86 protein-coding genes (2 of these 86 cut by a window edge) are annotated in these 115,343 nt (G+C 35.7%); 36 read left to right on the top strand and 50 right to left on the bottom strand.

Translation table 11 applies throughout. The annotated features are described in order from the left end of the window. A protein-coding gene (locus UH1x_RS06610; protein WP_482625857.1) for a sensor histidine kinase crosses the window boundary here: on the bottom strand, positions 1-848 show its 5' portion. It extends 499 nt beyond the left edge of the window; only the first 848 of its 1,347 coding nucleotides appear in the window; the start codon lies at positions 846-848; its stop codon lies beyond the left edge, outside the window. Next, a complete protein-coding gene (locus UH1x_RS06605) occupies positions 848-2,212 on the bottom strand; it encodes a sigma-54-dependent transcriptional regulator (RefSeq protein WP_482625856.1) in 1,365 nt (454 codons plus the stop codon). Before UH1x_RS06605 ends, UH1x_RS06610 begins: the two co-directional genes overlap by 1 nt. Positions 2,213-2,413: 201 nt before the next feature. Here UH1x_RS06605 and UH1x_RS06600 point away from each other — a divergent pair, with 201 nt between their 5' ends. The 10 genes from UH1x_RS06600 to UH1x_RS06555 all read left to right on the top strand — a co-directional run bounded on the left by UH1x_RS06600 (position 2,414) and on the right by UH1x_RS06555 (position 21,707). Continuing rightward, complete coding sequence (locus tag UH1x_RS06600) at positions 2,414-3,787, top strand: TolC family protein (RefSeq protein WP_482625855.1); 1,374 nt, start codon at positions 2,414-2,416, stop codon at positions 3,785-3,787. Between the two features lie 107 nt (positions 3,788-3,894). Next, positions 3,895-5,145 carry an efflux RND transporter periplasmic adaptor subunit gene (locus UH1x_RS06595; protein WP_482625854.1) on the top strand — a complete coding sequence of 417 codons (1,251 nt, stop codon included), beginning with the start codon at positions 3,895-3,897 and terminating at the stop codon, positions 5,143-5,145. A 149-nt stretch (positions 5,146-5,294) separates the two neighbouring features. Further along, positions 5,295-5,990 carry an ABC transporter ATP-binding protein gene (locus tag UH1x_RS06590; RefSeq protein ID WP_036157001.1) on the top strand — a complete coding sequence of 232 codons (696 nt, stop codon included), beginning with the start codon at positions 5,295-5,297 and terminating at the stop codon, positions 5,988-5,990. A gap of 146 nt (positions 5,991-6,136) precedes the next feature. Beyond that, on the top strand, positions 6,137-8,554 hold the full coding sequence (locus UH1x_RS06585; RefSeq protein WP_482625853.1) for an ABC transporter permease: 2,418 nt from the start codon (positions 6,137-6,139) through the stop codon (positions 8,552-8,554). A gap of 22 nt (positions 8,555-8,576) precedes the next feature. Continuing rightward, positions 8,577-10,925: an ABC transporter permease gene (locus UH1x_RS06580; protein ID WP_482625852.1), complete on the top strand. Its 2,349-nt coding sequence runs from the start codon at positions 8,577-8,579 to the stop codon at positions 10,923-10,925. Positions 10,926-11,077: 152 nt separating this feature from the next. Next, positions 11,078-13,510: an ABC transporter permease gene (locus UH1x_RS06575; RefSeq protein ID WP_482625851.1), complete on the top strand. Its 2,433-nt coding sequence runs from the start codon at positions 11,078-11,080 to the stop codon at positions 13,508-13,510. 221 nt (positions 13,511-13,731) lie between these two features. Beyond that, positions 13,732-16,131 (top strand): ABC transporter permease, encoded by a 2,400-nt coding sequence (locus UH1x_RS06570; RefSeq protein ID WP_482625850.1) that lies wholly within the window; start codon positions 13,732-13,734, stop codon positions 16,129-16,131. Positions 16,132-16,140: 9 nt separating this feature from the next. Continuing rightward, on the top strand, positions 16,141-18,525 hold the full coding sequence (locus UH1x_RS06565) for an ABC transporter permease (RefSeq protein ID WP_482625849.1): 2,385 nt from the start codon (positions 16,141-16,143) through the stop codon (positions 18,523-18,525). A gap of 38 nt (positions 18,526-18,563) precedes the next feature. After that, positions 18,564-20,981 (top strand): FtsX-like permease family protein, encoded by a 2,418-nt coding sequence (locus UH1x_RS06560; RefSeq protein WP_482625848.1) that lies wholly within the window; start codon positions 18,564-18,566, stop codon positions 20,979-20,981. A 60-nt stretch (positions 20,982-21,041) separates the two neighbouring features. Continuing rightward, on the top strand, positions 21,042-21,707 hold the full coding sequence (locus tag UH1x_RS06555; protein ID WP_482625847.1) for an ABC transporter ATP-binding protein: 666 nt from the start codon (positions 21,042-21,044) through the stop codon (positions 21,705-21,707). A gap of 244 nt (positions 21,708-21,951) precedes the next feature. On the opposite strand, the gene UH1x_RS06550 is transcribed toward UH1x_RS06555, so the two are convergent. After that, complete coding sequence (locus UH1x_RS06550; protein WP_482625846.1) at positions 21,952-23,628, bottom strand: amidase; 1,677 nt, start codon at positions 23,626-23,628, stop codon at positions 21,952-21,954. Between the two features lie 195 nt (positions 23,629-23,823). Here UH1x_RS06550 and UH1x_RS06545 point away from each other — a divergent pair, with 195 nt between their 5' ends. The 4 genes from UH1x_RS06545 (at position 23,824) to UH1x_RS06530 (ending at position 26,927) form a co-directional block, all read left to right on the top strand. Next, entirely contained in the window at positions 23,824-24,966 is a 1,143-nt protein-coding gene (locus UH1x_RS06545; protein ID WP_482625845.1) for an Mrp/NBP35 family ATP-binding protein, read from the top strand. Between the two features lie 2 nt (positions 24,967-24,968). Then, positions 24,969-25,211 carry a NifU family protein gene (locus tag UH1x_RS06540; RefSeq protein ID WP_133688296.1) on the top strand — a complete coding sequence of 81 codons (243 nt, stop codon included), beginning with the start codon at positions 24,969-24,971 and terminating at the stop codon, positions 25,209-25,211. 72 nt (positions 25,212-25,283) lie between these two features. Then, positions 25,284-26,342, top strand: a complete 1,059-nt coding sequence (locus UH1x_RS06535; protein ID WP_482625844.1) for an NAD(P)/FAD-dependent oxidoreductase — start codon at positions 25,284-25,286, stop codon at positions 26,340-26,342. Positions 26,343-26,594: 252 nt separating this feature from the next. Continuing rightward, entirely contained in the window at positions 26,595-26,927 is a 333-nt protein-coding gene (locus UH1x_RS06530) for a 2Fe-2S iron-sulfur cluster-binding family protein (protein ID WP_036156977.1), read from the top strand. 217 nt (positions 26,928-27,144) lie between these two features. Here UH1x_RS06530 and UH1x_RS06525 read toward each other — a convergent pair whose 3' ends face one another. Next, entirely contained in the window at positions 27,145-28,884 is a 1,740-nt protein-coding gene (locus UH1x_RS06525) for an ABC transporter ATP-binding protein (protein WP_482625843.1), read from the bottom strand. 185 nt (positions 28,885-29,069) lie between these two features. Here UH1x_RS06525 and UH1x_RS06520 point away from each other — a divergent pair, with 185 nt between their 5' ends. From UH1x_RS06520 to UH1x_RS06510, 3 genes are read left to right on the top strand one after another with little or no spacing between them, the layout of a single operon-like run. Next, positions 29,070-30,113, top strand: a complete 1,044-nt coding sequence (locus tag UH1x_RS06520) for a TPM domain-containing protein (RefSeq protein WP_482625842.1) — start codon at positions 29,070-29,072, stop codon at positions 30,111-30,113. A 47-nt stretch (positions 30,114-30,160) separates the two neighbouring features. Then, a complete protein-coding gene (locus UH1x_RS06515) occupies positions 30,161-32,338 on the top strand; it encodes an acylase (RefSeq protein ID WP_482625841.1) in 2,178 nt (725 codons plus the stop codon). A gap of 57 nt (positions 32,339-32,395) precedes the next feature. Beyond that, on the top strand, positions 32,396-33,046 hold the full coding sequence (locus UH1x_RS06510; protein WP_482625840.1) for a hypothetical protein: 651 nt from the start codon (positions 32,396-32,398) through the stop codon (positions 33,044-33,046). Between the two features lie 109 nt (positions 33,047-33,155). Here UH1x_RS06510 and UH1x_RS06505 read toward each other — a convergent pair whose 3' ends face one another. The 7 genes from UH1x_RS06505 to UH1x_RS06475 all read right to left on the bottom strand — a co-directional run bounded on the left by UH1x_RS06505 (position 33,156) and on the right by UH1x_RS06475 (position 39,780). Next, positions 33,156-33,809, bottom strand: coding sequence for a hypothetical protein (locus UH1x_RS06505; RefSeq protein WP_482625839.1), 654 nt, complete (start codon positions 33,807-33,809; stop codon positions 33,156-33,158). Between the two features lie 105 nt (positions 33,810-33,914). Continuing rightward, entirely contained in the window at positions 33,915-34,982 is a 1,068-nt protein-coding gene (locus UH1x_RS06500; protein WP_482625838.1) for a dipeptidase, read from the bottom strand. A 2-nt stretch (positions 34,983-34,984) separates the two neighbouring features. Then, positions 34,985-36,097, bottom strand: coding sequence for a D-TA family PLP-dependent enzyme (locus tag UH1x_RS06495; protein WP_482625837.1), 1,113 nt, complete (start codon positions 36,095-36,097; stop codon positions 34,985-34,987). A 5-nt stretch (positions 36,098-36,102) separates the two neighbouring features. After that, on the bottom strand, positions 36,103-36,564 hold the full coding sequence (locus UH1x_RS06490) for a RidA family protein (protein WP_482625836.1): 462 nt from the start codon (positions 36,562-36,564) through the stop codon (positions 36,103-36,105). Positions 36,565-36,574: 10 nt separating this feature from the next. Further along, complete coding sequence (locus tag UH1x_RS06485) at positions 36,575-37,891, bottom strand: gluconate:H+ symporter (RefSeq protein WP_482625835.1); 1,317 nt, start codon at positions 37,889-37,891, stop codon at positions 36,575-36,577. A 96-nt stretch (positions 37,892-37,987) separates the two neighbouring features. After that, positions 37,988-38,683, bottom strand: a complete 696-nt coding sequence (gene aqpZ / locus UH1x_RS06480; RefSeq protein ID WP_482625834.1) for an aquaporin Z — start codon at positions 38,681-38,683, stop codon at positions 37,988-37,990. Positions 38,684-38,886: 203 nt separating this feature from the next. Continuing rightward, the gene (locus tag UH1x_RS06475) at positions 38,887-39,780 is read right to left on the bottom strand and encodes a metallophosphoesterase (protein ID WP_036156955.1); all 894 of its coding nucleotides are present in this window, start codon (positions 39,778-39,780) and stop codon (positions 38,887-38,889) included. A gap of 111 nt (positions 39,781-39,891) precedes the next feature. Here UH1x_RS06475 and UH1x_RS06470 point away from each other — a divergent pair, with 111 nt between their 5' ends. Further along, entirely contained in the window at positions 39,892-42,264 is a 2,373-nt protein-coding gene (locus UH1x_RS06470) for a GAF domain-containing protein (protein WP_482625833.1), read from the top strand. Here UH1x_RS06470 and UH1x_RS06465 read toward each other — a convergent pair. After that, the gene (locus tag UH1x_RS06465) at positions 42,253-43,470 is read right to left on the bottom strand and encodes a Pycsar system effector family protein (protein ID WP_482625832.1); all 1,218 of its coding nucleotides are present in this window, start codon (positions 43,468-43,470) and stop codon (positions 42,253-42,255) included. The two genes, UH1x_RS06470 and UH1x_RS06465, sit on opposite strands and share 12 nt — an antisense overlap. A 57-nt stretch (positions 43,471-43,527) precedes the next feature. Here UH1x_RS06465 and UH1x_RS06460 point away from each other — a divergent pair, with 57 nt between their 5' ends. Further along, a complete protein-coding gene (locus tag UH1x_RS06460) occupies positions 43,528-47,250 on the top strand; it encodes a metallophosphoesterase (protein ID WP_482625831.1) in 3,723 nt (1,240 codons plus the stop codon). Positions 47,251-47,259: 9 nt separating this feature from the next. Here UH1x_RS06460 and UH1x_RS06455 read toward each other — a convergent pair whose 3' ends face one another. Genes UH1x_RS06455 through UH1x_RS06435 form a run of 5 tightly spaced genes read right to left on the bottom strand, consistent with a single transcriptional unit; the run spans position 47,260 to position 56,965 of the window. Continuing rightward, positions 47,260-48,117, bottom strand: a complete 858-nt coding sequence (locus tag UH1x_RS06455; protein WP_482625830.1) for a hypothetical protein — start codon at positions 48,115-48,117, stop codon at positions 47,260-47,262. Further along, the gene (locus tag UH1x_RS06450) at positions 48,110-49,009 is read right to left on the bottom strand and encodes a GyrI-like domain-containing protein (protein WP_482625829.1); all 900 of its coding nucleotides are present in this window, start codon (positions 49,007-49,009) and stop codon (positions 48,110-48,112) included. Before UH1x_RS06450 ends, UH1x_RS06455 begins: the two co-directional genes overlap by 8 nt. 22 nt (positions 49,010-49,031) lie before the next feature. Next, positions 49,032-50,363, bottom strand: coding sequence for a vanadium-dependent haloperoxidase (locus tag UH1x_RS06445; RefSeq protein ID WP_482625828.1), 1,332 nt, complete (start codon positions 50,361-50,363; stop codon positions 49,032-49,034). 4 nt (positions 50,364-50,367) lie between these two features. Further along, on the bottom strand, positions 50,368-53,619 hold the full coding sequence (locus UH1x_RS06440; protein WP_482625827.1) for a VCBS repeat-containing protein: 3,252 nt from the start codon (positions 53,617-53,619) through the stop codon (positions 50,368-50,370). Further along, positions 53,609-56,965, bottom strand: a complete 3,357-nt coding sequence (locus UH1x_RS06435; protein WP_482625826.1) for a VCBS repeat-containing protein — start codon at positions 56,963-56,965, stop codon at positions 53,609-53,611. Before UH1x_RS06435 ends, UH1x_RS06440 begins: the two co-directional genes overlap by 11 nt. 276 nt (positions 56,966-57,241) lie before the next feature. Here UH1x_RS06435 and UH1x_RS06430 point away from each other — a divergent pair, with 276 nt between their 5' ends. Continuing rightward, entirely contained in the window at positions 57,242-58,828 is a 1,587-nt protein-coding gene (locus UH1x_RS06430) for a solute:sodium symporter family transporter (RefSeq protein ID WP_482625825.1), read from the top strand. Between the two features lie 527 nt (positions 58,829-59,355). Here UH1x_RS06430 and UH1x_RS06425 read toward each other — a convergent pair. Together UH1x_RS06425 and UH1x_RS06420 are read right to left on the bottom strand one after the other, a co-directional pair. Next, complete coding sequence (locus UH1x_RS06425; protein ID WP_482625824.1) at positions 59,356-60,966, bottom strand: RagB/SusD family nutrient uptake outer membrane protein; 1,611 nt, start codon at positions 60,964-60,966, stop codon at positions 59,356-59,358. Between the two features lie 19 nt (positions 60,967-60,985). Continuing rightward, positions 60,986-64,108, bottom strand: a complete 3,123-nt coding sequence (locus tag UH1x_RS06420; protein ID WP_482625823.1) for a SusC/RagA family TonB-linked outer membrane protein — start codon at positions 64,106-64,108, stop codon at positions 60,986-60,988. Positions 64,109-64,429: 321 nt separating this feature from the next. On the opposite strand from UH1x_RS06420, the gene UH1x_RS06415 reads away from it, so the two are divergent. Genes UH1x_RS06415 through UH1x_RS06385 form a run of 7 tightly spaced genes read left to right on the top strand, consistent with a single transcriptional unit; the run spans position 64,430 to position 72,887 of the window. Beyond that, entirely contained in the window at positions 64,430-65,452 is a 1,023-nt protein-coding gene (locus tag UH1x_RS06415) for a LacI family DNA-binding transcriptional regulator (protein WP_482625822.1), read from the top strand. Between the two features lie 13 nt (positions 65,453-65,465). After that, complete coding sequence (gene pgmB, locus UH1x_RS06410; protein ID WP_036156932.1) at positions 65,466-66,134, top strand: beta-phosphoglucomutase; 669 nt, start codon at positions 65,466-65,468, stop codon at positions 66,132-66,134. Between the two features lie 55 nt (positions 66,135-66,189). Continuing rightward, positions 66,190-68,493, top strand: a complete 2,304-nt coding sequence (locus tag UH1x_RS06405; RefSeq protein ID WP_482625821.1) for a glycoside hydrolase family 65 protein — start codon at positions 66,190-66,192, stop codon at positions 68,491-68,493. A 46-nt stretch (positions 68,494-68,539) separates the two neighbouring features. After that, a complete protein-coding gene (locus tag UH1x_RS06400; RefSeq protein WP_482625820.1) occupies positions 68,540-70,315 on the top strand; it encodes an alpha-amylase family glycosyl hydrolase in 1,776 nt (591 codons plus the stop codon). A gap of 3 nt (positions 70,316-70,318) precedes the next feature. Beyond that, entirely contained in the window at positions 70,319-71,065 is a 747-nt protein-coding gene (locus UH1x_RS06395) for a glycerophosphodiester phosphodiesterase (protein ID WP_482625819.1), read from the top strand. After that, a complete protein-coding gene (locus UH1x_RS06390; RefSeq protein ID WP_482625818.1) occupies positions 71,065-72,348 on the top strand; it encodes a BaiN/RdsA family NAD(P)/FAD-dependent oxidoreductase in 1,284 nt (427 codons plus the stop codon). The genes UH1x_RS06395 and UH1x_RS06390 overlap by 1 nt, the downstream gene beginning before the upstream one ends. After that, the gene (locus UH1x_RS06385) at positions 72,348-72,887 is read left to right on the top strand and encodes a DUF1697 domain-containing protein (RefSeq protein WP_482625817.1); all 540 of its coding nucleotides are present in this window, start codon (positions 72,348-72,350) and stop codon (positions 72,885-72,887) included. The genes UH1x_RS06390 and UH1x_RS06385 overlap by 1 nt, the downstream gene beginning before the upstream one ends. On the opposite strand, the gene UH1x_RS06380 is transcribed toward UH1x_RS06385, so the two are convergent. After that, positions 72,884-73,357: a TspO/MBR family protein gene (locus UH1x_RS06380; protein WP_482625816.1), complete on the bottom strand. Its 474-nt coding sequence runs from the start codon at positions 73,355-73,357 to the stop codon at positions 72,884-72,886. The genes UH1x_RS06385 and UH1x_RS06380 overlap by 4 nt on opposite strands. Positions 73,358-73,438: 81 nt before the next feature. On the opposite strand from UH1x_RS06380, the gene UH1x_RS06375 reads away from it, so the two are divergent. From UH1x_RS06375 to UH1x_RS06355, 5 genes are all read left to right on the top strand, one after another. Then, positions 73,439-74,521, top strand: coding sequence for a diphosphomevalonate decarboxylase (locus UH1x_RS06375; protein ID WP_482625815.1), 1,083 nt, complete (start codon positions 73,439-73,441; stop codon positions 74,519-74,521). Positions 74,522-74,668: 147 nt separating this feature from the next. Continuing rightward, positions 74,669-75,607, top strand: coding sequence for a mevalonate kinase family protein (locus UH1x_RS06370; protein WP_036156915.1), 939 nt, complete (start codon positions 74,669-74,671; stop codon positions 75,605-75,607). 13 nt (positions 75,608-75,620) lie between these two features. After that, on the top strand, positions 75,621-76,526 hold the full coding sequence (locus UH1x_RS06365) for a geranylgeranylglycerol-phosphate geranylgeranyltransferase (RefSeq protein WP_036156913.1): 906 nt from the start codon (positions 75,621-75,623) through the stop codon (positions 76,524-76,526). Positions 76,527-76,601: 75 nt separating this feature from the next. Further along, on the top strand, positions 76,602-77,444 hold the full coding sequence (locus UH1x_RS06360) for a pseudouridine synthase (RefSeq protein ID WP_405412596.1): 843 nt from the start codon (positions 76,602-76,604) through the stop codon (positions 77,442-77,444). Positions 77,445-77,479: 35 nt separating this feature from the next. Beyond that, complete coding sequence (locus tag UH1x_RS06355) at positions 77,480-78,541, top strand: zinc-binding metallopeptidase family protein (protein ID WP_482625814.1); 1,062 nt, start codon at positions 77,480-77,482, stop codon at positions 78,539-78,541. Here the strand turns inward: UH1x_RS06355 and UH1x_RS06350 are convergent. Together UH1x_RS06350 and UH1x_RS06345 are read right to left on the bottom strand one after the other, a co-directional pair. After that, complete coding sequence (locus UH1x_RS06350; protein WP_482625813.1) at positions 78,538-79,464, bottom strand: PorP/SprF family type IX secretion system membrane protein; 927 nt, start codon at positions 79,462-79,464, stop codon at positions 78,538-78,540. The genes UH1x_RS06355 and UH1x_RS06350 overlap by 4 nt on opposite strands. Positions 79,465-79,468: 4 nt before the next feature. Next, positions 79,469-87,046: a BspA family leucine-rich repeat surface protein gene (locus UH1x_RS06345; RefSeq protein ID WP_482625812.1), complete on the bottom strand. Its 7,578-nt coding sequence runs from the start codon at positions 87,044-87,046 to the stop codon at positions 79,469-79,471. Between the two features lie 235 nt (positions 87,047-87,281). On the opposite strand from UH1x_RS06345, the gene UH1x_RS06340 reads away from it, so the two are divergent. Further along, complete coding sequence (locus tag UH1x_RS06340) at positions 87,282-88,163, top strand: YihY/virulence factor BrkB family protein (protein ID WP_482625811.1); 882 nt, start codon at positions 87,282-87,284, stop codon at positions 88,161-88,163. Here the strand turns inward: UH1x_RS06340 and argH are convergent. The 17 genes from argH to UH1x_RS06255 all read right to left on the bottom strand — a co-directional run bounded on the left by argH (position 88,160) and on the right by UH1x_RS06255 (position 103,955). Then, complete coding sequence (gene argH, locus UH1x_RS06335) at positions 88,160-89,437, bottom strand: argininosuccinate lyase (RefSeq protein ID WP_482625810.1); 1,278 nt, start codon at positions 89,435-89,437, stop codon at positions 88,160-88,162. The genes UH1x_RS06340 and argH overlap by 4 nt on opposite strands. A 62-nt stretch (positions 89,438-89,499) precedes the next feature. Continuing rightward, the gene (locus tag UH1x_RS06330) at positions 89,500-90,573 is read right to left on the bottom strand and encodes a M20 family metallo-hydrolase (RefSeq protein ID WP_482625809.1); all 1,074 of its coding nucleotides are present in this window, start codon (positions 90,571-90,573) and stop codon (positions 89,500-89,502) included. A 1-nt stretch (position 90,574) separates the two neighbouring features. Continuing rightward, entirely contained in the window at positions 90,575-91,354 is a 780-nt protein-coding gene (argB, locus tag UH1x_RS06325; RefSeq protein WP_482625808.1) for an acetylglutamate kinase, read from the bottom strand. Then, entirely contained in the window at positions 91,344-91,526 is a 183-nt protein-coding gene (locus UH1x_RS06320) for a hypothetical protein (protein WP_405412614.1), read from the bottom strand. Before UH1x_RS06320 ends, argB begins: the two co-directional genes overlap by 11 nt. After that, positions 91,516-92,457, bottom strand: a complete 942-nt coding sequence (locus UH1x_RS06315) for a Rossmann-fold NAD(P)-binding domain-containing protein (RefSeq protein WP_482625807.1) — start codon at positions 92,455-92,457, stop codon at positions 91,516-91,518. Before UH1x_RS06315 ends, UH1x_RS06320 begins: the two co-directional genes overlap by 11 nt. After that, the gene (proB, locus tag UH1x_RS06310; protein ID WP_482625806.1) at positions 92,454-93,221 is read right to left on the bottom strand and encodes a glutamate 5-kinase; all 768 of its coding nucleotides are present in this window, start codon (positions 93,219-93,221) and stop codon (positions 92,454-92,456) included. Before proB ends, UH1x_RS06315 begins: the two co-directional genes overlap by 4 nt. Before the next feature lie 131 nt (positions 93,222-93,352). Next, entirely contained in the window at positions 93,353-94,549 is a 1,197-nt protein-coding gene (locus UH1x_RS06305) for a glutamate-5-semialdehyde dehydrogenase (protein WP_482625805.1), read from the bottom strand. Further along, entirely contained in the window at positions 94,546-95,670 is a 1,125-nt protein-coding gene (locus UH1x_RS06300) for an aspartate aminotransferase family protein (RefSeq protein ID WP_482625804.1), read from the bottom strand. The genes UH1x_RS06305 and UH1x_RS06300 overlap by 4 nt, the downstream gene beginning before the upstream one ends. A 48-nt stretch (positions 95,671-95,718) precedes the next feature. After that, positions 95,719-96,513, bottom strand: coding sequence for a pyrroline-5-carboxylate reductase (gene proC / locus UH1x_RS06295; protein WP_482625803.1), 795 nt, complete (start codon positions 96,511-96,513; stop codon positions 95,719-95,721). Between the two features lie 48 nt (positions 96,514-96,561). Continuing rightward, the gene (gene argC, locus UH1x_RS06290; protein ID WP_482625802.1) at positions 96,562-97,536 is read right to left on the bottom strand and encodes an N-acetyl-gamma-glutamyl-phosphate reductase; all 975 of its coding nucleotides are present in this window, start codon (positions 97,534-97,536) and stop codon (positions 96,562-96,564) included. A gap of 96 nt (positions 97,537-97,632) precedes the next feature. Next, positions 97,633-98,820: an argininosuccinate synthase gene (gene argG / locus UH1x_RS06285; RefSeq protein WP_482625801.1), complete on the bottom strand. Its 1,188-nt coding sequence runs from the start codon at positions 98,818-98,820 to the stop codon at positions 97,633-97,635. A gap of 249 nt (positions 98,821-99,069) precedes the next feature. After that, positions 99,070-99,684, bottom strand: coding sequence for a GNAT family N-acetyltransferase (locus UH1x_RS06280; RefSeq protein ID WP_482625800.1), 615 nt, complete (start codon positions 99,682-99,684; stop codon positions 99,070-99,072). Positions 99,685-99,920: 236 nt separating this feature from the next. Next, complete coding sequence (locus UH1x_RS06275; protein ID WP_482625799.1) at positions 99,921-101,240, bottom strand: MptA/MptB family glycosyltransferase; 1,320 nt, start codon at positions 101,238-101,240, stop codon at positions 99,921-99,923. A 79-nt stretch (positions 101,241-101,319) separates the two neighbouring features. Further along, positions 101,320-102,102 carry an agmatinase gene (speB, locus tag UH1x_RS06270; RefSeq protein WP_482625798.1) on the bottom strand — a complete coding sequence of 261 codons (783 nt, stop codon included), beginning with the start codon at positions 102,100-102,102 and terminating at the stop codon, positions 101,320-101,322. A gap of 27 nt (positions 102,103-102,129) precedes the next feature. Further along, positions 102,130-102,507 carry a nuclear transport factor 2 family protein gene (locus UH1x_RS06265; protein WP_036156876.1) on the bottom strand — a complete coding sequence of 126 codons (378 nt, stop codon included), beginning with the start codon at positions 102,505-102,507 and terminating at the stop codon, positions 102,130-102,132. Positions 102,508-102,516: 9 nt separating this feature from the next. Then, positions 102,517-102,978: a hypothetical protein gene (locus UH1x_RS06260; RefSeq protein ID WP_482625797.1), complete on the bottom strand. Its 462-nt coding sequence runs from the start codon at positions 102,976-102,978 to the stop codon at positions 102,517-102,519. 101 nt (positions 102,979-103,079) lie between these two features. Next, positions 103,080-103,955: a helix-turn-helix domain-containing protein gene (locus UH1x_RS06255; RefSeq protein WP_482625796.1), complete on the bottom strand. Its 876-nt coding sequence runs from the start codon at positions 103,953-103,955 to the stop codon at positions 103,080-103,082. Between the two features lie 91 nt (positions 103,956-104,046). On the opposite strand from UH1x_RS06255, the gene UH1x_RS06250 reads away from it, so the two are divergent. The 3 genes from UH1x_RS06250 to UH1x_RS06240 all read left to right on the top strand — a co-directional run bounded on the left by UH1x_RS06250 (position 104,047) and on the right by UH1x_RS06240 (position 105,899). Then, the gene (locus tag UH1x_RS06250; protein WP_482625795.1) at positions 104,047-104,397 is read left to right on the top strand and encodes a DUF983 domain-containing protein; all 351 of its coding nucleotides are present in this window, start codon (positions 104,047-104,049) and stop codon (positions 104,395-104,397) included. A gap of 341 nt (positions 104,398-104,738) precedes the next feature. After that, positions 104,739-105,404, top strand: coding sequence for a class I SAM-dependent methyltransferase (locus UH1x_RS06245; RefSeq protein WP_482625794.1), 666 nt, complete (start codon positions 104,739-104,741; stop codon positions 105,402-105,404). A gap of 78 nt (positions 105,405-105,482) precedes the next feature. Then, positions 105,483-105,899, top strand: a complete 417-nt coding sequence (locus tag UH1x_RS06240) for a hypothetical protein (protein ID WP_482625793.1) — start codon at positions 105,483-105,485, stop codon at positions 105,897-105,899. Positions 105,900-105,991: 92 nt separating this feature from the next. Here the strand turns inward: UH1x_RS06240 and UH1x_RS06235 are convergent, their stop codons facing one another. The 11 genes from UH1x_RS06235 to UH1x_RS06185 form a co-directional block, all read right to left on the bottom strand. Beyond that, positions 105,992-106,207: a hypothetical protein gene (locus tag UH1x_RS06235; protein ID WP_482625792.1), complete on the bottom strand. Its 216-nt coding sequence runs from the start codon at positions 106,205-106,207 to the stop codon at positions 105,992-105,994. Positions 106,208-106,215: 8 nt separating this feature from the next. Further along, positions 106,216-106,830, bottom strand: a complete 615-nt coding sequence (locus UH1x_RS06230) for a hypothetical protein (protein WP_482625791.1) — start codon at positions 106,828-106,830, stop codon at positions 106,216-106,218. Further along, positions 106,820-107,875 (bottom strand): YHYH protein, encoded by a 1,056-nt coding sequence (locus tag UH1x_RS06225; RefSeq protein WP_482625790.1) that lies wholly within the window; start codon positions 107,873-107,875, stop codon positions 106,820-106,822. The genes UH1x_RS06230 and UH1x_RS06225 overlap by 11 nt, the downstream gene beginning before the upstream one ends. A 164-nt stretch (positions 107,876-108,039) precedes the next feature. Beyond that, on the bottom strand, positions 108,040-108,252 hold the full coding sequence (locus UH1x_RS06220; protein ID WP_482625789.1) for a hypothetical protein: 213 nt from the start codon (positions 108,250-108,252) through the stop codon (positions 108,040-108,042). Between the two features lie 45 nt (positions 108,253-108,297). Continuing rightward, on the bottom strand, positions 108,298-108,693 hold the full coding sequence (locus UH1x_RS06215) for an RDD family protein (protein ID WP_482625788.1): 396 nt from the start codon (positions 108,691-108,693) through the stop codon (positions 108,298-108,300). A gap of 840 nt (positions 108,694-109,533) precedes the next feature. Beyond that, positions 109,534-110,112, bottom strand: a complete 579-nt coding sequence (locus UH1x_RS06210; protein ID WP_482625787.1) for a hypothetical protein — start codon at positions 110,110-110,112, stop codon at positions 109,534-109,536. A gap of 30 nt (positions 110,113-110,142) precedes the next feature. Further along, the gene (locus tag UH1x_RS06205; RefSeq protein ID WP_482625786.1) at positions 110,143-111,165 is read right to left on the bottom strand and encodes a YHYH protein; all 1,023 of its coding nucleotides are present in this window, start codon (positions 111,163-111,165) and stop codon (positions 110,143-110,145) included. Between the two features lie 349 nt (positions 111,166-111,514). Continuing rightward, positions 111,515-111,991, bottom strand: a complete 477-nt coding sequence (locus tag UH1x_RS06200) for a cupin domain-containing protein (RefSeq protein WP_482625785.1) — start codon at positions 111,989-111,991, stop codon at positions 111,515-111,517. A gap of 553 nt (positions 111,992-112,544) precedes the next feature. Continuing rightward, positions 112,545-112,988, bottom strand: coding sequence for a DUF4262 domain-containing protein (locus UH1x_RS06195; protein ID WP_482625784.1), 444 nt, complete (start codon positions 112,986-112,988; stop codon positions 112,545-112,547). Between the two features lie 192 nt (positions 112,989-113,180). Further along, complete coding sequence (locus UH1x_RS06190; RefSeq protein ID WP_482625783.1) at positions 113,181-114,665, bottom strand: cellulose synthase family protein; 1,485 nt, start codon at positions 114,663-114,665, stop codon at positions 113,181-113,183. A 1-nt stretch (position 114,666) separates the two neighbouring features. Beyond that, on the bottom strand, positions 114,667-115,343 hold the 3' portion of the coding sequence (locus tag UH1x_RS06185) for a glycosyltransferase family 2 protein (RefSeq protein WP_482625782.1). Its footprint extends 13 nt past the window's final position; only the last 677 of its 690 coding nucleotides appear in the window; its start codon lies beyond the right edge, outside the window — the gene reads right to left on this strand; the stop codon is at positions 114,667-114,669.

Genomic DNA, 115,343 nt, shown 5'->3' with positions numbered 1-115,343 from the left:
CCTTGTTCTTTAATAACCTCTAAACCTTTTGCGGAATTTTTTATTTGAAGTTCGCCAAATTCTTCGGGTGTGGAAAGCACATTCCCTTTCTTAAAATATTTTAAGATAGATTCAGAAATAGAAGTAATCGGCGTAATGGTATTCATGATTTCATGGGTTAGAACGCGAATCAGTTTTACCCAAGAGTCGGTTTCTTTATCATCCAGTTCTTTTTGAATATCATGAACAATGACCAATAATAACTGCTTGCCTTCAATAGCAATTGGCGTACACTTTAAAGTCAATTCTTTTTTACCTCGTTCATTTCCTAAAGAATATAGCGTGCTTTCAAAAGGCTCTAAAGATTCAAATAGACTATAAAGATTAGGGTCTATTTGTTTTAATTGCTTAACATGATTTAAAGGCCTGTAATTTAATAAGTTTTGTACCGTAGGGTTGGCGTAAAGAATATGACCTTTATCGTTTACAGTGAATATCCCAATATCAGCTTGTCTCAGTATTTCTTGATAATACTGCTCTTGTGCCTGTTTTTTAAGATGAATATCTTGAATCATGTTATTCAGCATATTCAAGCTTTGGTTGAGTTCTTCAATAGATTTTACACTCAGTTTTTCAGGAAAACGTAAGGTGAAGTCCTCATTTTTTATAGCATCAAAAAAATAGGCTATTTTTCTGTTGGTTTGGTTTACGTAGTGTATGAGTCCGTATGTTTGTCCTATAAAAACCAATGCTAAAATTCCACCAAGAAGATAATGTTCTTTAGCGAATAAAAATGCGGTTAACAGTGCACAAACTGCAATTAAAATAATCCTGAAAACAAGTTGGTAGTATATACTTTTGCTAACCATTATTTGCCAGATTTTTTAAGTTTATTGTAAAGTGTTTGTCTAGAAATGCCTAATTGATCCGCGGCGGCACTATAATTACCTTCATGGTCATTCAGCGCTTTGTTGATCATTACCAACTCCATTTCTTCAAGGGTTTTTGGCCCACCTTCCATACTAACCGTTGTTTTAGTATCCAAAAGAAAATCAGTTGGTTTTAAAACATTTCCTTCCGATAAAATAACAGCACGCTCCATAGTATGTAATAGTTCTCTAACATTGCCTGGCCAGGGGTATGTCATTAATTTCTCTTGCGCTGTCTGGTTTATTTTTAAACTAGGTTTACCGTATTTGCTAGCAAATTTTTTCAAGAAGAAATCTGAAAGCACTAGTACATCGTTATCTCTATCTCGCAATGCTGGCACCTGTACTTGTATGGTGTTTATTCGGTATAAAAGATCTTCACGAAACAATCCGTCAGCAACCATTTGGTCTAGATTGCAATTGGTAGCGCAAACTAACCTAATATCTACTGGTACAGGTTTATTGGAGCCTACACGTACAACGACCCTATTTTGAATAACAGATAATAATTTTGCCTGCATTTGTAATGATAGGTTTCCTATTTCATCTAAGAAAAGTGTACCGCCATTGGCAGCCTCGAATTTACCGGCACGATCATCTTTAGCATCGGTAAAAGACCCTTTTACATGACCAAAAAGTTCACTTTCAAATAAATTCTCTGATATAGAACCCATATCTACCGAGATAAAAACCTCGTTATTTCTAGCGGACGATTTATGAAGCTCTCGGGCGATGAGTTCTTTACCCGTTCCATTTTCTCCGGTAACTAAAATATTGACATCTGTCTTGGCAACTTTCTGTACCAGGTTTAAAACACTATTTAATGCTTTAGAATTCCCGATAATGTAATTTGAATTCTGATTTATAACTTGCTTAAGATTACTTTCTTTCTGTTTTAAATGCTGTACCTCTTTTTGAGACTTTCTAAGCTCATAGGCAGATTTTACGGTAGTTAATAGTCGCTCATTGTTCCAAGGTTTCAATACAAAATCGGTTGCGCCTTCTTTTATGGCTTCAACCGCAAGTTCAACGGCACCATAAGCTGTCATCATAATGACCGATATATGTGAAGCTTTCTTTTTTATCTCTCGTAACCAGTATAATCCTTCGTTACCGGTGTTCACTCCTGCAGAAAAGTTCATATCCAATAAAATGATATCAATTTCCTTTAGGTTTGGGAAAGAGGTAAGCAGGTTGGGGTTAGATATTGTTTGAACACTTTTATATTCAAACTGTAATAATATCTCTAAAGCGCTCAATACACTTTTGGTGTCATCTACTACAAGTATTTTAGCATCTATCATGGCAACAATCTATTAACTCATTTAAATCTACACATAGCAATTTGTATTTTCATACCAGTGTAAAAATATTTGACATTATCTGTACAACATTTTTACACTGGTAAAATATGTATAATTTTTATTTACATGTAAATATTTGATAATCAATAATTTAAAATTATGGCACGCATATAGTATAGAGAATGGCATACCAATAAAGAAATGAATCAAAAATTTAAAATAACGACACTTTTACTGCTCTCTATTTGGAGTTCTATAATGGCTCAAGATAGTTGGACATTAGATGAATGTGTTGCCTATGCATTAGAGCATAATTTACAGTTGAACGACTTTAAATTTACCAACCAATCTAATAGAGAAACGTACAGACAATCCGTTCGTAATTTACTGCCATCTGTAAATGCATCTTCTAGTTACCTAATTAGTTATGGTAGAGCAGAGGATCCTAATACGGGTACATTTGTAAATCAAGATTTTTACTCGAACAACTATTCTTTAGAATCGTCTATAGATTTATTTCAGGGTTTCCAGAAAATCAATTCAATAAAAGCATCAAAATTACTGTTCAAGGCAACCGAAGAGGAAGTATTACAGCAAAAATATTTGTTGGCATTTAGAGTGATGCAAGCCTTTTATGATATTCAGTTTTTTGAAGGATTGGTAGTTATATCAAAGGAGCAATTAAACGTATCGCAATCTAATTACAACCTAGTAGAAAAGCAGGTAGAATTAGGGTTGAAAGCTGGAGCGGATTTATATGAGGCGGAATCTTTGTTATTGACCGATAAATTGAATGTTACGCAAAGCAACAATCAGTTGGCTACGGCAAAATTGACTTTGATTCAAGAAATGAATTTAGAGGATACGTCAGAAATAAACATTCAAAAAGATTTTGAAGACTTAACATTGGAATCTGATACCGATGAAATGAAATCTGATTCGGTTTATACCGAAGCACGTGGTTTTCTGCCGATGATAAAAGCACAGGAATTAAGAGCTAAAGCAGCCAAAAAACAAGTGGCGGTTTCAAGGGGAGCTTTATATCCTTCACTATCTTTCTTTGCGGGCATTGGCACCGGATATTTTGAAACCACAAGAGATACAATGGGCAATACGTTACCATTTAGACAACAGTTTAGAGATAATACATCGCAATATATTGGTGTAAATTTAAGCGTGCCAATTAGCAACGGCTGGTCTGCGAGATCAAGGGTGAAACAATCTAAAATAGAAAAGTTACGTGCAGAGAATAATTTAAAGACACAAGAACAAGAACTGTTTCAAGCAATTCAACTATTGGTGCAAGATTATAACTCTTTACTGGTAGAATTGGTACAGAGCAACCAAAAGGTAGAAGCGCAAAACCTGGCATTTACAATAGCTCAAAAGCGATATGAAAAAGGGCTCATAAATGCTTTGGAACTTTTTACCGCCAAGAATTTATTTGCCAGTGCACAGAATGAAAATTTACAAGTTAAACTCCGTTCAGAAATCAATAAAAGCACATTAGATTTTTACAGGGGATTACCGGTATTCAATATTACAGCCCCTAACCCTCAAAGGGGGAACCAATAAAGCAAACTGCCGAACATAGAATGAGCTTTTTTTTAAAAGAATTAAAGTTTAAATAACGAAGAACGAGCAACCAACAACGAACAACGAACAACGAACAAACGATTACGATGGATATAAAATTAGAAAAGAAAAAAGGATTAAAACCAAAACACTACGGCTACATTGCTCTAGGTGTATTACTGTTATTTGTTGGCTACCAACTGTTATTTGCCAATTCTGTATCAACCTTTAGAACAGAAAAAGATAAGCTTTCTATTGCTGAGGTTTCTGCCGGTAAATTTGACGACTACATTACTATTAACGGTAGTGTCGCGCCAATAGCTACCATTTATATGGATGCCTATGAAGGTGGTCGTGTAAGCGAGAAATTGATTGAAGAAGGTGCCATGGTAAAGAAAGGCGATATCATCTTGAAGTTGGAAAACATGAATTTGTACGAACAAATTTTAGCAAGTGAAAGTAACTTGGCTTTAAAGCAAAACGATTTACGTTCTACCAAATTAAATTTCGATTCTAGGCAAGTAGAAGGTAGAAGATCATTAGCTACCGTGAGTACAGATTTACAACGTTTAAAAAGAAATTACGAGCAGAACAAAGCCTTGTTCGATGATGAATTAATTTCTAGGGAAGCATTTCAATTATCTAAAGAGAACTATGAGTTGTCGCAAAAACAACATGAAATTGTAAAGCTACAGACCGAGCAAGATGATGAATTAAGAGAAACATCATTAAGAGGCTTGGATACAGATTTGGCACGTATGCAAAAGACATTGGGTATGGTGTACCAAAGGTTAGACCACTTAAATGTACGCGCTCCTGCGGATGGTCAATTAGGATTTTTAGACGCAGAAATTGGACAGAGCATTTCACAAGGGCAGCGAATAGGACAGATAAATGTTCTTACTGATTATAAGATCGAAGCGGAAATAGATGAGCACTATATTGATAGGGTTAAAAGGGATCTAGTTGCGGTTTTAGAGCGTAACGGTACCGAATTCCCATTGCGATTGCGAAAAGTATATCCAGAGGTAAGAAACGGTAGGTTTAAAGTAGATTTAGTGTTTACCGATAACAAACCAGAAACCATTCGTTCGGGACAGAGCTACAATATTAAATTACAATTAGGTGAATCTAACGATGCACTTTTATTACCAAAAGGAAGCTTCTTTCAAAGCACTGGCGGACAATGGATTTTTGTAGTGAATGCTGATGGTGGCGAAGCCATTAAAAGAAATATTAGAATAGGAAAGCAGAATTCTAGGTACTATGAAGTTTTGGAAGGCTTAGAGCCTGGAGAAAAAGTAATTACAAGTAACTACGATAATTTCGGAGAAGCCGAGAGAATAGTCTTAAAATAGCTTCGGCTTCGCTCAGCTACCTATAGAGTTCGAATTCGAACCCTGAGCGTAGCCGAAGGGTGAAAGGGCGAGAGAATAGTATTAAAATAAACAAAACTGTCACAATTGGGGAAACTCAGTGTCATTATAACAATCAAAATAGCAGGAATATGATAACTATTACCAACCTTAAAAAAAGTTTTAGAACAGAAGAAGTAGAAACTTTGGCATTGAACAGTGTCAACCTAAAAGTAGAAGATGGAGAATTTGTTGCCATTATGGGACCGTCTGGTTGTGGTAAGTCTACATTGTTGAATATCATTGGTATGTTAGACAACCCTACCGATGGCAGCTATAATTTTGCCGGGAATGAAGTAGGCGGACTAAAAGAAAGTGAACGTACCCAATTAAGAAAAGGTAATCTAGGCTTCGTATTCCAAAGCTTTAATTTGATAGATGAACTTACAGTTTTTGAAAATGTAGAGCTACCGCTGATTTACTTAAAAATGGGTAAAGCAGAGCGTAAAGAAAAAGTAATGAAGGTTTTGGAGCGAATGAAAATTGCACATAGAGAAAAGCATTTTCCACAGCAACTATCGGGTGGTCAACAGCAACGTGTAGCTATTTCAAGAGCGGTGGTAACCAATCCAAAATTAATACTGGCAGATGAGCCAACAGGTAATTTAGATTCTAAAAACGGAATCGAGGTAATGAACCTATTAACAGAATTAAACCAAGAGGGAACCACCATAGTTATGGTAACACACTCAGATAGAGATTCGCACTATGCGCATAGAGTGGTTAACCTATTCGATGGTCAAATAGTAACTGAAAGTCAGAACAGGGCAATCGGAGCCATGATGTAGCGGGGTTTATTCATCAATCAATTATTGGTTCGGTTCACTGAGCGGAACAGAAGCGAAGACAACTAATCAACCAAAAACCGAACCAACCAAGCTTATCTCTTAATCACGGATAATAGAAGTGTCATCAATCACATAAAACGAGAATCATGTTTAGAAACCATCTTAAAATTGCTTGGAGAAGTTTAAAGAAAGATAAACTCTTTGCCGCCATAAAAATTGGCGGCTTTGCTGTTGGTATAGCAGCCTGTCTTTTAATTGCATTATTCATTCGCAATGAGGTGGGTTATGATCAACACTACGCCAATAAGGATCAAATGTACCGTGTAGTGCTAGAAGGTATGTACAAAGGTGAAGTAATGAAAAGCACACACTTTCAGTTACCTTTTGCAGATGCCTTGCAAAGTGATTTTCCTGAAATTGTAAAAGCGGGAAAAGTAAATACCACAGGAATATTTGGAGCTGGTAAACGTGGAATTCGTTTAGCTGACGAGAGCCAAAATAACCTAGAAGACGGATTTTTACTTGCAGACCAAGAAGCATTTGAGATACTAGAGGTGAAGTTAGAGCAGGGCAATCCGAACACGGCATTGGCAAATCCGAAGAGTATAGTAATCTCAGAATCTAAAGCGGCAAAATATTTTAAGAATGAAACGATTATAGGAGAAACAATCATTTTAGATAATGACGCTAGTAAACCGTACACCGTAACAGGTGTTATGAAAGATGCGCCCAAGAATTTGCATTTAGAATACGATTTTTTAATTCCCATTGAAGACACCAATGCAAGTTGGACTAATCAGAACTACTTTACCTATGTATTAGTAGACCCCAATACAAATGTTCAACAATTAGAGAAAAAAATGGTTTCTATTGTTGAAGATTATATCATTCCTGCACAACGAGAAAGAGGGCGTGCGCCAGATTTTATTGATGTGCTAAGAACCATGGAGTATAAACTTCAGCCTATCACAGATATTCACTTGTATTCAGATATTAAAATGGCAGATGGTCTTAAGCATGGCGATATTAGATTCGTTTGGCTCTTTGCGGCTATTGCCGGTTTTGTACTACTGTTAGCAGTAATCAATTTTATTAATCTTTCTACAGCAAAATCAGCTAATAGAGCAAAAGAGGTAGGACTAAGAAAAACCATTGGTGCATATAAAAGTAATTTGGTGGTGCAATTCATGACCGAATCTATCTTGTTCAGTTTCGTATCATTTATACTTGGTGTTTTATTGGCTTGGGCATTATTGCCAGCTTTTAATACTATCGCATCAAAAACAATTGAAATGCCTTGGGCGATATGGTGGTTTATACCTGTTGTTTTGATTTTTGCTCTTTTGGTTGGAGCATTGGCAGGACTTTATCCCGCATTTTATTTATCAGCATTTAAACCCGTAAATGTTCTAAAAGGTAGTTTAAGTATAGGTAGTAAGAGTGGAAAATTAAGAAGCGGACTAGTTATTTTTCAATTTACTACATCGGTAATCTTGATTATAGCCACGTTGATTATTTATCAGCAAATGGACTTTATTCTTCAAAAAGAATTGGGATATGATAAAGAACAAGTGGTGATACTTGAGGGAACTGGAGTATTAGGGAATAGTGCAGAAAATTTTAAAGAGCAGTTACTACAACTACCACAGGTAAAGGCAGCAACTATATCCAACTATTTACCAGTAGATGGTGGTAGTAGAAATGGAAATACCTTTAGAAGAGAAGATGAAGGAAATGAAGGTAGAGGCATACCCGCTCAAATTTGGAGGGTAGATTATGATTATATTAAAACATTAGGTATTACTCTTAATGCCGGTAGGGATTTCTCTAAGCAGTTTGCATCAGATTCATTGAATTCCATCATTATAAATACCAATATGCAAAGAGAGTTAGGCTTAGAAAATGCAGTTGGCAAAGAGATTAATAATAATGGGCAGATGTTCAAAGTAATAGGTGTAGTAGATGATTTTCATTTTAAGTCCTTAAAAGAAGATATTTCTTCCTTGTCATTGGTAATTGGCAAAGATTTAGGATCTATATCACTGAAATTGGAGAAAGGTAATGTAAACCAGGCATTAGCATCCATACAAACTCTTTGGAATAAAAATGTTCCAAACCAATCTATAAATTATAGCTTCTTAGACCAAGAATTTAGCCGCATGCATGATGATGTAGAGCGCATGGGTAAGATATTCAACAGCTTTGCATTATTTGCCATATTAGTGGCGTGTTTAGGGTTATTTGCCCTATCTGCATTTATGGTAGAACAGCGTAAAAAAGAGATTAGTATACGCTTGGTATTAGGTGCGCCATTTAAGAGTATCTATAAGTTACTTACCCTAGATTTCATGAAACTTATTTTAGTATCTATCATGATAGCTGTGCCGATAGGGTGGTATATGATGACCCGATGGCTAGAAGACTTTGCTTACCATATTACCATTGGTTGGGGAATATTTCTAGTAGCAGGTTTAATTGCATTGACCATTGCAATACTGACCATAAGTTATCAATCTGTAGGTGCGGCATTGATACAACCATTAAAAAGTTTACGGAAAGAATAATTCATCATCAAAAACGAGAATCATGTTCAAAAATTATATAAAAATCGCTTGGAGAAACCTTTGGAAGAATAAAGGGTATAGCATGCTTAATATTTTTGGTTTGGCAATAGGTATTACCTGTGCGGCAATGATTCTACTTTGGGTAGAAGATGAGGTAGGTTATAATCAAAATTTTGACAAGCAAGATGTAGTGTATTATGTACCTACCAACCAACAATACGAAGGTGAATGGCGTACATTTTTTCAGGCTACTCCTGGTCCGTTAGCTGAAGTATTAAAGCAAGAAGTACCAGGAATAGTTGGTTCTGCAAGAACAAAAGGTGAAGATTTTTTATTTCAAGTAGGAGAAACTTCTATCAATAAATTTGGACGATATGCCGACCCAGATTTTTTAAGCATGTTCAGTCTCTCATTTGTAGAAGGTAATTTAGAAACCGCTTTTAATGAAGTAGATGCCATTGTCATCTCTCAAGAAACGGCTAGACAGTTATTTGGTGAGAATACTTCTGCAATTAATAAAGTAATTAAAATAAATAATGAAACAAGTTATACCGTTTCAGGAGTTTATGAAGATTTACCACACAATATCACATACAGTTTTGATTGGGTTGTTCCTTTTGAGCGCTTTGCAAAGGATAATGAATGGGTAAAAGAATATGGTGCTAATTTTTCAGACACTTTTGTGGAGCTTTCTCCAGAAGCAAATTTTAATGTTGTCAATAATAAAGTGAAAGCCATACTTCCTATGAAAACGGAAGATGACGAAACCATAGCCTTTTTATTTTCTATGAAAGATTGGCATTTAAGAAATGTTTTTGAAGGAGGTAAAAATATAGGAGGACAAATCACGTATGTGAGATTGTTTAGTCTTATTGCCATAATCATATTATTGATTGCCTGCATCAACTTTATGAATTTGGCTACCGCTAGAAGTGAAAAAAGAGCAAATGAAGTCGGAGTCCGAAAAGTATTGGGATCGGGTAGAAAAGGATTGATTTCTCAGTTTATGGCAGAGGCGATAATAACTGCCGCTTTATCTGCCGTATTGAGTATTCTGTTATTAAAATTACTGGTGCCACAATTTAATATGATGATAGATAAACAACTAGACTTTAGTTTGTTCAATACTACTCATATTTTAACCTTGGTCGGCATAACACTAGTTTGTGGTATTGTTGCAGGCTGGTATCCGGCATTCTACTTGTCTTCTTTTAAACCGGTAGATGTGTTGAAAGGAGCACGCAAAACAAAAGGGAGCGCAACATTTATTAGAAAAGGATTAGTAGCTACACAATTTGTAGTTTCCATCGTATTTATTATTTGTACCATTATCGTCTACCAACAAGTACAATATGTAAAAGGGCGCGATTTGGGTTACAATAAAGAGAACCTAGTGAAGATTCCCGTAACCGGAGATATTATTAAAAACTTCAAACCTATTGAAGAAAATATGAAGTCTTCTGGAATGATTGAAAGCATCGGACTCATTAATTCTGATATTTTATCAGGTGGAAATAATACATCAGGATTAAGTTGGCAAGGCGGTGTAGATACTGAAGATGTTTTGGTTTCTGTACGTGATATTACAGCAGATTTTTTCAACACTGCTGGATTGGAGATAATTGAAGGTAGGGGATTCAGTAATAATCCCGCTCAAGACAGTGTCAATATAATTGTAAGTGAATCGTTCGCAAAATTAATGGGTAGCGGTAGTCCTATAGGTAAAACCATAGAGGAGGATTATCCTGTTATTGGCGTAGTAAAAGATTATGTCTATGGCGATATGTATGGTTCTAGTGATCCGGTCATATTTTTTAATGACCCAAGCCAAGCTCGTTTTATGTATGTAAAGACGAAGTCTGGCGTAGCAACAACAGCAGCATTGGCAAGTATGGAAACGTCGTTGAAAAAGTTTAACCCTGCATTTCCTTTCGAGTATGAATTTGTAGATGACACTTATGATGCTAAGTTTAAAAGTGAAAAGCTGATAGGTAATCTTTCTCAGGTTTTCGCATTGCTTGCCATACTAATTTCTTGTTTAGGGTTGTTCGGCTTATCAGCCTTTACGGCAGACCAACGTAGAAAAGAAATTGGGGTACGTAAAGTTTTAGGTTCTAGTATTACGGGCATTGTAACTTTATTGTCCAAAGACTTTATGCAGTTGGTGTTTATGGCGATTGTTATAGCCACCCCAATAGCATGGTTATTAATGCAAAACTGGTTAGAAGGTTTTGCCTATCGTATTTCTATTAATGCTTGGGCGTTTGTCATAGCTGCAATAGTGGCCGTTTTTATAGCCTTATTGACCATTAGTTTTCAAGCGTTCAATGCAGCTAGGGTAAATCCTGTAAAGAGTTTACGAACAGAGTAATTTGAGTTGTAAATTAATTGGACATAAATTGTCTAAAAATTTGACACTTAATTATCGAAAATTTAATTAAGTAATTGAAAATCAATATTTTATATTATTGGCATGAAATTAGAATTTGATAAGTAGTAATCAAGCATCAAAAAACGAGAATCATGTTTAAAAACTATTTAAAAATCGCCTGGAGAAGCTTAAAAAAGCAAGCCTTTTTTACTTTTCTAAATACATTCGGACTAGCCATTGGTATGGCAGGAGCATTAATTATATCGCTGTACATCTACGACGAGCTTAGTTATGATAAAATGTTTGCCAATGCAGATAGAATTTATCGTATAGATGCAGATATAAAATTTGGAGGAGCGGAAATCAAGGCAGGGGAATCTGCCGCACCAATGGCGGAAACCTTAAAAAGGGACTATCCGCAGGTAGAAGCTTCAGTGCGTTTTAGAACCATAGGTAGTGCTTATGTAAAGAAAGTTGGGGGAAACAGAAGTGCCAAAGAAAACCACATCACCTATGCCGATTCCACCGTTTTTGAGTTCTTTGGGATTGACTTACTTGCAGGTGATGCCAAAACGGCATTAACGGGGACTAACTCATTAGTGCTTACTAAAACTGCGGCAGAAAAACATTTTGGTTCTACAGATGTTATAGGTCAAAATTTATTGTTGGATAATACCGATACATACACGGTAACCGGTGTCATTGAAGATATGCCCAAAAATTCCTATTTCAATGACTATAGTGTGTTTTTGGCAATGGCGGGCAATGTAGCATCTAGAGAAGACAATTGGGGCGGCAATAACTATTTTACATTTATAAAGCTAATACCGGGAGCCAAGGTTGAAGATTTTCAAGAGCCCTTGCAAGAGATGTTAGAAAGGTATATGTTACCATGGTCACAAAAGTATTTTCCGGGTATGACGGCAGAGTCGTTTGCGGCATCTGGTAATTACATTCGGTACCATACCATGCCTTTGACTGATATTCATTTACACTCAGATAAAAGCTCGGAAATGAGTGCAACGAGCAGTATTCAAAATATTTATATTCTTTCCTTCATTGCAATGTTCTTAATTATTTTGGCAAGCGTTAATTTTATGAACTTGTCTACTGCACATTCTTTAAAGAGAGCCAAAGAAGTTGGAGTTAGAAAGACTTTAGGGTCCAACAAAATGAATCTGGTTTTTCAGTTTTTAACAGAATCAGGTTTAATAGCATTTGTGTCTTTGTTAGCGGCACTAATCATTTCAATGATAGCATTGCCTTTTTTCAATAGTTTCACAGGCAAATCAATTGCTATTGTGTTTACTCAGCCCTTATTCTGGTTGGCGTTATTGGGGGCAACCTTTTTACTTGGATTATTCTCAGGCAGTTACCCTGCATTTTTCATGTCAAGATTTACTGCTGTTAAAAGTTTAAAAGGTAGTAGTGCAGAAAGTGTAGGAAATGGTAGGGTGCGTAATGCTTTGGTCATATTTCAATTTTCAATTTCGGTATTTCTGATTGTAAGCACTTTGGTAGTATTTCAACAATTAAATTATATACAGAACAAAGATTTGGGTTTTTCCAAAGATCGGGTGCTTTTAATTAACGAAATAGGGGCGCTAGGATCTAAGACTAAAGCTTTTAAAGAACAAATTGCTGCCATGGGTTTTGTGGAAAGCGCTACGTTGAGTGATTACTATCCTACGCCATCTTGGAGGTCAAATAGTTCGTTCTTTGAAGAAGGTGCAAGAAGTCAAGAATATGCCATTCAAATGCAAGAATGGAAAGTAGATTCAGATTACTTAAAAACGATGGAAATGGAAATAGTTGCTGGGCGAGATTTTAATCCCCAATATGCATCAGATTCTACGGCTATGATCATAAATGAAGCTACGTTGCCTATTATAAATGTCACCGCGGAAGAAGCTTTAGGTATGCGAATATCTGAAGAAATAGATCAAGAAAACCCTACCTACTATACTATAATCGGTGTGGTCAAAGACTTTCATTTTACATCTTTGCGTAATAATATTGATGCACTAGGAATACAACTTAATTCTAATGCCGAGAATATGGCGGTAAGAATGAGCGGTGGAAACTTTGTAGATAATATTTCAGCAATAGAAAATACATGGAACGCCATGGCACCCGGGCAACCTTTCGATTATCGTTTTATGGACGAAGCCTTTAATACCACCTATGAAGCGGAACAAAAACTGAGTCAGATATTTTTCATTTTTACTATGCTGTCCATTTTTATTGCTTGTTTGGGATTATTTGGATTAGCTGCCTTTAATGCCGAAAAACGAACAAAAGAAATCGGTGTTAGAAAAGTGTTGGGAGCTACTGTAAGTCAAATATCTTACCGGCTTACGGTAGACTTCTTAAAATTGGTGGGTGTAGCTATTCTCATTTCTTTGCCCCTAGGTTGGTTCGCCATGAACAAGTGGTTAGAAGATTTCTCATACCGTATAGAAATCGGTATCGGCATTTTTGCTTTGGCAGCAGTATTGGCAATTGTAGTTGCCATTGTAACGGTAAGTTACCAAAGTATAAAGGCGGCAATTGTAAACCCGGTAAAGAGTTTACGATCCGAGTAGTACATGATAATGGTGTAACATTCTCATTTTTAAGTGGTCTTTGTAAATATATTGTACATCTGTTGTCTAATTATTTTACACACTAATTAATGTGGTTTATTGTAACTATTTGATATATAGTAAATTAGTAGTGTGGCATGAATTTAGGTTCAAATTTATGGTCATCAATCAATCAATCAATGTTTAGCATCAACTAATCATCAATCAAAAAACGAACTATCATGTTTAAGAACTATTTAAAAGTTGCTTGGCGAAATCTACTCAAGAACAAGGGGTATACTGTTATAAATGTGGGTGGACTTGCCCTAGGTATGGCAGTAACTTTAATTATTGGGCTTTGGATCCAAGATGAGCTATCGTATAATAGCTACTTTAAGAACAAAGAGCGTATTGCCCAAGTTTTTCAATCACAAACCTTTAATGGCGAAACAGGAACCGGACCTGCCGTACCAAGACCTTTGGAGAAAGCCTTAAGAGATGGTTATGGTGATAATTTTAAGCATTTGGTCATGTGTTCTTGGACCAATGATCATTACTTAAAATATGGTGAAAAGAGTATATCTAGACCTGGTAATTACATGCAACAGAATGGACCTGAACTTTTTGATCTAGAAATTATTAAGGGAGAACAAGATGCGCTACGGGAGATCAACTCCATTATGTTATCGGCATCAACGGCAGAGGCATTGTTCGGTAATGAAGATCCCATAAATAAAACGGTCACCGTAAGTAACGAGCACAAGTTGAATGTAAGTGCAGTGTATAGTGATATACCTGTAAATAATTCATTCAACGATACCGATTATATCATTCCGTGGGAGAAGTATTTGGCTGTCAACGAATGGATTCGTAACGCAGAAGATCAATGGGGAAACAACTCCTTTCAAATGTTTGTGCAACTGTCGGATAATACAACCATTGAACAAGTAACGAAGATTATTGAAAACGTAAAGAAAGATTTGAACGAAGATACAGCTCAGTTTAATCCGCAGATCTTTTTGTTCCCAATGAAAGATTGGTATTTACGTAGCAGTTTTGAAAATGGCAAACAAGAAGGTGGGCGCATAAAGTACGTATGGTTATTTGGTATCATTGGAGCTTTTGTATTACTGTTGGCTTGTATCAATTTCATGAATTTGAGTACGGCTCGTTCAGAGAAAAGGGGCAAGGAAGTAGGAATACGTAAATCTATCGGTTCTCAAAGAGGGCAATTGATCTATCAATTTTTAAGCGAATCGTTTCTCGTTGTTCTGTTTGCATTTTTAGTAGCCATGGTATTGGTATTACTTTCTTTAAACGGATTTAATGAGCTATCTAGAAAAGAAATATCCTTTCCGTGGGATAATGGTATGTTTTGGTTAGTGTCATTGCTATTTATAGTGTTTACTTCCTTGTTGGCAGGTAGCTACCCGGCTCTATACCTATCATCTTTTAAACCGGTAGATGTGCTTAAGGGTACCTTCAAAACCGGAAAGTATGCAGGGTTGCCAAGAAAGATATTGGTTGTAATACAGTTTACGGTCTCGGTAGCTTTTATCATAGGAACGGTAATTGTAATGCAACAAATCAATTTTGCAAAAAATAGACCAGTTGGGTATGACAAGGAAGGATTGATACAAATACCGACTTTCAGTCAAGATTTTGTGGGCAAGTATGATTTAATGCGAGCTGAATTTATAGGATCGGGAGCGGTAGTGGAAATGTCGACTTCTAGTAGTCCCACTACTCAAATATGGTCTAATAGAGGTGGTTTTACATGGGAAGGCAAACCGGAAGGATTTCAAGAAGATTTAGCTTGGACAGAAGTATCACCAGAGTATGCTAAATCATTGAATCTTAAAATTTTAGAGGGGCGTGACTTTTCAAGGGATTTTGCCACCGATTCTTTAGGGGTGTTGATCAATGAAACGGCAAAGAAATATTTGGGTATGGAGAATCCTGTAGGGCAGTTGTTAAGAGATGATGATGAAGAAGATCCCAATCCGCCTTTGAAAATTTTAGGTGTTGTCCAAGATATGATTACCCAGTCTCCTTATGAACCGGTAAAGCAAGGAGTGTATGTGTATGATAGGCATGATAATGCCAGTTATTACAACATGCGATTAAATCCAAACCAAAGCGCAACTCAGAATATTACAACCATAGAAATTATATTCAAGGAACATTTTCCAGAAATACCATTTGAGTATGATTTTATAGATGGGGAATATGGGGAAAAATTTGCTTCTGAAGAACGTATTGGAACCCTTTCTGGTGTATTCACGGCACTGGCAATTCTAATTAGTTGTTTGGGATTATTTGGGTTAACCTCATTTGTTGCAGAGCAAAGAAAGAAAGAAATAGGAGTGCGCAAAGTGCTAGGGGCATCTATCTTCAATGTATGGAACATGCTTTCCAAAGACTTTTTAAAACTAGTGGTAATCTCTTGTTTTATTGCAGTGCCCATTGCCTACTTTATAATGAACGGGTGGTTACAGGAATATCCATATAGGGTAGTGCTTAAATGGTGGATTTTTGCCATTGCCATGCTTGGTGCTATGTTGGTGACTATTGCGACAGTTAGCTTTCAAGCTATTAAAGCTGCAAGGGCTAACCCCGTAAAGAGTTTAAGAACAGAATAATTTGAAAAAATGATAAGAAATCATCTAAAACTATCCTTTAGGAATCTATGGAAAAATAGAATGCTCTCCTCATTAAATCTATTGGGGTTAAGTATTGGTATTGGTGGTGTGCTAACGCTTATGTTTTCGGTATATGCTTATTATATAGCAGATGATATGATACCGGACCAAGACCAGATTTTTTATCTAAAGACACATTTGGCAGACGGTAATGATTACAATGAAGCGGTATATCCATTACTTGATAAGATAAAAAGCACTTCGCCAGAAGTAATTGCGGGTACACATTTACATGGTTGGGGTAATATTTGGTTAGAGGTAGGAGATAATGAATTTCAGAAAACAACTACATATGCCGATCCTGAATTTTTTGATGTTTTCGCACTGCCTTTAAAATATGGCAACCAAAGTACTGCGCTAAATGAAAAGTATTCAGTTGTTCTGACCGACAAGGTAAGTAAGCAGTTGTTTGGGGAAGAAAATCCCGTTGGGAAGAGTTTAATTGCGGCAGACACTTTGAACTTAACAATTACAGGGGTATTAGAACCAATAAGTCCTTACTCTTCTTTTCGGTTAGATGTTTTAATGCCCAACACGATCTTAAAGGATAATGTAGGTTTTAAAAATCAGGATAACTGGGATGACAGTTTTTCACCGGTATTTATGAAGCTACGTCCAGATGCTGATATTCCAGAATTTGAGAAGCGTGTAGGTCAACTGGTAAGAGAAAATTATGAAGACCCTTCAGTAATTTCACGAATGGAGGTAATACCACATGCTGAGGTCCGTATTGATTCTATACCCGTAGTAGAAATAATAATTGCAGGAAATATAGCTACATCATTTTTTGTACTCCTTCTGGTACTTGTAAACTTACTGAACTTGAATACCTCTACTATGTACCGTAGAACTAAGGATATTGCAGTACGTAAAATATTAGGTGGTAGTGGAAAAGGAGTGGTTACGCAGTTTTGTTTAGAAAACGGAATTTTGGTAATACTATCCATATTAATTTCTGGCGGATTGTTCTTTGGCTTCCTGCTACCCAAAATGAATGATATTTTTGGAGCAGATTTTGGGGAGATTAATTTCAGTTTGGCAAATGATTACCCTGTAATATTGGGTGCTATTTTATTAGGTGTTGTTGTAACGTTAATAGTTGGTATTTTACCAACGTTACGGTTTATTTCCTTGCCGGTTTCTCAAGGGGTAAAAGGAAAATTAGATAGTGCTAAGGGAAGTTTTATTCTACGAAATACATTTATCATTTTTCAGTTTGCCATAGCCATTCTATTTATTTGTGTTGCCGTTATTCTAAACAGTCAGATCAGTTTTATGAAAAAAGCTGATTTAGGTTTTGAAAGAGAACATGTAATAGTGGGTAATATTGACCTTGATTATAAAGATATAGATGCTGCTAAGTCTAGCTTTAAAGCGCTTTTAAATGACTTAGAGGCAAATCCGTATGTAACCAATGTAGCTACAAGTCACGCCATACCGTCAGATTACTACTTTAATTACACGCGATTTTATGATTCAAATACGGATACCGATGTGCGTCTTCGTCGTTCTTTTGCCGATGCGGGGTATTTAAGTACACTTAAGATTCCGCTAGTAACAGGTAGGGATTTTAACAGGGAAATGGATAATGGTGATGAAAGACCTGTAATCATAAATCGTAGTGCCATGAAAGCTTTTGGTTGGACGACTATAGAAGGGAAGCGTTTAAAATATAAAAATGACGATTTCATAGGCAATCCTGTGGTTGGTGTTATGGAGGACTTTCATTATCAAGACTTGCAAAAAGCTGTTGAACCCTTGGTGCATTATTATCGAAACGAGGACGAATTAGAGAAACATCGTTACCTGTCTGTTAGAGTAGTTGACGGTAAAGAAAAAGAGGTTAGGGATATGATTGCTTTAGCATTCTCTAAAATTGATTCTAGAAAAAATTATGTGCAAAGTAACCTTGGTGAAAAAGTAAGTGGACAATACCGTTTAATGGACGGTATGCTGAAAACCGTAAATGTGGTAGCGTTGCTTACCATATTTATTTCATGTCTAGGTATGTTCGGTCTAATCTCCTTTATGGCAAAAAGAAGAATAAAAGAGATAGGTATTCGTAAAGTTTTAGGGGCAAGTGTATTGAAAATTGTAGTGTTGCTTTCAAAGGATTATATGATTTTAGTAGGCATTGCAACCATTGTAGCGTTTCCCGTTGCGTGGTATATGATGAATGCTTGGTTGGGCGGTTTTGCATACAGTATATCAATTCAATGGTGGATGTTTGCCCTATCGGGCTGTATTGCATTATGCATAACCGCATTTACTTTAGGTATGCAAGCCATTAAAGCTGCAAGGGCAAACCCGGTAAAAAGTTTACGAACGGAGTAATATAAAAGTCATCAATCAATCAAAATAAAAATCAAATCATGTTTAAGAATTACATAAAAGTCGCTTGGCGAAACTTATTGAAAAATAAGGTGTTCACTGCAGCAAATATTGTGGGGTTGACCTTGGCATTTGCGGTTGCACTATTATTGACTATGACAGCCTTGTTCGAGTTGTCTTATGACCAATTTCATGAAAATAAAGAGTCGGTCTATCAAGTGTACTATACCAATCAGACTCCAAAAGGTTCTGATATTTCTACAGCTAATCCGGTGCCTTTTGCTCCTGCTTTAAAAGAAGAGGTGCCAGGTGTAAAACAAATATCAAGGGCATTGAGTGAAAATGCGCTTGTGTCGTATGGCGATAACGATTTTAATTTAGATGCAGAATTTGTAGATGCCGACTATTTTTCAATTTTTAGTTTCCCTACACTTTTGGGGGATACTAATAAACCAATGCCTGATCAAAACTCGGTGTCCCTTACAGAAAAAGCTTCTAAAAAGCTATTTGGCACTAGCGATGGTGTTGGAAAAACCGTAAGAATTCTAATAGGCAAGGAAGAAAAACCTTTTACGGTTTCCAGTATTTTAAAAAGCATACCAGATAACAGTAGTGTCAGTTTTGATATTGCAATACCATTTGAAAGCCATTGGGATTATAAAGAATATAGAGATGATTGGGATTCTCAAAATCACCCAGTATACCTTCAATTGGCTAAAGGGGTTTCTAAATCTCAGTTTGAAGAAAGTACGGTAGCGTTTACCCTTTTGCACAAAGAAGAGCAAATGAATAATATGAAGCGTGATGGGGCACAGCCAGATGTAAACGGTAATTACAGTCAACTTAATTTATTGCCCTATACAGACAAACGTTTCGCAAATTTTAATTCGGGCGTTTTGCAAATAAAAAGAACATTTCCTTATATGATATTAGGCATCGCCTTTTTGATCATTTTTATTGCCTGTGCCAATTTTGTGAACATGAATATTGCCTTGGGTGAAAAACGCCTTAAGGAAATAGGTATGAGAAAAACCCTTGGCGCTGTAAAAGGACAGCTTTTCGGTCAATTTTGGTTAGAGAGTTTAATGGTGTTCGCCATTGCAATAGTTTTGGCACTAATACTCTCTAATTTATCGATTGGTCCCTATAAAACACTCTTTAATACAGATGCTACTTTTCAGAATTTAATGACGCCTGTTATTTTGGGTAGCTTTTTATTGGGGATTCTAATAGTAACCTTATTTACAGGTGGTTACCCGGCATTACTTTTAAGTAAGCTAAACACACTAAAAGCCCTGAAAGGCAAATGGGAATTGGGAAAAAACGGAGTGCGCAATGCGTTGATAGTAGTACAGTTTGTAATTGCGATTATATTGATAACAGGAACCTTGGTTTTTCAAGGGCAATTGCAGTTTATGCGCAATAAAAATCTTGGATTTAATAAAGAACAAGTGGTTTCTATACCGTTAAATGGTAAGAAAGACAGTTACCGCGTAATAGAACTTATGAGAAATGAGCTTCGCGGAAATAACAATATTTTAAGCGTAACAGGGTCTGATAATAACTTGGGGAGAGGTAGAGATGGCAGCATGTCTATTAGTAAGTTTGGTTTTGAACATAAAGGCAGAATAGTAAATAGTAATGTGCTCAATGTAGATTACTATTATGCGAAGACATTGGATATTCAATTGTTAAAAGGGCGAATGTTCAGTAGAGAATACAGTGCAGATAGTTTAAGTATGGTAATCAATGAGGCTATGGTGAAAGAGCTGAATGAAGAAGATAATCCGCTTTCAACAAGAATATATTTCGATGAAGATTCCGTAGCTTATAATGTCATTGGTGTATTAAAAGATTATAATCATCAAGATATTAGTAAAAGCATAGAGCCGCTTACTTTTTTTCTGGACAAAAATTATGATTTGTATTATGCCTACATAAAAGTTGCACCTGCAGATATGGCAAGTTCTTTTGATGCCATTAAAAATGCCTGGCAGAAAGTAGAGCCGAATGCAGAATTTTTAGGTTCGTTTATAGATGAAAATATAGATAGAACCTTTAAAAAAGAGAAGTCTATGGCTACAATTATTACCGCTGGTTCTGTTTTGGGTATTGTATTGAGTTGTATCGGTTTGTTTGCCATGTCGTTGTTGGTTGTTGCACAACGAACAAAAGAAATTGGCGTACGTAAGGTAATTGGTGCAAGTACATCATCAATAACTATATTATTAACAAAGGATTTTTTAAAGTTGGTAGGCATAGCGTTCATTATAGGCGCGCCAATAGCTTGGTTCGCTTTAGATAAATGGTTGCAAGATTATGCATTTAGGGTACCGTTAAGTATCTGGTTTTTTGTAGGTGCAGGATTATTGGCTGCCTTAATTGCACTATTGACAGTAGGTGCCAGAACCATGAAGGCTGCAGCGGCAAATCCTGTAAAGAGTTTAAGAACCGAATAATTTCTAATATTGCTAACCGACAACCACTAATACACTAATCAATTAATTTACTATAAAGAAATGTTATTACAATTAAGAAATATTTTCAAATGGGTTCAGCAGGGCGGTCAACGTATTTTCTTGTTGAAAGATATTAATCTAGAAGTACAAGAAGGAGAATTCATATCTATTATGGGTCCATCAGGTTCTGGGAAATCTACATTGCTAAATGTTATTGGTATGCTAGATACGTTTGATGAAGGGGAGTATGATTTCTTGAACGAATCGGTTCATACTTTAAAAGAGAAGTATCGTTCTAATTTATATAAGGAGTATATCGGTTTCGTATTTCAATCATACCATTTATTAGATGACTTAACAGTAGAAGAAAATCTAGAAATGCCTCTATTATATAAGAAGGTGAAAGGTTCAGAACGTAAAGCATTGGTAGCCGATATGTTGGATAGATTCAATATTGTAGGTAAAAAAGATTTGTTTCCCACACAGTTGAGTGGAGGGCAGCAGCAATTGGTTGGTGTGGCGCGTGCACTCATTGCAAACCCAAAACTGATATTGGCAGATGAACCAACGGGGAATCTAAACTCGCAACAAAGCGAAGAGATTATGCAGCTTTTTAAGAAATTGAACGAAGAAGAAGGGGTGACCATCATACAAGTAACACACTCCGAGAAGAATGCAGCATACGGTTCAAGGATCATCAACCTTCTAGACGGAAGAAAGATTTAGTCTTGAAATATCTAAAATGTCACTTCGAGCGCAGTCGATAACTTATTTGTTAGAATATAATTTACGAATGTTAGTTCGAGTGCCTCTTATTCCATTTTTTCATTGAATAAGAGGTGTACATCGGCTGAGCTCAGTAGAACTATCGAGAACCTTTTGAAAACAAATAGTTTCCGTCTCAATTGAAACTGCTTTATTCCAACAACCAACAACCAACAACCAACAACCAACAACCAACAACCTGCCACTAATCCGTATACCCTTCAGGATGCATTTCGTCAAATTCGGTTTGGTCTTGAAAAGCTTTTGCTAATAAAAGAATACTTGCTTCATCATATAAATTAGAGACAAGTGTAATACTTGTTGGGTGTTTCTCTTCATCCAATCCAGTAGGGATTGAAATAGCTGGATGACCGGTTAGATTTGTTGTTATAGACAACCTATTCCCAGAACTTGGAGAAATAAGAACGTCATAATCTTTCATGATAGCCTGCATTTTTTCAATGAGCACTTGTCGTTGTCTGTTTGCTTGTATGTACTCAACTGCTGGTATAAAACGTGCTTGACGTAAAGAATTTGCTCTAGAACGTTGAGTTTGCTCTACCATCTTATCCACTTCTTCGGCACGAACCATATCGTCGAAAAATGCTCCCGCTTCTGCTCTTAATATTACGTCAAAACTGTTGTACGGCACGTCTTTAGGTAATTCCACTTCGTTAAGTGTAAGTCCCATTTCCTTAAAAGTTTCAATTGCCTTATCCAAATTCGCTTTGCTATCCGAAGAATCTTTTTCTATGTCTTTTTTTAAATATCCAATACGTAGGGTTTTGTAATCTTTAGTAGGGTCAAATCCGTCAGGGTAATCAGTGGTCATTCCGTCTTTAGGGTCTTTACCTGTAATAGCACTATATACAATAGCGCAATCTTCGGCGCTTCTTGCCATTGGTCCAACTTTGTCCATAGACCAGCTTAAGCTCATAACGCCATGTCTACTAACTCGACCATATGTTGGGCGTAAACCTGTAATTCCATTTCTTGTACTTGGTGATAAAATAGAGCCTAGTGTTTCGGTACCTAATGCATAAGGAACCAAACCTGCAGAAGTAGCAGATCCAGAACCTGCTGAAGATCCTGAAGCACCTTGCGTAGTATCCCACGGGTTTTTAGTTTTTCCATCAAACCAAACATCACCACGAGCAAGAGAACCTGATACCAATTTTGCTACTAGTACTCCGCCTGCATCTTGTAATTTTTGAACCACACTAGCGGTCATATCAATTTGTTGGTCACGGTAAGGTTCAGCACCCCATGTAGTTTTGTAGCCTTCAACTGCCATTAAGTCTTTTACGCCGTAAGGAATACCATGAAGAATTCCGCGGTAGTTTCCGGCAGCCAGTTCTGTATCCATTTTTTTAGCTTGCTCAATAGCCATTTCTTCTGTTATGGTAATGGTACATTCTAAAATAGGATTGTATTTCTTTAAACGACCAATAAAGAATTCTGTCAATTCTAGCGAGCTTATTTTTTTATTTTTGATGAGCGATGCCAGCTGAGGTATGGAATAAAAAGCAAGGTCTGCCTTTTTAGAAGGAAGCGCTACATTTTCTGGTATTTCCCATTCTGGGAATCCGTTTTGTGGTCTTGGTGTAAAGTTCATAGGTAGCGGGTCAAACCTAACCGCTGGTACCACATCGTAATCTAATGTATATTTTCTTAGAGAATCAAAACCTTTTTTATTCCGTTGTAAATAGGGGTATAATGTATCTATATATTGCTTGTCAAAATCTAGACCTATTAATTTCTGTGATCGTTTTACATCTTTTTTCGAGAATTCATTTTTAGAGCTTGAACAAGATGTAATGAACAATGAGGTAAGTAGACTAAAAAATAAAAATAGAGATATTCTTTTTGTAGGTTGGTACATGTACTTTGGTTTTTAAGAAGATTCTAAAGTACGTCTTTTTAGAAAGTTTATGATATTTGGTAAATCATAAAAAAATGTGAATTGAATTTCTGATAAAAAGAGGTTCTATTTATAATGGCATATTCATTTTCAATACGCTAGCTTCCTAATCTAACAACTAAGGATTATCTTTGTTGTTTAGAATGAATTTATATAATGAAGATAGATAAAAAGGACGTTTTGAAGGCATTGGAACATATTACTGTTCCTGGTGAAGGCCAAAACATGGTAGAAAGTGGTGCAGTTACCAATATTCAGATTTTCGGTGATGAGGTAGAGGTAGATATTACCATTGCAAATCCAAGCCTGCAAGCACGTAAAAAGACCGAGGTAGAGATTTTAAAAATCATACACAAAGAGGTTTACGAAAAAGCAAAGATTAAAATCAATGTGAAGGTCGATGCTCCTGCTGCAAAGCCGAAAGTAAATGAGATAAAAGGTAAAGCGATACCGGGTATTTCTAATATAATAGCGGTAGCTTCCGGTAAAGGTGGAGTAGGTAAATCTACCGTAACGGCTAACCTGGCAGTTACTTTGGCAAAAATGGGCTTTAAAGTAGGTTTGTTAGATGCGGATATTTACGGACCGTCAATGCCTATTATGTTCGATGTTGCCAATGATAAACCATTAGCTGTTAACGTAGAAGGTAAATCTAAAATGAAGCCGGTAGAGAGTTATGGTGTTAAGCTGTTATCAATTGGTTTTTTTACACAAAGAGATCAGGCGGTAATATGGAGAGGACCTATGGCTTCTAAAGCATTGAATCAAATGATTTTTGATGCACATTGGGGAGAATTAGATTTTATGTTGATCGATTTGCCACCAGGTACTGGAGATATTCATTTAAGTATAATGCAGTCCTTGCCAATAACAGGAGCAGTTGTTGTGAGTACACCCCAAGAGGTTGCACTTGCAGATGCAAGAAAAGGTGTGGCAATGTTTCAGCAAGATTCTATAAACGTACCAGTTTTGGGAATTGTAGAGAATATGGCATACTTTACACCTGCAGAGTTGCCGGACAATAAATATTATATTTTTGGTAAAGAAGGTGCTAAGCATCTTGCCGAAGATTTAGAGGTACCTTTCCTTGGTGAAATGCCTTTAGTGCAGAGCATTCGTGAAGCTGGTGATGCAGGTAGACCTGCAGCATTGCAAACAGCTACACCTGTAGAAAAAGCATTTGAAGAGTTGACTAAAAAGGTTGTGAGTGAGGTAGTCGCTAGAAATAAGACGATGCCACCTACAGAAGCAATTAAGATTACAACAATGGCGGGTTGTTCGCCTGTTAATAAAAAATAGATATGACATCAGCAGAACTAAAATTAAATGTTGAAAAAGCATTGGAAGAAATCAGACCTTTTTTACAAAGTGATGGTGGTGATATAACGTTAATTTCTATTGATGATGAATCTTCTGTTAAAGTAAGATTAGAAGGTGCTTGTGTTGGGTGTAGTGTCAATCAAATGACGCTGAAAAGTGGTGTTGAAATGACGATAAAAAAATATGCCCCACAGATACAGGAAGTTATCAATATAGCAGGTTAAATCCTGATAATTATCATAGCTTTTAGTAGTATAGATTGATAGTTTTGAAGGATTTTACAAAGAATTGAAGTAATGATTAAGACCGATATATTAATAATTGGAGCAGGACCTACAGGTCTTTTTGCTGTTTTTGAAGCCGGATTGTTAAAACTAAAATGCCACTTAATTGATGCCTTGCCACAAGCAGGTGGGCAGTGTTCAGAGATTTACCCTAAAAAGCCTATTTATGATATTCCTGGTTTTCCAGAGGTATTGGCGGGCGATTTGGTAGATAATCTCATGGAACAGATCAAATCTTTTCAGCCAGGTTTTACCTTGGGTGAACGTGCCGAGACTATTAAAAAATTAGATGATGGTTCTTTTGTTGTAACTACAAATAAGGGAACGGAACACCATGCGCCAGTTGTTGCCATAGCTGGCGGATTGGGAAGTTTTGAACCAAGAAAACCATTGTTGGATAATTTGACAAAATTTGAAGATAACGGTGTTGCTTACATGATCAAAGACCCAGAAGTATATCGCGATAAAAAAGTAGTCATAGCCGGTGGTGGAGATTCAGCGCTAGATTGGAGTATCTTCTTGGCAGGTGTAGCATCGCAAGTGACATTGGTACATAGGAGAAACGAATTTAGAGGTGCCTTGGATTCTGTTGAGAAAGTTCAGGAATTAAAAAATTCAGGAAAATTGAATTTGATTACTCCAGCAGAAATTATAGCTCTAAATGGTGAAGAGAAATTAGAATCTGTATTAATTAGAAAGATTTCTGATGCTAAGGAAGAGATTACTTTAGAGGTCGATAATTTTATTCCTTTATTCGGACTCTCTCCAAAATTAGGTCCCATTGGTGACTGGGGATTAGAGATAGAGAAAAATGCTATTAAAGTAGATACGTTCGATTATCAAACCAATATTCCAGGAATATATGCCATAGGAGATGTAAATACATACCCAGGCAAATTAAAACTAATTCTTTGTGGTTTCCATGAAGCAACGCTAATGTGTCAAAGTGCCTTTCAAAAAATTCATCCAGATAAAAAGTATGTCATGAAATACACTACCGTAGGTGGTGTAAGTGGTTTTGATGGAACTAAAAAGGAAGCGCCAAAAGCAGTAGTGAAAGCAATTGAATAAAGTAGTGAATTAGTTTGATAGTGAAATAGTAGAATGACCATACAGCGTTTTGAAGATTTGCAGGTGTGGTAAAAATCACAAGATTTAGCAGTTTTAATTACTAAAAAATCTTTAAACTTGAGGCATCAAATATTTATATGAAAAACGGTTTAGTTAATTTAAAAGTCATTTGAAATTTCCGGAAAACTTTACGTACTAATTCAATGTTCAAAATAAACTAGTTCACTATATCCTAACTACTAAATCCTATTAATGACCGATATCAAAATAAAAATAACCGACCGCGAAGGAGTGTTACACGAAATAGACGCCCCTACAGATATGAATATGAATCTAATGGAGGTTGTTCGTTCTTATGAACTTGCCCCAGAAGGTACAATTGGTATTTGTGGAGGTATGGCTATGTGTGCATCTTGTCAATGTTATGTATTATCAGATACGGAACTTCCAGAAATGGGAGATGATGAAGAAGCAATGCTGTCTGAAGCTTTCAATGTAAAAGATAATTCACGACTTGGCTGTCAATTACATATCACCGAAGACATGGACGGACTAGAAGTTGAGCTAGCCCCGGAAGAGCTTTAAAACATCATTGCGAGAAAACGAGATGCAATCGAGATTGACAAAACAATCTGTTTGATTGATTTCAAAAACTCGTAATAGACTTGTGTTGGAAAATAAATTTTTATTTTCCAACAGCCAACAGCCATCAGCCAACAGCCAACAGCCAACAGCCAACAGCCAACAGCCAACAGCCAACAGCCAACAGCCAATAGCCAACAGCCAACAGCCAACAACAAACTTATATCCTAGCCTGGTACGTAAATAAGTTGTGGTATCTACCTTCTTTTGCAATCAGTTCTTCGTGAGTACCTTGCTCGGCAATACGTCCGTTTTCAATAACTAAAATCTGATTCGCTTTTCTAATAGTACTTAGACGGTGAGCGATAACAAAAGTGGTTCTGCCTTTTGTTAGTTCAGCCAAACTCTTTTGAATCAAAGCTTCACTTTCGGTATCAAGATTAGAGGTAGCCTCATCTAAAATTAATATTTGTGGATTTGCCAAAACAGCTCTTGCTATGGCAATACGTTGTCGTTGACCTCCAGATAATTTTACGCCACGTTCCCCAATTACGGTAAGTAATCCATCTTCAAATCTATCCGTAAACTCATCAACATAAGCTGCTTTAATAGCGGCTTGTAATTCCTCTTCAGAAGCGTCTGGTCTAGGGAAAAGTATATTTTCTCTAATAGTGCCTTCAAAAAGAAAATCGTCTTGCAATACCACACCTAAGTATTGTCTAAAACTAGTAAGGTCAACTTTTGATAAATCTGTACCGTCTACAGTAATCTCTCCGGAATCAGGATTCAAGAAACTTGCTGCCAAACCTGCGATGGTAGATTTACCAGAACCAGAACTTCCAACTAAAGCAATTACATCACCAGATTTGGCTTCAAAACTGATGTTGTGAAGAACATCCTTATCTTCTTCATAGGCAAATGATACATCCTTGAAAACCATATCACCTTTAATATTGGATAATGTTATCGTTCTATCTTTTTCATCAGATTCAGAAACCTTGTTCATTAACTCTTCCGTACGGTCTAAACCCGCTAAAGCTTCAGTCAATTGGCTTCCTATATTACTCATTTGTACAATTGGTGCTACCATAAGAGCGAGAAGAAAAGTAAACTCAAAATACTCGCCGGTAGTCAGTTCTCCCTGCATCATTTTGTAACCTCCAAAGCCCATCATAATTCCGGTAGTTGCCAGTCCTAATAAGAAAGTAGAAGCGCTGGTCATAAATGCGGTAGCAGTCAAACTCTTTTTTACATTTTGGTATAATCGGTCTACACCTTCTTCAAAAACTTTACTTTCTTGACCTTCAGCGTTAAATCCTTTTATGACACGAATTCCGCCAAGCGTTTCTGTTAATCTGCCTTTAACTTCGGCATTAATCTTCCCACGTTCCCTAAAAACAGGTCTAATAATTTTAAATGCCTTTAGAGCGATGATTGCAAAAAGTATTAAGGGGACAAAGGTTAGTAGCGTCATAGTAGGGCTAATTCTTAGTAGCAGCACAAGAGACACTACAGCCGTAATGGTACCACCAACAAGTTGCACAAGTCCGGTACCAATTAAGTTTCTAACTCCTTCAACATCACTCATGATTCTGGAAACTAAAGAACCGGATTTTGTATTGTCAAAAAAGCGAATAGGTAGAGAAAGTACCTGTTTTTGTACCTGTGCTCGAAGTTCGGAAATCATGTATTGCGCCTGAATACTAAGAACTTTGGTTAGTAAAAATGACATTACCGCTTGTACCAAAAATGCAAAAATCACCACTGCAACCAATATTTTTAATAGGTCGTAATTCTTATTAGGTATGATGTCATCTAAGAAGTAACGTAAAGATATCGGCGCAACAAAACTTGCCGCTTTACTGATTACAATAAGCAATAAGCCCAGCAAAACTAATTTTCTACGAGGCCAAATGATAGTTTTGAATGCGGTTAGAATACTTACTTTTTTTTCTGCCATAGGGGTTTACTCTTACTAATTACTGTTTAAAATACTATTGTCCGGTTCAGCGCAGTCGAGACCGACCTGACAACGTTCTGCAAGTTACTTCAATTCTAAAGTTTTACCGAATCTAGAATCGGTTTTGATATTGGCTATGAGTATCGATAAAGGTTTTTATATTTGAGTATCCTGATTAACTGATAATGCTTAAAAAAATCATTTTTCTTTTTCTATTAGTTACGTTTTATGCTAATGCACAAGAGCAGTACTATGATTTGCGTGATTTTGTAACGGATAGTGCGGGTGTTTTTACTTCAAGTCAAGTTGTAGAATTAAATCAGCGGTTAGTGGGTTTTGAAAAAAGCACAACTAATCAATTGGTCATTGTTACTATAGAAGAATTAGGTTTTAATACGATTGAAACGTATGCAAATGGTCTGTTCAACCAAAATGGTATTGGTCAAAAAGGAAAAGATAATGGGTTGCTGATTTTATTTTCTAAAAATGATAGGGAAGTAAGAATTGAAGTAGGCTATGGCTTAGAACCCTATATTACAGACGCCGTTGCGTCAAGAATTATTAGAAATACGATGATTCCTAATTTTAAAGAAGAGGCGTATTTTACGGGTATTAATGAGGCTAGTAATCAACTCATAGAATTTCTTAATAATCCAGAAGCACTTGACGAGTTTAAACTAGAGATTGCAGATGAAGATTCTAAAGAGAAGTTATATATGAATATATTTCTTGGTATATTTTTCTCCATATTTGTAGGGGTTGGTAGCTTTTTCTTTCTTAAAAGCTATGTCAATGTTATTGAGGTTTTTAGAGGGGTGTTCATGGGTAAATTAGGGGTGTTGCCTGGGGTGTTTATGCTTTTGGCAGGATCCTTTTCAAGTGTTTTCGGTTTGGTGTTTGCAATTGTTCCTCTAATTATAGGCTACAGTATTTATATGTCCAATTCCCAGGCTGCAGCTTTTATTTTTGATGAACCCAGTCTTTTACTGTGGTTACTTCTTCCTTTTTTTGGTATTGCCGCAATAATAGCATTTATAAAACTTAAGATTTCTGGTAAAGAAGATTTGAGCATTTCTTGGATCAAAAATGATAAAACTTATTACAGAAAAACATTCTCGTCTTCTGGAACGCATTCTTTCAGTTCGGGCAGTAGTTCTTCAAGCGGTGGTAGCTCTTTTTCTGGTGGCGGAGGAAGTTCTGGCGGTGGTGGATCAAGCGGAAGTTGGTAAAATTCAAGTACTTTTATAATCCTCAAGAATTTATTAAATCATTGTTCATGAACAGAATTATTTATTTGCTAGTATTTGTATTGGTTTTATCGTGTAAGACAGATAAGCCAGAGAAGGGTGAAATAGAAAAGTGGGAAGCCCAAGCTGCGAATGTTGAAATCATACGAGACGATTTTGGAGTACCTCATATTTATGGAAAGACAGATGCCGATGCTGTATTTGGGTTGTTATACGCGCAGTGCGAAGATGATTTTAATCGCGTAGAGCAAAACTATATTTGGGCTACAGGTAGGTTGGCAGAAGTAGATGGCGAAGAGGCATTGTATAGCGATTTACGTGCAAAATTGTTCATGACAGAAGAAGAGGCTAAAGCAAATTATGAAAAGAGTCCCGCTTGGTTGAAAGAATTATGTAATGCCTTTGCTGACGGAATCAATTACTATTTATACACTCACCCTAAAGTAAAACCAAGATTATTGACTCATTTTGAACCATGGATGCCAATGTACTTTAGTGAAGGTTCAATTGGTGGAGATATTGAGCGTATTTCAACAAAAAAGATTGCTGCTTTTTATGAAAGTGATATGGAATTGCCGAAAATGGAGGCAATAAAGCTGAAAAAAGAAAAAGAAGTAGAAGAACCACAAGGGTCTAACGGTATAGCTATTTCGGGTAAATTAACCCAATCTGGTAATCCGTTGTTATTGATAAATCCTCATACCTCGTTTTACTTTAGGGGAGAGGTTCATGTAGTTTCTGAGGAAGGCTTAAATGCTTATGGAGCGGTAACGTGGGGGCAGTTTTTCGTATATCAAGGATTTAATGAGAAAACCGGATGGATGCATACATCAACATATACGGATGTTATGGATGAATTCAAGGAAACGATTATAAAGAACGATGATAATTTATTCTATCAATACGGAGAAGAATTACGACCAGTACAATCATCTGAGATAGTGTTGAAATATCTAGATGGTAAAAAGTTGAAAGAGAAAAAATACCCGACATATAGAACCCACCACGGACCAATAACACACGTTGCCGAAGGGCAATGGACGGCATCTGCCATGATGTGGGAACCGGTAAAAGCATTAGAGCAGTCATTCATCAGAACAAAGCAAAATGGTTATAAAGGTTTTAGGGAAATGATGGATATCCGTACCAATTCCAGCAACAATACGGTGTATGCAGATGCGGAAGGAAACATCGCTTATTTTCATGGTAATTACGTTCCAAAACGAGATGTTCAATTTGATTATACAGAACCGGTTGATGGTAGTAATCCTAAAACAGATTGGCAAGGTTTACATACAGTAGATGAAAATATCTTAGTTCTCAACCCAGAAAATGGATGGATACAAAACTGTAATTCTACACCCTATACATCAGCTTTAGAATTTAGCCCTAAAAAGGAAGACTACCCTAATTACATGTCTAAAGATCAAGAGAATTTTAGAGGGGTACATGCAATAGAATTATTAACGGATAGAAAAGGATATACTGTAGATAGCTTAATTCAATTAGCGCATGATCCCTATTTGCCGGCTTTCAAAGCGTTGATACCTGGTTTGGTGAAAACCTATTATACTAATGACGACCAAAATCCGAAGTTAAGAGAGCCAATTAAAATTCTAGAAGATTGGGATTATACCACTGGCGAAGATCAAGTAGCTATGACCTTGGCACATTTTTATGGTACTGCAATGGGTAAAAGAGTAAAACACCCAGAGAACATAAGTGATATGGAACGCATGACCTATTTCGGTACCCATACAGAAGAATCGTTGAAAGTTTTTGAAGAAGTAATAGATCAATTAACAGCCGATTTTGTTACTTGGAACATACCTTGGGGAGAGGTCAATAGATATCAAAGAATTACAGGAGATATCGTTCAACAATTTGATGATTCTAAGCCTAGCATTCCAATTGGTTTTGCTTCAGGGAGGTGGGGAGCCTTGGCTGCATATGGAGCACGTTATACAACAGAAGGTGCAAAAAAATTATATGGTACAAGAGGTAATAGTTTTGTGGCGGTGGTGGAATTTGGTGATACCGTAAAAGCTAAAAGTATGTTAGCTGGCGGGCAAAGTGGAGATCCATCTTCTCCACATTTTGATGATCAAATTATTAGATATAAAAATGTAGATTGGAAAGAAGTTCCTTATTATCGCGAAGATGTCTTGAAAAGAGCGGAGGAGACCTATGTTCCTGGGAAAAGATAGAATAAAGTTATACGCTAGTTACTTATCAATAACTTAAAACAGAATGAATAAATTTTTATGAAATACTTAGTTGCATTTTTACTAATTACAAACTTGACGTATAGTCAAGTTTGGTCTGAAACAAAGTTGAATGATTTTTCTTCAATTAAATTCCCAAATACACCTGAAAAATCTGTGCAAGATGCAGATATCTATTATACAACATCAGATGACTACGGAGTATACCTGGTCATGATTAGAAATTTTGGTAACCGAAAAATTTCTGAATCTGAATTTTCTCAACTCTATGGAGGTTTTATGAAAGGTGCAGTAGAATCTGTCAATGGAGAATTAATCAGACAAAATGAATTTACAACAAATGGAATTAAAGGGAGTGAAATAGTTTATTTAGCTAATTCAAATCCTCAATTACCAAATCTAAGACACAAACGAATTTTTATTGCAAATAATAACTTAATAAGTTGTGAATTTTGGACTAATGAAGATATTGAAGAGTTAGCTTTAAGTAACAAGGAAAAGTTTTTCAATTCAATTTCTGTGTCAAGCAAAAATAAAATTGAAACAGAAAAAAAGGAAATCGATTCAGCATACGAAAGTGGATTTGTTCTCGGAAAAATAATTTCTTATCTATTAGTTATTGTTTTAATATTCGGTGGAATTATATTAATCCGAAAACTAACGAGGAAAAAAGATAAAAATATTGGGTAGCAACATGTATAATCAGTTATTTACTTATGTAAATCATAACAGATTACCTGTTTATTTTTTCTAGGCTGCAAATTTATTATTGGCTACTCAATTGATGGGTAATTAAATACTACATTGATTCTTTCGTAACAATCAAGGTAGCCTTAGAACCAGCAGATAATAACCATTTATTTGAATATATCAATTCTCCTTTGTCGTTATAAACATCAACTTGTGCAGTATTGGGTGCTGAAGAACCATGGTTGAGTGCCTCGAAGTCTAAACGATTAAAACCGTCTTGTAAATCAACATGAATACCTTTAAAAGCACCTGTTAATAGTAGGTTCTGTTCAACCACCATATCGTTCATGTATATTTTTACACGATCGCCATCTACATATTCATGATCTCTACAAACAATACCTATGAATTTTCCGCTACTCTTTACATCACCTAAATATTGATCGGCAAAATACTGACCAGAACCACCTAATCGCTCACCTGGCCCAATACGTAGATCAATTTTCATGCCTGCCCCTGCTTGTACCAATTCTTCATCGCGTAGCATTTTTACAGGGTTAGGAGCGGTCATATCAACATTGGGCTGTTCTTTAATTAAATTAGGCATGTTAAGAACAGATCCTTTATTTGGAGTACCACTAGAATTAATAGGGTTTACCTTATCGATCTTTAGCGGTTTTGAAGTAGGCAAATCTGTTTGCGCAGAAACCTGTACCGCAGTAAAGCAGAAAAATATAATAAAAAGAAAAAAAAGGTTTCTCATCTAATCTTTGATATGATGAAATAAAGATAACAAATACCCTGCCATGGGTACTTAAGGCTTCGTTAAAAAAACTGCCGATGCCTTAATTATTCGATGAACGATGGTTTAAGATGGTAAATTTCGTCTTAAAAAGTTGATGAAATTCCCGTTCATAATTTTTTCGATATCCGATTGCGCATAACCTCGATTTTCTAACAGTCCGGTCAATTTTTGTAAATCTGCTATGGTATCAACATCTGCAGGGCCTTGTTCTGTTCCAAAGCCGCCATCAAGGTCAGAGCCTATACCCACATGATTCGCATTACCCGCTAATTGGCAAATATGATCTATATTATCTAGTATCTGCTGTAGACTTACGTTCGCAGATTGCGGAGTAGAAACACCTCTCTCCCAAGTTGGTGTCATCATCCAAGCATCAAGAACAACACCAATAACCCCTTTTCTACTTATGATTTCTTTCAACTGCTCATCGGTAAATTGTCTGTGGTGATCAACTAACGCCCTGCAATTATTATGGCTAGCCCAAAGTGGTCCGTCATAATTTACCATCGTTTCCCAAAAACTTAGGTCACATAAATGAGTAACATCAAGTATAATTCCTAGTCGTTCAATTTCTTTTAGAAGTGCTCTTCCTTTAGTTCCTATTCCGCCTACTGAATTTGTGCCGTGAGCATAAGTACCCGGACCATAATGTGCCGGACCAATAGCTCTTAAGCCTGAATCATACGCTTTTTGTAGGTATGAGATATCTACGATAGAATCTGCACCTTCAAGACTAAGTAAGTAGCCGATAGGCTTCTTTTCTTTGTCCGTTTGCCAAAGTGCTAAATGAGCATCAAGTTGGGTTTTATTGGTGATTTGAACCATTTCACCAGCATCTTCCATGCTTTTGTACCACGCTAATTGCCCTTGCGTGTGTGCCCATGCCTGTTGGGGCGATTTCCATCCTGGTAGGGTATTGTCTTTATGCACATAACGAGCAATTTGTGTCGCCATACAGAGTCCGACATTCCCTTTTCTCATCGCCTCTAAAGAAACGGTATTGTTGCCACGACCAGGTTTGTCGGTTAAACCTTGTTCACTTTTTCTAATTTCTTCAATAGACCAAGTTAGGTCGCGATTCCAGTCCATGGCATTCATAGAAAGGTCTAAATGGGCGTCGAATATAAACATGCTTAAATAGTAGATTTTTGAGTTCTGGCAGTTACGGGCCAGTAATCGATAACGGTATTTTCTTTTATAATCTTTAAGGTGTCGTATTTCGCCACAGTAGGGCAAATATGTCTAGGTATGGCGTAATGAGCATCACCAACCTCTGGTATGGTTAAATCATCATACTTTACCACCAAATGCTCTTCGGACTGGCTTATTTGTTTACTGTGATTTAAGTCTAAAAACTCAATTCTAGGAAAAGGCATTTCAGGGGCAACTGATTTATGACCCAAGTCAAAACATAAAATGCCAGTAGTTGGTTTGCTAATTATTCTTGTAAATAATACTGCAGCTGGCAAAAAGCCCATTTCCGGAAATTGGTTTCCGTAACCAGAATCCCAAAGGAGCGTAGTGCCGGGGCTGGCATCTACATCTTTTCGTTTACAGTGAAAAGGGAAAGTAGGAGAACCTCCAGCTACAATTTTTGGGCTAGGTATTTTTTTATTTTCAATATTTTTCTTCAAATCGATTACCGCTTCAAAAGCTGTATTGCATTCTAGTTCTCGTACAACGGGGTTCGAATTACGTAGATGACCGTCATAAACATGTAAACCCTCAGCAATTAAAAATTCATTTTCATGTAATTGAGTATACAATTGTAGAGCATCGTGGTCTGGTATGATTCCCGTTCTATTCATGCCATTATTGATATCTACCCAAAGCGGAATTTTAATGTTGTTGTATGCTGCCAGTTCACTAAGAATAGATAGCGTTTTAGAATTATCTATAAGGGTTGAGAACTTAGTATTCGGGTATTTTTTAATCAATTCAATAAAACGCTGTGCATTCGTACCGTCGGGTTGCATCGCTAGTAATACGTCAATAGGATTACAGTCGCCAAGTAGTTCAGCTTCAGCAATAGTAGCGCATTTAAATTTTTGTATTCCCTTTGCCATTTGCATGTTGATGATATTGGCATTTTTATAGGTTTTTACATGCGGACGTAGCCGATTTACATCACCAATCATAGTAATCATCAAGTCGATGTTATGCTGAATCCTATCTGGATATACCAATAAAGAGGGGGAAATAACTCCGTCTGTTTCGTCTATAGAATACCAATTTTTGTTTGCCATAATTGTTAATGATGTAGTTCAAAATGAGCTTCAATTTCAACAGGAATTCCGCCAGGTAAAATCATACCAACGGCACTACGAACACCAACACCATTATCAGGTCCAAAAATATCTGCCATGAGTTCACTAAAACCATTGATGACCAAAGGTTGTTGACCAAAATCAGGAGTGGAATTCACCATCCCTAAGGTTTTTACAATTCTTTTAATCTTATCAATATCGCCAAAATGAGTTTGTATTGTAGATAGCATAGTCAATGCAACTTGCCTTGCAGCAACTTTAGCCTCTTCCATAGTCATATCATAACCAGCTCTGCCGACAATCAATGAACCGTCATTTTGCATAGGACTCTGACCAGAAATATATAGAAAATGATCAACGACTAAAACAGGTTTGTATAAACCTGCAGGAGGTGGAGCAGGGGGTAAAATCAATCCCAGTTCCTTGATTCTTTCAGATGGCTTCATTTGTATTTGTTTATATAAAAGTATTGATTACAAGAACACCTATCAATCCCATAACGCCAACAGTTGTTTCCATGACGGTCCAACTTTTTAAAGTGTCTTTAACCGATAGATTAAAGTACTCTTTAAATAACCAGAATCCGCTATCGTTAACATGAGATAACATTAAACTACCTGATCCAATTGCCAACACCATCAATTCAGGACTAACACCCGTACCTTGAACAAGAGGCAGAACAATACCGGCAGCGGTTAAACCTGCGACTGTTGCCGAACCTACACAAACACGAATAATTGTAGCGATCAACCAAGCTAATATTAAAGGGGAAATAGAAGATTGTTCTAAAATACCGCCAATATATTCGCTTACACCACTATCTATTAATACCTGTTTTAATGCGCCAGAGCCAGCAATAATAAGAAGTACCATGGTTATACCTGTAATTGCACTACCAACAGAGTCCATGACCTCTTTCATACTTTTTCCTTGACCTAAACCTAAAGTGTAAATAGCAACTAAAACGGCAATAAGCATTGCAATAGCCGGGTTGCCCATAAAAACTAAAATCTTGGTAAGAAAGAAATCCGCAGGGAGTAAAAGTTGTGCCAATGCAGCAACTGCAATTAGAATAACAGGCAAAAGTGCACTTATAATGCTATTCGCCATACTTGGCATTTCATCTTCTTTTAAAACTACAGGGTTTAGAAATTCTTTAAGCGGTGTTGCGTTAATACCTTTTAAGGTTCTTGATAGTAATGGCCCGGCAACGATTATTGCGGGTATGGCAACGATGATTCCGTATAACAGTGTTTTCCCAATATCAGCGTTAAACATAGATGCAAGTGCTGTTGGTGCCGGGTGCGGAGGTAAATAACCATGTGTTACCGATAAAGAGGCTAGCATTGGTAAGCCTACATATAAAAGGGGTAGACCAGTTGCAGCGGCGATAGTGAAAACTAGTGGGACTAAAATTACAAAACCTACGGAGTAAAACATGGGTATACCCACAATAAAGCCTGTTAATACTACAGCCCATTGAATATTCTTTTTCCCGAATTTCTCGACTAATTTTGTGGTAATGCGTTGTGCTGCCCCACTATCTGCAACCAATTTGCCTAGCATAGCGCCAAGGCCTAAAATGATAACAAGAAATCCTAAAATATTACCGATGCCTTTCTGAATGGAGTCCACCACGCTAATGGGTTCCATACCTTCAGCAATACCAACGAATAAAGAAACGATGATAAAGGTGATAAAAGCATTGAGTTTAAATTTGGCGATGAGAATAAATAGGAGAAGAATTCCTAGAATAACAATGAATAAAGGCATATTTGAATCGAGTTAGTTTAGTTGATTCTCTAAATATACCATAAAAAAAAAGCTCATCATATTTTATCTAATACGATGAGCTCAATCTATAAAATACTATAATTTATCTGTCATTTCCGGTGAAATAGCTTTGTAAACTAATCCAGCTAAAATTGCGCCTACGATAGGTGCTAGCCAGAATAACCAAAGTTGATCCAAAGCCCAATCTCCAACAAAAAGAGCTTGGCTTGTACTACGCGCAGGGTTAACCGATGTATTTGTAACAGGTATCGTTACCAAGTGAATAAGAGTAAGACAAAGTCCGATTGCTAAACCGGCAAATCCTCTTGGTGCTTTTGTGTAGGTAGAACCTAAAATAACAAATAAGAAAATGAAGGTCATTACTACCTCAATAATCAATGCAGAAGTCATACCGTATCCGCCTGGTGAGTGTTCACCATAACCGTTAGAAGCAAAGCCGCCTAAAACGAAATCTGATTTTCCTGAAGCTATGAGAAAGAGTATAGCTGCACCTGCAATACCACCCATTACTTGTGCAATGATATATGGAAATACGTCTTTGCCTTCAAAGCGTCCGCCAATCCAAACACCAATGGTTACGGCAGGATTTAAATGGCAGCCGGAAATATGACCTATGGCATAAGCCATAGTAACGACGGTTAAACCAAAGGCTAAAGAAACGCCAACAAAGCCAATACCCATTTCTGGAAAACCTGCGGCGAGTACGGCACTACCGCAACCACCTAATACTAGCCATAATGTGCCGATAAATTCTGCAATAAATTTTTTCATTTTAATAAGGTTTAATTGATTGTATTAGTTTAGAAACCAAAACCTTATAGAAGTCACAATATTTTAAATAAATTTTTAAAGATTTCGAGATAAAATAGATTTTTTGTAGATATATTATTATAAAAAAACCTTATTTCGTATGATTATTTAAATTATCGATTGAAAAATTAAAAATGAGATGAAGAGTGCTATTGGGTAAATAATTATTCTATATAATCTTCCAACTTCTGTGGTCCTTCTAATAAAATACGAACCACTCTCAAGGTGCCATCATCAGTAGTGTTTATTTGCCACTTTATTAATGAAATACATCCTTTTTCAATTTCAATACCGGTAATGCTTCTTGGGTGAACACAGCTACCATCATTAAAAAGAGGAATATCACCAGGCTCAGGAAAGCGTGGTCTATGAGTGTGGCCTACAACGGTAATTTTTAAGTTGTTTTTTAGAATCCACTTTTTTGTGCGGCGCTCTACTTTTATGAGTTCCGTATAGTTTCGGGCAGGCGATGTGGGATCGGCAATGCCCCAAACTTGTAGCGGTTTCCATAGAATTCTTACTAAAAATCTACCTACACGCCAAAACCTATAATTCCACCAATCTGCCTGGTGACCGTGGGTAAGGAAAACTTCTTGTTGCGTTTCTTTATGTTTTAAAATAAGAGCTTCATGGTATTTGATACCTTCAAAAAGAGATTTGTCTTTGTCGTCTATAGGCTCAAAATAGCTCGATAGATGTTTCTTGACATAGGCTTCATCTTTGTAGACCATATCATGATTTCCCCAAATCATATGCAATCTTTGCTCTAAATGAAATTGCTTTAAAAGCTTGAATACATTTTTATGGGCCTCAAAAATAGACTCGAAATGTATGTTCTCCCAGAGTTCGTCGCCATCACCAAGTTCACAGTAGTCAAATCCTTGTGAGTGGTAGAATTGTAAGGCATGATAATAGATGTTTCTATTGTTAGCGAAATCATCGGCAAAACTGTTGTCTCCCCTGTGGCAATCGCTGAAAAGTATGAATTTAGAAGCGTCATCAAACGGAATAACTTTGGCGTTTTTGTAAGCTCTAGTAAGTCTACTATCCGATGACATGGGTTATTTTTCGTTAAATATCCGAAAATCCAGTCAACCATAGGGCTTAGAGCCATAAAAAAACTTAGCATATTTTGTAACTTTACAAACAATTAGCAGACTAACTGAACCATGGGAAAGCTCGAGAGAAAGATAATGCCGGTTAAGCACCTCATAAGTTTTGAAAAACTTCTAGAGAAGTATGATGAACATATAAAAGGTGATGATCCTTTTTTAGCGGCTACTGCTGAACGTATTTTGTCAATTGAAAAAGGTTTTCCGGAGCTACGAAATGGTTTTTCAGATTTTACTTTATTAGAGAAGAACAAAGATGTTATCAATCAGATTCTACAAGATACATTTACAGAAGCTTTAAGTGGTAATGAGATAAAGGTAGCCACGTTACCTTATCAAGATATGATCATAAAGTCTTCTAAGCGTTTTCAAAAAATAATAGAAGAGGCAGGTAGGAATTTTGAGCCAGAGTTGAGAAACGTAGGTGATGATATGGATTATATCATGAGCTGTGTTGTGGTTTTAAACTTTTACTATGGCTATCATTTAGATTTTAGTAGACCTTATTTCTACGATATTCCAGATGCGAATGGGGTAATGCGCCATTATCGTATTTTATATAATGCAGATTTTATTGATGTTATACCTACAGAGAAATCAAAAGAGGTTACCCAAGAAGATGTAGATGAACTATTGGCTAACCCAACGGATATCAAACTCTGGATGGATAAGATTCCGCCAGAAAGCTTTATATCCAAGGGGTTTGTAATTGCCAACTTGTTCGATGTAACGATGGAGCAGGCAATTTCGAATATTAAAACGAAATTGATTTCCAAGGATACCATACAGCCTACCAATTTCATGCATGACCTGCAGGAAACGTTTAAGTCCTTTTTTAGATTACCAAATATCAAAGTTGGTTTTGCTTCTTTTGATGCTAAAAAGAACGAGTTTGAAGCGGTTGCAGGTATGGGATTCGATAGTTTTCTTTTAGGGGGGCAGCACCACATGAACTGTAAAAGTGCACTATGTGAAGATTCTTATGATAAGCTGATAGATCACAATTCATATTTTACTATTACTGATATGGATCGTAAAGTAGAGCAGTCAGGTAATATGAATCCGTATAAAGGGCTAAAGGAGCAGGGTATACAGAGTGCTATATTTGCTCCAATAGCGTATGAGGACAATCTTTTGGGGGTTTTGGAAATTGTATCTGAAAAGAAGGGTGTGCTTAACGGTGTAAATGCCCAAAAATTAGATGATGTATTACCATTTATTGTATCTGCCGTAGTTCGTGCAAAAAATGAAGAGACTAATAGAATAGATGCTATAATTCAAAATGAATGTACATCTGTTCATTCATCTGTATATTGGAAATTTCAAGAAGAGGCAAAAAAATTCATGTTAGATGAAGCAGAGGGTAGATCTCCGTCATTTAAAGAAATCGTTTTTAAAGAAGTTTATCCTTTATTTGGTCAAATTGATATAAAAGACTCTTCGCAAGCTAGAAATTTAGCTATTCAGCGAGATTTAATGATTCAGCTTTCAGAGATAGATAATGTGCTGAATATTGCAGTAAAAACATGGGATTTACCTATTTATGAAGAGCTGATTTTTAGGGTAAATAATCATTTAGAAAGTATAAAGGAAATGCTTTATACGAATAGTGAACAAGCGATTTTTGATTTTGTCCATGAAGAAATATCACCTGTTTTTGAACATCTTAAAAAATCCGATAAAGATATAGAGAAGCATATTTTAAAATATGAATCTAAAATTGATATGGGTACAGGTTCTTACTATGACCATAGAAAGAACTATGATGAAAGTGTAACATTGATCAATAAGAAGCTTTCTTCGGTTATAGATAAAAGACAAGAAAGTGCACAGGCAATGTTTCCTCATTATTATGAGCGTTACAAAACAGATGGCGTAGAGCACAATATGTATATTGGTTCTTCAATTTCGGAAAGCAAAGAATACAATTCATTATACCTTAATAATCTAAGATTGTGGCAATTGCAAGTAATGTGCGAAATGGAAAATGCCCATTACACTTTAAAGCCAAAACTACCGGTACCTTTAGATGCTGCGTCATTGATATTGGTGTACAACACGTCTTTATCCATAAGGTTTAGAATGGATGAAAAACAATTTGATGTTGATGGTACGTATAACGCACGTTATGAAGTAATTAAAAAGAGAATTGATAAATCTTACATAAAAGGTACTGATCAAAGATTAACTCAGAAAGGGGTACTTTCAATTGTGTATTCACAAAAGAAGGATGAATTGGAATATTTAAGATACATTAAGTTCCTAAAATCTAAAGGTTGCTTTACCAACAAGATAGAAATTGTTGAATTAGAAGGTCTGCAAGGTGTATCTGGGTTAAAGGCAATACGTGCAGAGATTCTTTACAAAAGAGAGCAAGAACCTGAAAAGACATATACTTATGAAGATCTTATGGATGCTTTAAAAGAATAGCACTTGGCTCAATAACTCAATTTTACGATCCGGACCAAAGAATTTAAAGGAAACGGCAAATGCTATTACTGAAAGAATCATACCAATCATGAAAATGGTATAGGTCCAACGTAGAAGAGAATACTTTCTGTTCAGTACAACTCCAAGAAAATAAAGGTCTTTGGTCAAAGAGGTGTAAATATAATCTTTGTCCTTTAGCATTTCTTGAATAGCCCATTCATACTCGCTCAGTGCCATTTTGTGAAAGTTGCCAAAAAACAAAAGGTTAACATTTTTATTGGCTACATCTTCTTTGGTGAATTCACCGCTAGTAACATTTGGTCTGGTCGCCAATACTGCTAAAACCATAGAGACCACACTAAAGAATACAAATATTACGGTTGGGTAAATAAGGTAATCATTAGATGGATTATCTAGTTTTGGTATCAGGTTAGATAGCGCTAATGATATAATAATGGCATTTACAGAAAGTAAAATATTTGCTTTTGTATCTGCAATATCACTAAGGGTAATATGATTTTTTAGGGTAACACGATATAGAGTCTGTATACCACGATCTGGACTTTCGCTTTTAAACTGAGCTTTTAATTTTTCTTTTTTGGCAAGTTTCTTTTCAGACTTCTTGTCTTTAATAAGCTTTCTTAAATTTTTGTCTTTTTTCTCTAACCAATTCTCTTTAGCGTAATCCGTATAATACTGGTGGTCTGTTCTAAATACTTGAATATTGAGCTCTAACCAATCTTTTTGATTATAGTTTTTTAAACCAAGCAGCTTCAGTTCTTCACGTAAAAGATCAGAAGTTTCAAGATAGCTGCTTTGCGCAAAATGAGAAGAATCTGCATCCCGTATAATCTCGTCCATTAAGTTTTTTGGTTTCGCATTCCACTTTGTGGCTAGTATGCAAGACTTCACCTTCTCTATTCCTTCTTTGTCGTATCCTTCTTTTGTTAAAAATTCTTCTGCAATTTCACAGCTGCTTTCTTCATGATTAGCGGTGCCCTTTGTGTACCCGGTATCATGTAACCAAGCTACTAATACAAGAAGTTCCTTATCCTGATCGGATAGAGAACATGATTCCAGTATTTGTTTAGTACTTTTAACGACTCTTTGGGTATGTCTTAGATTATGGTATAAAAACTTCTTATCCAAATGATTGGTAAGTAAGTCAACTACAAACTGTTGTGCACTATCTAAGATATCTGACATAGAAAATATTGGTTAGAATTATCCAAATTACAAAAATTTAAAGAGGACAACGTTACTATGAAAAAGATTTATGCATATCTATCAGTTTTTATATTTATAACTAGCTGTGCTACATACAAGACAAAGTATGTAGATGAAAAATATGCTATAGATGTAAACGAGTCTAAAGATATATCTCATACGTTCTATTTAATTGGAGATGCTGGTTTATCTCCCATGGGCGGAATGAATCCTGCGCTGAAGATATTTAAGGATAGGTTAGATAAAGCCGATAAGAATAGTACCGCTATTTTTTTAGGAGACAATATATATCCTGCAGGCTTACCTGATCCAAAGGATTCTACCAATGCCTATAGAACCGCCAAAAATCATTTAGATGCACAATTAAATACATTGAATAATTTTAAAGGAAGACCATTGTTTATACCGGGTAATCATGATTGGTATACTGAGGGATTGGTGGGGCTAGAACGAGAGGAAGATTACATTAAAAAAGTTTTAAAGAAAAAAGAAAAGAATCCGTTTTTACCAGAAAATGGTTGTCCAATCGATGTTGTAGAAATAGGGGATGATGTTGCAATTATAACAATAGATTCAGAGTGGTATTTGACCAATTGGGATAAACGCCCAGATATTAATGATAAATGTGATATAAAAAGTAGGGAAAAGTTTTTCTTGGAGCTTGAAGATGCCATTAAGGATTACCGTGATCGTACAACCGTCATTGCTATGCACCACCCTACCAATAGTTATGGTGAGCATGGTGGGCAATATTCTTTAAGAAAACATTTTTATCCTAAAAAAATGGCGGTGCCTTTGCCTGTTTTAGGAACTTTTATAAATGTCTTAAGAAGTACTTCTGGAGCATCTATAGAGGACGTGAATAATAAGCGTTATAGAGAATTAATGAACAGGGTAACTACCTTGGCACAGTATTCTGATCGCGTAATTTTTGCATCTGGTCATGAGCATACCTTACAATATATTGTTGAAAATAATACCCCGCAGATTGTAAGTGGTTCTGGTGCAAAAGAAGGTTTTACCAAGTTGTTGAACGGTTCTCAGTTTAATACGGGTAAAATGGGGTATGCCACTTTAGAGGTATATAAAGATGGTTCTTCTAGAGTTCGGTTTTATGGTGTAGACGATAATGATAATGAAGAGTTTTTGTTTACCAATGAAGTTTTGTCGCCAACTCAGAAAGAATATGTTGGGGAATTTACCGGTCAATTTCCAGATAGTGTAAGAGCATCCGTATATACAGAAGATGAAATTGACAAAAGCGGATTTTATAAAGGAATCTGGGGAGAGCGTTACCGTAAATATTATGGTACAGAGGTAAAAGTGCCGACGGTAAATTTAGATTCGCTAATGGGTGGTCTTGAGCCTGTTAAAAAAGGTGGCGGTCACCAATCTAAATCGTTGCGTTTACGTGCCAAAGATGGTAGAGAATATGTAATGCGAGCTTTAAGAAAAAGTGCGGAATTGTATTTGCAATCCATGGCTTTTCAAGATCAATATGTGCTAGATGATTTAAAGGAAACGTATACTCAAGAGTTATTACAGGATTTTTATACGGGATCTCACCCTTACGGTCCTTTTACTACCGCAAAATTATCTGATGCCGTAGGTGTTTATCATACTAATCCCGTTTTATACTATGTACCTAAGCAGCCTGCCTTAAAAGAGTATAATGAAACCTTTGGTGATGAACTATATATGATTGAAGAACATACTGGTGATGGTCATGGAGATTTGGCAAGCTTTGGTTACTCTGATAACTTAACCAGTACCGACGGTATGCTTGAAGATCTTCGTGATGACGAGAAATATGAGGTAGATAAAGACCTTTATTTGAGAGCACGACTTTTTGATATGGTTTTAGGTGACTGGGACCGTCATGTGGATCAGTGGCGTTGGGCAGAATTTAAAAACCAGGAGAAAGGTAAAATTATATATAGACCAATACCTAGGGATCGTGATCAGGTATTCTCAAAAATGGGAGATGGGGCGTTAATGAAAATAGCTACCCGTATTATACCAGGTTTAAGGCTTATGGAAGGTTTTAATGAAGATATTAAAAGTGTAAAGGGCTTTAATTCATCTCCAATGACCTATGTTTTGGATTTGACATTATTGGGTGAAACAGAGAAAAGTCAGTGGATAGCGCAGGCTAAATATTTACAAGAAAACTTAAAACCTAGTGATATTGATGAAGCATTTAAATCTTTTCCTGTAGAAGTGCGCGATGAAACAGTTGATGAAATCAAAGAAATTCTACTTGCACGTTTAAGTCACATTCAAGAAACTGCTAATGAGTATTATCAGATATTGAATAAATATGCTGTAGTTGCAGGGACAGATAAAGATGATTGGTTTGAGGTTAATAGGTTTAATGATGAAGAGACCGAGGTAAAAGTATTTAGAAATATAGGCGATAAGAAAAAACGAATGTTCTATTATAAGGTGTTTACAAAGGAAGACACTAAAGAATTATGGGTGTTTGGTTTAGATGATGATGATATTTTTGAAGTTAAAAATCCGTCTAATTATTCTGGTGTGAAGGTTCGTATTATTGGTGGTCATAATAATGATATTTACAGGGTTGAAGATGGAAGAAATGTGGCATTGTATGACTTTAAGAGCAAGAAGAACACCTTTGAGGAAACAGGAGGGGCAAAGATTAAATTGTCAGATGATTATGAGTTAAATACCTATCAACCACTAAAGCTAAGAAATAGCTTCAATCAGATTATACCGACTATTGGTTTTAATCCTGATGATGGTGTTAGAATAGGATTTGTAAATACCTATACCTATAATGGTTTTAGGCAAAATCCTTTTACACAGCAACACACCTTTGCAGCATCTTATTATTTCGCTACAAGCGGATTTGATTTTAAATATCAAGGTGAATTTGCACATGTATTCGAGAATTGGAATGCGGAGCTAAAAGCACGATTTACGAGTCCGAATTTTGCTATCAATTTCTTTGGATTTGGGAATAATACAGAGAATTTTGATGATGATTTGGGGCTAGATTACAACAGGGTTAAACTTAGGCAAATAGATTTTTCGCCATCATTGGTGTGGAGAGGGCAATTGGGAGCAAAAGTAAAATTAGGTCTATCATATGAAAATATAAGTGTTGAAGAAACCAATGACAGATTTATAAACACCTTTTACCAGCAAAATGGTGAGGAGACCAATAGTGACTTTGTGGGGGCACATGCTACCTATTCTTATGAAAATAAAGATAATGAAGCATTCCCGACTTTGGGAATGTCATCATCATTAGAGGCAGGTTTTAAAGAGAACCTTTCAAAAGAAGGTGGTAGTTTTGGGTATATAATACCTAGCCTAGGTTTTGATTATAAATTAATACCCAATGGTAGATTGGTGTTGGCTACCAAATGGAAGGCGCATTTTAATATTGGTAATGAATATGAATTTTACCAAGCAGCAAGTATTGGTGGTCTAGACGGCCTGCGAGGATTTAGGAATCAACGTTTTACGGGTAAAACATCTTACTATCAAAATACCGATATAAGATTTAGTTTAAAAAAGAAACGTACCAGATTATTGCCAACGGCAATGGGTCTTTTTGGAGGATTTGATTATGGTAGGGTGTGGATGCCAGAAATGAGTTCTGGTCGTTGGCACACTTCGTATGGCGGAGGGTTCTTTTTAAATGCCTCTGATATCATTTCTATCAATACTGCCATCTTCGCTAGTGAAGACGGACCAAGATTTACTTTTGGATTAGGATTCGGTTTTTAGATAAACCAGTTACTTTAAAGAATAGGTGTAAAGGTTGCCACCTTCTCCGTGTGCTTTTTCATCAGATATAAGTAAGGTGTCGTCATTAAGGAAACAAACCGATTCTAATTGGGAACGTGCTCCTAAATCAATTTCTTGCATGTTGCCCTTGGTAAAATCATCCCAAGTGAAATCTGTAAAGACAAAAAGTTTCCCATAACTGAGCGCTATGATTTTATCTCCTTTTGGAGAGATGTCTATTGAGGTTATTCGGCATGTATTCCAATCTTTACAAGGTATAAAAGTACCTACAAATGAAGCTTCATAAGAACCTTTGGTATCTGGTACGGAGTAGATACGGGCTTCGCCCGTAAAGGAATGAGACCTGTTTTTGGTTACTATAAATATTTTTCCATTTTGATGAAAAATAGCTTCAGAGTCATAAAATAGGGCGTCTTTTTTTGGAGGGAAATCCTTTTGGTCAGGGAAGTACAGTTCAATTTTTTCTGCGTCTATTTTGTCACCAGGTTCAATAGTTGGATTTGGCAGTTTTAGGATTTCTAAATTCTTGCGTTCATTGGCATTGTTACCAATATCAGCAATGTAAAGATTGCCAGCGGTATCTATTGTAAGATCTTCCCAGTCATGGTTTTTGCCATTTTTAACCTCTAACCTTTTAAGGATTTTACCTTTAAAATTTACCTGGTAGATTTCATCCTTGTTGCCGGAATCTTCAATAGCCCATATTGTAGAGTCATTATAAGTTGCCAATCCAGAATTTTCAGATAAACTACTTGGTAAATCTGCAATTACTTTTAGTTGTCCGTAGTTTGAACATGAAGTAAGTATAGAAATTAATAGGAATGTGGCTAATATAATTTTACTCATCTTGTTCTGTTAATGGCATGAAAACTTCTGCTTTCCAACGCAATGCGTCTCCACCCATGTTAGGGTTATTAAAAAAGAACTCTATAGGCTTTCTATCTACTTCTATCTGCTTTTCTTCTGCATAATCCAATAAGGTATACCAAGCCCTATCAGAAGTCATGTAATTACCGTTGTAAATTGCTTTTAAAGATTTCATACCTATAAATTCTTTATAAAAGAGGTCTTTGATAATTGGTAAAGAATCGGTTTTAATGATAGGATAGCAGAAATTAAAGCGAATACTGTCGTTCTTCATATTCCAATCGGTAGTTTCAATAAAAGGTACGCCATTTACTTGAATTTCGTTGCTGGCGATAACAGAATTTAAAAAAGGATAGCTTTCCATCATACCAAAGGCTTTATTACTTTGAACGGTTTTGTGTTCAACACAAGCACAATAGGTAGACGGTAAATGATCCTCACCCTTAAAAGTCACTTTAAATTCTTTTCTATGGATATTTAAACTCTCAATAAAATCGGTAACCGTTTTTCTGGCTTGTTTCTCAAAGTTGGTATCGGTAAAGGGAACGACCAGCTTGTTCATAAAACTGTGGTCCTTGTCCTTAACGTCAACAACTAATTGAGATGTTGAATCATTGGTTGGTGTAATGGTCCAATTATAGATATGAGTAGAGTCACCGGTAACGATTAATTGCTCAAGATGCGCTAAATCATCTTTTTGGCGAATAGAGGATTTTTGCAGTGTTTTACTCCATGATTTTAATGCTTGGTTAACTGTTCCTGTATTAGACTTCGCTATAACTCTTATTTGGTAATCCTGTGGTTTTATGAAAAAATACCAGAGTAATGCAATAGATATGACCGCTATTATAATGGTAATGCCTTTTTTCATTATAATTTATTATGTGTAAAATTTAATTATTTTTCATTTTAATTTTTGAATTCAATAGCGTACCAATTTTTCTACCTTGGCCAACACCTACTTCAACTGCAGCTCGGTAGTGAATTCCGCCATACATTCTACTGATAGCGGCTTCATCGGCAGCTTCGTTAAAAGAGTTGAATTTTCTTATCGGTAGGCCATATGGTGTTTCGGTATCGTCTTCAAAACTAAAATCTTCACCAAAAATACTGGTTAAGGCAGTTGCTGCGGCACCTGATACTACACTATGCCCGCTTGTATATTCTGGGAAAGGTGGGGTTTGTAAAATAGGCTTCCAGTTCTCGTCAATATGTTGATTGATCAAAGTTTCTGGTCTTATTAGATTACTTCGGTATTTTTCATCCCAACAGCTTATAAATCCATCGGCAATCGCCATTGAGGTTTTGGTGTATGCAAACACTGTGTCGTCAAAATTACTATTGGTTTTTTTGCTTGCAATTTTTGTGATTCCTATCCAATGTGCACCAGGAGTTATTTTTTTGGTAGCGAACATGAGGTGACCTCTTGTAACGGAAACGTAAGGGTTGCAATCCCAAAACTTGGCAATAGCAACTTCATCAGACTCATCTCCGTTCTCGGTAATTTCGTTACTGATGTTATATACCTCAATAAGTTCTTTATAGAAGTCAGAATCTTTTTCAAGAGAGAATGCTGGTGGTGGAATAGGTTTAAATTGAGAAGCCGAATCTATGATGAACGGTCTAATTTTGTTCCAATGCGGTTCTATACCATCCATATATGCGGGTGGAGTAGGTTGCCATCTTGCTTGGTCGTCGGTATTTACAGTAAACTTAGGCATCGTACGAGTTTGGCTGTAATTGTCTTTGTTCATCCACTCTTTAATATGTTCTGCAACTTTTAATCCGTAAGTTTTAGACGCTTCAAATTCAGGTTCGTTCATTGATTTCCACTGCGTGAAAAGGCTATCTTGTAAAACATCGAATTTATCTTCTGAGAAAATAAGTTGTCTACTAATATTCATGTGTGCAATTAAAGCGGATAATTGAGGGTTAATACCAGATACCGTATCAATTACAGGTATGGGTGTAAGACCTTTTAACTGACCTGACAGGGTGTTGTATTTTGGATTTACCTGTGCAACAATCTCATATGCAGCAATATTTGGGTAGGCAAATATTCTACTTGCCACCGGTGGCGAGAAAATATCATGGATCATGATATCAATTACATGATCAATTGAACTATGTAATTGATCGGGAGATACTATTATAGGTTCTTTTTTCTTTTCGGTGCAATTCGCAAGTATGACACCTATCATTATGATTAAAAAATACTTCTTCATTGTACTATGGTTTGAGTATGCTATAAACTTCTGCAGCCTTATTATTAAAGGTGAGCAAAATGTATTTGTTGTTGTTTGCGTTTAAAATATTCATGCTTCTAATCGATTTACCTGTCAAATCGAGTCCTATTTCATTGGCTAAGGTAACATTGTTGGTACTACTAATCAATGCTCCGGGGAAAGAATCAAAACGGCCATGATACGGTTTAACACCAAAATAATTTCCCGCTGCCAAAACTTCGGTTTTATTATCGCCGTTAAAGTCAAATTCCAGGAACGACATAATCGGTGCCAATTGCAATTCATAACTAAATGGAACAAAGGTAAATTTGCCATTTTCATTTTTGAGGAAACCAGAATTTAAGGTATGTACTTTTAGAATTTCTGCGTTTGGCAGCATATTTTCACCTAGTATATCTTCCATTGGTTTTCCTGCAAAAGAGCTGTAGGTATTGTATTTTTTACGAAGTGATACCAACTGACTCGATAATTCTTTCAAGCCATCTACTGGGTAATCTTTGCCATCTTTGTAAGTGCTGACAATAGTTTCTGTAGCACCGTTTTTATCAAGGTCGCCATAAAACATTTTCATAGGATGCTCTTCTGATGTGGAGAATTTGGTATTTAAACCCCAATTGCCTAAAAGATAATCTTGATCACCATCATTGTCAATATCAAAATTGATTACGGATTGCCATAAGCCATTTATTTTTTCATTTTCTAACGGATGAATTTCTTCAAATTCCCCTTCATTGTTTTGAAAGAATCTTGGTGACATCCATTCGCCAACAAATAGAATATCTTCCCATCCATCTTCATTGAAATCTGTAACTATAGCATCGGTAACCATACCTAACTTTTCAAATGGATTATTGGTTACTTTAAAATTGCCTTTATCATTATTTAAAAGATAGCTGTTAGGTTTGTTTCCATAATCTGCACTAATAGATTGATTGCAAACAATGATATCTAAATCATTATCATGGTCATAATCTAATTTTAAAAGAACGGATGCATTCTCGAATAACTCAGGAAATTCTTTTTTTGTAAAAATGGAATCATTTGAAACGTAATAAGAATCTGTTAGCGGCTTCATTTCATTAAAAAAATCTGCACCACCAGTACCTATTATCAGGTCATTTTTACCATCGGAATTAAAATCGCCAATTATAGAAGCAATATCTTCCTTGATACTATCATTTTTAATTTCCGGATAATTTTTTAAGTAAAAAGTAGAATCGCCTTGAATGTAGATTTGCGACGGAATATATTTTGACCCACCAAAGAATATATCTTCTTTTCCATCACCGTCTAAATCGCCAATACTAACAGCGGGACCTCTATCTGACATTTGATAGGGAATTAGTTTTTGACGTAAATAGTCACTGTAAGCATCTTCAATATGAACATAGTCTATACCTAGATTGTCTGAAGTTTTTTGGAACAGTAAATTCTCTTTATTTTTTAGTGAACTATAATTAAAAGGTTGAGTGTTTTCAGGATTAATATATAGTGTTTGATTAACGGCGATATTTTCAACCAGTTGAGAGCTTCTGTCTGGCCAAACAATTTTTAAAGAGTCTATGTTTTCAAGGTCTCCATAACCAAAATGAATTAAGGGTTCAGAAGAAGCTTGAAATCCGCGAACGGTGTACATTTCTTTAAACTGTTTAATTCCGTTGGCGTACGAGAATACTTTGGTGCCAATTCCGAATTTATTTTTTTCGGTGTAGTTCAGTTTAATTTTTAGCCAATTTCGCTTACTGTTGGTAGTATTTTCTTGAATTTCTGCTTTGCTATATAGATTATTGGTTATTAAATCTAAATCGCCATCATTATCTAAATCGCTATAAGCTGTTGCTCCAGAAATAATGGTGTCTTGTGCAATCCATGATTTAGATTCATCTATAAATTTAAGGTCTTTAGCACCTTTAAAGATCATGTTACCAATAAAACCTGAAGGCATCATTTTCAGTGCTTTTTGATCTACAAGGTTGGTGTTATTGATTTTTGACCGAATATTTTCGTTAGAAATATAGTTAATGTAATCAAGGTCGTTAGGACGTTTAGGAATCCCGTTACTTATATATAAATCCTGTTCTCCATCTTGGTTGAAATCCCCAAATAAAGCGCTCCAGCTCCAATCTGTAGCGGCTACACCACTCTGTAAAGCTGTTTCTAGAAACTTGCCATTTGGTTGGTTTATAGAAAGCATGTTTCTTGTATACTGATTGTGATAACCAAAAGTTTCGGTTTTTAGTTTTTGAATTTGAACATCATCATCACCTTCAGAAGACTTTAAAACGGTTTCATCTTTAGCTAACATATCTAAAGAAATAAGGTCTGGTAAGCCATCATGGTTGATGTCTGCTACATCACTACCCATAGAAAAACGGGTAGTATGTCCAAATGCGTCTTTGAGACTTTCCGTAAAAGTACCGTCACCATTATTTAAATAATAATAATCATCTTCATGAAAGTCATTGCCAATATAAAGATCAGGATATCCGTCTTGATTAAAATCAGAAACGGCAATACCTAGACCGTAGCCATTTACACCACCATAAATACCGGCATTTTCACTTACATCTACAAATTTTCCGTCATCATTTCGTAGTAATTTGTCTCCGGTTTCATAGATACGTTTGTGTCTAATTTGGGAGTTGCCATAAGAGTCTTGTGTGTGTATGGCATGATTGAGAAGGTACATATCTAAATCTCCATCTAGGTCATAATCTAAAAAAGCGGCAGAAGAACTATATGACTCAAAATCCAATCCAAATTCCGCGGCACTTTCTTTGAAAGTAGCATCTCCTTGGTTTATGAAAAGCTCGTTATATCCATTAAATCCGTTTAACCCAACAACAGCACAAACGTAAATATCTAGAAGTCCGTCACCATTAACATCACCCATTATTGTACCTGTATTCCAAGAGCTACTACCAGCGACACCTGCTGTTTCGGTAATGTCTTCAAACTGTAAGTTCCCCTTGTTCAAGTACAACTTGTTTTTTACTTGATTACCTGAAAAATAGATATCTGGCAGGCTATCATTATTGATATCGCCAATGGCAACACCTCCACCATTATAAAAGTATAGATAGTCTAAAATACTCAGGTCTTTTGTTTCGGTAAGCGTATTTTCAAAAGTTATACCCGTATCCTCAGCAGAATGTTTTACAAATAACTCCCCTGAATTTTGTTTACAACCAATGGCAAATACCAATACACATATGTATAGTATACTATTCTTCATTTAATCGATACAATTTTGGTGTGTCATTGTTGATGGCTGCGATGATAAATTCGTTTCCTTTTTTATCCTTTACAATCTGTAGTTGTTTTACTTCATTCCGTATAAAGAAACCACTGTCAGCATAGTTTTGCCATTCAAAATTCAATTTTCCGTCACCAAGGAGAACATTACCATAGTTAGCATCTAGTCTAGAATATTGGGGTTTGAATTCAAAATTATTGCCTGCCATTACAAGATCAAGATTCCCGTCCTTGTTTACATCTAAACATTGAATGCCACATATACATGAGAATTGAACTTGAGGGGGTAGAATTTTGATAGTGAAATTACCATTACCGTCATTAATTGCAATTACGGTTTCAGCAATACTTGCTTCTTTTAATATGGTATTGTCGATAACGTCATTTGTGAATAGCTCTTGAATAGTTTTAGAAGCATACTCTGAAGCTTTGATGTTCTTTTTCTTTAGGGCCAATATTTGTGTCGTCAATTCCTTTTTTTGATGAAGAGGATAATCACCGCCATCATAGTTTTGCGTGGTAATTTGTTCAATAGTACCATCATTATCAAAATCGTTTACCCACATTTTCATAGGTTGCCCAGGTGAAGGTTTGTAATGAATATTACTGCCCGTATTACCTAAAATTAAATCTTGATCTCCGTCGTTATCTAAATCATAACCTTCGACAGCACCCCACCATCCATTAAGGCTGTCAAGAGAGCTTTTAGAATCGCTAAGCCTTCTGCCAGAGTTTTTATAAATTTTTGGACTGCCCCAATCAGAAACGGTTACTAGGTCATCCTTGCCGTCACCATTCATGTCTAACCATTTAGCATCGGTTATCATTCCTGCATCTTTTAGGTCGTATGCAGAACGTTCTGTAGCATCTGTAAAAGTGCCATCGCCATTATTTAAGAGGAATAAGTGATCAGGGTTTACGCCGTAGGTGCCCACAACACTTCTTGATCCTACAAAAACATCCATATCACCATCATTATCAAAATCTGACGGAGCGACAACCGCTACATTTTTATTGATATTCGGAAGTTTGTCATTACTTAAAGAAAAATTGCCATTGCCATCGTTTAGATAAAGTCGAATACCATATGTGCCCTGCATGCCTAATTCGTTTCCTCCAGTACCGACCATAAGATCTAAATCACCATCATTATCCGAATCAAAAAAGGAAGCAGTGGTATCCTCTAGTAGTGCTTCGGTTTCAAAATATTTTACAATAGGTTTAGACAGTGAGCCATTGCCATTGTGAAGATATAATGCACCGGTTTGATTTTTTGCGCCACCTATAAAAATATCATCATTACCGTCACCATTTACATCTCCGACCGCTAAACCAGGACCTTCTTCTGCCAATGATTTAGAAATCAAACCTTCGTTGTCAAAATCCATATAGTTATTTTCTTTATGGGTCAGGAATGTATTATTATCGATCGATTTTAAAAGGGTAGAAGTTTCAGTCTCTTTAATTTTAAATATTTCGGTAGCTTCTTCTTGATTAAATGTAATGGTCTGGTTGGCTTTTACATTAATTAACTTAGAAGTAGTATCGTCAGGCCATATAATACGAATAGAGTCTAAAGTTTCAGTAGTTCCAAGACCTATAGTCATCGGGTATTCTACTGATGACTGAAAACCTCTAGACGGCATTAAGGTCTGGTCGATAATGTTATCTGGGTAATATAAACGGGCAACTGTTCCTATTCCAAATGTATTACCATCGCTTCCCTTGAATTTTAATTTTATATAATTGTTTTCTAATTGAGATTCAGAGTTATTTCGATATACGAATGTCTCCATATTTACATTATTGACAACCAAATCTAAATCGCCATCATTATCTAAATCTCCATAAGCAGAACCGTTAGAGCGACTGGGTAATTCAAAACCCCATTGTTTATTGTAGTTGCTAAACGTAATGTCCCCATTGTTTCGATATGCATAATTGGGTAATGGTGTTACAGGCATTTTATTGATGATAGAATCAATAGACTCTTTTCTGCCGGTCAAAGCCATTTTTTGAATGATTTCATTGGCAAAAAAATCAACAAAATCTAAATCGGTAAGGTCATGGTTAATTCCGTTTGTAATATAAATATCTTTTAATCCGTCATTGTCCATATCGAATAAAAGTCCAGACCAACTCCAATCTGTAGCTTCAACACCACTGTAATACGCAATCTCAGAAAAAGAGCCATTTCCATTGTTCAGCTGTAATGTATTTTGAATGTATTGCTGGTGGAAATCTTTACTCTGTTTTAGTTTGAAAATATTATAGCCTTCAAATTCCATAACAGATTTTACACGCTGGTCAGGCTCTGGCAACATGTCTGTAATGAAGATATCTGTAAGTCCGTCGTTATTGATATCGGCCATATCGACACCCATAGCGGATAAACTCAAATGGTTTGTCCATTTTTGTACCTCTTCTCTAAAAGTACCGTCTTGGTTGTTAATGTATAAATAATCTCTTTCGTAAAAATCGTTAGAAACATAGATGTCTGGGTATAGGTCATTATCGATGTCTACGACCATAACCCCAAGACCAAAGCCAATAAGGCTACCGTAAATACCAGCATCTTCACTAACATCAACGAATTTACCGTTATCATTTCTTAGAAGCATATCACCTACACCTCTAAAAATTTTTGGTACGCCCTCCCAATCTTGTGCTCTTACTTCACGTTGTTCTGCATACCCTAAGCTGCTGACTGGTATGTTACTGTTATTTAAAATATAGGCATCTAAATCGCCATCCTTGTCATAATCAAAGAAAGAGGCATGAGTGGAAAAACCTGTTTCCGCTAGATTAAACTCATGGGCTTTTTCAGTGAAAGTACCGTCTCCGTTATTAATATAAAGGTCGTTATCATGGTTGTTGCCTTCCATGTTGCCGGCATTACTTACGTAAATATCTAGAAATCCGTCATTATCAATATCTGCCATCACTACACCTGTAGACCATGGTTTGTTACCTTTTATTCCGGCTGTTTCTGAAATATCTTCAAATTTCATTTCGCCTTTATTAAGAAATAGTTTGTTAGGTTCCATATTGCCTGTCAAGAAAACATCTGCTAAACCGTCATTATTAATATCACCAATGGCAACACCACCACCATTGTAGAAATTACGGTATTTAAAAATGTTAAATTCTTTAGAGTTAGCGACTTTGTTTACAAAAGAAATACCTGTTTCTTCTGGCTGTAAAAGTGTAAATAATGTAGGTTCTGTTTTTTCTTCTAACGTATTTGCATCTTCCTTAAAGTCGCAAGAGTATAATAGGGATAAAAATAAACCAAGGCAGCTTATTTTAAGCAAATTAGAGTTCATTGTTGGGTTTGTTTGAGATAGCACTTCGAGTTATTTTGTAAGCTGTAAAAGTTGAGTTAGTTACCTGTGTGATAGTTACTTCAAAATTAATTTGCAATATAGCCAAATACCTACTATTTGTTAGGCTTATTTGGTAAAAGTCAACGTTAAAATTTAAAGAAATCGTTATAGGTATGGTCTATTAATATGAATAATGAGATTTAGTGGCTACTTTTTAGAAGTAATGGAAATAATCCAATATATTTAACCTTGACTAAATAACAAACAACTCAACTAATGATAGGAATTTTATCTTTTTTAGGCTTTACCATTTTAGTGGCCGTAATTGCATATTTGGCAACAAGGTCAACTAATGAACAAACTTCTGATGGTTATTTTTTAGGAGGAAGAAGTTTAACCGCAGGAGTAATAGCGGGATCTTTACTGTTAACTAATTTATCTACAGAGCAGATTGTTGGTCTGAACGGTAATGCCTACAGTGATGGGATACTAGTAATGGCCTGGGAGACTTTGGCGGCTATTGCCATGGTAATATGTGCTATTTATTTGCTACCAAGATATTTGAAAGGAGGTATTAGTACTATACCAACGTACTTGGAAAGAAGGTTTGATACTACAACAAAAGCAATGACATCAGGTTTATTTTTAAGTGGTTATGCTATAGTGTTATTACCTATTGTTTTGTACTCTGGGTCTTTAGCAATTAGTGGTATGTTCGACTTACCCGAGAAGTTGGGAATTTCTGAATGGGGTACAATTTGGGTTTGTGTTTGGAGTATTGGTATTATAGGGAGTATTTATGCCATTTTCGGAGGATTAAAAGCCGTTGCCGTTTCTGATACTATTAATGCTATAGGTTTACTGATAGGTGGTCTGTTGATACCTGTATTTGGACTATATGCAATAAGCGATGACAATAGTATATTAGGGGGTTTATCAAAACTTACAGCTGAACATCCAGAAAAGTTTAATGCTATAGGGTCAGAATCTTCTAGTATACCATTTGCTACGATATTTACCGGTATGGTACTGGTACAGCTGTTTTATTGGGGGACCAATCAACAAATAATACAAAGGGCATTGGGGGCTAAAAATTTAAAAGAAGGTCAAAAAGGAGTAATGCTTGCAGCGTGCTTTAAGATATTAGGACCGTTAATTGTTGTTTTGCCCGGTATTATAGCTTTTCACATGTTTGATGGTCAGTTGGACAGAGCGGATCAGGCTTATCCTAAATTAGTGGCAGCAGTTTTGCCGGTAACGTTGGTTGGTTTTTTTGCCGCTGTTCTCTTTGGAGCCATTTTAAGTTCTTTTAACAGTGCGTTGAATAGTTGTGTTACCTTGTTTGGTTTGGATATTTATAAAGAGTACATAAATAAAGAAGCATCGGAAACCAAAGTTGTTGCAGTAGGTAAGCGTTTTGGTGTTATGCTTGCACTGTTTTCAATGATATTGGCTCCTTTTTTATATTATGCATCAGATGGTCTTTTTGGTTACTTGCAGCAGGTTAATGGGGCATACAGTATTCCTATTCTATCAGCAATCGTCATTGGATTTTTAACAAAAAGAGTTCCAGCTATTGCTGCCAAAACTGGGATAATATTTGCCGTTGTGGTTTATGTAATTTATATATTTATGCAAAGAGGACTTGGTGTAGAATGGTTGCCACATATGTTGCATGTACAGGCTATTACTTTTGTCTTGACCATAACTTTAATGTTGGTAATTGGTAGATTGAAGCCTAGAGAAACAGACTATGAGCAGGAATATACAAATGAGGTAGACATTACGGGATGGAAATATGTAAAGCCCGTAGGCTTAATTATTACCTTAATAGTTGTAAGTACATATATTATATTTAGATAAGATATTATAAGGAAGTTGGGAGCTATTGCATCTTAAAATAGAGGGCTCTATTTTCTGAAATTATTGATAGCGTAACATTTTTTATTCACTTTTGTGTACATAAATGTTGCGCTATTTGTATTGGAAATAATAGTTTAATTTGACTTAACACATTAGTAATTTATAAAATAAAACAAGGAAGTTTTAAAAGCTTAGTTTCTAAAATTTAAAGAAGCTTTTTGTCATTAATTAATGTTAGTTAAAGTAATATAGTATAGTATTACAGGAGCTAGGTAAATTATTTTGCAGTCTTATAAGCTTATGAAGAAAGCAGTTTAATGGATGATTTTTTGTCGTTCTGAATACCAATATATAGCTTATTTGATTTTGTATAAAGTTGCAAAAGGAAGTACTTTGAGTTATTTATCTGAGAACACCAGCTTCAAAGATATTTGATTTTTTTTGTTGTTTCAGCAAAGTATAAAACGTAAAAAAGCCTCCAAAATTAACTGGAGGCTTTTTCAACTTAAACTTAAAATTATATATACTTAGTATCCTGGGTTTTGAACCAAGTTAGGATTTGCAAGTAATTGTGCCGGTGGAATAGGGAACACGTTGTAATCATCATTGTTAATTGTTCCTTCGGCTTTAAATAACCAATCTCTACCAAATTGACCAAAACGTATTAAATCATTACGTCTCCAAGCTTCTTGGTATAATTCTCTACCTCTTTCATCCAAAATGTCTTGCTCGGAAACTGTGCCTAGCAATTCTTGAGTGTTACGTATTGTTCTTAAGTCATTGATCATAGCTGTAGGATCGCCACCGCTTCTGAACATTGCTTCAGCTTTCATTAAATGCGCATCTGCATATCTAAATACAATTTGATGACTTATAGAAGCTTCACCATTTCTAGCAGCATACTTTTGAATACGAATACCGGTAGTTTCATCATTATTGATGAAGTTGACAGCACCTGAGCCATCTTTAAAATCTCTTTTGAAAGTAAGAGGGGCACCTTGTCTATCTTCTAAAGGAGTTCCGTCCAAATCATATTGTTGATTGATTAAGAAACCGTAACCAACGTTAGAACCATTTACATATCCATCTAATTCAGAAGCGTATGGTTGATCAGCAAAGTCTACACCTATAGTTGGGACACCACCTCTACGCTCTTCTTGACCATCAACAGTGTTTTGGTCAGCATCTAATTCATTAGATTCAGCATCTCCTTCAAAAAGGTCGTAAAACTCAGCAAGAGTACTAAATCCGTTCCAACCACCACCTTGAATGCTAGTGTTGTTGTAATGAAGTCCCATAACCACTTTATTAATAGTGTTAGCTTCTAAAGACCAGATAGTTTCAGTATCCGCGTCTGGTAAGAATAGATCGAAATATCCTTCTTGTAAAGCGTAACCTTCAGCAGTAATAGCATCAACTAAAGAAATAACTTCGGCCATATCGCCTGAGTCAGGAGATCCACCAATATAAATATGCTTGTTCAAAAGAACTTTAGCCTTTAAATATCTAGCAGCAGCTTTACTAGCTCTAAGGTTAAGATCACCGCTACCGGCAGCCGTAGCTGGAGCATTGGCAATTGCAGTTTCAATATCTGCAAGAATAAAATCAACAGCAGCTTGTCCAGATAATACTTCAGGTACAGATGAAGATGGTAGTGCTGTGTCTCTATAAGGGACTTGACCAAAATTGTCAAGAATTACCCACATACTGTAGGCTCTGATAAAGCTTGCGTCACCAATGTTCTCTGTAGATGGGTTACTTCTTGAATCTAAAACTTGAGAAGCTTGCAATTGGTTCGAATTCCATAATTGAAATACGTTAACAATGAAAGAATGTTGACCATTCCAATCATGTGTATGTAAAACTCTCCAAAGTCCGTTATCACCCCAGTCACCACCACGTGTAGGGATTAAGTGCTCATCTGAAGTTACCTCTTGAAGAGCGAAGTAGTTATCTTGCCCAGCATATTGCCCGGCAAGTGAACCGTAAAGATTCGTTACAGTTGAAGATGGATCAGCTAACCCTTGAAAGCCTTCAGAAATTATCGAATCCGTTTCTTCTATTTCTAGGTCGGTACAGGAAGAAACCCCTACCAACGATAGAATAGAAAGCGTTAAGATTTTAAAATTATTTTTCATGATATACAATTTTTTTTAATTAAAATGATGCATTAATACCAAAAGTGAATGTTCTTGGTCTTGGGTAAGAACCGTAGTCAATACCTCTAGAAGGTACACCTGAATCTAAATCACCAGTATTAGCAGTAACCTCTGGATCTAAACCACTGTAATCTGTAATCAAAAATAGGTTTTGACCTGTTAATGAAAAACGTAGCGAGTTTAAAGCACCTTCACCAGATAATGGAACATTGTAACCAATGCTAGCATTTTGGAAACGAACGAAATCTCCTTTTTCTAAGAAACGAGTTGAAGCATCAGCAGAAGCTCCAGGATCTTCTCCGCTTGTCAATACATTCTGAGTTACGTTTCTAGAGTTAGAAAGTGCTCCTGCAGTGAAATATGCATTTTCAGTGTTGTTGTAAACAGAGAAACCAAATTGACCTTGAAAGAAAACAGATGCATCAAAATCTTTAACTTTCAAGTTTAAACTTAAACCAGTTGTAATATCCGGTAAAGCATCTTCGCCAACAAAGGTTTTGTCAGCAAAAGGATCTCCTACACCATTTCCGTCAACATCTTGATATGTTGGCGAACCAGCACTATCAAAACCAGTAAAAATTGGTAAGTAGTAAGAATACAATGATTGTCCTGAAGCGAAACGTTGTGCAAAAGCACCTGTTAAACCAGGTCCATTAACTGCACCAGTATCAATTAAACCTTCAAAGTCTTGAACTTCGTTGTTGTTGTAAGCAATATTGAAATCTGCAGAAAAAGTTGCATCATCCGTTCTTACGAAATCGTAAGCTAATGCAAATTCAACCCCTTGGTTAATGATACTTGCATCTACGTTTTGGAATTGGAAAGGATCAACAGCTGGCGCTGCAGGTGGTGTCTGTAGAAGAACGTCAGTGGTTTCGGTTCTATAAACATCAATACTACCACTTAAGCGATCATTGTTAAACCCAAAATCAAAACCAGCGTTCAAGTTGAAAGAAGACTCCCATTTTAAATCTGGTCTATCAGTAGCAACAATGGCAGTACCGTTAGCATTGATATCAAGGTTTTGTTGAACAGTTAAGTCAGAAAAACGTTGTCTTGCTACGAAGTTACCATAACCTAGACCATCTTGATTACCAGTGATACCTGCACTTAAACGTAATTTAAGGGTGGATACGTTTTCTCCTACAAAATCTTCTTCATTCATTTTCCATGCAAAAGCACCAGAAGGGAAGTATCCGTATTGATTTTCAGGACCAAATCTAGAAGAACCATCTGCTCTCATTGTTGCTGTGAACAAATACTTGTCATTTAAAGTATAATTTAATCTAGCAAAGAAAGATTGCAACTCGTCAGTATTGTCAAATGAATTGGTGAATACAGAAGTTACAGGACTGTCAAGAGTTCTGCCTAATTCTTCTTGAGCAACAACAGTTGGTAATAATCTATTTATTAAAACGCCGTTTGTATTTGGAGCGTAATATGCTTGTTGATAAGAACCGGAAACAGCATTCTGTAAGTCATTTACAGCCCCTCTAAGTTGTCTGCCCATTTCATTTAAATCACTAGTTGAGTAGCCTCTACCACCAGCATTGAAACCGTAAGTTTGGAAATCTTGGTAACCGAAACCTACCAATGCTTCTAAGCTAGAGTTTTCAAATTCTGTATTGTAGTTAACTGTGGCTTCAAAAGTTTTGTTGTCTCTTTTTAAAACTCCGTAGTTACCACGTCCAATATCAGTTACACCATTAATGTTGTTGATATCTCTGGAGATAACAGATGTGTTAGAAGCTTCGGCGATATCTAAACCGGCATTTAATTTTGCGGAAAGTTCAGAAGTAAAGTTGTACTGAATAGAACCATTTAATAAATATCTGTCAGTATTAGTGATATTCTGAGTATTGTCCAATGCATTTTGAGGATTTACATTTAAACCACCAGCATTAAAGCTAGAGTTTGAAGGCCAAGTAGGGTTTGCTGCATAAGCACCACCTAAAACATCACCAGCAGCACCTGCTTGTGCACTAATTGGTGCTTGAGAATCATTAATTCTAGCGATGGACATTTGAAGACCAAGAACTAGTTTATCATCTAAGAAACGTTGGTTGAAATTAACTCTACCAGTAATTCTTTCTAAATCAGAGTTTTCAACAATACCAAATTGTTTTCCATATCCAAATGTTGCTCTTACGTTACCGCTACCATAGTTCTTAGAGTAAGAAAGGTTTTGGTTTTGAGAAGCGGTTGATCTTAAGACAACTTGTTGCCAATCTGTATTAGCACCAAAATTTACTGCACTTGCATTACCGCCAACAGCAGTAACACCAGATAAAAATTCAGATGGCTTTAAAAGGTCAAAAGTATTTGCTGCTTTAGCAATACTTAAGGAACTAGAAAAATCCCAAACTCCTTGACCGCTACCTTTTCCACTTTTGGTGGTAATAATCACGACACCATTTGCACCACGAGAACCATAAATGGCAGTTGCAGATGCATCTTTTAATATACTAATGCTTTCAATATCATTAGGGTTGATAAAGTTCAATGGGTTTTTAACAGCACTTTGCCCAAAACCTGTTTCACCTTGTGGAGAAGTATCTCCACCACCTAATGGAACACCATCAACTACGAATAGCGGATTGTTGTTTGCACGTACAGAATTTGAACCTCTAATGTTAATTTGGATACCAGCTCCAGGTTCACCACTAGTTTCCTGAATATTAACACCAGCAGTCTTACCTTGTATTAATTGTTCTGGAGAAGCAATGTTACCACCATTAAAATCTTCAGCCGTTACCGCAGTTACAGAACCTGTTGCATCTTTAACAGTTGTAGTACCGTAACCAATAATTACAACTTCTTCCAATGCTTGAGCATCTTCTTGAAGGGTAATATTAATTGTAGTTTTACCGTTTACTGCTACTTCTTGAGTTTTGTAGCCGATATAACTAACAATAAGTACAGCACCTTCTTCAGCGGTCAAAGTATAATTACCGTCGAAATCTGTTTGCGTACCATTCGTTGTTCCTTTTTCAAGAACACTAGCTCCTGGTAAAGGTCCACTTGCATCTGAAACCGTTCCAGATACTTCTTGTGCCTGCATAGATCCAAAGCACAAAAATGCACCTAGAATAAACAGACTTTTTAGGAATGTAATCTTCATAAATTGTTAATTTAAGTTGAGTTAATTTAATTTCAATTGTTAAAAATATGTAAAAAGGTGTGTCAACAATGCTATCGGCAAAGTTAAAAAGTTACGAAAACGGTTTCGTGTTAATAACTTTTATTTTTTACGAGTATAATGAATGATATAGGGCTATTTTATGATATTCTTAATTGTATAAGGGGTTAAATATGAATTTGTGATATTAATACAAATATATAAAAAATACTTTTTTCTATATATTTACGATTTACCATCCATAATTGAACTTTAACTTTTAGAATAATTTAAGTTCTTATCTTAATTCCTAAAATTCCTTTTTTGAAACCTAAAATCACATTAAAAGATATTGCTAGAGAACTTGATGTTTCTATTTCTACGGTGTCAAAAGCCTTAAAAAATAGTAAGGAGATTAGCAAAGACACAAAAGATAGAATTAAGGCATTTGCCAAATTCTATAATTACCGTCCTAATAATATAGCTCTTAGTCTTAAGAACAGGAGAACAAAAAATATTGGCGTGGTAATACCAGATATTGTGCACCATTTTTTTACCACTGTCTTCAGGGGTATAGAAAAGTATGCCAATAGTATGGGCTATAATGTTATTATTTGTATTTCTGATGAATCTTTTGATAAAGAGGTAATAAATATGGAAATGTTGGCGAATGGTAGTATTGACGGGTTTATACTATCATTAAGTGCAGAAACGCAGCGAAAGAATGACTATACCCATTTAAAGGAGTTGTTGGATCAAGGTATACCTATTGTTCTCTTTGATCGTGTTACTGATGAAATTGCTTGTGATAAGGTAGTGTTGAATGATAAAGGAGTATCAACTGAAGCGGTAGAGCATTTTATAAGTGCAGGGGCAAAGAAAATTGCTTTGATAACTACAGAGAATTTTTTTAATGTAAGTGAAAGTAGAAGAGATGGATATCTACAAGCTTTAAATGACAATAATATTGCAGTTGATGAGAATTTAATATTGACTTTGCCCCATGGTTTAGACAATACAAATCTCATAACAGAGTTTTTTCAAAATAATGAAATTGATGCGGTACTTTGCGTTAACGAGATTTTTGCCGTTCAATGTATGAGTATAATTCAGCACTTAAAGTATAATGTTCCAGATGATATTTCAATAATTGGATTTACAGATGGGATTCTATCAAAATACTCATCGCCAAAACTAACTACAGTAGCTCAACATGGTGAAATAATGGGTGCAAAGGCCGCCAAATTTTTAATAGACAGAATGGAATCTTTAGAAATGGAAGAAGCTCCATTTAAAACAGAGGTTATTAATGCCACATTGGTTAAACGTGGTTCTACAATTAATTAATAGAAGTAATAGAATGAAAAAAGTAGGTTTTATATTTGATTTGGATGGTGTCATTGTTGATACCGCAAAATATCATTATTTGGCTTGGCGCAAACTAGCTAATGAATTAGGATTCGAGTTTACTAAAGAACAAAATGAACTTTTTAAAGGAGTAAGTAGAAAAAGGTGCTTGGAAATTCTTTTAGACATTGGTAACGTTAAAGCGACACAAGAACAATTTAATACTTGGATGGTAGAGAAAAACGTGGATTACCTTGCCTACATTGAAAAGATGAACGCTAGTGAAATTCTACCTGATGTTCCACGCGTACTAGAGTACTTGAAGGAAAAAAATATTCCTATTGCATTAGGGTCTGCAAGTAAAAACGCAAAACCAATTTTAGAAAAAGTTGATTTATTACCATATTTTGATAGTATTGTTGATGGTAATAATGTTACTAAAGCAAAACCGGATCCAGAAGTATTTTTAATTGCAGCTAAGAATTTAGGGGTTGAGGCAAGTTCATGTGTTGTTTTTGAAGATGCGGTGGCAGGTATTCAAGCAGCCAATGCCGCAGGTATGGTAAGCATAGGAATAGGAGATGCTGAAATACTTAAGGAGGCTGATTATAATTTTAAGGATTTTACGGAAATAGACGACAGTTTTCTAGAATTGTTACTTAATAAAAATCATAACAAATAAATAAGGATAGCTATTCATCCTTATTCTGTTTTAATTTCAACTCAATATTGAATTAATGAATCAAGATTATATAAAACCAGATAATTGGAGCATTATCGAAGATGGATTTGACAAAGAAAATGTGAAATCCTCTGAAAGTATATTTAGCATCGGTAATGGTGCTATGGGGCAACGTGCAAATTTTGAGGAAACCTATACAGGTGATACTTTTCAAGGTAGCTATATTGCAGGAGTTTATTATCCTGATAAAACTCGTGTGGGTTGGTGGAAAAATGGATATCCAGAATATTTTGCAAAGGTATTGAACGCTCCAAATTGGATCGGAATCAAAATTTATTTAAATGAAGAAGAATTTGATTTAGCAACTAGTAAAAAAGTATCCAACTTTAAAAGAGAGCTGAATATGCAAGAGGGTATTTATACCCGTAGCTTTCAAGCAGTATCGGCTAATAATGTGGAAATCGATGTTTTGGTAAAACGATTTTTGAGTCTGGATATTGATGAAGTAGGTGCTATTTCATATGAAGTAAAGGTTTTAAATACTGATGCTAAAGTCGTATTTGAGCCATATTTAGATAGTGGTATTACTAATGAAGATAGTAACTGGGATGATAAATTCTGGAACACTACTAATGTAAGTTCCACAGGTAATCGTGCTTTTATTGAAGCGCATACCATGAAAACAGAATTTAAGACCTGTACGTTTATGCAGGCTACTTTGGAGTATAATGGTGCTGAAGTAACAGGTGTTCCATCAGAAAAAACAGACAATTTTGTGTCTTTGAAATTTGAGCAAGACGTAAAAGCCAATACATCTGTTACCTTGACAAAATTTGGTGGTTATGTGGTTTCAAGAAATCACCCAAATGAAGAATTAATACAAGTTGCCAATAATAGCTTAAGCGAAGTTAGTGCTATTGGTTTTGGTGGCTTAATGCAAAAACAGATAGAAGCTTGGGCCGCTATTTGGGATATGAGTGATATTGTAATTGAAGGCGATATAAAGGCACAACAGGGCATTCGCTTTAATATTTTTCAGTTGAACCAGACATATTTAGGAACGGATTCTAGATTAAATATTGGTCCAAAAGGGTTTACCGGCGAAAAATATGGTGGTAGTACCTATTGGGATACAGAGGCATATTGTATTCCGTTTTATATGGCCACTAAAGATGATAAGGTAGCTAGAAAGTTATTGAAGTATCGTTATAATCACTTAGAAAAAGCTATTGAGAATGCTAAGAAGTTAGGCTTTTCTAATGGTGCTGCATTATACCCAATGGTAACCATGAATGGCGAAGAATGTCATAATGAGTGGGAAATTACCTTTGAAGAAATTCATAGAAACGGAGCTATTGCTTTTGCAATTCATAATTACTTTAGATACACGGGGGATTATAGCTACATACCAGAAATGGGGCTAGAAGTGTTAATCGCTATTTCTAGATTCTGGCACCAACGCGTAAACTTATCCAAGGATAGGAATAAATATGTGATGTTAGGTGTTACAGGACCTAATGAATATGAGAATAATGTAAATAATAACTGGTATACCAACTATTTAGCAAAATGGTGTATCAATTATACATTAACCCAATTGGATATGGTTAAAAGTGGCTATCCAGATGATTACCATAGAATAATTGGTAAAACACAACTTACGGATAGAGAATGCGAAAAATGGAAGAAAGTAGCGAGTAAAATGTACTTTCCGTATTCAAAGGAGCATGGCGTATTCTTACAACAAGACGGTTTTTTGGACAAAGATTTGGTTCGGGTAGATGAATTACCAAAGTCAGATAGACCTATAAATCAAAAATGGAGTTGGGATAGAATCTTAAGATCACCTTATATAAAACAAGCAGATGTACTGCAGGGTTTTTACTTTTTTGAGGAAGATTTCTCTACGGAAGATTTAGAAAAACATTTCGATTTTTACGAACCTTTTACAGTACATGAATCTTCATTATCTCCCTGTGTACATAGTATACAAGCTGCCAAATTGGGGAGAATGGAACAAGCATATAATTTCTACTTAAGAACATCTAGGTTAGATTTAGATGATTATAATAAAGAGGTAGAAGAAGGTTTGCATATAACGTCCATGGCCGGTACTTGGATGAGTATAGTTGAAGGCTTTGGTGGTATGCGTGTTGTAAATGATAAATTATCATTTAAGCCTCAAATACCTAATCAGTGGAATGCATATTCGTTTAAAGTCAATTTTAGAAATAGAGTTATTAAAGTTAATGTTACTGCTAAAGAGACTACTTTTCAATTGATGGGAACTGAAGAAGTGACCATTCGTGTAAATGGAAAAAAAGTGGCATTATCGCCAGATGAATTGACTACTGTTTAATTTGTCTTTAGTTTAGTGCTTTAAAGTTTAAAAATGGAATTGCCTCATGGATAGTAAGATTGTAATTTATCATGTATTTACCAGACTATTTGGGAATACGAATACCAACAATAAGCCTTGGGGTACTATTGAGGAAAATGGGGTAGGGAAATTTGCAGACTTTAATAAAAAGGCGCTTGCGGAAATTAAAGACTTAGGTGTTACCCACATTTGGTATACGGGTATTCCGCATCATGCAGTGATCAATGACTATACCGAAATCGGAATTTCAAATGATGATCCAGACGTGGTTAAAGGTAGGGCGGGATCGCCTTATGCGGTTAAAGATTATTACAATGTTAACCCTGATTTGGCAAAAGACCCTTCAAAAAGGTTAAAGGAGTTCAAATCGCTTATTGATCGTACACATAAAGCGGGTATGAAGGTAATCATAGATATTGTACCTAATCATGTAGCTAGAAAGTATGAAGGAAAGACAAACCCTAAAGGTGTTTCTGATTTCGGATTTGGCGATGATACATCCGTAGAATATCAAAAGGATAATAACTTTTATTACATCCCCGGAACGGAATTTAAAACTCCCGAATGGCGAGATGGTTATGTTCCGTTAGGAGGTGATGTTCCAGAATTTTCCTTTTCTAAATTAAAGGAGGTACCTGCTAAATGGACGGGTAATGGTTCACGTAGTCCACAACCGGATATGAATGATTGGTATGAGACCGTTAGAATAAATTACGGAGTAAGGCCAGATGGTAGGTTGGATTTTGATATGTTGCCCAATGATTATGGGGAAAAAGATTATAAGGAACATTTTAATTATTGGGTAAAAAGAGTGGTGCCCAGCTCTTGGCGTAAGTTTAGGGATGTTGCATTGTATTGGTTGGCAATGGGTGTTGATGGTTTTAGATATGACATGGCAGAAATGGTTCCGGTAGAGTTTTGGAGCTATATGAATTCATCTATTAAAATGAATAATCCTAATGCTTTTATAATGGCAGAGGTGTATAATCCAGATTTATATAGAACCTATATCCATAAAGGTAAGATGGATTATTTATATGATAAGGTAGATTTTTATGATGGACTAAAACATATTATGAAAGGATATGGGTGGTCTGATCACCTACCGGTTGTACAAAACGGCTTAAAAGATATTGAGCATAACATGCTTCACTTTTTAGAGAATCATGATGAGCAGCGTATTGCAAGTCCGGAATTTGTAGGCAATGCTGAAATTGGTAGACCCGCAATGGTCGTTTCTGCAACGATCAGTACGTCACCAACAATGATATATTTTGGGCAAGAAGTTGGTGAGCCAGCTGCAGAAAATGCAGGATTTGGTAGTCCGTCAAGAACCTCTATATTTGATTATATAGGTGTTCCCCACCATCAAAGATGGGTAAACAACAAAAAGTTCGATGGTGGTCAATCTACACCTGAAGAAGCTTCATTGAGAGATTTCTATAAAAGATTGTTGAATTTTACCATTGGCAGTGAAGCTTTAATGGGAGCCTACAGAGAGATTCATTTTTACAATAAGGAAATTACCGAAAATTACAATCATAGGGTGTTGTCTTATGTGCGTTGGTCTGAGAATCAAAAACTGATTATAGTTGCTAACTTTGATGTAAATGACCATTTTTCGTTCGATTTAAAATTACCGGTTGATTTAATGAATACATGGCAATTAAAAGAAGGTAATTATCAATTACTTGATGCACTTTATGGTCATGAGAATTCTTTAAGAGTAGAAAATGGAGAAGGTCATGTCGCAATCAACTTAAATCCTTTAGAATCCTTTATTTTTGAATTAAAATCTTAAGATATGCTCAAAAGAATTGCCTTAGCTTTTATTTGTATCACTTTAGCATCTTGTAATATGAAAGAAGAACCGTTAGTAATTGGTCATAGAGGTGCTATGGGGCACGAAACTGAAAATACCTTGCCATCTATTCAAAAAGCAATGGATTTAGGTGTTGATATGATAGAAATCGATGTTTTTAAAATTAAAAGTGGAGAGATTGTTGTTTTTCATGATGATAAGCTTGATCGATTAACAAATGCACCAGGTAGTATTGAAGATTATTATATTGTTGATCTAATGCAGGTAGTCGTTGAAGGTGGTCATAAAATACCGATGCTTCAAGATGTCTTAAAGCTAATAGATAATAAGGTAGCTTTGAATATAGAGCTTAAAGGTGCAGGTACTGCAGATAAGGTTAACCATATCATGAATTACTATATCGAACAAAGAAATTGGTCTGCAGAGAATTTTATCATCTCAAGTTTTAATTGGGATGAACTAAAAGAAATGCGTAAGTATAACCCAAACGTTGCTATTGCAGTATTGACAGAAGAAGACCCTGTTGATGCCATACCTGTCGCTAAAGAATTGAATGCCGTAGCAATTAATCCGTATTTTAAAAACCTAGATTTAGAGAAGGCCAACGAAATTAGAGATGCCGGATTTAAAATATATACCTGGACAGTAAACGAGCCTGCGGATATTGAAGCTATGAAGCGTATTGCGGTAGATGGTATTATTACAAACTTTCCTGAACGGGTTAAATAATGTATGATGTTTTAGTAATTGGTGGTGGCGCAGCAGGTTTCTATGCTGCAATACATATAGCCGAGAAAAGACCAAATACAAAAATTGCAATTTTAGAGCGTGGTAAAGAGGTGCTTACCAAGGTTAAAATTTCTGGTGGTGGTCGCTGTAATGTTACCCATGCAGAATTTAACCCTGCAGATTTAAGCAAAAACTATCCTAGAGGTGAGAAAGAACTTTTAGGTCCATTTCATACCTATGCAAGTGGTGATACCGTAGGCTTTTTTGAAGAACGTGGTGTTGCTTTAAAAATTGAAGACGATGGTAGAATGTTTCCTGTCAGTAATTCATCACAGACAATCATAGACTGTTTTGTTTCAGAGGCAGATAGATTAGGGATTCAGGTGAAAACCCTTTGCTCCGTGACAGGAATAGAGCAAATAAATGAAGAAGTAGGCAAAAAATGGAAAGTAGCCATTGGCGATAGTTTCATGTACTGCAAAAAGCTGATTTTGGCTACGGGAAGCAATCCTAAAATGTGGAAATATATTGAAGGACTAGGGCATAAAATTGTTCCGCCGGTCCCATCACTATTCACTTTCAATATAAAAGATGAACGAATTTCGGCTATACCAGGTGTAGCTACACATGCAGAGATAAAGGTAATACCGAAAAAGAATTTTGGTAAAAAGTCGGTAAAAGCAAAAATAGATGTATCGAGTTTGTTTTCTGACGGACCTTTGTTGGTCACTCACTGGGGAATGAGCGGACCAGCTATTTTAAAGCTTTCAGCATGGGGGGCAAGAATTTTAGAGCAGTATAATTATCAATTCAAAATTCAAGTGAATTGGGTGCCGGATTATCATCAAAATGGATTATTGGAACTGTTTCTTAAAGTGAAACAAGTGGAAAAGAAAACGGTTTTAAGAACCAAGGTGTTGGATATTCCCAAACGTTTATGGGCAAACTTGGTAAAAGCAGCTGGTATAGATGATACAATAACATGGCCAGAAGTATCAAAACAGCAATTAACTTCATTATCAGAACAACTGACTGCAGGTATTTTTCAGGTAAATGGAAAAAGTACTTTTAAAGAAGAGTTTGTTACGGCCGGTGGCTTGGACTTAAAAGAAATCAATTTTAAAACTTACGAAAGTAAAATTCTGCCAAGTCTGTATTTTGCAGGAGAAATTATAAATATAGATGCCATTACTGGCGGATTTAACTTTCAAAATGCTTGGACGGGTGGTTTTATTGCTGCCAATGGAGTAGTGGAAGGTTTAAATGCAAATAGTCAAGAATAATGGTAACATACATTGCATTCTTAAGAGGTATAAATGTAGCTGGAAAGAATAAAATTCCTATGGCTGAACTTCGAGAATTATGTGAAAGTATAGAGCTAAAAGATGTCCAGACCTATATTCAAAGTGGTAATATTATTTTTAAAAGCGTAGTTGATTCTACATCAGAATTAGAAGGGTTGATTGCAGAAGCTATTTTTAATAGATTTGGTTTTGAGGTGCCTGTACTAATAAGAACCACTGATCAGGTGTCTGCTATTTTAAATGATAATCCGTTCGCATCTGATGATGATAGCATCAAAAAGCAGCTATATTTTGTTCTTTTAGGTAGTTCTCCAAGCATTGAAACATTGATTAAGTTTAAAACGGAAGCTTTTGCAAATGAAGAGTTTTCAATTGCTGACGGTTGTATATATTTAAAGTGCAATGCCGGATATGGCAAAGCAAAATTGAACAATAACTTAATTGAAAGAAAGTTGAATGTAATGGCAACAACCAGAAATTTTAGAACAATGAATAAATTGTTAGAAATGGCTAGTTAATTCAGTTGCCAAATTTTGAAGTTCAAAGCTGTAGCAAAACAGACCCATAATATATATGGAATTAACAAGTATGCACCAATTTTACTTACTACTCTAAACCATTTAAAGGTTAATAAAAGCACTATCAAAAGAGCAATTATAATAAGTAATGCATAGAAAGGTTGTTTAAGTCCAAAAAAGACAATGCTCCATAATCCATTTAAAAGTAGTTGAAAACCAAAATGGTACAATCCTGTTTTTACCCACTTATGATGAAATCCTTTTGCCAAGACCCAACCTACAGAAACGCCCATCATTACATAAAGAACGCTCCAAACAGGTGCAAAAACCCAATTTGGCGGATTAAAACTTGGCTTGTTCAATGTCATATACCAATCGTTTACAGAGCTTTGTGTAACTACACTGCTTAGAAATCCTATGGTAGAGCATACGATAATACCAATAAAGACGTACGTTAATTTTCTTTTCAATTGGTTGGTGTTTAGCTCTAAAATAAGGATTTATTTTAATTGATTGCCCTAAAAACTATATTTGCACAAATTGAAAATTCAATGTCAGAAAAAGATTTTATTCCAGTACCGTATACAACATTGAAAGAAGAAGGCATTGTTTCGTATGCTTCGCCCAGTAATATTGCCTTGGTGAAGTATTGGGGAAAGAGAGAGAATCAGATACCTGCAAATCCATCTATCAGTTTTACTTTAGCGGCATGTGTTACTAAAACGAGCGTTGAGTATAAAAAGAAGCATGAAAAAAGTGAAGAGTTTTCGTTCGATCTTTTTTTTGAGGGAGAGGCAAAAGAAGAGTTTAAACCAAAAATTAATACATTTTTAAAGAGAATAGAGGTCTATCTACCATTTTTAAAAGACTATCACTTCGTAATCAAAACATCAAATTCTTTTCCGCATAGTAGTGGTATTGCATCATCGGCTAGTGGTATGTCTGCTTTGGCTTTATGTTTTATGGAGATGGAAAGAACGTTTCTAAAGACGTTTTCAGAAGAACATTTTAACCAAAAAGTTTCATTTTTAGCAAGATTAGGTTCTGGTAGTGCATGTCGCAGCATAGAAGGACCTTTGGTGCAATGGGGAGAAACATCTTCAATTGAAGGAAGCTCAAACTTATTCGGTATAAAATATCCGTACGCAGTACATGAGGTATTTAGTAATTTTCATGACACCATTTTATTGGTAGATAAAGGCGAAAAACAGGTCAGCAGTACTGTAGGTCATGAGTTAATGCACGGGCACCCGTTCGCTAGTCAAAGGTTTGACCAAGCACATAAAAATTTAGAGAAGTTAAAGTCCATTTTATCAGAAGGAGACTTAGATTCATTTATAAATATTGTGGAAAGTGAAGCACTTACATTACACGCCATGATGATGACAAGCAATCCTTATTTTATATTGATGAAACCAAATACACTTTCTATAATCAATGAGATTTGGAAATTTAGGGAGACATCTAAAACTCATGTTTGCTTTACTTTAGATGCAGGAGCCAATGTTCATGTCTTATATCCTGAAAATGAAAAAGATATCGTTTTTCCGTTTATAAAAGAGAAGTTAGTACCTTATTGTCAAAATGGGCAGTATATTTGCGATCGAATTGGTCTGGGTGCTAAGAAGTTGTAGGTAATTGAAGTACTAATTCTTTGGAAGAAACGTTTATAAAAGAATGATTTATCTAATTTGTTTAACTCTTTAGGGTAAAACGTTCAACTTTTTATGAATCTTTGACTATATTTATATAAGTTTCAATGTCAGCTTAGTTTTAAAAAAATGAAAGGACCGCTTTTTTATTCAAAAATTCTTCTTTTTGGAGAGTATGGTATCATTAAAGATTCCAAAGGATTATCAATACCCTATAATTTTTATAAGGGAGCTTTGAAATCTGATGCCAACATGTCAAAAGAGGCAAACAAATCTAATGAAAGCTTAGCATCTTTTGCTGTGTACTTAAAGGAGCTTACAGAAAAAGAGCCAGATTTGGTTTCTTTTGATTTGGACCTTTTAAAAGCAGACGTTGCAGAAGGTATGTATTTTGACAGTTCTATACCGCAAGGCTATGGAGTGGGTAGTAGTGGTGCTTTGGTGGCAGCAATATATGATAAATACGCACAAGATAAAATAACGGTTCTTGAGAATTTAACTAGAGAAAAATTATTGAAACTTAAAACGATATTCGGTAAAATGGAATCGTTTTTTCATGGTAAATCATCTGGGCTAGATCCTTTAAATAGCTATTTAAGCCTTCCGATACTTATAAATTCTAAAGACAATATCGAGTCTACAAGTATTCCTTCGCAAAATGCAGAAGGTAAAGGAGCGGTATTTTTATTAGATAGCGGAATTATTGGTGAAACTGCACCAATGGTTCAGATTTTCATGGAACAAATGAAAAATGACGGTTTTAGAAGTATGTTAAAGAATCAGTTCATTAAACATACAGATGCCTGTGTAGAAGATTTCGTGAATGGCAATATTCAATCGTTATTCGGTAATTTAAAGCAACTTTCCCATGTTGTTTTAGATAACTTTAAACCTATGATTCCTGCAAAGTTCCATGCTTTGTGGAAAAACGGAATTGATACCAATGATTACTACTTAAAGCTTTGTGGCTCAGGTGGTGGTGGTTATATATTAGGTTTTACAGAAGATTTTGAAAAAGCTAAAACTGCGTTAAAAGACTATAAACTAGAAGTAGTCTATAATTTTTAGGTAATTTTCATAAATGCTTAATAGAAGAAATAAACTCTTACTTTTAAAAGTACTGAGTCTGTTTTCAGTGGTTAGAGGGTATAACATTTTAGTTATAGCTCTAGCTCAATATTTAGCGTCTATTTATATACTTGCGCCAGAACTTCCTGTACGTAGGGTGGTATTCGATATTAATCTCTTCGTAATTGTATTGGCATCTGCTTTGGTCATTGCCGGTGGTTATATCATAAACAATTTTTACGACGCAGAGAAAGACCTAATTAACAAACCACGAAAAAGCATGTTAGATCGTTTGGTAAGCCAGCGGTTTAAGTTGACCACCTATTTTGTATTAAATTTTTTGGCAGTAGTAGTCGCTAGCTATGTTTCGTTCAAAGCGGTATTCTTTTTTTCATCTTACATATTTGGTATTTGGATCTATTCCCATAAGCTAAAGCGAATTCCGTTTTTAGGTAATTTTATTTCGGCTACATTGGCAATTACGCCCTTTTTTGTAGTGTTTGTTTATTATAAGAATATTCAGCCGGTCATCTTTGTACATGCAGTATTCCTCTTTTTATTGATACTTGCTCGTGAAATGGTGAAGGACTTGGAAAATATATCAGGAGATTTAGCTCAGAATTATAGAACCATTCCTATTATTTACGGTGCTAGAACTTCAAAATTGTTGATTTCTTTTTTAATTTTTTTAACCTTGGTACCATCTTTATTACTGATTTTTCAGTTTGATGTAGGGTATATGAACTTTTACTTCATATTATGCGTGCTCTTAATGATTTTGTTCATCGTGTTACTTTTTAAGGCAAAAGCCCGTAAAGACTATGTTTGGCTGCACAACATTCTAAAACTTATCATAGTTATGGGTGTATTTAGTATTCTACTTATAGATGTACAGTTGGTTTTAAATAGAATACTATAGTTGTTCGTAATATGTTTCATATAACTATTTGAACCGCAACGCAATTTGCTACCTTTGTGCAAAATTAGTACAGTTATGAGTAGGGATGATTCTAGTAGGGGAAAAAATGCTTCAGGTAGGCAAGGTGGTAATTTCAAGAAGAAGAGCTATGCTCGTGGTAATGCGCCCATCAAGAAAAATGTAACACCAGCTAAGCCCCAAGATCCAAATTCTATTAGATTAAATAAATATGTTGCTAACTCTGGAGTATGCTCTAGAAGAGATGCTGATATATACATTGCTGCAGGTAATGTAACTGTAAATGGGAAACCTATTACAGAAATGGGCTATAAGGTAAAGTTGACCGATGAGGTAAAATTCGATGGTCAATTGTTAAATCCTATCAAGAGAGAGTATGTTCTTCTCAACAAGCCTAAAGATTTTGTGACTACCATAAGAGATGAACGTGGTAAGAGACATGTATCTGGGTTAATATCTAGTGCGTCTAAGTCAAAATTATTACCAGTTGATAAATTGGAAAAAGAACATACAGGTTTACTTTTGTTTACCAATGATGGTAGCATGACCAAGGTACTGAAGAGTCCAATAAACGGAATGCGTAAAATCTATCATTTGGTTTTAGATCAAGAGTTGAGAAGTGCTGATTTAAAGAAGATACAAGAAGGTGTAGTCGTTGATGAAAAAGCAGTACGTGTACAAGATGTAAGTTTTATAGCCGATGCTCCAAAAAGAGAAGTAGGTATTGAAATTTATAGTTCTAGGAACAAAATCGTAGAACGCATTTTTGATACTTTAGGATATAAAATCCAAAGAATGGATAGGGTGGTTTATGGTGGTCTTACCAAAAAAGATTTACCAAGAGGACACTGGAGGTATTTGACCGATCAAGAGGTTATAAATCTTAAGATGATCAAGTAATACAATGTCCTTGTCTATTTAAAAGACTATAGGATATGAAATTATTTCAGTGCACGAACTGTAAGAATACAGTTGTTTTCGAAAATAATACATGCGTAAATTGTGGCTACCTGTTAGGCTATTCTTCTTATTATAATAAGATAGTGGCTTTAGATGTGAATGTGTCTAAATGGCAAATTCCTGAATTGGATGGCAAAATCTATGAGTACTGTGAAAATTACAAGTACAACGTTTGTAATTGGTTAGTAGATGCTTCAAGAGGTCGCAAATTCTGTCTTGCCTGTACCCTTAACAGAACAATTCCACATCTTTTAGATGAAGATAACCTTGAAAAGTGGAAGCACATAGAAGTTGCAAAGCATAGATTAGTATACCAACTTTTGCGTTTTAGATTGCCAGTAGTCAGCAAAACGATAGATGATGAGAAGGGTTTTTGTTTTGATTTTTTAGCAAAAGATGATTTGCCAGAAGGTTCCAAAGATTTAAAAACGGGGCATGCAGATGGTGTAATTACCCTAATGATAGACGAAGCAGATCCTGTTGTTCGTGAGCAAGTAAAGCAGCAAATGGCAGAGCGTTATAGAACATTGCTCGGTCACTTTAGGCATGAAGTGGGGCATTATTTTTGGGATTTGCTAATTCGTGATAATCCGGATGTTTTAGCGGAATTTAGAAGCATTTTTGGTGATGAATCAGAGTCTTATGCTGATGCATTGGCCAATCACTATAAAAATGGTCCAAAATTGAATTGGCAACAAAGTTTTATTAGTAAGTATGCTTCTTCTCACCCATGGGAAGATTGGGCAGAAACGTGGTCTCATTATCTACACTTAACGGATGTATTGGAAACGGCCTATAATTTCGGACTTAAATCAAATCCGAGAATTACGGCTAAGAAAAACTTAAAAATGAGTGCTAGTTTTGACCCTTATAAAGAAATCAAGTTTGAGAAAGTAATGAATACCGGTATTCCTTTATTGTTCACTTTAAATAGTATGAACCGCTCTATGGGTGAAGATGACCCTTATCCGTTTATAATTTCTAAACCAGTAGAAAGGAAATTAGAATTCATTCATGATTTGTTGAGAAAGGTCTAGTCTCTACTAAAGCCTTCTCCAAAACGATAGGTAGCAATAATACCATGGGTGTTTCCTAAAGGAGAATCATTTGTTGCTACGTTATAACTGTAAATAGCTCTAATGTTTTTGAAAAGATAAACTCCCGCCAACAGATTTATAGAGGAATTGGTTCTGTAACCGGTTCCTAGTTCAAATCGGTTTCTAAAACTTACGGCTATATTTACATCTGCTTGAAAAGGAGCGCCATTTTCATACTTTAATAATAGGTTGGGCTTAATCATTAATTCTTCAAATTTGTTAGAGAAAAACCGATAGCCCAAATACCCGTAATAAGGCACGTTAATTTCCACATTATCATCAGATACCAGCATATCTCCAATTACATTTGGTGTGGAGAAGCCAACATATACATCTGCTAAGTTTAATAAGAAACCAAGTCCTACAGTAGGTATGGTAGCATTAATGTTCATTGCGAAATTAGGATCGTCCATTATGCCTAGTTCCAGTAAATTTTCTTGATATTGTTGCACACCTGGAGATATAGAAAAGGATAATGAATTAGGGGTATATATTTGCCAATAGGGTCTATTCTTTTTGGTGTCGAAAAATATTTTGTAAGAATACGTAGCAAATGCACTGGTTGAAGTTGTGACTCCAACTTCATCACGAATTAATCCGGCTCCCAAACCAACTTTTCCTCGGTTTAAGGGAGTATGAAAACTAAGGGCAAAGCTTTTAGGACTACCTTCAAATTGATTGAAAGTTCCAGTATTACTAATACCTATTTCTGCACTAGGTGCCAAACCGGCAAAAGCAGAATTTACTAGGTACGGATTGTAATTGTACTCTGAGAATGTTGGTGTTTGTTGAGCCATTATATTATTGATCAATGCTCCTAAAACGAATGCTATTAAAGTGATATTTTTATATAAATTCTGCATGTAATTATCGCTTTAATACAAGGAAACCTTGTGTTTTTCTTAATATAGTTTCACCATCTATTTGAATGTTGAAGAAATAGGTGCCTGCAGGTAATTGGTCTGCGCCTAATTTCATACTCATATTCGCAGTACCTGAAAATACGTTAGCGGCATTGTCATAGTTTTCAATTTGAAAAACCATATCTCCCCAACGGTTATAAATACTCACTACATTTTCAGGGTAGTAATCTATGTTTTCAATATGCCAGTATTCATTTATACCGTCACCATCAGGTGAGAATCCGTATTTTGTTTCATCTTCTGGAATCATTGTAGTAAATGATTGAGTTTCACAACCAGCGGATTCTCCTGCGCTGTTATATGAGGTGATATTTACAAAAATTTCAGTGTCAAATGGAAACTCATCATGATGAGTATATGTTGTTAAATTACCCATATCCACATTGTCAATGATGTCGTTAGAATTCGCTGAGGTTCCAATGGAAATACGATAGCCGTTGGTTTTTTCGACTTCATTCCATGAAATTGTACTCTCTAATGAAACATTTGTTTCTCCGTTTGTCGGACTAATAAGAACCGCACAATCGGGTGCGATTACTTCAGTTGTGAAACTTTCGGTAGTACAACTTTCAGCGTCTCCAGAACTATTGTAAGGCGTAATGGTGATGAAAATTTGTGTTTCAGATGGTAAATCTTCATTCAGTATATAACTGGTCAAAGAGGCTACATCTTCATTGTCTACGATATCGTTTCCGTTGGCGGTTGTACCTATTGAGATTCTGTAACCATCTGCATCGTTTGAAGGGTTCCATTCAATATCTGCGGTTACGGCAACATTATTTACATTTTGTAACGAAGCTATCAAATTGGTGCAAGTTGGTAATGGTCTTATGGTAAAGCTCTCAGAAACACAACCAATGGCATCGCCAACATCATTAAAAGGAACTATCGTCACTGTAACTGTTTCACCTTCGTTAAATTCATTAGGGAAAGTATATGTAGTATCGGTAACTTCTAAATCGGATACATTGTTTGCCGTACTGTTATTTGCGAAAACAGTTAATCTGTATCCGTCTGCATCCGGTACGGTATTCCATGAAATTTCATTTACTTCTGCCAAAACTGCACCGTTTAGAGGAGAGGTTAAGAAGGTACAATTTGGAATAGACTTAATGCTGAAACTTTCCATAGTGCAACCAATGGCTTCCCCAGCATTGTTGTAAGGTATTATAGTAACCGATACGGTTTCGCCTTGATCAAAATCATTGGTAAACATATGGCTGTTACCAGTAGTTATATTCAGTTGGTCAACATTATTTGCTGAGCTTGAACTACCTGTGACCGTAAGAAGATAGCCATCTGCTTCAGGCACTGTTGTCCATTCTATATCAGTGTTTACAGGTACATCTATAGCACCATTTGCAGGTGAAATTAAACCTGTGCAAGTAGGCACTGCCTGAATGGAAAAACTTTCTGTAGTACAACCAATTGCATTACCAGACTCGTTGTAAGGAATAATGGTAACTGAAACGGTTTCACCTTGCGTAAAGTCATCAGTGAAATCTAAAGAAGTAGCTGTGGTTTTAAAATCCGTTACATTGTTAGCGGTACTTGTATTAGCGGAAATGGTAACGAAATACCCAATGGCATCATATACTGCATCCCAAGATATTGAAATACTGGCATCGACCGCGTCATTACCATTTACAGGTGTGTTTAAGCTAGTACATGTAGGTACGGGCTTAATGGCAAATGATTCTGATGTACAGCCTGTAGCGGCACCAGATTCATTAAATGGTGTTATGGTAACTGTTACCATTTCACCTTGTATAAAGTCATTCGTGAAATCATAGGAAGTTGCAATAACGTCTACTTCAGTTAAGTTATTGGCAGTACTTTCACTTGCTGTTACGGTTATCGTGTAACCCGTTGCTCCGGCAACAGCATTCCAGCTAATATCAGTATCTATATCTGCATTTGCAGTATTGTTTACGGGTGTAATAAGCGTAGTACAAGTGGGTACTGGTGGAGGCACGATTGTAAAAGTTTCGGATGTACAACCACTGGCCTCTCCGTTGTTGTTATATGGTTTAATAGTTACCGTAACCGTTTCTCCTTCTATAAAATCATTTGAAAAGTTAAAGGTATTGCCACTTGTCACTTCAAAATCGGTCATGTTATTTGCCGTACTGTTGCTGCCAATAACGGTAATTCGGTAACCGTCGGTATTAGCTACTGTGTTCCATTCAATATTGGTGTCTACAGGAACATTTGTAGCACCATCTGCAGGAGTTGCTAGTGTGGTACAAAAAGGAGCACCATCTGTAGTAAAACTTTCTTCGGTACAACCAATAGCATCGCCATTATCGTTATATGGTGTTACTGTCACATAAATAGGTGTGCTTTCTGGTAAATTGGCTTCAAGGTCGTATGTAGTTACATTTAGCACATCATCTGTAAATATATCGGAACCTCCACTTGTTGTTCCTACAGTCAATTTATAACCGGTTGCAGATGATAATTCTGCCCAAGTTAAATTTGTGCTAGGGTCAACCGCAGTTGCACCATTAATAGGAGCTGTTAATGTGGTACATGACGGTGGACTTGTAGAATCACCCGTTGTAAAGGTTTCTTCTATACAACCCGTAGCGTCACCTTCATCATTATAAGGGATAATGGTTACGTAATGTAATCTGCTTTCTTGTAAATCTACTGGAATATCGTAGGTGGTTGCACCAACAATATCTGCATTGTTTACTACTTCTATTCCTCCGGATGTTGTACCTACGATTACCAAATAACCTGTTGCGTTAGCGATTGGTGTCCAGCTTAGATGGGTGTCAATAGCGACATCGGTAGCGCCATTAATTGGAGCTGTTAAATTGGTGCATGTAGGTGGTTCTGGAATTAGTTCTGTATGAAAGCTTTCTTCTGTACAGCTACTAGCATCACCCTCATCGTTATAAGGAATTATGGTAACAAATATATCGCTGTCTTCAGGCAAGTCTGTTGTAAATTCAAAGGTGTTAACGTTACCTACATCTTCTGCATCAAGTAAATCATTGGAACCACTAGAAGTGCCTACTGTTATTTTATAACCGTCTGCATTAGAAATTGGGTTCCAACTTAAATCTGTGGTTATAGCAACATCGGTAGCACCATTTATTGGCGCAATAAGGGTTGTACAATCTGGTACGGTAGCTGGATCGGTAGAAATAGTAAAACTCTCTTCTGTACATGGACCGACTGCGTCGCCTTCCGCATTAAAAGGGATTAAGGTTACATAAACCGCATCGCCTGTATTAAAATCAGAAGCAAATTCATAGGAAGTTTCATTTGTAATGGTTGCGTTATTTACAATATCATTTCCTCCTGCTGTGGTGCCAACGGTTAAACGATATCCTTCTGCGTATAAAGCGTGTTCCCAAGTAATATTTGTATTAACCGGCACATCTATATCTCCGTCTAGAGGTGATGTTAACAAGGTGCAATCTGGAATTGGGCAATCGCGAACATCTTGACTGAATGTCCAACCAAAATTACCTATCATAGACTGTCTTTCTTCTTGCGCATCACAATATGGTAGGTCTTCTGCTCCTAGGGTAATACCACTATTTAATGTTTGTTCAGACCAAGCAATAAGGGTCGCATCGTAATTTTCTCTTACCAAAGCGGTATGGTCTAACATATCACTCATATTAGTAACACCGCTTACATCCCATTCGGCAAGGCTTTGGTCTAATGAAGTGGCATTGTCGAACATAGCACGCATGCTTACATTACCTGGATTCCATAAATCCATAGGTTGGTTGTATGCTGATGCATCCCTAAGCATATAATCCATATTGGTCACACCAGAAATACGCCAGTCATTAATATTTTGATTAAAAGCGGTGGCACCACTGAACATTTCCTCCATGTTGGCTACACCTCTAACATTCCAATTCCCAATAGTTTCGTTAAATGTAATAGCGCCTTTAAACATATCTTCCATGGTTGTTACTGAGGCTACATTCCAAGAGTTCATGTTTTGATTGTAACTGGTAGCTTCGTTGAACATAGCTTCCATTGTGGTTACAAATGAGACATCCCAAGTGTCTATATTTTGATTAAAGACAGTTGCACCGCTAAACATTTCTTGCATGGTCAATGCTTCTACAGTATTCCAGTTGGTAAGTGGTTCATTAAAAGCGGATGCATTTTTAAACATCGCTGCAAAGTTGGTTACCACCCCAGTGTTCCAATTGTTTAAAGGTTGATTAAAAGTTGTAGCGCCTTCGAACATAGACGGCATTAGCGTAACCGATGATACGTTCCAATTATTCAGCGGTTGATCAAACAGCAAGGCATTTTTGAACATAGATGACATGTTGGCAACGGCGCTTACATCCCAATCTATTAGAGGTTGATTAAAAACTTCTGCACCATTGAACATTTCAGACATGTTCACTACAGAGTTTACATCCCAACTATTTAAAGGTTCGTTAAAGCTAAGAGCTGAATTAAACATGGAAGACATGTCTGTTACATTCGTTACGGACCAGCTATCTATATCTTGGTTAAAATTATAAGCATTGTAGAACATAGAACCCATATTGGTTACGGAGTTTACATTCCAATTGTTTAGAGGTTGATTAAATACTTCAGCGTTATTAAACATATAATTCATGGTAGTAACCAATGATACGTTCCAATTGTTTAAAGGTTGATTAAATGCTTCAGCGCTTCTGAACATAGAGCTCATATTGGTAACTGAAGAGGTGTCCCAATCGTTTATGTTTTGGTTAAATAGCTCCGTATATCCAAACATGCTATACATAGAGGTAACTTTAGATACATCCCAATTTAATGGCTGATTGAATACTTCTGCATCATAGAACATAGAACCCATATCTGTAACTTCAGTAGTTATCCAGGAGTCTAAAGGTTGATCAAATTCTCTAGCGCTAGAGAACATACCGCCCATGTTAGTAACATTGCTAACATCCCAGGTGTTTAAGGGTTCGTTAAAAACATGGGTTCCTTTGAAGGTAGAATCCATGTTCGTTACATTACTAACATTCCAACTATTTAAATTGCCATTAAATAAATGAGCATCTTCAAACATTTCGGACATATCGGTTACAAGGGTAAGGTCTGGAATATCTGTAGCATTGTACTCCATGTTTTCACAGCCAAAACAAGCTCTTTGCATGGATTGATACTCATGTGTACCCCACTGGTCAATAGATATGACTTCATCGGCATCTCCGTAGTAGTGATAAGGAGCGGGAAAATCGCCAATTATGGATATCGTATATATGCCAGGGGTATTATATATGTGTCTAAGATCATTTGTTACATTGTTGTTGTATTCGCTATCTCCCCAATCAACGGAATAATTGTAGCTGTAACTAGAGTTTCTTTGAATTCTAAAATCAAACTGATCAGTACCGTAAGTAGATCCAAGGCTAGTGTCAATCGTAAATTTATAAGCAGCTGGACTGTTGACCCATGAAGGTACTACGGTAAAGCTAAATTCTTCACAGCCAACTGCTGGACCTTCACCATTATAAGGTGTAACGGTTATGAAAATAGTATCGCCAGGAGTAAATTCGTTGGTAAAAGTTAAAATTTCTACGTTACCAACATCATAATTATTTGCAGGGCTTCCACTGATATTTACAAAGCTACGGACTCCGCCTCTTTCAACCTCTAAGTCAATATAGTAACCAGTTGCATTTGGTGCGGCAGCCCAGTGTATGTTGGAGTTTGCAGGAACATTTGTATCTCCTTCGGCTGGATTTGTAATTGTTGTGCAGAACACATTGGAACAGTTAACAATGTCTCCGGTTATAGTCCAATTATGGTTATCAATAAGTTCTAGTTTTGCAAGTCTACCATCACAATATTTTAAGCCTGTTGCTCCTAAGTCAACATCATCTTCTACTGTTTGGGTAGCCCAACCAATTAAAGTAGCATCATAATTTTCCTCAGATAATCCAGAATTGGATAATAGAGATGTCATAGATGTAACGGAAGAAATGTCCCAAGATGATAGGTCCTGATCAAAAGCATCCGCATTCAGAAATGTATTTCTCATTCTGGTTACAGCCGAAGTATTCCAATTGTCTAAAGGTTGGTTGAACAGCGGTGTATTTGCGAAAATACCATCTAAATTGGTGAGCGAGGTAATTAACCAATTGTTAAGTGGCTGATTAAATAGTGTTGCGTTGTCGAACATACTATTCATATTCGTAACATTAGAAACGTCCCAGCCTTCAATAGCTTGGTTAAAACGAGAATCATGAAACATATTACTCATGTTCGTAACGCTGCTTACGTCCCAAAGGTCTAGTGGTTGGTTATAAGCAGTTATGTATGTAGATGCCCAACCGGCAAACATATTGCTCATATTGGTTACGTTACTAACATCCCAACCATTTAATGGTTGGTTAAAAGAAGAGCTTTCAAACATGCCTGTCATGGTTGTTACATTACTAACATCCCATTGATCCAAAGGTTGGTTAAAATCTTTTAAGCTACCGGCACTACCAAATGTCCGGCTCATGTCGGTTACATTGCTAACGTCCCAATCATTCAAAGGTTGATTAAAACTATTGTTTTGGGCAAACGTACTCGCTAAGGTGGTTACATTGCTAACATCCCATAAATTTAAGGGCTGGTTGAACGAACTATTTTGGAACATTCCAGAAATGTCCGTCACATTACTAATATTCCAATTGTTTATTGGTTGGTTGAAGGATGTTAGGTAAAACATGCTTGCCATTGTGGTAACATTGCTAACATCCCATAAGTTTAATGGCTGATTAAAAACTCTGGCATAATAAAACAAATTAGACATGTCCGTTACATTGCTAACATTCCAATTATTGATGTTTTGATTAAAATCTTCGGCATGATAAAACATGTTGGACATTGTCGTTACCGCAGCTGTATTCCAACTATCCAATGGCTCATTAAACAGTTCGGCTTCGTAAAAAGTATAGGACATATCTGTTACTGCCCCTGTATTCCAATTTGCCAAAGGTCTATTGAATTTTTCTGCTTCATAAAATAAACCAGAGATATCATTAATAGTGCTGGTATCCCAATTATTGACAATTCCATTGAATGACTCACAACCTCTAAACATCTGTTTCAAAGAAGTCACTTGAGCAAGGTTTGGATTGTCAATTAAATCAAAATTTAAGTTCTCGCAACCATAAAAAGCATTTTGCATGGTTTGCCATTGAATATCTCCCCAAGCCAATATTTCTATAATTTTAAGTTTGTCATTTGCTTCTTCATCATTGAAATAAATAGATGGGAATATACCGCTAATACTAACATTATAACTACCAGTAGTTGCATAGGTATGTGTAATAGTACCTGTTACTCCTGTATCCGATGATCCATCTCCCCAATCTACATCATAATTATAGGTAGTGTATGCAGGGTTGGTGGGTATGGTAATTTCGTTATTGGGAGAGGAACCAGATTCTATATTATTGGTATTCCAAGTAGAGGTGAAAGATTGAGCAAATAGATTAACGCTTAAAAATAAAAGAAAAAGGGTAATACTCTTTTTAAATAATGGCATGCTGTTGGTTTGATCAATTGTGTATATCAAAGATGCCTATGAATGTTAAACGTTAAAATTAATTGTTGTGAACAGCTCTTAAACAGTTGTGTAGGATATTTATTTATTGAAATAGAATATAATCAGCTAGTTAAAGAAGAGAATTAAGTGTTTAAGGGATAATATTTTTTTGGATAGGAGTACTGTGAAAAAGGTTTCTGTGCTAGATTTAAGAACGGTATAAATACAATAATACATGTCAACTGAAATAAACAATTATACACCTAAATTCAAGCTTATTCATCTACCTAAGTTATTGGTAAAAACCTTTAAGATATGGATAGATAAAGAGCCTTTTCAAATTAGTGCTGTAATTGCATATTATGCCATTTTATCATTACCTGGATTGTTAATTTTAATTTTGGAATTGGTTGGTGGTATTTGGGGAAAAGAGATTGTACAGGGCGAATTATATACTGAGATTTCTTCGGCAATGGGTTCGGATACGGCACAATCTATTCAAGATATCATTAAAAATCAAGGTAGCGAGCAAACTTCTTTAGTTGCTACATTATTAGGTATTGCGGTACTTATTTATGGTGCTACAGGGGTATTTTATCAGCTGCAGAATGCCTTAAATGATATTTGGGAAGCAAAACCTAAATACTCAAATGAGTTTTTGTCAACGTTGTTCATGCGCTTAAAAGGTTTTGGATTCATTCTTATTATAGGCTTTTTACTATTGGTAAGTTTTGTATTGACCTCGTTGTTGTCGGCATTTTCTACTCAACTCTCTAACTTATTGCCAGAAGGGATGCTAGAATTAGGTTTTGTTTTAGATTTACTATTGTCACTTGTGTTTATCTACTTATTATTTGGGGCAATGTTTAAATACTTGCCTAGCACCCATGTACGATGGAAAGCGGTTAAGGTTGGTGCAGCACTTACGGCACTTCTATTTTTAATAGGTAAGTATGCCTTGGCTTTCTATTTTGGTAAAGCAGAACCTGGCTCTACATATGGCGCGGCAGGTAGTATAATACTGGTTATGTTATGGGTATCTTACTCAAGCTTGATAGTTACCTTCGGAGCCCAGTTTACTAAAACTTATTCAGATAGGTATTTGAAGGAAGACTAAACTTCCTTCATTTTATCATTAATTTCCTTTAAACATAAATTACCAAGGCTACCTTCATGAGAATGGTGAATATCTCTTTTTGGGGTGAATGTACCTTCGTTAATTTCCATACCCATTTTCTTGTATGCATCTCTAAAAGGCATTCCATTTTGTACCAGTTCATTTAGGGTGTCTACACTAAATAGGTAATCATATTTTGGATCATCTAGAATACTGTCATTTACTTTAATTTCCTTAAGGCTAAAGGTCAAAATCTCTAAACAGGCTTTCATATCCTGTATGGCAGGAACAATAATTTCCTTTACCAATTGTAAATCTCTATGGTAACCACTTGGTAGGTTGTTGATAACCAAAGTCAATTGATTTGGAATGGATTGTAACTTATTACACTTACCACGTACCAATTCAAAAACATCAGGATTTTTCTTGTGTGGCATAATGCTAGAACCTGTAGTCAACTCATCTGGGAATGAGATGAAATCAAAATTCTGACTCATGTACAAACAGATATCCATAGCCATTTTAGACAAGGTCGCGGCAATATTGGCAATGCCAAAGGCCGTAGCTTTTTCTGCTTTTCCTCTACTCATTTGTGCAGCCACTACATTATACTTCATAGTTGCAAAACCCATTTCTTCAGTAGTGTAGCTTCGGTCTATGGCAAAAGAACTACCATAACCAGCGGCACTACCTAAAGGGTTTTGATCGGCAACTTTATAAGCTGCTTCAATAAAATAAAGGTCATCTATTAAGCTTTCTGCATAGGCGGAAAACCATAGTCCAAATGAGGAAGGCATTGCAATCTGTAAATGCGTGTATCCTGGTAACATGACATCCTTATGTTCTTGTGCTTTTACTAGCAAAAGATTGAAAAGCGATTTGGTCATCGACTTAATCTCGGTCAATTCGTCCTTTAAATATAGGTGCATTGCTACAAGAACTTGGTCGTTTCTAGAACGTGCCGTATGTATTTTTTTACCGGTATCACCCAGGCTTAAGGTAAGCAAGTATTCAATTTTAGAATGCATGTCCTCAAAGGAATTTTCAATAGTAAAAGTTCCTTTTTCAATACGTGCTGCAATATGGTCTAATTCATTTACTAGCTCTGCAGTTTCCTTAGGGGAAATCAGTCCTATTTTACCAAGCATTTTAGCATGCGCTTTAGAAGCTATTACGTCATATTTAGCTAAGTGTAGGTCTAATTCTCTATCATTTCCAACGGTGAAGTGGTCAATCTTTTTATCAGTGCTAAATCCTTTATCCCAGAGTTTCATATATTGTCAGTTATCAATTAGTAATTAAGCAGTGAACAATGCTTATTGGTAATTGGTTATTGTTAATGGTTATTTGAAAGGAAGCCTTTTAATATTTTAATATACAAATCTATTCCTTCTTCAATTTCATGTACATAGATAAATTCATTGGCAGAGTGGGAGCGAGTGCTGTCACCAGGACCTAGTTTCAGTGACTGGCAACTTAATGCTGCTTGATCAGAGAGTGTAGGTGAGCCATAAGTTGTTCTGCCTAATGCAATCCCCGATTTTACTAATGGATGATCTTTATCTATTTTCGACGAATTAAGGCGTAAAGATCGCTCCTTTAATTCGCATGGCGCATTCTTCTTCAGTAAATCTGCAATTTCTTTGTTGCTATAGGCATCATTTACACGAACATCAATTACCATATCAACTTGAGCCGGTACCACATTGTGTTGTGAACCTGCGTTAATTTGGGTAACGGTCATTTTTACATCTCCCAGGGCTTCAGAAGTTTTCTCAAATTTAAAGTTCTTAAACCATTCTAATGTTTTGATAGAATTATAGATGGAATTATCATCATTGGGATGTGCAGCGTGTGATGGAGTGCCCTTTACCATGGCATCAAAAACGACCAAACCTTTTTCGGCAATAGCAAGTAACATTAGTGTCGGTTCGCCAACAATAGCAACATCTATATGCGGAAGTTTTGGTAATAACCCACGTAAACTATTTTCACCTGCATTTTCTTCTTCTGCTGAAGCGACCATAAGAATATTATGGTTGAGGTTTTCATCATGGTAATAGTTTACGAAAGTTGCTAATAGAGATACCAATGGACCTCCAGCATCATTACTTCCTAATCCGAATAATTTTCCATCTTCAATGTGGGGCAAAAAAGGGTCTTTGGTATACGCTTTATTAGGTTTAACAGTATCGTGATGCGAGTTTAAAAGTAAGGTTGGTTTAGCATCGTCCCAGAATTTATTCTTCGCAATAACGTTGTTAAGATCTCTTTCTGTAGGGATGTCGTATTTAGCCAACCAAGCTTGAATAGCATTGGCAGTTTTGTCTTCTTCCTTAGAAAAAGATTCTATTGAAATAAGTTCCTTTAATAAAGATATGGCACTTTCCGTAAGTTCTGTTTGGTTCATCTTATAGTTGTATTGTCGTGAACAGTTCTGTTTTTGTATCTAGCATCGTAACATCACCCAAGCATACTTTTGCTACTTTATTGTTTAATGCATGAAAGCAATTATGAAGTTTTGGTAGCATTCCATCTGCAATGATACCGTCAGATAAGAGCTTTTGATAGGTGTTGGAATCAATATGTTTAACAACACTGTTTTCATCGGCAATATCCATTAAAACCCCTTTTTTCTCAAAGCAATAATACAAGGTTGTTTCATAGGTCGATGCCATGCCGATTGCAATTTCAGAAGCAATGGTATCTGCATTGGTATTCAGTAATTGCCCGGCTCCGTCATGCGATAACGCACAGAATATAGGGGTTAAATCGGCAGATAAAAGTTTGGTCAATAGTTCTGAATTTACTCCATCAATATCACCAACAAATCCATAATCAATTTCCTTAACGGGGCGTTTATGTGCCTGTATGCTATCACCATCTGCACCACTTAAGCCAATAGCGTTCGTATTTTTTGCTTGTAATTGAGCAACGATTTTTTTGTTTGCCAATCCGCCATAAACCATGGTAATGATATCTACGGTTTCCGCATCGGTAATACGCCTACCATCTATCATTTTGGATTCAATGCCTAGTTTTGTAGCTAATTGAGTAGCCAATTTACCACCGCCGTGCACTAATATTTTTAATCCTTCAATTTTGGAAAATGCAGTAAGAAAGATATCTAAGGCTTTTTCATCTTCAATGACATTACCACCAATTTTTACAACACTTAATTTACTTTTCATAATCGGCAAATTTAAACATGAGAACCATGGCTATAATAAGAATAATGTTGCTTACGGGACCCATGTACGTTTTCCAATGCGCGGTGCTGTGGTCAATATCTGCCATATTCACGACAAATAAGATTAGGGCAAATAAAGCGATGCCTATGTAAATCCACTTATTAATTTTCATTGCTTTCCAATATTTTTTTTAGCACCAATTGTGCTGCGTATGTTCTGTTATTCGCTTGTTCTATGACCAAAGACTGATTGCTATCTAAAACTTCATCTGCAACCACTACATTTCTACGCACCGGTAGGCAATGCATAAATTTAGCTTTCCCTAATTTCTTAAGGGTCATTTGCCAGTTAGAATCTTGAGATTTTATTTGACCATAGTCATTATAACTGCTCCAGTTTTTTACATATACGAAATCGGCATTTTCTAGCGCCTTTTCTTGGTCGTGCTCAATAGTACAATCTTTAGTAATGTTTGGGTCTAGCTCATATCCTTGCGGATGTGTAATTACAAATTCAGCATTTTGCTTCTGCATCATTTGAATAAAAGAATTGGCAACAGCATGCGGCAAAGCTCTAGGGTGTGGTGCCCATGACAAAACTACCTTTGGGTTGTTCTTAAAGTTATGTTCTTCTAAAGTAATGGCATCGGTTAGTGCTTGTAACGGGTGCCCAACAGAACTTTCCATATTTACGATAGGTACAGAAGCGTATGTTTTAAATCCGTTTAAAACTTCCTCGGCTTCGTCCAATTCTTTATCTTTTAAGCCTGCAAAAGCACGTATTGCAATGATGTCGCAATATTGAGAAATTACCTGTGCAGCTTCTTTAATATGCTCAGAAGTACCTTGGTCCATAATAGTGCCATCGGCATATTCTAAAGCCCAACCTTCGCTACCAAAGTTCATGACAATGACTTCTATACCTAAATTCATCGCTGCTTTCTGAGTGCTTAAGCGCGTACGAAGTGAGTTATTGAAAAATAGTAAACCTATAGTTTTATCACTTCCTAGAGCTTTATGTTTTTTAGGTTCCTCTTTTAAGGCAATTGCTTCTTTTACCCAGGTAGATAAAGAATCGATATCGTTTATAGAAAGATAATTCATGATGCTTTAATTTTTGTAAATGTGCTGTTGTTATCAATGGCGTCAGTAATGAAATGATCTTTTAAACCATTGGTGATCCAAGTTTCTATACCTGCTTTTTGGGCGATGGTGGCTGCATCTAATTTTGATTGCATACCCCCTGTGCCATGGGTAGATTTAGATTCGCCAATTTCTTTTAATAGGGTACTTAGATCGGATACTGTTTCAATGGTTTTTGGAGTAGAAGTCGATAAGGAAGACTTCGTATATATTCCATCAGTATTAGTAGCGATAATTAGAATATCCGCAGATAAAAGAGAAGCTGTTAATCCGGCTAATTTATCGTTATCACCAAACTTAATTTCATCTGTTGCTACCGTGTCGTTTTCATTAATGATGGGGATAAAATTATTAGCGACCAGAACGTTTATCGTGTTTTTAATATTCACTCTAGTTTGTTCCTTTTCAAAATCGGAATAAGACAACAAACATTGAGAAGTAAAAAGACCTAATTCTCTGAAATTCTCTTGAAAAATACGCATAAGATGTGGCTGACCAATAGATGCGAGCGCTTGCTTAACATTAATTTCTTCACCGTTATGTTCAATCTTAACGAATTGCTTAGCTGCGGCGATAGCACCAGAACTCACTATGATGAATTCATATTGATCTTTTAGTGCAGCTATTTGCCTACCAATATCTTCTATTTTGCCACGAGAAATATGGTCAGTGTCCTTGGTTAAGGTATTGGAACCTAATTTCAATAAAATTCTCTTTTTCAACATGCTAATTCTGATTTTGTCAGGCTTATTTTATTTTTCCTAACTCCTTTTTTCAGGTCTCGACGGCGCTCGACCGGACACAATAATTATTCGTTTTACGAACAACGAACAACGAACAACGAACAACCAATCACCTATCTTACTTGTCCATTTCCTTTAACGTACCATTTATTGGTAACCAAATGCTGCAAGCCAATGGGACCGCGTTGGTGTAATTTGTCAGTACTTATAGCTAGTTCACCACCTAATCCAAATTGTCCGCCATCAGTAAAGCGGGTAGATGCATTATGGTATACTGCAGCCGTGTCAACTGATTGCATGAAAATATCTGCCTCTTCTTCGTCTTTTGTGATGATAGCAGCAGAATGTCCACCACCGTAAGTGTTGATCAATTGTATAGCTTCATCAACATCAGGCACTTGCCCAATGACAATTTTATAATCTAAAAATTCTTCATACCAGACCAAATCATTTTCCATTTGAGAAGTATCATCCATACCGGCTAGTTTTGCATCGGTCAATATTTCTACATTATGCTTCTTTAAGGTTTGTATCAAGTGACTTAAAAATTCAGCCTTACGAGGTAAATCTCTAGAAATAAGTACCTTGTCCACCGCATTACAAGCCGATATTTTAGTCGTCTTTGCGTTTACAATAACATCAAGTGCCAATTGCAAATCTGCATCTTGAGAAACATATACAAAGTTGTTGCCACGCCCACTTACAATTACGGGGCACTTAGCATGTTGTTTTACAAAAGCGATTAATTTTTCGCCACCACGTGGAACTATTAAATCTAATTTTTGGGTTGGGTTTTCTAAAAACTGTTGTGTTTCTACTCTAGAGTAATTTAGGTAGGTCACCCAATCTGTAGCACAGTCGCAAGATTCCAATGCTTTATGCCAAAGGTTGACCAGGACTAAGTTTGAGTTTAGCGACTCTTTTCCTCCTTTTAATAAAATTTTGTTTCCAGATTTAAAAGCAATTCCTGCAGCTTCAATAGTCACGTCCGGTCTAGATTCATAAATGATCATAATAGTGCCGAACGGAGCCGTTTTATTACTGATTTCTAAACCGTTGTCATGCGTAAATTGAAAACGTTCTACATGCAAAGGGTCAGGTAGGGAAGCTAACTTTTTTAAGGAAGAAACCATTTCTGCTACCTTGTCCTTATTTACCTTTAAGCGATCGATCATGGCAATGTCGCCTGATTCAAAAGAATTTAAATCTTTCTCATTAGCAGAGATTAAAATAGATTCCTCTTGTTGCACCAATTCTGCCATACGTTTTAATACGGCATTTCTTTTTTCTAAACTAAGTGTTGTTTTCATGATAATACAGTCTTAAGAGCTGTGAAGAACACGTCTAAATCTTGTTTTGTAATATTCAAAGCAGGTAAAATTCTAAGTACCGTTTTATCTTTTGCTCCACCGGTAAACAAGTGTTGTTCGTGGATTAATTTTTTGCGTAAATCGGCAACTTGAAAATCGAATTCCAATCCTAACATTAATCCCCTTCCTTTTACTCGTTTTACTTGCGGAATTTCTTTTGCCTTTTCATTAAAATACACTCCCAGCTCTTGCGCGTTGGTTATCAAGTTTTCTTTTTCAATAACTTCAAGTACAGCCAAAGTAGCTACACATGCCAGGTGGTTTCCACCAAAAGTGGTTCCTAACATTCCGTATTTTGCTTTAATGTTCTCATGAATTAGAATACCGCCAACAGGAAATCCATTACCCATTCCTTTTGCAATACTAATAATATCCGGTTTTATATTGTGATGTTGAAATCCGAAGAATTTACCACTTCTGCCAAAGCCACATTGCACCTCGTCGGCAATTAATAGCGCATCATTTTCTTTACATAGCGCTGCTACTTTTTGTAAAAATTCGGTAGTAGGCTCATCTAATCCGCCTACACCTTGTATAGATTCTATGATTACGGCACAGACATTCTTTGAAATTTCCCGTTCAAAACCTTTAATGTCGTTTAGGTCAAGAAAGACAACTTCGTGTTGCTGATTTAATTCGGCATTTATAGATGGATTGTCTGTTGCCGCTACTGCAGCAGAAGTTCGTCCATGAAAACCATTATTAAAGGCGATAACTTTAGATTTACCAGTAGCGAAAGAAGCCATTTTAAGCGCATTCTCATTTGCCTCGGCACCAGAATTACATAAAAATAAGTTATAATCTTCGCAACCAGAAACTACACCTAGTTTTTCAGCAAGTTCTACTTGAAGCGGGTTTTGTACCGCATTACTATAAAATCCTATTTTATCTAATTGACCTTTAAGGCGCTTCACATAATGTGGGTGCGAATGTCCTATGGATATTACGGCATGCCCACCGTAATAGTCTAAATAGTCTTCACCTTTGTCATCGGTCACCACAATACCTTTTGCGGAAACAGGAGTAACATTATATAGTGGGTAAACGTCGAATAATTTCATAATTCAATAGCATCAATTTTAATAGTGAATTGGTTTTGTTGGCTGGTGTTACTTCGTTTTAAATTCAGTAATCTTATCGTAAGAGGCAATTATACCTTGTATTAAAGAAGAGCTTAAACCTTGGTGCTCCATTTCATTTAAACCGGTTATGGTACAGCCCATTGGTGTTGTTACCCGATCAATCTCTTCTTCGGGATGATTGCCAGAATCTATTAATAAGCTTGCGGCACCATTACAGGTATGCATGGCTAGTTCTTGAGCCTCTTTAGCATCAAAACCTAATTGTATGGCACCTTGCGTGGTTGCACGAATTAGACGCATCCAAAAAGCCACACCACTTGCGCAAATAACTGTTGCAGCTTGCATTTGACTTTCAGGTATTTCCATAGAATGCCCCATTCTGTTGAAAATTGCTTTTGTAAGCTCTATTCGTTTTTTCCCTTTTTCATTGCTACAAATACAGGTCATAGATTTACCAACTGAGATTGCGGTATTTGGCATACTTCTAACAATGTAATTATCCGTACCTATAACTGCCTCTATTTTTTCGATCCCAAAACCTGTTATCGTAGATATGATCACATGATTTTCGGTCAATAAATCTTTTACACTTTCTAATATTGCAACAAAATGAACGGGCTGTACCGCAAATATTAGAATGTCTGAATTTTGTACCGCCAAGCGATTATCGTTTGTAACGGTAACCTTGTCAAATTTTTCAAAATCAGCAATAGATTTGATGTCTCTTTTAGTAAGGTACATACTAGTGGCACCATTACTTTTTAGAATTCCGTTTGCTATAGAAAGTCCTAAATTACCTGCACCTATAATCGCTATTTTCATGTTTTATGTTTTTCTTGTACCAATTGCATAGTACTTTTTAAATTGTTTTTAAAAGACACCTGCTTTTAGGTTCAAGCCTAAATTTTCTTCTAATCCAAAAATTAAATTCATATTCTGTACCGCTTGCCCAGATGCACCTTTTAGGAGGTTGTCAATTGCCGATGTAATCAATAAAATATCTTCATGTTTATGTAAATGAATATGGCATTGATTGGTATTTACCACCTGTTTCAGGTTGATAGGTTCATCAGAAATTTGTGTAAATACGGCATCCTTATAATATTCTTGATAGATTTTTTTGGCATCTTCTAAACTGCCTTCAAATTTGGTATAAGTAGTCGCTAAAATTCCACGAGTGAAATTCCCTCTATTTGGCATAAAAAATAGATTGCCCGTATTCTCTTGTAGGGAGTGCAAACTCTCATTTATTTCACCCAAATGTTGATGGGTAAAAGGCTTGTACCAGCTTATATTATTATTTCTCCATGAAAAATGAGAAGTTGCGGACGGACTAACACCTGCGCCTGTACTGCCAGTTACGGCATTTATATGAACTTCATTTTCCAGTAGATTTGCTTTTGCCAATGGCAGCAACGCTAATTGAATAGCAGTAGCAAAACAACCAGGGTTGGCAATGTATTTTGCGTTCTCAATATCAGATTTAAATAATTCTGGCAACCCGTATACAAATTGTTTTCCATCGAAATCGGAATCGGCATCAAGTCTGAAATCATTACTTAAATCGATGATTACTGTTTTCGAAGAAAAGTCATGTGCCTTTAAGAATGCGGTAGAGTTTCCATGACCTAGACATAGAAAAACAACATCTATAGCAAGGTTAACTTCTCCTGTAAATTCTAGGTCAGTAGTCCCTAGCAAATCCGGATGCGCGGTGGTTACTTTTTTTCCAGCCCTTGTAGTACTGAAAACAAAATCTATTTCCGTTGCGGGATGATTCAATAAGATGCGAATAAGCTCCCCACCAGTATAACCAGAACCACCAATAATACCTGCTTTAATCATAATGTTCTTTTCTGAATAAGTATTAAGTACGAAGTACTTGAATAACACTTTTAATCTTTTTACTTAATACTCATTACTTAATACTATTTTTTCTAACTATATATCCCCATTAACATGGTTATATATCTTCCCTGAATTAGAAAGTATTTTTATAAAGCCTTTTGCATCATCTGCGGTCCAACCTTTATTTACTTCACCGTATTTACCGAAAGCATCTGTCATTAAATCGTGTTCAGATGAAATACCGTGTAGTCTAAACTGAAAAGGATATAAGCCGACAAAAACATCTCCTGAAACCGTTTTTTGAGTATCGGTCAAAAAGGTTTCTATATTTCTCATGACAGGATCAAGGTAATTACCTTCATGCAACAACATTCCGTAGAAATTACCTTGTTGTTCTTTTTGGTATTGTTGCCATTTTGTAAGCGTATGCTTTTCTAGTAAATGGTGTGCTTTTATAATGATTAGAGATGCGGGAGCCTCAAAACCAACTCTTCCTTTAGTCCCAATAATTGTATCGCCAACGTGGATATCTCTACCAATAGCGTACTTTGAAGCTAATGCCTCAAGTTTTTCAATATTAGCAACGGGAGAATTTTTTTCTCCATCAATAGCAACTAGCTCTCCTTTTTCGAAAGTCAGTTTTACGTCCGTAGGGTTCTTTTCTTGTAACTGACTTGGGTAAGCATTATCTGGCAATGCTTTTTCAGAAGTCAAAGTTTCTTCGCCACCAACAGATGTTCCCCAAAGTCCTCTGTTAATAGAGTATTTAGCTTTTTCCCAAGGGTAATCTACTCCGTTTTCTTTAAGGTATGCAATCTCTTCTTCTCTTGCTAATTTATTATCTCTAATAGGAGTGATGATCTCGATTTCTGGAGCAATGATTTGAAAAATCATATCGAAACGAACTTGGTCATTTCCAGCTCCTGTACTACCGTGAGCGATGTAGCCTGCACCTACTTTTTTCGCATAGTTTACAATTTCAATTGCCTGTACAATACGTTCGGCACTTACAGAAAGTGGGTAGGTATTGTTTTTTAATACGTTACCGAAAATAAGATACTTTACTACTTTGTCATAAAAAGTCTGTACGGCGTCTATTGAGGTATATGACGATGCCCCTAATTCGATTGCTTTTTTCTCGATTTCTTTTATTTCATCCGAAGAAAATCCACCAGTGTTTACACTTACTGCATGAACTTCAAACCCTTTGTCTTTTGATAAATGTTTAGCGCAATAAGATGTATCTAATCCGCCGCTGTATGCTAGTACTAATTTTTTCATTTTAATATGTTCAAATCCGGTGATACCGGGTAATTATTGTTTTAGTTTTATAGAGCTAGAAAAGAGAGGTTAGAAAAAAGACAAGAGAAAAAAGATTTTATAAATCAGCTATTTCACTACTCTCAATATTTATTTTTTAACTTCTATACTCTATACTCTATACTCTATACTCTATACTCTATACTCTATACTCTATACTCTATACTCTATACTCTATACTCTATACTCTATACTCTATACTCTATACTCTTATTTCTTTTTTAGAAACAAACTCTCTTTAATACTTTTTAACCTTGTAAAAGCTTTGCCGTTCATTTCTCTTGACTCTTCAGTTTTTTTCTTGGTAGCGCCATCATAAAGCATACCTGTACATAAGCACATTTTTTGCTCTGTTCTTGTAAGAATATCAAAGTTTTTGCAGGTTTGACAACCTTTCCAGAATTCTGGGTCATCTGTCAATTCAGAAAATGTAACCGGTTTGTAACCTAGTTCGTAGTTAATTTTCATAACTGCCAAGCCGGTAGTGATACCAAATATTTTAGCATCTGGAAACTTCTCTCTACTAAGATCAAAAATCTTAGCTTTTATTTTCTTAGCTAGCCCCTGACCTCTGTAGTCTGGGTGTACTATGAGTCCGGAGTTGGCCACAAATTTCTCATGTCCCCAAATTTCAATATAGCAGAAGCCTGCAAATTTGTCTCCGTCCAATGCAAGAACAGCATTGCCGTTAGCTAGTTTTTTCTGAATATAATCAGGAGTACGTTTTGCAATACCTGTACCACGTACTTTAGCGGAGTCCGCTATGGTGTCGCAAATATCCTGAGCGTATTTAAAATGTGATTCGTTAGCAACAATTAAGTTCATTGCCAGTTAGATTTAAAAGTGTAAAAAAAGTTTTGATTTGTTGTGCGGAAATGGACTCACCTAATTCCATAATTATATCTTACCCTTACGGGCGACGGCGGCGAGCTATGAACGGACGCGTAAGAGCAGGAATGCTCTCGTTGCTATATAATATGTAGTTGTTTTCGTTCATTACGGGGTAAATGTACAAATTATATTTATTTGACATCACACATTGTATAATTTTTACAAAAACTTCACTTTTTGTTATTATGTGCAACAATTTCATAAACAATGTAGCCGTACACTGAAATATACTCAATGGCAAGAAGCCAAAGGTTTTCTTTGAAATCTGCCTGAGAATAGGCGAAGTAGCTCAGTACAATGGCTGCAGACCAAATGATGGCATATCTGTAGGTTGTAAAAATAGAAAGCAGCACCAGAAAAATAACGTACCATGGGTGTACGGTAGTAGATACAAAATAGTAGATGGTCAATACCCACATCATTGACCAGAGAACTCTGTTTAAATCATACCTTTTTGGTAAAAATGTGAATAGACCAACAGTGGCTATGGTAAATAACGGTGTAATTTTGCCGTATTCCTTAATAAATTCCCACGGCTTTGCATCAAAATGTATGGCAGTTTTTTTAGCGATGTTATAGATGCTTGCATTGAATTCAAAATTAGAAAACCATAGTTTTATAGTCTTAGAATAGTTGTCTATAAATTCTGGGGTATTAAATGGAAGAAAAAGTACAATAGATGTTATGCCAATGATAGCGTAGAAAACGATGCTTTTTTTCCATCCTAAGTACTTAAGAAAAAGCGGTAAAAATAATAGGGGTACGAGCTTTATTGAAATAGAACAAGCTATAACTACACCTGCAGTTTTCCATTTATCTATAGATAATAAAAATAGGGCTAGAATAAAGAAAAACAGCATTACCCCTTCAAAATGGAGATTGCCTGTGAGTTCTACAATAACCAAGGGATTTAAGAAGTACCAGAATATTAAATGCGGTGATCTGTTCAGGTTTTTTAGCAGCTTTCTACCAAAATAGAATACACCTATGTCTGCAAGAATAATAATGGCACGCATGGCAAATAAAGAGCCGAATATACTTTTACCGCCAACAAATGCCGCAATAGCAAAAATAAGCTGGTTCAAAGGTGGGTAATTACTATAATGCCGCGCACTTAAACTGCCCATGCCCTCATATAGTATATCGGCATTCGGTATCATAGATACCATATTTTCCATTAATTGATCTGGTGTGTTTAAATAGGGGTTGGCGCCGCTAGAGACCAAATGACCGTCCCAAATGAACCTATAAAAATCTTGAGAAAGATTGGGTTCTATAAATAGAAAAATTAATCTAAAAATAATTCCAATACCTAATAAGAACCTGAAATTCAGTTTTTCAAACTGTATCAATTTAAAACAGAAAAAGAAAAGTGCGACAAAAAGAGAGAGCAATTTTATAAAATCGGTTCGATCTAAATGATAGGCGAAGGTGTAGTAAAATACAAAACTTAAAACTGCCAATATCAAGGAAACTTTGTGGAGTTTCATGTAATTTTTAAAGGTAATCGGCATTAGGGGTCTGGGTTTAGTAACAGGTCAATTTACTGGTTTTTATTGAAAAATGATTTCAATTGCCCATCAATTTTCCTAAAAGTTCTTTCATTATTTTTGCGGCCAAGTAAGCGGTCATGTCATGAAAATCTCTATCAGGGTTATATTCTACAATATCCGCACCTACTACTTCGGTATCTATGCTATGAATTAAGTCTAAAACTTGTCGTGATGAGAGTCCGCCAGGCTCGTGATGAGAAACTCCAGGTGCAAAAGCAGGATCAAAGCCATCCATATCTAAAGAAATGTAAAGAGGATTATTGAATTTAGGTATCGCGTTTAAATCTAAATTCCGCATTTCATGAACATCAACATCGTATTTTTTTGCTTGATCAGCCTGATGCGGATTTAAAGTGCGAATACCGACTTGCACCAATTTTACAGCAAAACCGCTTTCCATAATCCGTGCAAAAGGGCATGCGTGAGAATAAGGGTCCCCTTCGTATTCATGATACAGATCTGCATGCGCATCAATATGTAAGATATCTAGTTTTTGGTAGTACTCGTTAAAAGCCTTGATAATGGGGAAAGTGACAGAATGGTCTCCGCCTAAAGAAAGTAGTTTAGAACCAGCATCTAGGTTGTTTTTGGTAATGGTCTCAATATCAAAATACTCATTAATGGTAAAATCACCCTTGTCCGTAATGGCATCGTTTTCTATGGATACCCCAAGTTCTGTATACAAGTTCATTGAATCGCTGTATAATGCTTTTCTAATGAGGTCAGGAGCTTTCGCCGGACCTTGTTGAAAAGAGGATTTGGCATCCCAATTAATTCCTTGAATAACAATATCTTTCATAATAACGTTTTAGGCTTTTATATTAAATTAATACATGGTATTCGGGTTCTTGGATTTCTCGGGAATTTGCTGAATAGCATCCCAATGTTCGCATATTTTTCCTTCTGCATCAAACCTAAAGAAATCCATGGTCACGTATTGATCATTTCCTGGCCAAGTTTGGTGCGTGTGTAGTGAAACTAAATCGCCTTCTGCAATACAGCGTACAAATTCAATAGATTTTTCTGGGTATTCTGCCTGCATACGTTCAAAATAATCAATAAAACCTTGTGTGCCATTGGCAACGTCTGGGTTGTGTTGAATATATTCACTGCCTACATATTTCTCGATGGCTGATTTTGGATTACCCAAGTATGCTGTTCTGTAAAATGCTATGGCATTTTCTTTGTTTTTCTGTAAATCCATACTTAAAATTTAGTCCTCAAAGATTTCAGTGATTGCAAGTTTTGATTTTTTAAACTCATTGGGCAGGTCAATAAAAGCTTCAATGGTGAAGCTAAATTTGCTGTTTCCTTCAAAAATCCAATAATTGCCTTCTAATTTACCGTTTTCGCTTGTGGTATGCTCTCTTGGAATGTTATTAATAAAATATTGATTCTTTTCTTTATTATACCAGATACCCAAGGCACGCAAATCATCTTCGTCAGTGTAATTAAAAGAAATGCGTGGTGCTATGGCTCCTTCATTATTTTCAATAGTCACATTTTTATTGGTGAAATTTTCTAACTCTTTAGCCCATGGCAGTTTGTTTTCATTCCAATTTGCTAATTGCTCCCATTGTGCCAAGATAAGAGCAGTGTCTTTTTCGGTTTGAATTATGGTAAAAAGGTTTTCTTGAACAATCTCAATTTTGTGTTTTTCAGGATATATGGACACAATGGTTTTGTCTGAAGCAATTCTGCTGTTTTCAATACCAAAGAACGAACCTAAAAGAAAGAATATGATTTTTACTTGTTCCGTTTATTTGAATTTTTATGCTAATGAAAATACATTTTTCTGAATTCCATTGGGGTCATTCCTGCGTTAGATTTAAAGAATTTTGAAAAATAGGCATAATCAGAAAACTCTAGAGTATCTGCTATGTTGGCAAGGTTATCATTAGAATGAACAATTAAGCGTTTAGCTTCTAGCATAATACGTTCAGAAATTAAAGTACTCGTAGTTTTGTTAATGGTTTTGCGCACCACTCTATTCAAGTGTTTGGTTGTAATATTGAGTTTGTCAGCATAGAATTTAGGTAATTTTTCAGTGTAAAAGTGTGTGTTTATCAACTTTTCTAGATGCTCAAGTATGTTGATATAGCTACTAGAGCTTAACTTTTCTATAACAATATCTGCAGTATATGCGCGCGTAAATTCTATGTATAAATAATGTATCAGACTAGTGATTTTTGCCTCTCTTAATAAGTTTTCTTCTCTGTACTCCGTAAAAAGCTCTTGAAAAACAGTGGAAAGGTGATTTAATTTATTTTGGGATAACTGAAGCAATGGCGGGTTCTGGTTAGAATAATAGAAAGGAAAAGAATTTAAAGAGTGATCCAAAAATTTAAGTTCATAAAATTCTTGAGAGTGAAAAAAAATATAACCTTCTGGTTGCGATTCAAATTTCCAGAAATGTGTTTGTCCTGGTTTTAAGAAAAAGACTTTTCCTGACTCTATGGAGTAGGTATCGAAATCAATTTCATGCGTACCGCTACCTTTTGTAAAAATAACACACAGGTAAAAGTTATGGCTGTGAGGTTTGCTAATTAGGTGCTTATTAATTTGAATATGCTGCGCAAAAGAGTTTATATAAAGACTATCTAAAGGCTTATTCTTTAAAAACTGACTAATATGTAAAACAGGAATCTTCATAAGAATGTCCTAAAAGTACAAATATTGGGGCTAATGATACGACTGAATCATATGTTTTAGGTCTTAATTTTGCAGTATTAAATTAGAGGTCATGAGTAAAGTGTTAGATATTATAAAATGCAAATGTCCTAATTGCAAAGAAGGAAAGGTGTTTAAAGATCAGGGCAATATTCTATTACTAAGAATGCCCAAAATGAATGAGAGGTGCACGGAATGTAACTTTAAGTTTGAGCGCGAAACAGGTTTCTTTTTTGGTGCAATGTTTGTGAGTTATGCGCTGGCTGTTGCGCAAATGATAGTGTGTTTAGTGTTGTTTTGGCATTTTATAGATTTATCACCTATTCCTGTTTTTGCCATTATAGCTACGGTGACATTGTTGTTAAGTACAGTGAATTTTAGACTATCTAGAGCAATTTGGATTTATATTTTTTATAAAGATTAATGGTCGTAGTAATTTGGGAGACATATTTCTTTTACCGTGTTGAAATCTCTTATGATTATTTTGCTTAGTATTTTTTAAACCAAATAAAGGGTAACACCCAAACGGATAAACTATTAATTAAACTTGGAGTAATAGTATTATTAATAGGTTTTAAAAGTAGCTGTCATCTAATAGGGTCATTTATATTAGATTTTATAACCACCTAAAATCTATTTGTAACAGTCTAGGTTACTATGAATAGGAATACTTGTATGCAAATTGTTTTTTTTGTTCGGTGTTTTCGGTGGTGATATTTAATTTATATTAACTTATTTTGAACTTCTAAGTATGATAGAAATTATATGAAGGAGGATAAGAAGAGGATTGCAAAAACACCATGGCCAACAAAAGATGCTATGCAACAAGTCTATGAAAAGAACTTGTGGGGTAGTGGTGGTGAATATTTTTATTCTGGTGAAGGTTCGCATAAACCAGAAATTGTAAAACCTTATGTAGAGAAATTAATTGCTTTTTTAAGTTCATTTGAAAAACTAATTTCAGTATGTGATTTAGGTTGCGGGGATTTTAATGTGGGAAAAGAATTGGTGGGCCACGCCAAGAATTTTATTGCGGTGGATATTGTTCCAGAACTAATTGAACGTAACAAAGAAAAATATAAAGCTCCTAATTTGGAATTTCTATGTCTAGATGTCGCTAAAGACACTTTGCCCAATACAGATTGTGCTATTCTTCGTCAAGTGTTACAGCATATCTCTAATGATGAGGTAAAGCAGGTTGCGACTAAACTTGTTAATTACAAGTATGTAATAGTAACAGAACATCTTCCTAATAAAGATTTTACACCTAATGTAGATATTATCTCAGGTCAAGGTACTCGTTTAAAAAAGCATAGTGGCATCAATCTTTTGTTGGCACCATTTAATTTGAAAGTTGTAGCCCAGCGCGAACTTTTAAAAGTCGTAGATGAACATGGTATTATTGTAACTGTATTATATAAGATGTATTGATTTATTAATCCTGATAAATGTCATAGTATTAATCTACGTTGTTATCTAGCTTTGGTGGTATCATAAAAACAAACGTAGATGAGCAAAGTAGAGATAAATCAAGGAGAGATAAAAGTAAAATTTAATGAACCAACTTCTGGTAAATTGTCTTTTGAACAATTAGGTATTTCTAGTGAGGGAGCCTCTTTAGAAGGCGGATTGCTTCGTTTGGTTTTTGATTTAGAAGGTATTGGTGAGCATGATTATTATCAAGTGCCAACTTTAGAGTTGTTTTACGAAGAAAATATGTCAGAAACACATTGGGTGTGTGAATTTAACGGAAAAACCATTCTTGATAAATTAGACCATTACGGTCATTCAACTATTTTATTATTGAACAGAAAGGTGTTGAGTGAGTTAGAACAACATCATGAAAATGTTTTGATAGTTCATGCAGAATTTCCGCAACCAGCTAAATTGAATTTGAAAGAATCTTCTATTCGTCTATTCAAATAAAGAAGTTTATATTTTTAAAAAGGATAGCGAAAGGTTTGTTGGTTTTATAGTGGTAGTTCAACGCAAGCAGACCCGTTAGATTGTTGTTTAGTTCACAGGTCATTTTCGCTATCCTTCTTTTTTGCAGTTTCTTGTTTCATATATCCAAGAGCCCAAATAAGAATTCCGGTCCAAAAAAACAGTTGATTATATTGGGTAATTTCAGGTATGGGATCCTCTCCAAAAACTCCCATTTCCATAAATTGAAATATAAGACCGATTATAACGATTACTAAAGCGATATAAACTGCTGTATTCGGTTTTTTCATACAATATTTTATTTTCTGGAAACAAAAAGTAAAAAACCACCAATTATTAAAGTAATCAGAAAGGGTAAATACTTCAAGTGTGTATTATCTCTTTTGCCTATTGGCGCTTCCCATTTTCCTTCTTTTAAAGTAAGGGTTAGTTCGTGTTGATTATCGCGCTGTAAAGTAAATTTTTCTTTCGGAAATCCATCCAATAAAAATACAACAACAGATTGACTGTTGTATAGGTCTTTGAACAATTCATTTTTTAAGTAGATGTGATTTATTTCTTTAGGTAGACCAACTAGCTCTGAAACTATCTTGGTCTCATGACCTAAGAACACTTGTGAATTTTTGAATTGAAGGGTAATGTTATCGTTAAGAACAATAGCGAATCTAGACTCAAAAAGTTGAAGAACTAAATCTTGAAATTCTTCTGGAGATGCATAGGCACCTTCCCCGTTTACATAATTTACCTCTTGTTGAAAAGCCGTTAAAGAGCTGTTTAATTGCATAACAATTTGCCCATTTTCCGTTTTCGAAATAATTATACTTGAAAAATCTGGATTATGGGCAAAAAGCACATTGCTTACCAAGAGAAAAGCAGTAAGAAAAAGTGGTAAAAGAAGTTTTTTACATAGCATAAACACCACGTAAACCGTCAATGAAATTGTTGCTTCCAGCCTTGTCTACATGGTAATGGTAACCTCTAATTTCGTCGTAGTGACCTCTAAATTCATCTAAGTCCGTAGCTTCGTTACCATCGGCATCCGTATTGGCATAAATTGGGTACCCGTCCATGGCATAGCCTATCATTGGAGCGTGATTATCTTCTTGCGCTATTTTTTTAGAAACACCTGTTGCCGCATGGTAGTGATAACCTTCGTGTAAGTTAATATGTCCGCCGGCATCATCAAAAGGAGCAATAGTGTAAGCCGCTAAGATATTATCTACAGGTGCAGGTGCGTTGAAAACAACACCGTTAAAAGCTAAACCTCTATTGGAAGGTCCCATGCCTTCTCCGCCTGGTGGTGGTCCTTTAGGTCTTTCTCCATCTTTTGGGCGCTCAGGTCTTTCATGGCCATCTTCACCGCCGTTTGGAGGCCCTGATCTAAAAGCATATCCTTCAGGTGCTTTTTTAGGAGTAACCGGTATATAATATGTATGCGTCATACCAGTGATGTAAGATGGTAAGCATTCTACACAAAAGTTTTTATATTCTTCGCCAACATTTGGGTCTGCGGCATCATTACATTCTGCCTTGGTCTTGGTTTTAGTGATTTCACCTGTGGTCTTATCATAAAGCATCCAAGTATCATCATTAAAAAGTGTTCCTAAATTTTTAATGAACTCGCCATCAATATCGTAGATTTCTCCTTCTACTGCCCAAACACCACCTTTAGAGGCATCATCAGAAATATTATCTGGACACCATGGTCCCATTTCATGCTCTGAAGGTGTGCCAGAAGTGACAATTTTGTAACAATCAGCGGTAGAACCATCAGACATTTCTTTACTGACAATAGATATGGGTTCAACTAGACCGCCAGGAAGAAAATTTTCTTTATTGACCGAAATGGTGACTTCTGTATTTGTTTCTGTATTAGATTTTGACTTTGTGTCTTTACACGCCATAAGAATGAATACAAATACAGGTATCGCTAAAATTTTAAGATGATGTTTTATCATAACTCCCTTCTTGTGGTTAGTACTATAAAGTTAAGAACTTTGAATGTATTGGTGTTTATTATATCAACTTATCTGTCGGGAAAGAGCCTAATTTATATTATTACTAATGAATAGTACTTCAAATTTTATAATAATCTAAATCAGACATTTTTAATATTCTATTATTAGAAAGGCTTTTTAATTTGTTGAACTAGTTTAGTTCTATTGTGATCTGCTTGTGTTTTTAAATTACAAAAGTCTTCTGGCCATTTAGACGTTCGAATACGTAATGGCAGGTCTTCATTTTTTGCAGCGTCTAAGACAATTGTGGCTACTTCCAAACCAGTTTGGTATACTTGTTCTTCGCTTTCTTTCGCCTTTTTTTGATTTTCGGCCATATATTTCTCAATAAATTCAAAAACGTCAATTTCAGTTTTGTAGTTTTATTTTTCTCTTAGCACTACTGAATTGACCACTAGGTCATGTAATGCTTTTTTCTTTTGATTACCTGTTACGGTAAGTAACGATACCCAGCCTAAAGAAAATTTGATCAAGAAACGGAAAAGGGCAGGTACTAGATTAATATTTTGTTCTGTAACTGCGTCTTTTTTAACCATAATTTTACTGTATGAATGTCCAATAGTTCCACCGAATTGACTTGTGAAAATTGGGTCGTAAAGAAGAAATAATAAAATCGCTATCGAAATTCTCACGTAATTAGGTACGTTCTCAAAAAGGCTTAAAATTTCAGATACTGCGTACATAGCAACGATAAGTAGAATGCCATCAATTACTGCGGCTTTTATTCTTTCGGGTAAAAAGGCATAATTTTTATTCATAATTGATTTTATAAGGTGTTTGCCTTCGGTTTTTTCTTGCTAAATAAAAGGAATAGGGCAACCAACAGATTCCAGATGAAGAAATAAATCCAAATATTGTCAGCAAACTCAGTGCGGCAAGGTGGGCAAATGTAACCAGACATACAAGGTTCGCATAAAATTAGATATGGGTCGACTAAGAACCTTATTAAAAGGAAGGTATTTCCAATAAGCCACAGAGTAATAATGCGATTCTTATTTTTCATTCACTAATCGATTTCTTTCTGATATTGAATTTTAATTTTTGTCAATATTGATATGTCAATTTCCATCCATATTCGAAATGTTTTATTTGCTGGGTTTATGACTTCAATAATTAGGTATTCTTGAATTCTGTCATAATTCTGTAATGGTGAATTTTCCTATAAACCATTCACTTATTAGTTCAATTTTTTGTTCTATAGTCGTTGTTTCTTTTCAAGGTATGATAACTTGATTTTTATCTCAAATTAACTCCTAAAAAAAAGTGTAAACGATGTTTCTATAACTTTGTAAAGATTGTTTGTATATCGTACCCAAATTGGTGGTAACGTGTTTGTGTATGGTTATTTACGTGGTTAAGTAACTAATTTAGTAAACCTTTACGAACCCGTGAAGATTCCGCAGGAATATTCTTAAGTAGTGAAGAACCTAGCAATTAATTATACACGGAGTTATATGCTGTTTAATCAGTAGTTTATTCAATTTCACAGATATCATAACATAATTTTTTTCCACAAGTACAACTTTCAATCTAATTTGGCTCTTAAAAATTAATAGAATCTTTTACTATAATTAGCACAAATTCTATTTTATTACAATTTACCTTGTCTTTCTTTTAAAAGAAAAAATCAGTAAACCTAACAACAGTATTGCACCAACAATTAAATAATATTTTAAATAACTACTAGTTTCTGTGGTGATATTAAAAGATGAAGTAGTGTTGTCTGTAATTGCTTCTTCCTTTTTTCCGTCTTTGTTTAAATACCAATGATAGTTTTTTTGAGAGTTACTCTGTTCAAACATCATGGTGTTTGAAACTTTACTAATATCTGAACCCTCGAATATTAATGTATAACGTGTGGCATGGTTATGTTCTTCATTATTCTTTTCAAGAACAACTTTTAATAAATGTAATTGTCTGTCTTTTGTGTCAAAAATTTTTAACTTCTCTTTGGTGTAACGTAAAAATATGTCATTAATATCTTCTATTGTTTTAGCATTATTATAATTAGAATCGAATGCAATTAAGGCATTTCGAATACTCCATGAAAATTCAGCATGAATTATAGTTTGAGTACCTTCTGTTGTAATATCAAAATAAGCTATATCAGAATCATGTGCATACGTAAAAGGTATACACATGATAAAGAATAAACATGATAAATATAATTTATACATATTTGATTCGTATTTTAAGAAAATTTATTTTTAATTCCCTGGTCCTTGTTTAAAGTCATTAGAAGGTGTTCCTCTAAAATATCTTGGGATACTTGGAAAAGAATCTCCATCGGTCAATATATAATAAAATGTGCCATTAGGAAACTCAGGGGTTACACCAGTTCTTCCATTTGCCTCATCAAGAGTTCCAAGCCCATCGACATACTCGTAATCTGCAGAATATGCACCATTGTACTCAGAGCAAGGTGCTGATACACCATCTCCAGGTCTATCACCTGTTAATAATTCATAACTAGAGGTCATTTCTAAAACAGCAGAGCTACTATCATCAGCATCAGTATATGCGTATTTATAATAAATAGGGTATCCATCAGCTGCCCATCCAACTTGTACCATTTCAGTTCCGTCTGCATCCGCAACTAAGTCATATAATGTTGGTGTACCATGATGATGATATTTACCTGTAGGTTGCACATGTGAGAAGTTACAGTCTAAGCCTATAGGAACATTTAATGCTTCTAAATTCCAATCCCAATTTACATCCGGATCCATAATTCCAAGATCACTATGTGGCCATGGTTCAGCTGCAATAGGATCTAATTCTACACCATCTAACAAGACACCAAAAATATATTCAGGACCATTATCGCCCTCTAGCGAAGTTAAATTTCCCGTAAGTTCAGGATCTGTAGTTATTGTATACATTTCATTCTGTTCCGTAATATCTCCGTTAATGAAGGTTCCTACTAAATGATCTGGAATACTATTAGTAGTGATAACCCTATCAGATCCATCAACACTAATTGTAACTGAGGGTGTAAAATCTAATTCTGTATCACAAACTCCACTTTCTTCTGCCAAATCTTGTTGAACGCATTCTGAAGTGTCTGTATCTGTATCCATATCTGAGTCGTCATCAGAACCGTCGTCCATCGGAGTATCGACAGTATCTGAGGTACTATCGTCGTCGGAACAAGATTCTATACCTAATGACATCACAAAAAGTGATAAAACCAAGGTAATAAAGCGCATTGATATTAGTTTAATTTTCATAAGTTTATTTTTTAATTATATATATTATTCTTTTAGATGTCCTTTATCTAAGGAACTTGTACAAGTTAGTTTTTTTACATCTTACTAGGTTTTCGTTTTCAAAATAGCATATAACGATTTGGCTATGAACAGTACGGGAGCAAATAAGCGATTACTTTACTCCATGCACATAGCAAAATCTTTTTCTTTTTTCTTTTCTTTGTTTAAAGCAAAATCCATAAGATTTTGCGGTCTTCATAAAAATACGCAAAGCGCTTGGTTATAAGCAATACTCAAATAGTTTTTAGGTTGAGGTAGTCTTGGTGTTTATGTTTAATGTTTCGTGTTTAAATGTACTAATCTTAATGATTTAATTACTTTTTAGCTTTTCCGCTACTTCATCATAATATTCTTGGGTTACTACTTCGGTCCAAGTAGTTGGTTGCCCGCCACCATATAAAGCCAAATACGTTACATCATTGTTCTTGGTAGAAGAATGCCAATGTTCAATACTTTTTTCACATTTTATGATGTCTCCTTCTTTTAAGATTACAGCCTCGGTTCCTCTCTCCTGATAATAAGCCTCACCTTCAACTATTATCAATACTTGTGCAGAACTGTGTTTATGCCAATCTAGTGTTGAGTTAGCTTTAAAGGTAGCTTTTGTAATATTATAGCCCAATTCTTGGTCATCGTGGATAATGGCATTCAACCAAGCCTCTCCAATATAATGAGTGTTTGGTGCTTTGGTACCTTCTGTCAGATAAGAAGAAACATCATATTCAGCATCTTGGGAAAATATGGATACCGAGGATAATATTAGGAAAAAGAAAAGCGTATTTTTCATTTGATGTCATTATTTCTGTGCTTGCTTATTACGCACGATTGCTCGTTAAAGGTATTCAAAAAACGCTCAAGTATATAGTTTTGTCTCGGTGGCGAGCCAGAGCTTTTTGTTTTGTAATTATTTTTTCTTCTCTAAAGCGGAGTCCATATGCGCATAACTCTTTTTAAATCTGAGTGATTAGTCCGTTATTTTTTGACTTAGTACAGATTTTGCTTAGAATCCTTTTTTTCTTTATTAAACTGTTCTTTGACTTTTTTCAGTTCAATTTGTTTTTCGTCCTCAGTCAATTTAACATTCAATTTCAGAGAGCTTTTAATCCTATTATACTTTTCCTTAATTAATAGTAAGTGGTCATTTTGCCCCTCGGAATGTATTTTTAAATCTTGCATAATATTTTATTTGAGCTATTGATTACAACGGTCTCGTATAACCGTCAGTTACGGGTTAATATGCGTTAATTTTCAGTTTAGCACAGGTTTTAGCAATTCCGAGTGGATTCGGAAGTAGTCGAATCTGCCGTAATTGCGATTATAAATTGTTATATGCAGTTTTTTCATTCTCCTAATATTTCTTGGTCATAGTCATATTCTACCTCGTTTGGAAAAAATCCATTCAAGTCAGGAAAAATTAACTGTAAATACTTGAATTCCGAATTCTCATAAAATTTAAGCGAACTCAATGTGTGTTCAGTCAGTTTGTTATTTTCCACTCCAATGAAGTAAACAGGGAAACGGTCAATTAAATCATCTATTTTTTGATTCAGTGGTACTTTTTTGAATTTAAACCTCTCCGCGTAATTCGTAATCAATTCAGTTGTGAGTCCATTTGGAAGTCCGGAAATGAAAAGTTCAGGGATCTCAAAACTCTTATAGATTCCAGTTGAGTACCCAAAAGGTGTAAATCCAGTTTCTTCCAACACATAAGTCATATGAAATCCGAATTTTTCAATATTTTCATTAACTCTTTTAAAATATTTTTCCTTTTTTTCGTCGGTCATTCTTTCGTTTTTCTCAAATTGCATACAACAATTGTACAGAGTAACAAGTTACTTTATACGCTATTTAAGAAGAATAAGATAACAAGTAATCTTATTCCTATTTTATGCGTAAGTTAAACAAACTAGAAGAATTGAAATAAAAAAAGGGATAGCCAATGGCTATCCCTTTTTAATATTTTGTTTAAAGCTGATTTAAGCTCTAGAGGTCAATGATTTAAAGAATACAAACCCAAAGCCCAAGAACAGCATAAAATGAAACGGAAACAACCCAAAATCATTCAATGGTATTGCGCTATACATACCAAACATGAAATAAACCATTAAGGCAAATTCCAAGATCATGTTAGGTGATAATTTTTTAGCTAGGTACTTATTGCCTTTCCAGCTTTGCTTTAAAGTACTGATGTTGAATTTTGGTGTACGTACAAATTCACTTCGTTTGCCCATATGTCCCTCTAATACGGCAATGGTATTGTGTAAAGAGAAACCTAATGCTACAGAGAAAAAGGTGAAGAAAATACGTATATAATCTACAAAGTTATTGAAGCCGCTGCCTTGTATACTCTTATAGGTAAACCAATAGCAAACGAATAAAATAATAGTACTTACCGTGAATAAACTTAAAAGAGAGAATACCCAGTCTAAATGACCATATGTATTTTTAATATAAAGCGATGGTATACTTAATAAAGCAACTAAGAATACACATAAGAACATAGAACTGTTCAGTAGGTGCATGACCCCATGAAACTTTGTTTTAAAAGGAATGTTTTTTGCGCTTACAACGCTCCAAACCGTTTTTCTAAAGTTCTCAGCACCACCTTTGTTCCAACGAAATTGCTGCGAACGAGCTGCACTTATCACTACCGGTAGTTCAGCGGGAGTCTCCACATTCTCCAAATACTTGAATTTCCAGTTTTTTAGTTGTGCGCGGTAACTAAGGTCTAAATCTTCGGTAAGCGTATCACCTTCCCAATTACCGGCATCAAGAATACATTCTTTACGCCAAATACCTGCGGTACCGTTAAAGTTGATAAAGTGACCTTTGCTGTTACGCCCAACCTGTTCTAAGGTAAAATGCGCATCAAGAGCAAAAGCCTGAATTTTTGTTAGGGTAGAATAGTCGCGGTTCAAGTGTCCCCAACGGGTCTGCACCACACCAATTTCTTCATCTTTGAAATAGATAACTGTTTTCTTCAGCCAATCTGAAGCAGGTAAAAAATCCGCATCAAAAATCGCAATGAATTCACCCTTTGCTACTTCTAGTCCTTCTTTTAAGGCACCTGCCTTAAAACCAGAACGGTCTGTTCTTTTAATATGTTTAATATCTAAACCGGTCTCCTGTAATTTTGTAATACTGGCTGCAGTGGTTATTACCGTGTCGTCAGTAGAGTCGTCTAAAACCTGAATCTCTAATTTACTTTTAGGGTATTCTATTTTAGCGATGTTTTCCAATAAACGATCCATTACATATTCTTCGTTAAAAACAGGAAGTTGAATGGTTACGAACGGAATTTCCTTTGGGTCTAACAAATTAAACTTAGGAGCCGTTTGGTTTTGTCTTTTTTGGGATAAGTAATTGATTAACAGATTAAGCTGCGCCAAGCTATAAAAGAAGATCAACAGTAAAGAGATACTGTAGATGATGATGATAAGATATGCAAGAGCTAAAGCCATATTATTTTATACTGTATTTGAAGATCCACCCCAAAATTTTTATGCCTGCAAATATACTACCTTTTACGGTTCCTGATACTTTTGAGATGCCAATTCTTCGTTTGTAACGTACTGGTACTTCGGTATATGTCATTTTTTTCTTAAGAATTTTCAGTTGCATTTCAACCGTCCACCCATAAGTCTTGTCTTCCATGTTCAATTCTTTGAGCTTTTCGTATTTAATTGCCCTAAAAGGACCTAAATCCGTAAATTTTGCACCAAAAAATAAATGCATTAAAAATGTTGCCAACCAGTTGCCAAAAACTTGTTGTGGGGTCATTGAACCTTCTTCTCGTAAAGCTTTTGTTCTAGCACCAACTACAAAATCTATATTTTTTTCTAAAATAGGAGCAATTATCTTCTCCAGTTCCTCTGGGTAATCAGAGTAGTCTCCATCAATAAATACGATAATATCTGGTTGTTTTGACAGATTTGCTACGTAATCTAAGCCTTTAAGGCAGGCATAGCCATATCCTTTTCTAGTTTCAGTAAGTACTGTTGCGCCAGCAGCTTCGGCATTTTTCACGGTATCATCTGTAGAGTTATTGTTCACAACGATTACCTCAGATACCGTTTTTGGTAGTTCGTTGATGACATGGGCAATAGAATTTGCTTCGTTAAAAGCTGGTATAATTACTT

Source organism: Maribacter sp. UH1 (genome assembly GCF_056839145.1).
The sequence above is the reverse complement of the archived record's forward strand: the minus strand, read 5'-3'. Positions and strand labels throughout refer to the sequence as shown.

Coding starts and splice junctions, on each gene's coding strand:
- UH1x_RS06605 (WP_482625856.1), bottom strand. CDS start 2,212: ATGATAGATGCTAAAATACTTGTAGTAGATGACACCAAAAGTGTATTG.
- UH1x_RS06600 (WP_482625855.1), top strand. CDS start 2,414: ATGAATCAAAAATTTAAAATAACGACACTTTTACTGCTCTCTATTTGG.
- UH1x_RS06595 (WP_482625854.1), top strand. CDS start 3,895: ATGGATATAAAATTAGAAAAGAAAAAAGGATTAAAACCAAAACACTAC.
- UH1x_RS06590 (WP_036157001.1), top strand. CDS start 5,295: ATGATAACTATTACCAACCTTAAAAAAAGTTTTAGAACAGAAGAAGTA.
- UH1x_RS06585 (WP_482625853.1), top strand. CDS start 6,137: ATGTTTAGAAACCATCTTAAAATTGCTTGGAGAAGTTTAAAGAAAGAT.
- UH1x_RS06580 (WP_482625852.1), top strand. CDS start 8,577: ATGTTCAAAAATTATATAAAAATCGCTTGGAGAAACCTTTGGAAGAAT.
- UH1x_RS06575 (WP_482625851.1), top strand. CDS start 11,078: ATGTTTAAAAACTATTTAAAAATCGCCTGGAGAAGCTTAAAAAAGCAA.
- UH1x_RS06570 (WP_482625850.1), top strand. CDS start 13,732: ATGTTTAAGAACTATTTAAAAGTTGCTTGGCGAAATCTACTCAAGAAC.
- UH1x_RS06565 (WP_482625849.1), top strand. CDS start 16,141: ATGATAAGAAATCATCTAAAACTATCCTTTAGGAATCTATGGAAAAAT.
- UH1x_RS06560 (WP_482625848.1), top strand. CDS start 18,564: ATGTTTAAGAATTACATAAAAGTCGCTTGGCGAAACTTATTGAAAAAT.
- UH1x_RS06555 (WP_482625847.1), top strand. CDS start 21,042: ATGTTATTACAATTAAGAAATATTTTCAAATGGGTTCAGCAGGGCGGT.
- UH1x_RS06550 (WP_482625846.1), bottom strand. CDS start 23,628: ATGTACCAACCTACAAAAAGAATATCTCTATTTTTATTTTTTAGTCTA.
- UH1x_RS06545 (WP_482625845.1), top strand. CDS start 23,824: ATGAAGATAGATAAAAAGGACGTTTTGAAGGCATTGGAACATATTACT.
- UH1x_RS06540 (WP_133688296.1), top strand. CDS start 24,969: ATGACATCAGCAGAACTAAAATTAAATGTTGAAAAAGCATTGGAAGAA.
- UH1x_RS06535 (WP_482625844.1), top strand. CDS start 25,284: ATGATTAAGACCGATATATTAATAATTGGAGCAGGACCTACAGGTCTT.
- UH1x_RS06530 (WP_036156977.1), top strand. CDS start 26,595: ATGACCGATATCAAAATAAAAATAACCGACCGCGAAGGAGTGTTACAC.
- UH1x_RS06525 (WP_482625843.1), bottom strand. CDS start 28,884: ATGGCAGAAAAAAAAGTAAGTATTCTAACCGCATTCAAAACTATCATT.
- UH1x_RS06520 (WP_482625842.1), top strand. CDS start 29,070: ATGCTTAAAAAAATCATTTTTCTTTTTCTATTAGTTACGTTTTATGCT.
- UH1x_RS06515 (WP_482625841.1), top strand. CDS start 30,161: ATGAACAGAATTATTTATTTGCTAGTATTTGTATTGGTTTTATCGTGT.
- UH1x_RS06510 (WP_482625840.1), top strand. CDS start 32,396: ATGAAATACTTAGTTGCATTTTTACTAATTACAAACTTGACGTATAGT.
- UH1x_RS06505 (WP_482625839.1), bottom strand. CDS start 33,809: ATGAGAAACCTTTTTTTTCTTTTTATTATATTTTTCTGCTTTACTGCG.
- UH1x_RS06500 (WP_482625838.1), bottom strand. CDS start 34,982: ATGTTTATATTCGACGCCCATTTAGACCTTTCTATGAATGCCATGGAC.
- UH1x_RS06495 (WP_482625837.1), bottom strand. CDS start 36,097: ATGGCAAACAAAAATTGGTATTCTATAGACGAAACAGACGGAGTTATT.
- UH1x_RS06490 (WP_482625836.1), bottom strand. CDS start 36,564: ATGAAGCCATCTGAAAGAATCAAGGAACTGGGATTGATTTTACCCCCT.
- UH1x_RS06485 (WP_482625835.1), bottom strand. CDS start 37,891: ATGCCTTTATTCATTGTTATTCTAGGAATTCTTCTCCTATTTATTCTC.
- aqpZ (WP_482625834.1), bottom strand. CDS start 38,683: ATGAAAAAATTTATTGCAGAATTTATCGGCACATTATGGCTAGTATTA.
- UH1x_RS06475 (WP_036156955.1), bottom strand. CDS start 39,780: ATGTCATCGGATAGTAGACTTACTAGAGCTTACAAAAACGCCAAAGTT.
- UH1x_RS06470 (WP_482625833.1), top strand. CDS start 39,892: ATGGGAAAGCTCGAGAGAAAGATAATGCCGGTTAAGCACCTCATAAGT.
- UH1x_RS06465 (WP_482625832.1), bottom strand. CDS start 43,470: ATGTCAGATATCTTAGATAGTGCACAACAGTTTGTAGTTGACTTACTT.
- UH1x_RS06460 (WP_482625831.1), top strand. CDS start 43,528: ATGAAAAAGATTTATGCATATCTATCAGTTTTTATATTTATAACTAGC.
- UH1x_RS06455 (WP_482625830.1), bottom strand. CDS start 48,117: ATGAGTAAAATTATATTAGCCACATTCCTATTAATTTCTATACTTACT.
- UH1x_RS06450 (WP_482625829.1), bottom strand. CDS start 49,009: ATGAAAAAAGGCATTACCATTATAATAGCGGTCATATCTATTGCATTA.
- UH1x_RS06445 (WP_482625828.1), bottom strand. CDS start 50,363: ATGAAGAAGTATTTTTTAATCATAATGATAGGTGTCATACTTGCGAAT.
- UH1x_RS06440 (WP_482625827.1), bottom strand. CDS start 53,619: ATGAAGAATAGTATACTATACATATGTGTATTGGTATTTGCCATTGGT.
- UH1x_RS06435 (WP_482625826.1), bottom strand. CDS start 56,965: ATGAACTCTAATTTGCTTAAAATAAGCTGCCTTGGTTTATTTTTATCC.
- UH1x_RS06430 (WP_482625825.1), top strand. CDS start 57,242: ATGATAGGAATTTTATCTTTTTTAGGCTTTACCATTTTAGTGGCCGTA.
- UH1x_RS06425 (WP_482625824.1), bottom strand. CDS start 60,966: ATGAAAAATAATTTTAAAATCTTAACGCTTTCTATTCTATCGTTGGTA.
- UH1x_RS06420 (WP_482625823.1), bottom strand. CDS start 64,108: ATGAAGATTACATTCCTAAAAAGTCTGTTTATTCTAGGTGCATTTTTG.
- pgmB (WP_036156932.1), top strand. CDS start 65,466: ATGAAAAAAGTAGGTTTTATATTTGATTTGGATGGTGTCATTGTTGAT.
- UH1x_RS06405 (WP_482625821.1), top strand. CDS start 66,190: ATGAATCAAGATTATATAAAACCAGATAATTGGAGCATTATCGAAGAT.
- UH1x_RS06400 (WP_482625820.1), top strand. CDS start 68,540: ATGGATAGTAAGATTGTAATTTATCATGTATTTACCAGACTATTTGGG.
- UH1x_RS06395 (WP_482625819.1), top strand. CDS start 70,319: ATGCTCAAAAGAATTGCCTTAGCTTTTATTTGTATCACTTTAGCATCT.
- UH1x_RS06390 (WP_482625818.1), top strand. CDS start 71,065: ATGTATGATGTTTTAGTAATTGGTGGTGGCGCAGCAGGTTTCTATGCT.
- UH1x_RS06385 (WP_482625817.1), top strand. CDS start 72,348: ATGGTAACATACATTGCATTCTTAAGAGGTATAAATGTAGCTGGAAAG.
- UH1x_RS06375 (WP_482625815.1), top strand. CDS start 73,439: ATGTCAGAAAAAGATTTTATTCCAGTACCGTATACAACATTGAAAGAA.
- UH1x_RS06370 (WP_036156915.1), top strand. CDS start 74,669: ATGAAAGGACCGCTTTTTTATTCAAAAATTCTTCTTTTTGGAGAGTAT.
- UH1x_RS06365 (WP_036156913.1), top strand. CDS start 75,621: ATGCTTAATAGAAGAAATAAACTCTTACTTTTAAAAGTACTGAGTCTG.
- UH1x_RS06360 (WP_405412596.1), top strand. CDS start 76,602: ATGAGTAGGGATGATTCTAGTAGGGGAAAAAATGCTTCAGGTAGGCAA.
- UH1x_RS06355 (WP_482625814.1), top strand. CDS start 77,480: ATGAAATTATTTCAGTGCACGAACTGTAAGAATACAGTTGTTTTCGAA.
- UH1x_RS06350 (WP_482625813.1), bottom strand. CDS start 79,464: ATGCAGAATTTATATAAAAATATCACTTTAATAGCATTCGTTTTAGGA.
- UH1x_RS06345 (WP_482625812.1), bottom strand. CDS start 87,046: ATGCCATTATTTAAAAAGAGTATTACCCTTTTTCTTTTATTTTTAAGC.
- UH1x_RS06340 (WP_482625811.1), top strand. CDS start 87,282: ATGTCAACTGAAATAAACAATTATACACCTAAATTCAAGCTTATTCAT.
- argH (WP_482625810.1), bottom strand. CDS start 89,437: ATGAAACTCTGGGATAAAGGATTTAGCACTGATAAAAAGATTGACCAC.
- UH1x_RS06330 (WP_482625809.1), bottom strand. CDS start 90,573: ATGAACCAAACAGAACTTACGGAAAGTGCCATATCTTTATTAAAGGAA.
- argB (WP_482625808.1), bottom strand. CDS start 91,354: ATGAAAAGTAAATTAAGTGTTGTAAAAATTGGTGGTAATGTCATTGAA.
- UH1x_RS06320 (WP_405412614.1), bottom strand. CDS start 91,526: ATGAAAATTAATAAGTGGATTTACATAGGCATCGCTTTATTTGCCCTA.
- UH1x_RS06315 (WP_482625807.1), bottom strand. CDS start 92,457: ATGAATTATCTTTCTATAAACGATATCGATTCTTTATCTACCTGGGTA.
- proB (WP_482625806.1), bottom strand. CDS start 93,221: ATGTTGAAAAAGAGAATTTTATTGAAATTAGGTTCCAATACCTTAACC.
- UH1x_RS06305 (WP_482625805.1), bottom strand. CDS start 94,549: ATGAAAACAACACTTAGTTTAGAAAAAAGAAATGCCGTATTAAAACGT.
- UH1x_RS06300 (WP_482625804.1), bottom strand. CDS start 95,670: ATGAAATTATTCGACGTTTACCCACTATATAATGTTACTCCTGTTTCC.
- proC (WP_482625803.1), bottom strand. CDS start 96,513: ATGAAAATAGCGATTATAGGTGCAGGTAATTTAGGACTTTCTATAGCA.
- argC (WP_482625802.1), bottom strand. CDS start 97,536: ATGATTAAAGCAGGTATTATTGGTGGTTCTGGTTATACTGGTGGGGAG.
- argG (WP_482625801.1), bottom strand. CDS start 98,820: ATGAAAAAATTAGTACTAGCATACAGCGGCGGATTAGATACATCTTAT.
- UH1x_RS06280 (WP_482625800.1), bottom strand. CDS start 99,684: ATGAACTTAATTGTTGCTAACGAATCACATTTTAAATACGCTCAGGAT.
- UH1x_RS06275 (WP_482625799.1), bottom strand. CDS start 101,240: ATGAAACTCCACAAAGTTTCCTTGATATTGGCAGTTTTAAGTTTTGTA.
- speB (WP_482625798.1), bottom strand. CDS start 102,102: ATGAAAGATATTGTTATTCAAGGAATTAATTGGGATGCCAAATCCTCT.
- UH1x_RS06265 (WP_036156876.1), bottom strand. CDS start 102,507: ATGGATTTACAGAAAAACAAAGAAAATGCCATAGCATTTTACAGAACA.
- UH1x_RS06255 (WP_482625796.1), bottom strand. CDS start 103,955: ATGAAGATTCCTGTTTTACATATTAGTCAGTTTTTAAAGAATAAGCCT.
- UH1x_RS06250 (WP_482625795.1), top strand. CDS start 104,047: ATGAGTAAAGTGTTAGATATTATAAAATGCAAATGTCCTAATTGCAAA.
- UH1x_RS06245 (WP_482625794.1), top strand. CDS start 104,739: ATGAAGGAGGATAAGAAGAGGATTGCAAAAACACCATGGCCAACAAAA.
- UH1x_RS06240 (WP_482625793.1), top strand. CDS start 105,483: ATGAGCAAAGTAGAGATAAATCAAGGAGAGATAAAAGTAAAATTTAAT.
- UH1x_RS06235 (WP_482625792.1), bottom strand. CDS start 106,207: ATGAAAAAACCGAATACAGCAGTTTATATCGCTTTAGTAATCGTTATA.
- UH1x_RS06230 (WP_482625791.1), bottom strand. CDS start 106,830: ATGCTATGTAAAAAACTTCTTTTACCACTTTTTCTTACTGCTTTTCTC.
- UH1x_RS06225 (WP_482625790.1), bottom strand. CDS start 107,875: ATGATAAAACATCATCTTAAAATTTTAGCGATACCTGTATTTGTATTC.
- UH1x_RS06220 (WP_482625789.1), bottom strand. CDS start 108,252: ATGGCCGAAAATCAAAAAAAGGCGAAAGAAAGCGAAGAACAAGTATAC.
- UH1x_RS06215 (WP_482625788.1), bottom strand. CDS start 108,693: ATGAATAAAAATTATGCCTTTTTACCCGAAAGAATAAAAGCCGCAGTA.
- UH1x_RS06210 (WP_482625787.1), bottom strand. CDS start 110,112: ATGTATAAATTATATTTATCATGTTTATTCTTTATCATGTGTATACCT.
- UH1x_RS06205 (WP_482625786.1), bottom strand. CDS start 111,165: ATGAAAATTAAACTAATATCAATGCGCTTTATTACCTTGGTTTTATCA.
- UH1x_RS06200 (WP_482625785.1), bottom strand. CDS start 111,991: ATGAAAAATACGCTTTTCTTTTTCCTAATATTATCCTCGGTATCCATA.
- UH1x_RS06195 (WP_482625784.1), bottom strand. CDS start 112,988: ATGACCGACGAAAAAAAGGAAAAATATTTTAAAAGAGTTAATGAAAAT.
- UH1x_RS06190 (WP_482625783.1), bottom strand. CDS start 114,665: ATGGCTTTAGCTCTTGCATATCTTATCATCATCATCTACAGTATCTCT.